Consider the following 115,343-nt stretch of genomic DNA (forward strand, 5'->3'; position numbering starts at 1 on the left):
AGAGTAGGTCATTTCCAGGCTCCAAATTAGTATCAAAGCCCGCTACGATGTAGCGGGCTTTTTTACGTCTGGAATTTATTAAATATCGTGCTATTTATAGGCAAAGCTTTGTCTATATCGAATGCTCCCTCCCTTTGCTAGACACCGGCTCTCTTTATTTACGCATTTTTAAGCTGTTAAAATCGATTTTAGGCAGCGTTCGCTTGTTGCTTTTATCTTTTTCTTTATTACTTAGTGTTGGTTTGATGTGAGTGATTGGTATTAATCATAATTGGTTATTGCTATTGTCTCTGAGCTTGCATATTTTAGCTGCATCAAAACGCTTTGAATTTTAAATTGCGACATCAGTTAAGGACCATCTAATGAAACTTGAAATGATTTGTACTGGCGAAGAGGTGTTAGCGGGTCAAATAGTTGACACTAATGCGGCTTGGTTTGCTAGTACAATGATGGAGCAAGGGATTGAATGTCAGCGACGTGTCACTGTTGGAGATCGTTTAGAAGATCTTGTTGCAGTATTTCAAGAACGTAGTCATGAAGCAGATATTATACTAGTTAATGGTGGTCTAGGGCCGACGAGTGACGATCTCTCCTCTGAGGCGATGGCATTGGCTAAAGGTGAATCGTTAATAGAGAATAGGGAATGGAGAGAGCGCTTAGAAGCTTGGTTTACCCGTAATGGGCGAGTGATGGCTGTAAGCAATCTTAAGCAGGCTTTATTACCTGAGTCGGCAATCATGATTGATAACCCAGTCGGTACCGCTTGTGGTTTTGCAGTTAAGCTCAATCGTGCTTGGCTTTTCTTTACACCTGGCGTGCCATTTGAGTTCAAGCAAATGGTCAAAGAGCAGTTTATTCCTTTTGTTAAGCAGCATTTCGATATTGATGGCGATGTGTCATTGCGAAAGTATTTAACCCTTGGTCGAGGTGAATCTTCATTAGCTGATGAGCTAGAAAAAATCGAGTTACCTAAAGGGATGACTATTGGCTATCGCAGCTCGATGCCACATATAGAAATTAAGCTGTTTGCCCGTGGCTACTTAGCTATTTCGCAACTCGATAAAATTGAAGCACAAATCCGCTTTTTACTTGGTAATGCAATCGTTGCTGATGAGAAAGTGAGTTTAGCTGCTGAAATCCATGAATTGATGCTCAGTGCTGGATTAAGTTTAAGTGTTGCTGAGTCATGCACTGGTGGCATGATAGCGAGCCAACTCATCGATTTCTCTGGAAGTTCATCTTATTTGCATCATGGCTTAGTGACCTACAGTAATGAGTCTAAAGTGAAGGTACTAGGCGTTAAGCCAGAAACCTTGGATGATCATGGGGCTGTTTCTATTGCTACTGTAGAAGAGATGGCCAAAGGCGCAAGAGCGATACTCGATAGTGATTTTGCTTTAGCGACTAGCGGCATTGCTGGTCCTACTGGCGGTACAGAGGATAAGCCTGTTGGAACGGTCGCAATTGCATTAGCGACAAAAGGTGCGGTTTATAGCCAGATGATTAAATTGCCTAGACGCTCTAGGGGCTTAGTACGTAGCTTAAGTACCGCTGTAGCATTTGATATGTTGCGACGTGAACTATTAGGTGAGGCGGTTATTGTTGACTATGAATCGATAGGTCGCTTTAAAAAGTAATACCAATCAGTATAAACATTTAGTCGCTCAGCGAGAGTTTAGCGTTTTTGGCTGCCTACTTCTGCGTTGAATAGATTTATAAGGGAATAACCATTATTACAGCTATTCGTCTTGAATTAGTTTGCCAAAAATCGTTCTGAGCTGATCAAACTCTTATACTGATTGGTATAATACGGCAATAGCAAGTTTTACAGATAATAAAAAGCAGGATCATTAGATCCTGCTTTGTAGTATTAAGGCCTCTTAATAGACATTATTCGTCAAATACTAAAACTAATTTACCAGGTTTGACTTCAATTCGCTTGGTCATATCGGCGACTAGTGCTTGTTTAGACTCTTTCATGTCAACAACATATACAGGTTGTGTCTCGAGAAATTGAGTTAAAAAGCCCATTAGTTGTGGTGCGATAGAGCCAATAGCTTTTTCGATATCTTTTGGTGTTGATTCGACCTTTACTAATTGCAGGTTTCGCAAGTACACGCTGTGATTCGTTGCATCATACCAAGGCTCTGCTTCAAACTGGGTGACCAGATCGGCATTAATTGGCAACATAGGATTACGTACTCTGACTAAGGTTACAGCTGATACGCTCATAGTATTGGGCTTATCACCTAAGGTAACTTTTATATCATTGACGCGTAAATCTATACCAAAGATTTGATTGCCTTGTTTTACCTCAAAATGCATTTCGTCATTGAGGTAACCTTCTAGCTCTTTTTCTGTAATGCTGTATTGACTGACACAGCCAGTCAATAGCAGTATGGCGCTAGCAAGCGCAACTTTTAATAACTTCATTTAACCTGTATTTCTCATTCCTGCAGCAACACCTGCAATCGTTAGCATTAGCGCTAACTCAACATTCTGAGAAGATTGCTCCTCTCGGCGTGTTCTTGCAAGTAATTCTGCTTGTAGGAAGTTTAAAGGATCAATATATGGGTTTCTTAACTCAACTGATTCACGATTCCATGGAGTATGAGCCATTAGGCTTTCTGCTTGAGTCAGCTCTAATACCGCGGCAACTCCGGTAGCTAATCGCTCTCTAAGTTGTATACCTAGGTGATGTAGTTCTGTCGGCACTAAGCTGGTTTCGTAAAACTTAGATAAGTTAGGCTCGGCTTTAGCATAGACCATTTCTAACATAGAAATACGTGTGGTGAAGAACGGCCACTGTTTCTCCATCTCTTGTAGCAATGACAGTTCGCCTCGTTCCGTCGCGGCTTTTAGTGCTTCACCAGCGCCTAGCCATGCAGGCAGCATTAAGCGGTTTTGCGACCAAGCAAAGATCCATGGGATCGCACGTAGGCTTTCAATGCCGCCATCTACACGACGCTTTGCTGGACGGCTACCGAGGGGGAGCTTGCCCAGCTCAACCTCTGGTGTTGCTGCACGGAAGTAAGATACAAAATCAGGCTCCTCACGCACCATAGCACGGTAAGCTTGCACTGAATCGCTAGCGAGGCGCTCCATGCATTCACGCCATTCAGCCTTAGGCTCTGGTGGAGGCAGCAAGGTGGCTTCCATTACTGCAGAGGTATATAGCGCAAGACTCTGTACAGCCAGTTTTGGTAAGCCAAACTTGAAGCGTATCATCTCGCCTTGCTCTGTAACACGAATACGACCATCAACTGAGCCAGGAGGCTGAGATAAAATCGCTTGGTGAGCAGGTCCACCGCCTCGACCAATTGTGCCGCCGCGACCATGGAATAATGTTAGTTTGATATTGGCTTCTTGGCTAATCGCGACCAGCTTTTCTTGCGCTGTATATTGCGCCCATGCAGCCGCCATAACACCAGCATCTTTAGCTGAATCAGAGTAGCCGATCATGACTTCTTGTGTGCCTTTGGTATAGCCACGGTACCAGTCGATAGCAAATAATGCAGACATACAGGCTGATGCATTATTTAAGTCATCTAAGGTCTCAAATAAAGGCACTACACGAATTGGGTGTGGGCAGCCAGTTTCTTTTAGTAATAACAATACTGCTAATACATCTGATGGCTGACTCGCCATAGAGATAACATACGAGCCCATTGCGCGTGCTGGTTGGCTGGCGACTAATCGGCAGGTTTTCACTACTTCTTCAACTTCAGCTGAGGCTTGCCAATTTGCTGGAATCAACGGACGCTTGCTAGAAAGCTCACGTAGCAAGAATGACTGCTTCTCGCTTTCATCCCAGTGAGCGTAATCGCCCATACCTAAGTAGCGTGTCAGCTCGGCAATGACATCGGCGTGACGTTGTGCATCTTGGCGCACATCGAGTCTCAGCATATGAATACCGAAACAAGCAATACGGCGTAGCATATCGAGCAGTAAGCCATTAGCAATTAAGCTCATGCCTTGGTCGCATAAGCTCTTATAAAGCATCATTAGCGGATCTTTTAGATCGCTTTCATGCCAAATAATATCTTTTGGATTAACGTCCGGCTGATGTCCTTCAAGTTTTTCATTGAGGTAATCGATGGTTGTTCTAAGCTTTTTACGCAGATCTCTAAGTACATCGCGGTAAGGTTCACAGCTATTATTGGTATAGGCTAACAACTCGTCATTAGCGCCTTCCATTGATAACTCATTCACCAATAGCACAACGTCTTTTAGATAAAGGCGCGCTGCAGTGTGACGGTTTCGATCAAGCACTTCTTGGGTAACAGTTGACGTGACAAATGGATTGCCGTCACGATCGCCACCCATCCAACTTGAGAATCTCACTGGGGCGATATCGATAGGTAACTGGGTATTGGTGCGCTCTTCAACTTGCTGGTTGAGTTGACGTAGAAAGTCAGGAACAGCTTGCCATAAAGAGGCTTCAATTGTGCTTAAGCCCCAGCGTGCTTCATCAACAGGAGTTGGGCGCTCGTTACGGATTTCATTGGTATGCCAGATTTGCGCAATAAGCTGACGCAAACGCAAATGGTGCTGTTTTTTCTCCTGCTCGGTAAGCTGAGTGTTCTCGAGTGCAGTTAATGAGTCGATTACTGCTGAGTATTTTTGAATTAAGGTACGACGAGAGATCTCAGTCGGGTGCGCCGTTAATACTAGATCAATATCGAGCGTCTTAAGACAAGCGAGTACTTTCTCTTGGTCGATGTTTCCACCAAGCATGCGTCCTAATAGTTGTTCTACAGGGTCGGGGACACAAACTAGCTCGTCACAATTACGGCTAATGGTATGGAATTGCTCAGCGATATTCGCAAGATTTAAAAATTGGTTAAACGCTTTAGCAAAGGGAACTAGCTCATCATCGCTTAAAGAAGAAAGCAAAGTCAGCATCTCTGTGCGAGACGCGTCATCGCCTTGGCGTGAGCTTTTTGCAAGATGACGGATCTGTTCAATTTTTTCTAGGAACGAGTCATCAAGATCGGTGCGGATTGTGTCACCTAAAATCTGCCCTAAGGTTCCAACGTTAGACCTTAGCGAGGCATACATGTCTACCATACGTGCTCCATATCGGTAAGCTAATCGATCACAATACCTAGCGGCGTTACGCTAGGCAATGGCCGAGATTAAAATATCCGGCTTGAATAGGCTTTATACCACTTTTTGAATATCAATCTTGTAGAGAGTATTCAATTTAGCCTATAAAGCGCCGAGAAATAACGATTTATTTTATACAGGCGTGATAAATCAGATTTTTTAATAGATCTTTTGTGCGCGCAATATAGCTAAGATCTAAATATTCATCAGGTTGGTGTGCCTGCTCGATACTGCCGGGACCGAGTACCAAGGTTTGGCAACCTAGCTGGCTAATATAGGGAGCTTCGGTTGCGTAGTTGACGACTTCAGGCTGACTGTCGCTCAGCTCTGCTACCAGCTTGGTCCAGCTGCCGTCTTTGTTATCTGCAAAAGGCTCTGAGCCTGGGTATAAAGGCGCCACCTGAACAGCTCTCGGATACTCACTGCAAATAGGCGCTAAGTAATTGGCTACCATTAGCTCTAAATCCGCTAAGGGTAAGCTTGGTATCGGGCGCAGATCGATATGTAAATCACAGCAACCACAAATTCTATTCGCGGCGTCACCGCCATGAATATGGCCAAAGTTCATGGTTGGGTAGGGGACACTAAAAGCCTCTTCACGATAGTTATCGGCTAAGTGTTGTTTTAGCTTGAGCAGTTGCCCAGTGACTTTATGCATGATCTCAATAGCATTAAGGCCTTTAGCTGGATCAGAGGAATGACCGCTGCGGCCAGTTACTCGGATGCCTTGAGTAAAGTGACCTTTATGCATATATACCGGTTTTAAGCTGGTGGGTTCACCAATAATTGCGTAGTCCGGTGCAATCGATTTCGCAGCGGCAAATGCTTTAGCGCCATTCATGGTGGTTTCTTCATCGGCGCTGGCCAAGATATGCAACGGACGCTTAAATTTGTCCATAGGTAGCTCTTGTAATGCTGCTAACACTAACGCGAAAAAACCTTTCATGTCACAAGTGCCTAAGCCGTACCAACGATTATCTTTTTCAGTTAAGAGAAAAGGATCTTGGCTCCAACGCCCCTCATCAAAAGGCACTGTGTCGGTATGACCTGCTAAAAGTAACCCTCCCTTACCTTGACCGAATGATGCGACTAAGTTGTGTTTATTACGTGTATTGGCAACAGGAACGGATTGGCATTGCATACCGAGATCTGAGAACCAAGTATGCAGTAGTTCTATGACCGCTTTATTACTCATATCTTGATCAGCTTCAAGCGCACTAATCGACGGTGCTGCAATCAGTTGGCTAAAACTGTTTTTAATTTGTGGAAGTGTTTTCATTAAAAAATACCTAAATATATATTCAAATATATTGCATAATTAATTTTGCGTGTTAGTCTATCAAACAGCTAAGGCAACTACCACAATTCAATGGTCTGTTTAATGAGAGTAATTATGTTCAATCTGGTTCAATTTATAGTAGTTAAGGTTATTTATACCCAATTCCTGCGACGATAGTCTTGTCATTAATGGTGTTCAGCCAGGGCTTAAGTTGTGCCCATTCTTTTTTTCGTTGTGTCATCTAATTTCAAGATTAAGGTTTTAAAGTCATAGACTATGAAAAATATAGCCATTATTGGCGCTAGTGGATACACAGGCGCACAGATTACTTCTCTTATAAATGCCGAAGCGAATTTATCAATTCAAGGTCTTTATGTTTCTGAAAACAGCCTAGATAAAGGTAAGCCTCTATCTGAGCTTTACCCTACATATAGCCATATTTCGTTATGTCTAAATCCTCTTACTGAAGATGCAAAGCACACTATAGTTGCTACGGCTGATGCGGTTGTTCTCGCGACCGATCATGCCGTGAGTTTACATCTGGCTGCTTGGTTTTATCAGCAGGGCGTCGCGGTGTTTGATTTGAGTGGTGCGTACCGGTTTAGCGATGTGGCGCAATACCCTAAGTGGTATGGTTTTACTCATGAATACCCTGAAGTGCTGGCTGATGCTGTTTATGGTTTAGCAGAATGGAATAGCGAGCAAATTGGCAAGAGCAAACTGATTGCGGTACCAGGTTGCTATCCAACAGCTTCACTGACTGCACTAAAGCCTATTGCACATCTGCTAACTGATGTTTTCCCGGTGATTAATGCTGTTAGTGGTGTCACTGGAGCAGGTAGAAAAGCGCAGCTTCATACCAGTTTTTGTGAAGTGAGTTTGACACCCTACGGTGTGCTTGGGCATAGACACCAACCTGAAATAGCGACTCAGTTAGGCCAAGAAGTTATTTTTACCCCTCATTTAGGCAATTTTAAACGCGGTATTCTTGCCACTATTACCGCCAAGCTCAAGCCTGGGACAAGCACTGGTGATGTAGCTCAAGCCTTCCAATATTACGACTCTGCCGAGCTGGTCACTGTAAAACACAATCAATTCCCTAAGGTAGACGATGTGGTACAAACCGCGAACTGCCACTTAGGCTGGAAGTTTGATGAAGCAACAGGATATCTCGTTGTTGTTAGTGCAATAGATAACTTAATGAAAGGGGCTGCAAGTCAAGCAATGCAGTGCATAAAGATTCATTTTGATACGCAAGATGGGCTGTAAGGTGGAAAAGCATATGACTGAAACTCACGGAGTAAGCGCTCAGGTTAAGCCTGTCATGATCCTTAAGGTTGGTGGCGCATTATTGCAATGCGAAATGGGCATGGCACGTTTAATGGACGCAGCTGCAACCATTATTAGCCAAGGCCAACCACTTATTATGGTTCATGGTGGCGGTTGTTTGGTTGATGAACAGCTAAAAGCGAATGGTATGGAGTCGGAAAAGCTCGATGGTTTAAGGGTTACGCCTGAGCAGCATATACCTATTGTTGTTGGTGCGCTGGCTGGCACCTCAAACAAAGTACTGCAAGCCGCTGCAATAAAAGCCGGTATTACTTGCTTGGGTATGAGCCTTGGTGACGCGGACATGATGACTGCAACGATTAAAGATCCGCAGTTAGGGCTGGTGGGCGAAGTTACCCCAAATGATGCTAGTTACCTTAATTTTGTTTTATCAAAAGGCTGGATGCCTATCATCAGCTCAATTGCTATTAGTGGCCAAGGTGAATTGCTTAACGTTAATGCTGATCAAGCGGCTACCGCATTGACTCAATTGGTATCTGGCTCTCTGGTGTTGTTATCGGATGTATCAGGTGTACTTGATGGTAAAGGGCAGTTAATTAGTAGCTTAAACCGCGCACAAGTTAATGAGTTAACCAAAGTTGGTGTCATTGAGAAAGGCATGAAAGTCAAAGTAGAAGCTGCGTTAGACGTTGCTGAATCCATGGGACAAGCCGTACAGATTGCCTCTTGGCGGCAGGCACAACAATTAATCGCATTATGCCAAGGTGAAACCGTTGGCACCCAGATCCAACCACAAAATCAGTAATAGCGGAGCTATTTTATGCAACATTTACTATCGATTAAAGATCTTAGCCAGCAAGCGTTACTTGACCTATTGGCACTGGCACAAACGATTAAAGCTAACCCTGCCGAGTATAGAAATGCATTAGACGGTAAGAGCGTGGTGATGCTATTTGAAAAGCCATCGCTAAGAACCCGAGTGAGCTTTGATATTGGTATTAACAAGCTAGGTGGCCACTGCTTATATCTAGATCAGCAAAATGGCGCACTCGGTAAACGTGAACCTGTATCTGATTTTGCGGCCAATATCTCATGTTGGGCCGATGCGATTGTGGCACGAACTTTTTTGCATTCAACCATTGAAGAGCTTGCTGAACACGGCACAGTGCCTGTGATTAATGCACTGTCAGATCTTTATCATCCTTGCCAAGGTCTGGCCGATTTTCTGACGTTAACCGAACAATACGGTGACGTTAGCAAGGTAAAACTTGCCTACGTAGGCGATGGCAATAACGTCACTCATTCGTTGATGTTTGGCGCAGCAATTTTAGGGGCTCAACTTACGGTTATTTGTCCTCCGGGTCACTTTCCTGATGGCAAGGTAGTGTGTGAAGCGCAAGAGCTGGCGGCAAAGCATGGCGGTAAGCTGATTTTAAGTTCTGATATTGCAGCGATTGAAGATCACGATGCGATTTATACCGATACTTGGATTTCTATGGGCGATAGCGCATCGATGGAAGAAATAGAAGCTAAATTTAAACCTTATCAAGTCAATGCTGAGTTGATGCAAAAAGCGGGTGCTAAACACTTTATGCACTGTTTACCCGCTTATCGTGAAGTGGAAGTGACAGCAGAGATTGTTGACGGTGAAGGCTCACTTATTTTGCATCAGGCTGAAAACCGTATGCATGCACAAAATGCGGTATTGGTAACGCTGTTAAGTTAATAATTTTATAAAAACAACCGTCAATTGGCGCTAGCGAATTGAGTACAAATCAGTAGTAGGAAAATAAAATGTCTAATCAAAATGCAGTATTAAATGCTCAGGCAGATATCAAAAAAGTCGTATTGGCGTATTCAGGTGGTTTAGATACCTCAGCGATTATTCCTTGGTTAAAAGAAACTTATAACAACTGCGAGATCGTGGCATTTTGTGCCGACGTGGGTCAGGGCGAAGCCGAGTTAGAAGGGCTATATGAAAAAGCCATCGCATCGGGTGCATCTGAATGCTATATCGTCGACCTAAAAGAAGAGCTGGTGGCCGATTATATTTACCCAACTATTGCGACCGGTGCTATTTACGAAGGTACTTACTTACTGGGTACTTCAATGGCGCGCCCAATTATTGCTAAAGCTCAGGTAGAGGTTGCACGTAAAGTGGGTGCTGATGCAGTTTGTCATGGTTGTACAGGTAAAGGTAACGATCAAGTGCGTTTTGAGGGTTGCTTTGCCGCGCTAGCGCCGGATCTAAAAGTGATTGCACCTTGGCGTGAATGGGAAATGGTAAGTCGTGAAGATCTACTTGATTACCTAGCTGAGCGTAATATTGCGACCTCTGCATCAGCGACTAAGATCTATAGCCGCGACGCTAACGCATGGCATATTTCTCATGAAGGCGGTGAGTTAGAAGATCCATGGAACGAGCCTTCAAAAGGTGTTTGGACCATGACTGTTGCACCAGAAGATGCGCCTAATCAACCAGAATACGTATCACTTGAGCTTGAGCAAGGCAAAGTCACCAAAGTTAATGGTGAAGCATTTAGTCCTTATAAAGCGCTGATGGTATTGAATGAAGTCGCCGGTGCTCACGGTGTGGGCAGAATAGATATTACTGAAAACAGACTCGTTGGCATGAAGTCACGTGGTTGTTACGAGACCCCTGGTGGTACGGTAATGTTTGCAGCATTGCGGGCAATAGAAGAATTAGTACTTGATAAGACTAGCCGTGAATGGCGTGAGCAAGTGGGCGCGCAGATGGCGCATCTAGTTTATGACGGTCGTTGGTTTACGCCACTATGTGAATCACTATTAGGCGCATCAAAGCCACTAGCAGATTTAGTTAATGGCGAAGTGGTGGTTAAGCTTTATAAGGGGCAAGCTAGCGTAGTGAAAAAGCGTTCACCAAATAGCTTGTATTCAGAAGAGTTTGCTACTTTCGGTGCCGATGATGTGTATAACCAAAAAGATGCCGAAGGCTTTATTCGTCTGTATTCGCTTTCAAGCCGGATCAGAGCATTGCACCAGCAAAAATAAGTCGTAGATCAATCAAAGTTAGTAAGCGCTAACATTAAGCGTGTTAGCGCATTAAAACATAGGCTTAAAGGCGGAATATTTCGCCTTGTATGATATAGAGGAAGTCAAAATGGCATTATGGGGCGGCAGATTTAGCCAAGAAAGCAGCGCACTGTTTAAACTTTTTAACGACTCATTACCGGTAGACTTCCGCCTTATTGAGCAAGATATCATTGGCTCAATCGCTTGGGCGAGCGCTATTACTCAGGTGGGTATTCTTACTGAACAAGAGTGTACTGAACTACATCAAGCACTTAATGAGCTACTGGGCGAGACCATCGATAATCCGGAGCTGATTATTGCTTCGGGTGCAGAAGATATTCATAGCTTTGTAGAGCAGTCGCTTATCGCCAAAGTCGGTGACTTAGGCAAGAAGCTGCATACCGGGCGTTCACGTAACGATCAGGTTGCTACCGATCTTAAGCTTTGGTGCAAAAAAGAAGGTGGTCAGCTACTTGGGTTGCTCACCAAGCTAAGAACAGCATTAATTGAGCTCGCGGAGCGTGAGTTAGATGCGGTTATGCCGGGCTATACGCATTTACAAAGAGCACAGCCAGTAGTATTTGGACATTGGTGCTTAGCGTATGTAGAAATGTTTGAGCGTGATATTAGTCGCCTACAAGATGCTTTAAAGCGTGCAGATACTTGCCCATTAGGTACAGGGGCTCTGGCCGGTACAGCCTATCCAATGGATAGAGTGAAGCTGGCACAATCGCTAGGTTTTGCATCGCCAACTTTAAATAGCTTAGATACGGTGTCTGATAGAGATCATGTGATTGAGATCTGTAGTGATGCTTCTATCAGTATGATGCATTTAAGCCGTATGGCTGAAGATCTGATCTTCTTTAACAGTGGTGAAGCGGGCTTTATCGATCTTGACGATGAAGTGACTTCAGGCTCTTCACTGATGCCACAAAAGAAAAACCCAGATGCATTAGAGTTGATTAGAGGTAAAACAGGCCGTGTATATGGCAGCTTAATGGGGATTTTAACCACCATGAAGGCGTTGCCACTTGCATATAATAAAGATATGCAAGAAGACAAAGAAGGCTTGTTTGATGTAATGGACAGCTGGTCAATTTGCTTAGAGATGGCAGCATTAGTATTGAGTGGCTTAAAAGTGAATCGCGAAAAGACTCTTAGCGCGGCAAAGCAAGGTTATGCTAACTCAACCGAATTAGCGGATTACTTGGTAGCTAAAGGGATGCCGTTTAGAGAAGCGCATCATGTTGTTGGTGAAGCGGTTGTAAGCGCGATTGCCAAGCAAACACCGCTAGAAGATTTAACCCTAGAAGAGTTACAAGCATTTAGTCCTGTGATTGAAGCAGATGTATATGATTGCTTAACTATCGAGTCTTGTTTAGCTAAGCGTGAAGCTTTAGGTGGGACATCATTGCCTCAGGTAAAGAGTGCCCTAGCGGTAAAGCAATCGAGCTAATTTAGTTTAAGTAGGCCAATAAAAATGCGGTTATAGCCTTGGCTATAACCGCATTTTTGTAAGTGGACTTTAATGAGAGCTATTACTCTCCAATGCTAACTTTATTGGAATAAGTCTTCTTCAGACTTATCAATAAAGATATCGCTATTATCTTCTTGGTCGGTTACATACTCAGTTGGCTCTGTACCAGAAATAAAGTACTCAAACTTACTGGTGTAGTCGGTTTTACGAGTCAGTTTACCTGTCGCCAAATCAATTCTGGCAGATACAATTCCTTCTGGTGGTGATACAGGTATTTCTGGTGTGCCTTCTAGGGCATACTTCATAAACTCGTTCCAGCCAGGACCTGCGGTTTTAGCCCCCGCTTCGGCAAGCGAGATTTGATCTTTCGCGCCATTTGCATTCCAGCTTGTACGGCCTAGCTCTTGGCTGTGATCATCAAAGCCAACCCAAACTGTAGTGGCTAGTTTTGGATTAAAACCACTGAACCACGTATCACGGGATTCATTGGTGGTACCTGTTTTACCTGCAATATCACGACGTTTTACCACTCTAGCAGCGCGCCACGCAGTACCATTCCAGCCAGTGCCTTTACTCCAGTCACCTCCACCCCAAATTACACTCTTAAGTGCTTGAGTGATCAAAAATGCAGTTTGCTCTGAGATAATTTGTGGCGCATAACGTGCGTCTTCATCACCACATTGCAATGTGTCATCTATTTCTGGCAATTGTTCTAATGGCGTAGTACTAGCTTGAAGTTCATGGGCCATTGCAGCAAATGGGTCATCGTTAATAATCACTTCGTCAACTGGAGGCTTACATGCCAACGTCGGTTTAGTTTCCTCAACGATATCGCCATTAGCCGTTTCTACACGCTCAATATAGTAAGGCTCAACTAAAAAACCCCCATTGGCAAAAACAGAGAATGCAGTAACAACTTGTAGTGGGGTCACCGATGGTGAGCCGAGTGCAATTGATTCGTTACGAGGCAGATCGGCAGGATCAAAACCAAACTTAACGAGTTCTGCAATTGTTGCATCAAGCCCCGCATAACGCATGGCTCTGACCGACATCACGTTAATCGATTGTGCTAAACCTACACGCAGGCGAGTAGGTCCACCATAAACGTCTGGAGAGTTTTTAGGACGCCAAGCCGTACCTTGTCGAGTATCAGGTTTATTAATCGGTGCATTGTTGATTAAGGTTGAAAGGGTATAGCCTTTCTCCATCGCAGCGCTGTAAATAAATGGCTTAATATTAGAGCCTAGCTGACGTTTAGCTTGAGTTACACGGTTGTATTGACTTGTGTAGAAGCTAAATCCGCCAACTAAGGTACGAATTGCCCCGTCGTGTGGATCGAGTGATACAAGTGCACTGGCAACTAAAGGTACTTGGCTTAACTGCCAGAAGTCACCGTTGTTACGGATCCATACTTGCTCACCAGGTTTTAGGACATCAGAAGCTAGCTTGGGAGCCTTACCTTGGCGTTTATTGGTAATAAACTTGCGTGCCCATTTAATGCCATCCCATGAAAGCTCAATGGTTTCGCCTTTAGCTGTCATTACGCTAGCAGTTTGCTCGTTAACTGAAAGGACTGCAGCCGGGAACATACCTTGGAATGCACCCGTTTGTTTCAGCTTAGCTGTGATCTCTTCTGGCTCAAGCGCCGTAGTTGTCCATAATTCTTTTACGCGGCCGCGGTAGCCATGACGTTCATCGTATGAATAAACGTTATTACGCAATGCTTTTTGGGCATCTAACTGTAGTTTTGAATCTACGGTGGTATATATATCATAACCGCCAGTATAGGCTTCTTCTTCGCCTAGCTTAGCAACTAAATAGTCACGAGCCATTTCTGAAACATAAGGCGCATAAAGATCGATAACAGCGCCATGGTATTTCGCTGTTATAGGGCTATCTAACGCAGCTTGGTATTCTGCACTATTAATGTAGCCCACTTCGTTCATACGCATAAGTACAACGTTACGACGTGCTAAAGCACGGGTTTTTGAAGTAATCGGATTTAGAGTCGAAGGTGCTTTTGGTAAGCCGGCAATGACAGCCATTTCTGGCAAGGTAAGCTCACCGACCTCTTTACCGTAATACACTTGAGCAGCAGCACCGACACCATAAGCGCGTTGGCCTAAGTAGATGCGGTTAACATATAGCTCTAAAATTTCATCTTTAGTGAGTAGTTGCTCTATATGAATCGAGATAAAAATCTCTTTTACTTTACGAATAATGGTTTTATCGCGAGTCAAAAAGAAATTACGCGCAACCTGCATGGTAATGGTACTAGCGCCTTGTTTCTTTTCACCTGTGGCAAGCATAACTGAAGCTGCACGCAGAATACCGATTGGGTCGATACCCTTGTGTTCATAAAAACGGGCATCCTCAGTAGCGATAAAGGCTTGTAAGAGTGGCTTAGGAACGTCTTTCAGCTCTAATGGAATACGGCGCTTTTCACCAAACTGAGAGATCAGTTTGCCATCACTGCTATAGATGCGAAGCGGTGTTTGTAGCTTTACTGTCTTTAGTGTTGTGACATCCGGTAGATCCGGAAGTACATAAAAATAGGCTGCAACAATTGCAGCGATCCCAAGTAAACCTAGGCTAAAGAAAGCTATAAAAAGTCGTTTTAACCACTTCACCGCAATATTCCAAGAATTAAAATAAGAACAATAGTATATAAGCCGTGGCCAAAATGGTGAAGTCTTGTCGTTCTATTTCGGTAATGCTTTTGACTGATAACTTAAAAGCAGCGGGTGTTTCAGCATTATTTTTAACTTTTCAAACTAAAATTTGTCTGAAGGCATAAAATCCTGTCACCAGTGCTTATAACTATATATCGCTTTGCTTATAGCGTTTTCATCTGAATTTTTGATATTGCTGGTCATTATTTTACAAATACTGAGTATCAAAAGAGCTAAGCATGGTCGTTACTAGTAAGTGATTAATATGAAGTCAAAAAAATGGCATTTGTAAATTGGGGAAACATTTTGTACAAATAACTGTAACGAGTTGATTCTGTGCTAATCTACTCTGGATATAAAAACTAAAAAAGTGACCTTGGACTATGCTTTCTAATTTTTGGAAGCGTCAAGCTCCGCAGATGGTAGGGATAGATATTGGATCCCATGAAGTAAAAGCGATACTGCTGAGCAAGACTGCTGATGGATATAAAATATTAAGCCACGCAGCTGTTCCCTTAAAAAAGGGAGCCATTAATGATCATGAAATTCGTGATAGTGAAGCGGTTATTGATGCATTAAAGCAAGTAAAGCGTGTATTGCCCAAGTCGACCTCGTTTGCTGCTGTTGCGGTTTCAGGTTCGGCGGTCATGACTAAAGTTATTTATATGGACTCGGCTTTAAGTGAAGAGGAAATGGAGGCTCAAATTGAGATTGAAGCAGATAACCTGATTCCTTATTCACTTGACGAGGTTAATATTGATTTTGAAACACTGAGTAGTAATCGTAGTGACCCAACAAAAGTTGACGTATTGCTTAGTGCCTGCCGTAGTGAAAATATTGATAGCCTAATAGATTCACTCGATGCTGTTAATTTAGAAGCCAAAGTTGTTGATGTTGAAGGATATGCATTGGGGCGTTCTTTTGATGTTATTACTAAGCAACTCCCTGAAGACGTTAATGACAAAGTGGTAGCGCTGGTGGATATTGGCGCAAATATTACCACTTTCTCAGTGGTCGAAAATGGTGAAACCGCCTTTGTGCGCGAGCAAGCATTTGGCGGTGACCAGTTTACCCAATCGATATTATCTTTCTATGGTATGACCTATGAGCAAGCCGAAAAAGCTAAGCTAGAAGGTGATTTGCCACGCAACTATGTGTTTGAAGTTCTATCACCATTCCAAACGCAGTTATTACAACAAATAAAGAGAACCTTACAAATCTATTGCACATCAAGTGGGCGCGATAAAGTTGATCATATTGTGCTTTGTGGTGGCACAGCGAAACTGGAAGGTATGGCCAACCTAATGATTAATGAGTTAGGTGTTCGTACGATTATCGCTGATCCGTTTCAAGGTTGTTTGCATGCTGACCCTGAGATAAAGGATTTCCTCCAGCCTCAAATTAGTAAATATATGTTGGCCTGTGGGTTAGCGCTAAGGAGTTACTCTGAATGGCGAACATAAACTTACTACCTTGGCGTGAAGAAGCTAGGGAAAAACAAAAGCGTGACTATACCGGTATATTAGCTTTGGTTTTTTTGGTTTCTGGACTCGTTGTTTATCTATTTCTTATGACTATCGATATGTTTGTTGATGACCAGAAAAGCCGTAACACTTATTTGCAGTCAGAAATTCAATTGTTGGAATCTCAAATCGCTGAGATCACTAAAATTCGTACTCGTAAAAAAGATATAGAAAGACGCACTGAGATTATTTTGGATCTACAGCAATCTCGAAATTTGCCGACTCATGTACTCGATGAACTGGTTAGAGTCGTTCCACCAGGGATCTATCTTTCAAGTATTGAAAAGAAAGGCAGTCAGTTGTGGATAGAGGGTCGCAGTGAATCCAATAATAATGTGGCTAATATGATGAGAAAGGTCGCCGCCTCATCTTGGCTACATGACCCCAATATGCAATCGATTGTGGCGCAAAAAGAAGAATTAAGGCAATTACAACGTTTTACGTTGCGAGTTTCTATCGTTAATGATGCCGCTAACAGCCAGACTCAAGGGGCAAGCAAATGAACCTCGATTTAAGTCAATTTAATGATATCGACTTTGAAAATATTGGCGCCTGGCCGCAATTAGTTAAAATCGTTTTTGCCGTGATGCTAGCTGTTTGTGTTTTTGTCGGCAGTTATTTTCTGTTTGTGTCAGAAGCGCTTGATAGGTTGAATGCAGAGCAGCAAAAAGAGCTGCAACTGAAAACGGACTTTAAGTCTAAGTATCAACTCGCAGCTAACCTTAAGTTATATCGTGAACAGCTGGCAATGATGGAGATTCAATTTGCTGAACTTCTAAAAATGCTTCCTTCAAAAAATGAAATGCCTGGCTTGCTTGACGATATAACATTTGTTGCGACAGATTCAGGTCTCAGCATTAAAAGCTTAGATTGGGACTCTGAAATTCCTCGTGACTTTTATATTGAATTCCCAATTAAGATTGTTGTTAGTGGTGATTACCATGAACTGGGGCATCTAGTTGATGGGGTGGCAAAGCTTCCGAGAATTGTGAGTTTGCATGATTTTGTTATTCAGCGTAACGACTCTGGTAATCTGGGGATGGATATCTTAGCGAAAACATACCGCTTTAAAGAAGGCGCAGAGTTACCGCCTAAGGGATCACAGGGGGCGGTTAAATGATGAGATTGCTACCGCTGTTAATGTTTAGTGTTGTATTAACTGGCTGCACTGGAGATAAAAGTGATTTAGAGCTTTTTGTTACGACGACTAAAGCTCAACATGTTGCGCATATCCCGCCGTTAAAAGAAACGCCTAAATTTGAACATTTTGCATATCAAGCTGATTTGATGCGCAGCCCATATGTACCGCCTTCAAGAGAATTAACTGAAGAAATCATCGATACCACAAAAGATTGCTTACAACCGGATCTTAAGCGACGTAAAGGCCGCTTAGAAACCTATGCTTTAGATAATTTAAAAATGCGTGGCACTCTAAGTGAGCAACAAGATATTTGGGCTCTACTTGAGACCGCAGATGGCAGTGTTTATCGTTTAGGTGTAGGCCAATATTTAGGCCTCTATCATGGAAAGATAGCCAAAGTGACACCACAAACTGTAGAAATTATAGAATTAATTCCAGACGGGTCAGGTTGCTGGACTGAAAGAAACAGTAGCATGGAATTGACTGGGGAATAATAAGAGATGACTGAGGGAATAATGAGATCTTTAACCACGCTAAAAGCCAGTTATAAGGATGTGTCATTTTTAAAGGCACTTATTGGTTTCGCATTAATCGTTGGTATGACTCAGCATTCATATGCCGCTAACCGACTCCTAGACGTTAAGTATCATGCCGTTGTCGATCATCAGCTTGAGCTACAATTAATTTTTGAAAACGATATTCAAGAGCCTGACATAAACCTGAATGCATCTCCCTCGCAGATCATCCTTGGTTTTGCCGATAGTATTTCAGCATTAGAAAAGCAAACGCTACCGATAAAAACAGTGGGTGTGGAAACCGTAAGCACAGTGCCTAATGGCACTGCTTTGCAGGTTTTTATCGGTCTTGATGAAGTTAAGCCTTACCAAGGTAAAGTGGTAGGTAATACTTATCGATTAACTATTAATGATGAGATTGCCAGTCAAAATACAACGGGTAATAACCCTTTTGTAAATAGTATTGAGAATATTGATTTTCGTCGTACTGCTGACGGTGGTGGCGAATTATTGGTAAAACTCAATAACAGTTCTGTGGCCGCGAATGTGGAACAGGTTGGGGCTAAATTGGAGCTGAAACTGTATAACACCGAGATCGGTAGTGATTTCTTGTATGTTATGGACGTTTATGACTTTGCCACCCCAGTAAAAAGTTTTGAGACTTTTAAAGAAGATTTAACTGCACGTTTCGTTATCGATATTGAAGGTAACTATGAATACAACTATCAACAAGATGGCAGTTTATTTAAGTTGTCGATGAAAAAAACGAAGCGGATGAATATCGTTAAAGAAGAGAAAAAGTACGACGGGCGTTCGCTTTCATTAAACTTCCAAAATATTTCAGTTAGAACCGTGCTGCAGATTATTGCTGATTATAATAACTTTAACTTAGTTACTAGCGACACGGTTGAAGGCGACATTACTTTACGCCTAGATGATGTGCCTTGGGATCAGGCTTTAGATCTGATTTTGCAAGCTAAAGGCTTAGATAAGCGTATCGAAGGTAATATCTTAATGATTGCGCCTAGTGAAGAGATTGCTATTCGTGAAAGCCAAGAACTTAAAAATAAACAAGAAGTAAAAGAGCTGGCACCTTTATATTCAGAATATCTACAAATTAACTACGCTAAGGCAAAAGATATTGCTGCCTTGCTAAAAGGAGAAGATTCTAGCCTGTTAAGCACCCGTGGTAGCGTTGCCGTTGATGAACGAACCAATACATTGCTAGTGAAAGATACCGAAGAGACGTTAGAGAACATTCATCGCTTAATTGAAGTACTTGATATTCCTATTAAGCAAGTACTGATTGAAGCGCGTATGGTAACGGTTAAAGACGATGTCTCTGAAGATTTAGGTGTTCGTTGGGGGATTACAGACCAACAAGGTAATAAAGGCACTTCAGGCAGTTTGGAGGGGGCTGGAGACATAGCAAATGGCATCATTCCAGGTTTGGATGACCGTTTAAATGTAAACTTGCCAGCAGCGGTTGCAAATCCAACGAGCATTGCATTTCATGTCGCTAAGCTTGCTGACGGAACAGTGTTGGATTTAGAGCTTAGTGCGTTAGAGCAAGAGAATAAGGGTGAGATTATCGCTAGTCCGCGCATTACGACTTCTAACCAGAAAGCTGCCTTTATCGAGCAAGGTGTCGAGATCCCTTATGTAGAAGCAAGTTCGAGCGGTGCAACCACGGTAACTTTTAAGAAAGCGGTGTTGTCACTGCGGGTTACTCCACAGATAACACCTGATAATCGTGTTATTTTGGATTTAGAAATCACTCAAGATTCACAAGGTAAAACGGTAGATACGCCGACAGGGCAAGCTGTTTCGATTGATACCCAGCGCATTGGTACCCAAGTGCTGGTGGACCATGGCGAAACGATTGTACTCGGTGGAATTTACCAGCAGCAGCTAATCAGTCGTGTCAGCAAGGTACCTATATTAGGCGATATTCCCTATTTAGGTTTTATGTTTAGAAACACCTCGGACAAAAATGAGCGTCAAGAGTTACTCATTTTTGTGACACCTAAAATAGTTTCAGAATCGCTATAAAATAATCGAGCAGATAAAGCTAGTGCAGAATGCTAGCTTTATCGTTTTGGTCGATACATTTTTGATAGAAATGCATTCCCCGCTTGCCATAGATGGCACTTAGCTGAGATAATCAGCGGTCAAGTCTCAATAGAGCAAGGTAAGATTAAAGGTCAACTCCGTTTATTTGAGTTGACGTAGGCAAACTTAAATAAGATTCAGACGTATAAATCAAATGGCCGAGAAACGTAATATTTTCCTAGTAGGCCCTATGGGGGCTGGTAAAAGCACTATAGGCCGTCATCTGGCACAGATGCTGCACTTAGAGTTCCACGATTCAGATCAAGAAATTGAAAGCCGTACAGGTGCCGATATCGCTTGGGTTTTTGATGTTGAAGGTGAAGAGGGTTTCCGCAACCGTGAAACACAGGTTGTTGCTGATCTAACCGAAAAGCAGGGTATTGTTTTAGCAACAGGCGGTGGTTCAATTCAAAGCAAAGAGATCCGTAATAATCTTTCTGCTCGCGGCATCGTTGTCTACCTAGAAACAACGATTGATAAGCAAGTTGCACGTACGCAAAGAGATAAGCGTCGTCCATTGCTTCAAGTTGATGACCCAAGAGAAGTGCTAGAAAACCTAGCTGAGGTACGTAATCCTCTATATGAAGAGATTGCAGACGTCATTGTAAAGACTGACGAACAAAGTGCCAAAGTTGTAGCAAACCAAATTATTGAACAGTTAGGTTTTTAAGATATGACGAAACAAGTTCTGGTTGAGCTCGGAGAGCGAAGTTACCCAATTGAAATTGGCCAGAATTTGTTTTGTAGTAGCGAGCCTTTGGCTCGCTATCTGCAACATAAAAATATCCTAATCGTCACTAACGAAACGATAGCGCCTCTATACCTTGAAAAGGTACAAGCTATGCTGTCGGATTTCGTATGCGTCAAGCCTGTGGTTCTACCCGATGGTGAGCAATACAAAACCCTCGAACAGATGAATTCTATATTCACTTCACTACTAGAACAAAACCTAGGCCGTGATACGGTGCTGGTGGCGCTAGGTGGTGGCGTGATTGGTGATATGACAGGCTTTGCCGCTGCGAGTTATCAACGCGGTGTCGACTTTATTCAAATTCCAACGACGTTACTGTCTCAGGTGGACTCATCTGTTGGTGGTAAAACTGCAGTTAATCACCCATTAGGCAAAAATATGATAGGTGCTTTCTATCAGCCTAAATGTGTATTGATTGACACTAATTGCTTAAGCACCCTACCCAAGCGTGAGTTTGCAGCAGGGATGGCTGAAGTCATTAAGTATGGTGTTATTTGGGATGCAGAGTTTTTTGAGTGGCTTGAAAACAATGTCGATGCATTGAAGTCATTGGAAAAAGAAGCTCTTGAATATGCTATTAGCCGCTGCTGTGAAATAAAAGCAGAAGTGGTAGAAAAGGACGAAACTGAGCAAGCAGTTCGAGCATTGTTAAACCTCGGACATACCTTTGGCCATGCCATCGAAGCTGAAATGGGCTACGGCGTATGGTTACATGGTGAAGCAGTATCTGCTGGCACAGTCCTTGCTGCAATAACCTCTAATAAGCTTGGGTTAGTTAATGAGTCAATTGTTTGTCGGATAACGGCATTGTTAGCCGCATTTGATTTACCAATAACAGCGCCCGAAACAATGAATTTTGAACAATTCATTAAGCATATGCGCCGCGACAAGAAGGTGCTTAAAGGCCAGTTACGATTAGTGTTACCTGAAGGCATAGGTCAAGCAGGGATCTATAGTGACGTTACCGATGAGCTACTGGAAGAGGTTATCAACTGCGCATAAACCATGTAGCAGGTGATCAGTGAACGCATTACTCATTATCAATATATTGTTTTTACAGTCTTCTTTCGACAAAGCTTTTCTTTTTTGTCGCGCTTCTCTGCTGCCAAAAATTAATGTTACGCCCCGCATGATTCTAGTGAATTGGAGACGAGCCTAATGCCGTTTTCCGATTCAACATTACTCCCCAGCCAGGATGGTTTACTGCACCGACTATGGCATCTTAGTATTTATGGCCAACAGTTAATGGTATTGACGGGATCTGAAGGAGCCGGCAAAACGACATTAGTGACAGCGTTATTAAATGAATTAGAGCAGCATAGCTCAGCTTTCGTTATCTGCCCTAAACACTGTGATAGTGCAGAAATCCGACGTAAAGTTTTGGTGCAGCTACTAAACGATCCTGTATTTGATGACGATATTCCGCTGCCTGAAAGCTTGTTAAGTGTGGTTGATTCATTGCCTGCTGAAAGTTGCATTGTGCTGGATGACGCGCATTTGTTACCACTAGAGATTTGGGCTGAATGCATTGTCCTTAGCCAAATATCGTTAGCGGGTAAGTCGATTAAAATTTTAATGACATCGCCACAGGAATTTTTTGCTGAGGTTTCTAAGCAGCTTCCTGAACATTTAGTTGAGCAAGTCGTAGCAATTGATATTGAGCCATTAGAGCAAATTGAAAGAGAAGGGCTTTATTACACGTTATTAAACCGCAGTGAACAGCAGCCTTTTACACCAAGAGATATCGTTAAAAATCGTTTGGAGATGCAGCAAGGGACTCCTAAAGAAGTTGTTGGTTTACTTGAGCTATCGCTCAATGGCGAGCCTACAGAAGCAGCAACAAAAAACCACTTTAAAGCCATTATGACATTATCGCTGCTTGGATTACTGGGTTTGCTAACATGTTTATGGTGGTTTTTAAAAGCGGATAATTTCCCGCAGCAAACTCGCAATAAAGTTGAGTTTGCCATCCAAGCGAATAGCTCTGCTCGGGATTTTGTTATCGATTATGCCGAACGAGTACTTGCCAATTACTCATTTTATTATCGTGGAGTGGAATCGAACGCTGCAAGTAATACTAATGTTGAGTTGGATATTGTAGTACCAAAAGTGAATCGCAGAGAAGATGATGCAGCCGGAAATGAGAGCCTCTCGATAGCAGAAATTACTAAGCAGCTTGATATGCAAGTTAAACCTGAAGCGAATAAAAAGGTCACAAGTTTTACAGCACGCCAAGTAGTGAGCTTTAATGACTCTGCTGATGGTTACTTGGATACCAAGCTAACAAATCCAACAGAATTACTAGAAGTTACCAAGCGGTTCATTAAGCCTCGTCAGGGATACACGCTGCAATTAGCGAGTGTTAAGCGCTTAGAGTCTCTTAATAATATGCTGCTCCTACTCGAAGGAGATTCTCAGGTAAATGTAGCGCGTTATAGAGACCGTTGGGTCGTGCTAACTGGTCACTTTGAAAGCCGAGAAAAAGCATTAAAACAGTCAGCATTGCTGATGGAAAAAACCGGGATCCCACAACCTTGGCTCCGAGCTTGGAAAAATCTTAATGAATATGAGTTACAAGAAGTGGTTCCAACTCGTGAAATTCAATAATAAACAGAGTACAATCGTCAGCTCTCTTTTTTTCACAGTGTTCAATCAATTTAAATGATTAAAAAACAAAGAGCCTTTTTAAAGTGGGCTGGCGGAAAATTTAAACTGATTGAAGCCTTATCAGCACATTTACCTCAAGGTGGCCGCTTGGTCGAACCTTTTGTTGGTGCCGGCTCAGTATTTCTCAATACTAATTATGATCGTTATTTATTGTGCGATATTAATCATGACTTGATTAATCTGTATAAGATTGTGCAAAAAGAGCCTGAGAAATACATAAAAGCGGCTAAAGCACTTTTTGTTCCTGAAATGAATGAAAAAGAAGCCTATTACAAAGTCCGTACAGATTTTAATACCACCAAAGATCCATTTAAGCGTTCTGTTTACTTTCTATATATGAACCGCCATGGCTTCAATGGCTTATGCCGTTATAACCGTAAAGGCGGTTTTAATGTGCCGTTTGGTTCTTATAAAAAACCTTACTTCCCAGAGAAAGAGATCCGTGCTTTTTCAGAAAAAGCCCAAAATGCTGAGTTTCATTGTATTGGTTATGAGCAAGCTATTGAAATGACAAAAACGGGAGATGTGGTTTATTGCGATCCGCCTTATGCTCCACTGTCATCAACGGCGAGTTTCACTACCTATGTTGGCAGCGGCTTTTCATTAGATGATCAAGCATTACTTGCTAGGCACGCTCGCCATACAGCAATAGAAAGAGGTATTCCAGTGCTGATCAGCAACCATGATATCCCACTAACTCGGGAACTGTATCATGGGGCACGATTTGACACGATCCAGGTACAGCGCAACATTAGTCAGAAAGGCAGCGGGCGTAAGAAGGTTGATGAGCTGATGGCGCTATATGATGACTCTTATCATAGCGAGAATGACTAATCTTATTAAGTAGGTGCCGACTTGCTTCAAGCTGAACTAAACGAGCACTTGCTTAACAATAAACAGTAAGCTAGCCACAAATATAAACGCCAAAATTAGCCCCATGACAATGAAAGGAATTGGGGATTTCGTTTGAAAGTCCCGTTGACGGTTCTTTTCAGTTTGCACGCCGAAAAATGCTGCAATAGTACTTAAAAATATCTGCCAAAATCGATGTATCATAAGATAACTATTTGTTTAACGGTGAGCTTTTATTGATAGGTGCACTTTCATGACCATAGAGCAGTTCAAACAGATCGATGAAATGCAATTGATTTGTTTGACTTTCACCTGTTAACCAACTTTTCCAGCTTAAATCAGTGGATTGGCTGGCGCAGCGGTTACTCGGGTGGCTTGCTGGAAGACTTGGGTTGTATTGGCTTTGCGGGTCATCACAAACACATGCCGCATTGGCGGTGTTTTCTTCACGATCTGAAGACAATGCAAAACTTGTGATTGCAGTGCAAGTTAGCGCAAGAATAGCAGCAGACTTTGCTATTGCTGTATTCTGAAATAATCCTTTCATCACGCCTCCTTATATTACTTGTCGCAGTATTATAGCAAATGTGGCTATATTTTAAACATTTTTTACTTGTAAATTCTAATTTACTGATTGGTTGAATTATTTTATCGACTCAATTTAGTTGAAATGGGGGCTTGAGAGTGGAGGGCTAAGTCTACAGCAGGTAGAATGGCGTACTTCTTAAACATTTAGGTGAGTTCGTTATGCGTCCATTTTTGATTGCTCCTTCTATTTTATCTGCCGATTTTGCGCGTCTAGGTGAAGATGTCGATGCCGTATTAAATGCGGGGGCTGATGTAGTTCATTTCGATGTGATGGATAACCATTACGTGCCTAACCTAACTATTGGCCCAATGGTTTGCCAAGCATTGCGCAATTACGGTGTAACTGCTGATATTGATGTGCACTTAATGGTAAAGCCAGTTGATCGTATTATTCCTGACTTTGCCGACGCAGGCGCTTCGATTATTACTTTCCACCCTGAAGCGTCTGAGCATGTTGACCGTACTTTGCAACTTATCAAAGAGGCAGGTTGTAAAGCGGGCCTAGTGTTTAACCCTGCTACGCCATTACATTACCTAGACCACGTGATGGATAAGCTTGACGTCATTTTATTGATGTCGGTCAATCCTGGGTTCGGCGGTCAGTCATTTATCCCATCGACTCTAGATAAGCTACGTCAAGTTCGTAAGTTGATTGACGACAGCGGGTATGACATTCGTTTGCAAGTTGATGGCGGCGTAAAAGTCGACAATATTGCGGAAATCGCGGCTGCGGGTGCAGACATGTTTGTTGCTGGTTCAGCCATTTTCAATAAACCAGATTACAAAGCGGTTATTGATGAAATGCGCAGTGAATTAGCGACTGTAGAGGCCTAGCCAATGAGCACGTTTAGTCAAATTAAAGCCGTAGCATTTGACTTAGATGGAACGCTAATTGATAGCGTTCCGGATCTCGCAGCAGCTACCCGTGCAACACTTGCTGAGTTGAACCTACCACAGTGTAGCGACGATTTGGTTCGTAGCTGGGTGGGTAATGGTGCTGAGATGCTGATGCGCAGAGCGCTTACTTTCGCGCTTGATACTCAAGTGAGTGAAGAACAGCTACAAAATACCATGCCGCGCTTTATGCATTTTTATAAACAAAATCTGCAGCAACATAGTGTGCTTTATCCTCATGTTGAAGCTGTGTTAGCTCAGTTGCAGCAAGCGGGATATCAAATGGCTATTGTCACCAATAAGCCATATGAATTTACCATTCCTTTATTGAAAGCATTCAATATTGACGGTTACTTTAGCATAGTGCTTGGCGGCGACTCATTAGCTAAGATGAAGCCTGATCCTTTGCCGCTACAACACATTTTGCATGAGTGGCAGCTGCAAGTTGAGCAATTATTGATGGTAGGTGACTCAAAGAATGACATTTTAGCTGCAAAAGCGGCTAAGGTAGCGTCAGCGGGCTTGACCTATGGCTATAACTACGGTGAAGATATTGGGCTAAGCGGCCCTGATGCCGTATGTGAACAATTTAGTGAAATAACCGCGCTACTTGAACTGCGCGACAACGCAACGGAGCAATAAACAAGATGACGACCCCCCTAACGAAACCAGTAGTTCTAAGCGGAGCACAGCCATCAGGCGAGCTTACCATCGGCAACTATATGGGCGCGTTACGTCAGTGGGTTGCAATGCAAGATAGTCATGATTGCCTTTATTGCGTCGTTGACCTGCATGCGATTACTGTCAGACAAGATCCGGTTAAATTACGTGAAGCGTGTCTTGATACGCTAGCACTGTATTTAGCCTGTGGTGTTGACCCTAAAAAGAGCACTGTATTTATTCAGTCTCAAGTACCGCAGCATACACAGCTAGGTTGGGCGCTAAACTGTTACACCCAGATGGGTGAGCTTAACCGTATGACACAGTTTAAAGATAAATCGCAGAAGCATGCCAATAACATTAACGTGGGTCTATTTGGCTACCCAGTGTTAATGGCTGCAGATATTTTGCTTTATCAAGCAAATGAAATCCCAGTAGGACAAGATCAAAAGCAACACTTAGAGTTGACTCGCGACATCGCGACACGCTTTAACAATGCTTACGGTGACACCTTTGTGATCCCAGAGCCATTCATCCCTGAGCACGGCGCTAAGGTGATGTCGCTACAAGATCCGCTGAAGAAGATGTCTAAGTCTGACGATAACCGTAATAACGTTATTGGTTTGCTTGAAGATCCTAAAGCGATCATGAAAAAAATCAAGAAGGCGATGACAGATGGCCAAGAGCCACCAGTCGTGCGTTTTGATGTGGCTGAAAAACCTGGTGTATCTAACCTACTAAGCCTAATGTCTGGTTGTACAGGTCAATCGATTGCTAGCCTTGAAGCTGAATTTGAAGGCAAGATGTATGGTCACTTAAAAGTGGCAACCGGCGACGCCGTTGTGGGTATGCTAGAGCCACTGCAGCAGCGCTTTAAAGAGTACCGTGCTGATCATGCATTCTTGAATCAAGTAATGAAACAAGGTGCTGAAAAAGCACAGGCACGTGCTGAAGTCACTATTAAGAGCGTTTACGAAAAGATCGGTCTTATCGTTTAAGCTTAAAGATTTGACAAGAAAGCCAGTGATTATCACTGGCTTTTTTATTAGCTATAAAATATTAAATATAAAAAAATCAGATGTTTATTGTTGGCTTAGCCAGGTCACAAAGGCTGCAATAGCAGGTTCCTTAAGGCGACGTTGTTTGCAACTGAAATAGAACTCAAACCCCGTCAACATATCCGGTAGATCGAGCTCAACTAATAAGCCCTTTTCAATATCGGCCTGCACCATAAAATCCGATGCAAGCGCAACCCCTTGACCTGCGATAGCCGCTTCAATTGCCATTAATACATGGCTAAAAATATGCTGTTGCTGCGTGGCGGGTAATTGCTGATTATTGGCTACAAACCATCTATTCCAATCTAAACCTAAAAGCCCTTCATCGACCGTTAATAGTGGTTGTGAGGCTAAGATTTGCTGTGCACTGAGCTCAAAAGATAGCAGGCTAGGGCTGATAACGGCAATGAGGCGTTCTTTATGCAGTAGATGATGATGGTAGCCAAGTTGACCACTTTGCCCTGTGATAAACATATCTGCGACATTGTCACTGAGTTCTGGGTCCGCAGCGATCATATCCAGTCTAATTTTAATTTGTGGATGCTGACGCCTAAAATCACTGAGTCTGGGGATCAACCATTTAATCGCAAATGAACTGTATACCGCAAGGCGCAGCTGATCATTGCTGTCACCACTTATCTGCATGCTTAAGTCGCTCAGTTCGTTAAAGATCCGTTCTAGCTCTTTATATAGCAACTCGCCTTTGCTAGTCAGTCGTAGCTGGCGTCCCTCACGCTTAAATAGTCGCTCGCCATAGTGCTCTTCAAGTTGTTTAACTTGATGGGAAACCGCACTTTGAGTGATACATAATTCTGCCGCGGCTCGTGAAAAGTGGGACTGCCTCGCTGCTGCTTCAAATACTTGTAAGGCTCTGAGTGGTGGGAGTTTGCGCATTAAGCTTTGCTCTATCTATGAATTCAGTCGGTGATTTACATCATAGTATTAATTTAATTCATACATTGATAAAAAACATCATTTTAGTTTGTTTTGATGCAGGCATATCATGCGCGCATATTCAGTTGTATGGTGAAAAACAAATGAAATCTAATGTCATGATTGCCATGGCGATACTCGTATTCGGTAACCTTTTTAGCGCGCTGTATGATGTTTCGATCAAATGGCTTCCAGAAGGTAGTAATGCGGCGACGTTTTTGTTTATCCGCCAACTTGTATCGGTACTGATGCTATTACCTTTATGGTTTTATGCTCAAAAACCGACAACTCGTCACCTTAAAATCCACTTTTTTCGCTCTAATACCGGGGCTTTAGGTGCGGTCTGTTTGATTATGGGATTAATGGCATTACCCATGGCAACAGTGAGTTCGTTGTTCTTTTCTGCACCTTTGATGATAGTGCTAATGGGCGCTGTGTTTCTTAAAGAGAAAGTCACGTTGACTCAGTGGTTAGCGACTATTTTGGGATTCATTGGCATTCTAATCTTACTGCGCCCAAGTGAAATTAATTGGTTTGGTATTGCAGTATTACTTTCAGCCTTTACCTTCGCACTGAATCAGTTAGCACTGCGTAAGCTGCCTGATACCGAAAACCCAAGTGTGACACTCATGCTTTATAACCTGTTAAGTATTCCACTGACATTGGTTATGGTGTTAGTACAAGGCTTAGAGGGCGTGAGCTGGGAGTTGGTCGGAATGGCTGCGTTAAGTAATAGCTTTTTGCTTGCTTATCATTGGGCATGCGTATTGGCTTACCGTAAGGCTGAAGCGAGCAAAGTTGCGATAGCTGAATACACTGGGTTGCTGTTTTGCGTATTGTTTGGTTGGTTGCTATTTGATGAGTGGTTAGATGGCTTAAGCTGGGTAGGTGCAGGGTTTATTGTGCTGCCATCATTAATCATTCCTTGGGTATCAGCAAAGATGGTGAATTTCAGGCCAAAAAAAATCATCGAGCCAAAAGCTGGATGATTCTTTAGTTAGGCAGAGAATGCTGATTAAGCGTCGACGTATTCAAACACCTTAATAACTTTACGCACTCCTGCGGTATTGCGCGCGACCTCGACCGCTAAGTCGGCTTGCTCGCGCTCAACGTAACCTATTAAAAATACCTCGCCGTTTTCTGTTACCACTTTAATGTTAGTGACGTCTAAGCCACTCTCATTCAACATGCGACCTTTCACCTTGGTGGTGATCCAAGTGTCGTTGCTGCGAGTTGTAAACGAGGTTGGGTTACCTATGCGGATTTGATTGTGGATCTTACCGCCAATCTTGAGTTCTTTAACCGTGCGAATCGCTTTATCACGCAGCATAGAGTTAGGCGCTTGTCCTATCATCAATACATTGGTATTCATGACTATGCCGCTAATATTCGCCTGATTCTTTAAGTCATCATGAGATGCTAACGCACTTGAAATATTAAAGTCAGCGTTGGTATCGTCAATTTGAGTCTTAAAGCTGCGCTCGTCATTAACCATCATTGCCCCGCCAACTGCGCCGACCATAACGGCCCCTGCGCAGCCTTGCAGCATTAACACAATAGCGATTAATGGGAGCAGTGATCTCATGCCTGTTCGTCCTGCGGGAATAACGTGCGGTCGATGTTGTCACATAGGCAGTGAATCGCTAGTAAGTGTACTTCTTGAATACGTGCAGTCACATTTGAAGGTACACGGATTTCAACGTCATTCACACTTAGCAGGCCAGCCATGGCGCCGCCGTCTTTACCGGTTAGTGACACAATCGTCATATCACGGCTTAATGCTGCTTCCATCGCTTTAATCACGTTGCCAGAGTTACCGCTGGTCGAGATTGCTAATAAGATGTCACCTGGTTGACCAAGGGCCATAATCTGCTTTGAGAAGATTTCGTCATAGCTATAATCGTTGGCAATCGCAGTGATCGTTGAGGTGTCACAACTCAATGCAATTGCAGGTAGTGGTGGACGCTCAATTTCATAGCGGTTTAATAGTTCAGCAGAAAAGTGCTGAGCATCACCTGCGCTACCACCATTACCACAGGCCAAAATTTTATTACCGCTTAATAGGCAGTGCACCATCATTTCTGCCGCTTTAGCAATTGACTCAGGTAGTGCTTCAGAAGCATCAATCTTAGTTTGAATTGACTCTGTAAAGCTGTCTTTAATGCGTTCTAACATGGATAAACCCTATGTTTATTATGCTCATTATTAAAAGGTATGAGCATATGAAAATTAAACTGTTTAAAAGGCATCGCGGATCCATTGGATCCCATTGGGATCGGCCGCAATGACATCGAACCGACATATCGCGTCAATTCGATTTATTTGTATGTAATGGCTAGCCGCTTTTCTTATGCGCTGGGTTTGTGCGGTGCTTAACGCATTCACTGCACCACCATAACGCGATGGAGAGCGGTATTTTACCTCAACAAAGACCCAATCCTTGCCATCTTTCATGATTATGTCGATTTCACCAAAACGGTATCTTACGTTTTGTTCGACAAAGCTTAGGCCCTGTTGTTCCAAATATTGCCGTGCTTTATATTCGGCAATTTGTCCTTGATTATTGGTATTTGCCATCAAATCCGCTCATCCTTGTAGCTTAAATTTGACTATATCTTAAAGTATTAGCCGCGACTATTTACCCCAGCTAATTTAACTGTAAATAAGGCTAAAGGCATTATATATCGACTTTACAGCGGACGTAAGTTGCCTCTTTGGTAACGTCCCCAGCTCAGCTGACGGTTTAAGGTGCCATCCGGCTGTACCGATAATAAGCCACTGCGACCACTAAACTGATAGCCTGGTAGTGCGCGCATTTGTGCCAACTTGCCGACTAAATCTAGTGCATCATAGCCCATAATAAACAGACGCTTACGACCATTACTCCAGTTTGGCCATAAATTATTAACCATTCGAGTTTCGGTGTTAGGTGTGATTAACCACGGTATATCACTAATAGTGAGGTTATTTAACTCTTCAGCTGTTTCACGGTTATTGCCTTCAACTCTGCTACGACTAGTGGTGTAAAGCGGTACCGGCTCTGCAAACACGCTAAAGTTAACGTCAATAAAAGGCTTTAATAGCGCTAAATCTTTGCTCGCAGAGATCATATAAATAGCATCAATATCGCGGCGAGAGCGAAAATCGGCTTCAATTTTAGGTGTTAAAATAGCTTTAATACGGGCGATACGTTCTTTACTGTCGATAACTCCCAAAGCTTTTTGCACAGTGACTTTCATCTTGTCACCGCCATCATAGTAATGAATTTCAGCAGGTTCGTTTGTTAGGGTTTGCCATGCCTTATTAAAACTTTCGGCCATGCGGCGACCAACAGCGTCGTTGCTTACTAACAACAGTGGCTGAGTTATACCGTCGTTGTATAAACGCTGCGCAGCATCAATGGCTTCGTCAGTTGGTGATAATGCAAAGAAAAACTTATCAGGATCAGTGGTAAAAGTATCTATGTGGTTTAAATACAACTGTGGAATGGTTTTATTAGCAACGGGCGCGATTGGAGCTGAAGGACTCGTTGGCAACACGGTAGCAGTTGGCGTCATGCTTTGTAATTGCTCAACTTCTGATTGTAGCAAAGGGCCAATAATAAACTCTGCACCAGCGGTAACGGCTTGCTGGTAAGCAGCTTGCGCACCAGTAGCAGTATCAAAAAAGTTTAGTGTTACGCTGTCGTCAGCTGTTGCCATGTAATTAGCGATAATGCCTTGCTTTACAGTGTTGGCAATAGTCGCTCTAGGGCCAGTTAACGGCAGCAGTACTGCGATATTCTTTGGTTGATACGGCTGAGTATTCAGTGCTTTTTCTAAATCAGTGGGTAGCTTTGCAGCTGCAGGGTGATTGGGATTCAGTTGCTGCCAACTTCCTAGGTGACGCACTAAATCGTTAGGATCGACCGCGTAATGTTTAGCGATATAAGCGAGCTGTATCCATCCCGCAAAAATAGGATTGCTGCTATCGTCTTTAAAGCTAAGTAGCGTTTGCTCATTAATTGGCTGTAAAGAACGCCAAATAGTATCGTTAACTTCATGTGCTTGAGATGCAGGCAAGTATTTGCTCAGCAGACTTAACTGTCTTACTTGCTCGATTGGCTGATTAATTAGCTGATAAAGATGCGCCTTTAATTGGTAATAACTCACCCATTGCCAATTCGGTAATGTCCAGTTGTTAGGGTAGTTTAGTGTTTTTAGAGCATGATCATAGGTTGAAGTCATCTCTAAAACGCGAGCTGAAAGGTAAATATGCTCAGCCAATAGCTCAGGTTTTTGAGTAATATCGTGCGCAATTGACTTCAAAGCTTTATCTGCTGCGCCGGCGTTACCTTCATTAATAAAGGCATGAGCGGCGAGCAAAACATATTTATCGCGAGTTTCTTTATTTTTTTCGCTAGCTGCAAGCGCTAAGTATTGTGATGATGCCATTGTTACCGATGACAAAGAAACTTCAGTCTTTTCAGTCTTTACCGGCGCAGAAGTCGTGCCGCAACCGAACAAAACCGCAGATAAAATTGCGATAGAAATAAATTTTGTTGTATTCAGTCTTTTTAACACGGGTCTTCACTCTGGTAAGATGCTGCTATTAGTTTAACCTGCTCTTCCGCTTGGCGAAAGTCTTGTTAGAAACTCTTGCCAATACTCAATACAGAGGTAGATATGGACCTGTCGGTCGCGCTTTATATTGTTCCCACACCAATTGGGAATTTAGGGGACATCAGTAGCCGCGCAATAGAGGTACTTAATCAAGTATCGCTTATCGCCTGCGAAGACACCCGTCATAGTGGCAAATTACTTAGTCATTTCGGTATTGAAACCCGTAAAACAGCGCTACACGATCATAATGAACGTGATAGAGCGCAGTGGATTATTCAAAAGCTCGGTAATGGTGAAGCTGTCGCGCTTATCTCTGATGCCGGCACACCATTGATTTCAGACCCTGGCTACCACTTGGTTAAGCAAGTGCGCGAAGCAGGCTTTAATGTGATCCCATTGCCGGGTCCATGTGCGGCAATTACAGCGTTAAGTGCTTCAGGCTTACCTTCTGATCGTTTTTCATTTGAAGGTTTTTTACCGTCAAAAGAGAAAGCAAGATTAGATAAATTAATCGCCCTTAAAGATGACCCTCGTACATTAATCTTTTATGAGTCACCACATCGTATTGTGCATAGCTTAGAATCTTTAGTGGCAGCTTTAGGCGGCGATCGCGAAATAGTTATGGCTCGTGAAGTGACTAAAACATTCGAGACCTTTTTGTCTGGTCCAGCGGCTGAAGTTTTGCAAACGGTTAAGGATGATACAAACCAGCAGCGCGGTGAAATCGTGTTGATGTGTCATGGTCACCGTAGCGATGAAGAGTCAGAGTTTTCACCAACGGTAATCAATACCCTTAAATTGTTGTGTGGAGAGTTGCCTTTGAAAAAAGCTGCAGCAGTTGCCGGTCAAATTTACGATATTAAGAAGAATGCGCTTTATAAGCATGGTCTATCTATCGGGCTTTAATACTGAAGCTTTGTTTTAGCTAAAACTTGTACTTTTGGACTTGTAGTTAGATCATAGATTTAGTCCGTAGGAAAATGAATTAGTGGCGCTATATCTAATAGATTGGCTTCTAATTAATACTATGTATGAAAGTCCTTGGTTTGTTGCTTGTGCTTAGGCTATAATCCGCGCCGAGTTGGCTAGACAGTTGCCGCGTTCGCAAGAACGGGGAGGAAAGTCCGGGCTTCAAAGAGCAGGGTACCAGGTAACGCCTGGGCGGTGTGAACCGACGACAAGTGCAGCAGAGAGGAGACCGCCAATCTTCGGATTGGTAAGGGTGAAAGGGTGCGGTAAGAGCGCACCGGGCGGCTAGCAATAGTCCGTTGCAAGGTAAACTCTACCCGAAGCAAGACCAAATAGGGTCCCGTATGGCGCTGCTCGCGTTGGGACCGGGTAGGTCGCTTGAGCCTGTGAGCGATTGCAGGCCTAGATGAATAACTGTCCACGACAGGACCCGGCTTATCGGCCAACTCACCTATTCAAACAAAAAGCCGCATCTCGAAAGAGATGCGGCTTTTTGTTTTCTGTCAGATTAAGATTTGCCTATCTTCAGCTTTAAATGCCATTGCTCAATGAGCAATGGCATAGTGGCTAACTAAGATGTTAGAAATAATAGCCAAAGTTAATATTAAAGCGTTTGTTGGTATCACCGTCACCTACCATGGTGCCACCAATAAAGGGCTGATTTTCTGCCACGACAAAATCAAAGTAGGTGTAAAGACCGCCAGCAGAAACCGCCATACCGGTGACGTTCATAAAAGTGTCTTCCATAGCGGCGGGCTTATCGGTGACTAGGGAGTAATCGTTATAGAAGGTCAGGCTGGATATTGGACCAATATCAACAGGCAAGCTATAAGCGACATTGGCAATGTATGTGGTTGCTTCAGCTGGGATAGAATCATAAAAGTGATAAGCTGCAACCACAATACGATCCACATCCATGCCATCAACATCGTACTTGTAATCAGTCATCTGTAGCTTGACGTTCCAACGGTCATAGTTAACAACGCCATGGATAGCTGCCGCGACATTATCTCCATCGGTGCCATTTTCAATTTCTAATTGGCCGGCTTGAATCGATGCGCCTAGCTCAAGGTTTATGTCGTTAAATACAAAGTTATGCGCATAGCGAGCATTGAAGGTATTGACCTCTCCTGCTGCGTAACCAGCACTTGGAGCATCATAAGCATCTTCTCCATCTAAGCGAATTCCGACTACGTCATAGGCGTAACGGTCGGTACGGTCAGACACGAAACCATCGAGGCCGCCTTGTTCATCATTTTTGTAGAAGGCGAAATCAAATTGGTTATTATCACCTTTGTAGGTGTAGTTCAGACCCATATCATGGTCATCTTCAAGCCCGAGATAGAAGTTAGAGCTGAAAAAGTAGTTATTTGATGCGTAAGTTAAGATACCAAAAGGCACTTGAGTGACACCGATTTTTGCTTGTTGTTGCTCATCAAAATTATAGCCAATCCACGCATGCTGAATGACATTCATATACTCAAACCAGCGGTATTGAGCTGAAAAAATCAAATCTTGGTAATTACCTGATACATCGATACGAAACAGGTCAAAATCAAAGTCACCACCGCGATCTGCATTATCGTCATCAAAGTCTTCATAAGAATAATTTACACGTACAGCGCCGCCAAACTTTAACGAACTCTCAGCTGACTTTTGCTCTTCAGTAGCCGCTTGCTGTTTGGCTTGTTCTTCTTTCTCTCTCGCTTGTTGCTGTTGAGATTCAAGTTGCTCGATACGAGCCTTTAGCGCTGCCAGTTCCTCATCTATTGGGGTGGCGTTTGCATTAGCAGAAAGTGCAAGGGTGATACATGAGGCTGCAAGTGTTTGGCGAATCATCATTTATCCTTATGGATTGAGTTTATTGGTATTGATTGCGGATCTTTTGTAAAAACATAACCAAGATATGCGTTATGAAAGCAAACGCTTAGCTAGTGCTTTTTGAGGTCTAGATCGAGTTGAGCGAAAGGGATAGGCTTACATTGAAGAGTAAACACATCATAAGAGACTCCATGCAGAGGTTAGATACCTTGAATGCACGAGCCTTTTGATTACCTAGCTGCTGCTAGAGTACAAGTTGAAGGTAGTGCTTTAATTACAGTGACTGACAACCCCATAAGCCATATATATTGGGTTTATATGTTGATGTAGGGTTGTTTTTTAGTGAATAAATTTAGCACATCTGTTGCTAATATAACAGTTTTGCTGTTTAACGATTAAATGCAAGCAAGCTTAATGCTTGGTGATAAAAGCCTTGTTGCGACATGAACCAGAGAGAAGAGGCATGAATAAAAAAGCCCATCTACAGCTAAGTAAATGGGCTTTATCGGTACTTTGCTTATTATGCAGGCTTAAACAAACATTTTAAGCGTTTGAAAATAATCAAACGTGACATAGCTAAATAGCCACTGACGGTTTTTTGATGTAAACGGAAAATCGTATCATATAGGCGGCGGACTAAACGGCCCTTTAAGATCAATCTATCGTTCATCATGGTGCTAATGGCAAAGTTATGCCCAATCGCAACCACCATGCCGCCATCGTTGTAAACAAACGGCTTAAGTGGTTTGCCGTTTAAATGGGCGACTAAGTTTTTAGCCAAATGCACTGCTGCGCGATTAGCTGCTTGCGCCTTGGGTGGGACTTGGCTGCCATCTGCTTGTGGAATGGCGGCGCAATCACCCAGCGCAAAAATAGCTGAATCAAATGTGGTTGCTAATGTTTGTTCAACCACTAATTGGTTAAGAGAATTACTTTGCAATCCGCCAATTTCTTTGAGCCAGTCAGGTGCTTTAATCCCAGCAGCCCAAAATTGTACATCGGCATTAAGCACTTGGCCGTCGCTGGTGGTCATACGATCCGCTTCAACACTGGCAATACGAGTATTAAGCATCACATTGATTTGATAGTTCTCAAGTCTTAATAAAGCTTGTTCAGACATTTTCACTGGACCGTTGGGGAGTACTCTATCGGCCGCTTCAATCAAGTTAATGTTAAGCCATGCTGCATAAGGGTTTTCGCTTAGCTCAGCGCTGACCTTAGCAAGTTCTGCAGCAAGCTCTAAACCAGTTGCACCCGCACCGACGATATTAACAGTGCAATCTTTACCTGAGCGCAGTAATGAACTGATTTGGTGCCAGCTATCGCGCGCCTGCTCTGGTGTATCTAAGAACAAGCAATGCTCTTTTGCACCTTGGGTGGCAAAGTCATTACTGATCGCGCCGACGGCAATAATCAGGTAATCGTAAGCTAGCGTATCAGTTTCACCGTTAGGCTTACGTACGACTAGCTGCTTAGCTGCTCGATTAACATCGGTCATCCAAGCTTGGTAATGCATATAGCCATTTTTAGCGCCGTGGCTGAAATAACAGATAGTGTCGAGATCGCTGTCAAAAGTCCCTGCGGCGATTTCGTGAAAGCGTGGCTTCCAGTAGTGATGAGTTTCACCCTCAACCAGAATAACTTCATCTTGGCTATTCACACTACGACCTAGCATGCTGGCGATTTCAAGACCTGCAGCGCCACCGCCAACAATAACAATACGAGACATAATAATTCCTCTGTGCATCGACAGATGCAGACATAATTTGAAAATTGAAATGAGCCTTGGAACTGAATGGGGATACGAAAGGTATGACCGAGTGCAGGGCTATTAGATGGCGCTTATTATAGTTATCGTCGTATTTGGAACAATTAGCTAAAAATGCAAATTACTTTTACCTATAGGTAATAATAAAAGGTGGGTTCTAGATAGGTTATTAATAGATATGTTGTTTAACTTTCTTCGCCAGGGTCTTAAATGGCCTATTACGAGTGTTATAGGCCATGTTTATTGCGAGTTATGCGGTCTTTAGTCCTGCTGTTAGATGATCTAACAGCATACGCACCTTAGGTGAAAGGTGACGATTTTGCGGATACAGCGCCCAAATCCCTTCCTCAGGTTGACGGTTCTGTTCCAGCAATGGGGTGAGCTCTCCTGCTTCAATAAAAGGCTGCACGTAATAATCTGGCAGCTGCACTATGCCTATGCCTTTTATGGCCGCATCTACTAATGCATGACCACTATTACAGCTCAAGCTGCCTTTGACCCGAACATTACGGGCTTTGCCATTCTCCTGAAAGCGCCAATAATCCATGGTGCCAATTAAGCAGTTGTGTTGATCAAGCTCTGATAATGAATGTGGAATGCCATAAGTAGATATATAGCTAGGTGATGCACAAACATATTGGGTACGACTGCTAAGCTTTTTGGCCATCATGCTGGAATCTTCTAGATGCCCAAGTCGAATGGCCAGATCGTAACCTTCATCAACTAAGTCTAACTTTTGATTAGTGAGATTAAGCTTCACCTCAAGCTCGGGGTAGAGCGCTGCAAAGTTATTAATTAATGGTGCTATCGTCATTTCACCATAAGTGACAGGCGCGGTGATCTTCAGTAGTCCACGTGGGCTGGTCTGCAAATTGGTAATCGCACGCTCGGCCTCTTCTAAACCATCTAATACTTGGCGACAATGTTGATAATAGATGCGGCCTACTTCTGTAACCGATACTTTGCGGGTGGTTCGATGAAAAAGCTTAGACGCGAGTCTGGTTTCCAGCGCACTGATTTGGCGGCTGACTTGTGCTGTCGAAATACCTAATCGCTGCGATGCTTTAGTAAAGCTTTCTGCTTCGGCTACAGCAACAAACTCACTGACACCCTCCCAATTAAACATGCTATTTCCTTATAAGGATTGAATAAACTATTTTTACTGTATGGTAAAAGATATTTGCATATTTAGCCAATTATCATCCTTGTTGAAATAAATATAATACATCCATCGAGTCGAGTGCTGCTGATTGATACAGATAATCCGCTTTAATCACTCATGCATCTTCAGCCAATGTCGACTAAAGAGCAGACTTCAACTATAGGTTAATGATTGCTAATTGTACGGATCATTTCTCCTTATCATTTATTGGGCAACACAATTGTCATGCAGAGGTATCAATATGGCGGGTGGATGGTCTAGAGATGGTGCAGTGCAAGACCAAATTGACAGTAGTGTTGAGGACGCAGTAGCCGAGGCAAGAAGTCGACTACGCAATGGTATTAGTTTGCTGCATTGTGAAGAGTGTGGTGAGCCGATCCCAGAGGCAAGACGCAATGCAGTTATAGGCGTTCGGCTCTGTATTAGTTGTCAAAATGAAATTGATAACCAACAGGCTAAACAACATCTATTTAATCGTCGTGGTAGTAAAGATAGCCAACTGCGCTAATGCTTACACGATAGAAAATCAGTCGCAATTAATTAACTAAGCGGCTTGGGTTTAGCTCGAGCCACATAAAGTGCTTCATGTAAATAATGAAGCCATTTTTAAAAGATTATTACCATATGGTAAAGGTAAATTACCTATTGATGGGATTATCAATGTCAAACAGGTAGTTATAATCTTTCCATACCCACTGCGGTGAACCACCGTATATAAAGTTTATTAAGAGTAGGAATACAAGATGACAGCACAAACAATCAAATCAAAAGCCGCAGTAGCTTGGGCCGTTGGTCAACCACTATCTATGGAAATCGTAGATGTAATGCCACCACAAAAAGGTGAAGTGCGCGTTAAAATGATCGCCACTGGTGTATGCCACACTGACGCATTTACATTATCAGGCGATGATCCTGAAGGTATCTTCCCTTGTATTCTTGGTCATGAAGGCGGTGGTATTGTTGAGTCAATCGGTGAGGGCGTAACTAGCGTTCAAGTTGGTGACCACGTTATCCCACTTTACACTCCTGAGTGTGGTGAATGTAAATTCTGTAAGTCTGGTAAGACTAACCTTTGTCAAAAAATTCGTGAAACTCAAGGTAAAGGTTTGATGCCTGATGGCACCACACGTTTCTCTAAAGATGGCGTTGAAATTTTCCATTACATGGGTACATCAACTTTCTCAGAGTACACAGTATTACCTGAGATCTCTCTAGCGAAAGTTAACCCTGAAGCACCACTTGAAGAAGTGTGTCTACTAGGTTGTGGTGTAACAACCGGTATGGGCGCGGTAATGAACACCGCGAAAGTAGAAGAGGGTGCAACGGTTGCAATCTTCGGTATGGGTGGTATTGGTCTGTCAGCGGTTATCGGCGCGGCAATGGCTAAAGCTTCACGCATCATCGCTATCGACATTAACGAAAGCAAGTTCGACCTAGCACGTAAGTTGGGTGCAACTGATTGCATCAACCCTAAAGATTACGACAAGCCAATCCAAGACGTGATTGTTGAGTTAACTGACGGTGGCGTAGATTACTCATTCGAGTGTATCGGTAACGTACATGTGATGCGTAGCGCACTAGAGTGCTGCCATAAAGGTTGGGGTGAGTCAGTAGTTATTGGTGTTGCGGGTGCAGGGCAAGAGATCTCAACTCGTCCATTCCAACTAGTGACTGGCCGTGTTTGGAAAGGCAGTGCATTTGGTGGCGTTAAAGGCCGCTCTGAACTACCTGAATACGTCGAGCGTTACATGGCTGGTGAGTTCAAGTTAAATGACTTTATCACTCACACCATGGGTCTTGAGCAAGTTAACGAAGCATTTGACCTAATGCACGAAGGTAAGAGTATTCGTACTGTTATCCACTTCGACAAGTAATTAAGTCGTACAAAACAACAAGCGCTTTCGGGCGCTTGTTTTTTAAGAGGGTTAATGACTCTCGATGTTACAAGTTTTTAGGAGTCGGTATTACATGACTGTAGAAAATATCAGTGTAAATAAGAGCTTTGGCGGCTGGCATAAGCAATATAGCCACCAGTCTACAACCCTTAATTGCGCCATGCGATTTGCGGTTTATTTACCGCCTCAAGCGTCAAATGGTAAAAAAGTACCGGTGCTTTATTGGTTGTCAGGCTTAACCTGTACCGATGAAAACTTTATGCAAAAAGCCGGTGCACAGCGTATGGCTGCTGAGCTTGGTATTGCGATTGTCGCACCTGATACTAGCCCGCGTGGTGACGATGTTGCCGACGATGCCGGTTACGATTTAGGTAAGGGCGCTGGTTTCTACGTTAACGCGACCCAAGCTCCATGGAACCGTCATTACCGTATGTATGACTATGTGGTAAATGAATTGCCACAGTTGATTGAATCTATGTTCCCGGTTAGTGATAAACGCTCTATTACCGGTCACTCGATGGGCGGTCACGGTGCATTAATGATTGCTATGCGCAATCCGCAGGCTTATCAGTCTGTATCAGCATTCAGCCCGATTGTTAATCCAGTTAATTGCCCTTGGGGTAAAAAGGCATTCACCGCTTACTTAGGCCGTGATACCACAACTTGGGCTGAATACGATGCTAGCTTACTCATGCGTCAAGCTACTGAGTTTGTGCCTGCTTTAGTTGATCAAGGTGAGGCTGATGATTTTCTTATCGAGCAGCTAAAGCCTGAAGTGCTAGAGGCTGCAGCTAAGGTAAGCGGCTATCCGTTAACACTCAACATGCAAGAAGGTTTCGATCATAGTTATTACTTCATCTCTAGCTTTATCGAAAACCACCTGCGTTTTCATGCTGAGCATTTGGCTAAATAGACTAGTCATCGATTAGAACAGTGTTTGATTTTAGAGGGATAGATAGCAAATGGCGATGACTTCCCTCTATCATTAGCTTTATCGAAAACCACCTGCGTTTTCATGCTGAGCACTTGGCTAAGTAACCTAATCATCGATTAGGGATACGCGATTCTGCGCTGAGATACTGACTTAAAAGCTGCCTGTAACGGCAGCTTTTTTATTGCCTTTAAAAAGATTATTACCTAAGGGTAAAAGTCATTTGTATTTTATGGTGATTATCAATGTTAGCCAGATGAATATAATAGCTGTATTGATTTAAACCTCTTTGCAAACATGGCGTTGTAGAGCAAATACCAAGGTAATAGCATGAGCTGGATTTTTCTTTTATTGGGCGTAGTCGCGGAAGTGTTATCTCATGTGGCATTAAAAGCCACCGATGGTTTTAGCAAGCCATTACCTGCGGCACTGGTTATCTTAGGTCACCTCACAGCGTTTATTTTTTTAGGCCAAGCAATGAAGGGCATGCCAGTTGGTGTGGTACATGCTTTATGGGCAGGTTTAGCGATTGTGTCAGTAACATTAATCTCAGCACTATTTTATCGTGAACATTTGGATATGACGGCTTGGGTCGGAATGGTACTGGTAGCAGCTGGCGTAATGATGATTAACTTTTCACAGGGGCATGCTCATTAATGCTTGTGAGGTGTATTTTTCATTCGCATAATTTGATTGATTAGAGCGATCTTACTATTGAGCTTAGATTACTTTGGCGGAATAAGTTCGAGCTGCTACATTCAAGTAAAACTGTCAGGAGATAAATTATGCGTTTATTGAATACGATGCTAGTGATAGTGCTTATGGTGCTCAGCGGTTGTGCATCAACCGAAGCCAATAAAGAGCGTGATGCGATGTATACCTTCCCGGATCTTGAGCAAGTTAACTCGATTGATAATTTCCGTATGGATGGCTGGGAAAGTGTTGATAAATACTCTGTTATTGTTGATTCACGTCCTAGGCAAAGCTACTTATTGATTTTGAATGGCGGTTCGAATGACTTTAATTTTGCTCAAGGTTTATTAGTGACCTCAAGTTTAGGGAAAGTCACCGCTGGTTTTGATACAGTTTCGACAGTGCAAGATCCTATGATTAAGTCGCAAATAAAACGTATTTATAAGCTAGAAGATAAACAGCAGAAGAATGAGATTAAAGCCAAAATAGAGGCTTTTGTCGATAAGAAATAGCGATATTAAAATGCTGCTGTTGTCGGCATAGAGTTGTGAACTACAACCTTTCAGAATTAGCTTAAAGGAGCGTTTTAAAGTTCTTTTTATTACAATCACCTTACAGTTTAGACGCTGACTAACTCCCGCTCAAAATTGCCAATTTATACTCTTAAGGCTGATTTTAAATCTCTTTTTAGCATAAGCTTTAGCTGTTGATTCTGCAAATCTCGTTGGTTTACTGTCATGTTTTTCGATACAAACTGACTGCCAATCGCTAGTTTTTCCATCGGCTTTAAATCGTTAATCTAGCCTCAACATCACTTACAACTGGTAAGCGATAAAATTTAAATTGAGAGTGAGGTCGATGATGAAAGCAAAAACAATTCTAGTGAGTGTATTGTGTTCTGGTTTGATGGTTGGCAGTGTACAAGCCGTTGAAGTCGATTTCTTTGCTGGTGCAGCAGTGGGCTACCAGATGGATAAAGTCGATGGTGGTGTTAACCATGATACTGAAGATATGTCATATCAAGGTCGTATCGGGGTTTTGATTGAACAGCAGCACAGGATCACCGGTACTTTTGGCTATATGGAAGATGAGTTCTCTGATGCCAATACTGACTACAAGCAAGAGCAATACAGCTGGTTGCTTTCTTATGATTATCTAATACCTGTACATAAAGATGTAAATCTATTTGTCGGTGTGAGTGCCGGTGCGAATGACAATAAGATTGCTGGACGAGCCTCAACTGACTTTGTCTATGGTGGACAAGCGGGTGTGCAATATAAATGGACTGAAAATCTATCGTCCGATTTAGGCTATCGCTACTTAGCGCAGGACTACAGTGAAAACGCCATTGATATCGATAATAGCCAACAAATCTATTTGACCTTAGATTATAAGTTCTAGCTCGCTATCATAGAGCTGCAGGCTGATGAATCGAAAGGAGTCGATTTATCTATTGTGCCCATATCATCAAAAATGATTTTTCACCTGAAAACGCCATTCCCAACTATTTACCTCTGGCCCAGAGGTAAAGGGCACGCTTAAATCAATATGGGCAACATTGCCATAGCTGGATTTTGAAGAGTATACCCTAGCACCAATACCAAAACTGCCAATAGGTGATGAGATAGCGTTGTTGTTATCGTTACCGCCAAATGCTTGGCCAATATCAGTGAATACCGCCCAGCCTAATTCTGCTAGTTGGTAAAGATCAATATTTGGGTAGTTACGCAGCTCAGCGGTAAAAGCCCATTGATTATCACCGTATTGGTAATCGTTAGGGTAGCCGCGAATGCCAGTTTCATCGCCAAGTGCAAATGGTCTGTCTAAGTAATTATTTTTTGAAGTGCTTAATCTTAGTTTTGAGTATGCGGTCCATTTGGGCGCGAGTTGATAGAAATATTCTGCGGCCAGATTTAGTTGGTAGAAATCTTTTTGACTGGTGGCAAATACGCCTTCAGCATCCATTTCTAGCAAGAGCAGTTGCTCATCTGCTTGATAACCGCGACTCGATTGCCAATTGAAATGGTAGCCAATAGGTGAGTCGTCATTGAGATCGCGGGTTTCGATGCCTAGCTTAATAAAATGCTGCCAACCTAAATTAAAGTCTTCGTTATAATTTATCAGGTGAATATTTTGTAGGACTTTAAAGTCATCTTGAATGTATTGGTAGGCCAGCCATGGATAAAGAAAATCTCTATCTTGGGGTAACTCTGAAGTCGGATAATTGTCGACATGGTTAAATTCATGGCGATCTTGGGTTATTCCCATAATGATCCGCGACAGCTGTTGCTCATCTTTATCTATTAACCAGCCTAGCCGAGCATTGCTGTAGCTAACCGCGTGTTCAAATTCATTAATGTCTTGGCCATTTTGCTTTAAGGTGTCGATACGTAAATCATTCAAATATTCAGCCGAATACATGTGATTACCGTCAAGGGTATAGAAAGGTTTTTCAAAATATACATGTTGTGCATGACCGTCACTATTATCGTAAAAATCGGCTGCTATCGTCGCGTGTTTGATAAAGTTTACCGGAGCCTCAACCGCAAATTTATAACCGGTTCTGTCGGCATTAGATTGGTATTTAAATCGAGTTCTAACGCCATATCCAAATAAATTATCTTCTTTTATTCCGACAGAGAACTTACTTTCGCCCCCGCTGCGGCTAGCGTTAAATGTCGGTAGTAACGACCAGTTATCCCAAGTCTCGACTAAAACATTTTGACCTTCGTCGGCTAGGTCGGCATCGGGCGCTGGTTCTGAGTAAGTTATTTTCGCATCGCGTATATAAGGCTCTGCCCGTAAAATACGTTGCATCTCATCAAGATCTTTTTGGCTTACACTTTGCCCTTCTCCAAAGCTGAGCTTATTGCGGATAACACTATCTCGAGTATTAATATGTAAGTAGTTAGCCCAGCGGTGAATAAAGAAGGTTTCAGGATCTGAGAGATCAAAGATATCGTTACTTTTTATAACAATGTTCTTGATGGGCTTTTTTTCTAGTGAACTGGCAAGTTTATCACTAGTGGATTTAGGTATTTTCGGAGCAGCAAAAGCCGCATCGCTATGGATGCTGTAACTAATAACAAATATTAGACTGCAAACCCGCTTCATTATGCTGATTTCCTCCCTGACTAGTGCCTATTTTTACCTGATGGTGAAAAAGTATTCTATAGGGTAAGCATAGTTTAGATAAGCAATAACGCACTGATTTTACTTAAGCAAAAAAGTAAATGTTAGAATTGAAAAGAGCGCTTAAAGCGCTCTTTTCAATTTAGCTCATCGCTATAACAGCTATAAGGTGCGCCTCGGCGGTACGGCAACGTTGGCAAAGATTAAGCCAGCCACAATCGACATAAAGATTAAGAAGATTTGAATGCCCAAATGTGACTGGTTAAAGATAGTTTCACCAAGAATTAAGGTGTTAAGGCCAATATAAGTTTTACTGCCAGGCACCAAAATGACAATGCCTTGTAGTAACGCAATCGAAGCTGGCGCTTTCATCCAGCGAGCGAACAAGTTGGAGTAGATCCCAACGGCAAGAGCGCCAAAGAAAATCCCAATAGACTCACCAAAGTAAATACCACCTAGCATAGCAGAGAAAAATGCCACTATTCCGGCCATAATGCCCCAAGGAGAGTCCTTTAAGCGCGCTTTAAAGATAATGACTAGTGCGGTTGAAAGGATTGGTACAGCAGCCCATATTCCCCATTTGGGTATGGATTCTGGAGGTAAATAAGTCACTTCACCAAATAGCGCTTTACCAATTGCCATGCCCAAAATCACACCAAAGTAGAGTTTGAACAGCAACATAAAGGCGTCCATCACTCTTGCTGTACCGGAGATTAAGTCACGCGCCGCAAGTTCAGCGAGTCCTAGGGTTAAGGCCAAGCCCGGAATAAAGATAATAATTCCCGATAGAATAATGACAGGAATATTCACCGAAGGATCGATTTGTGCAATACAGTAGGCAAGAGTGGCACATAAAATGGCGGCAAGGGGTTCGAGCATTTCTGCCATGCGTTTTGAGCGTTCCGCGCGGTAGACTAAACCATAAACCATCAGGCCTAACATGCCAGACCAAAACACATCGTTCCAACTAGTGCCCATGAGCATGGCAAATGCACCAGCTGAAGTGCCAAAAGCTAGCAAAGTTAGCTTAGTACCGTATGGGTTAGGTTTATTGGCTATCTCTTCTAAACGCTCAAGTGCTTCTTGAAGGGTGCGCTGGCCAGACATGAGTTCTTCAACTAACTCGTCGGTGCGAGCAAGTGCACCTAAATCTAAGTCGCCAGGCTTTACTCTAGCAACGTGGTTATATTCTTGGTCTTCATTATGTTGCAACACAAAAGTCATTGCGGTAGGAGAAATTAAAAAATAACCTTCAATACCGAGTACATTAGATACGCCCTGAAGGTGAGTTTCTAAACGATAGGCCGGTGTGCCAAATTTATGCAGGGCTTTACCAAGTCTGATAATAAAGCGGCGTTTTTCTAAAAATTCTTGATTATCCACTACCATGTTCGCTTTAGGTGATTACAGTTCTTATCTAATCTAAACAGTAGTTTAGGGCGTTGTTATTGTTGTATTAGACGCAGACGTTTATTCGCCATAATTTGACCCGCGCATCTTACCTTATTTGGGCCAAAAAAGTTGCCATTTATTTACATAATGTTCGTTAATTGTAATGCTGTGGTGTTAAACACCAATTTAAATGGAAACAATCATGTCACTGGCTATATCAGGGCTGTATATCAGCCTCACTGCATTGCTTATCGTTGCGCTAACTTATCGAGTAATTAAATTAAGACGTACCCACAAAATAGGCATAGGTAATGCCGGTAATGAGTCGCTGACGCTAGCCCAAAGAGTGCATGCTAATTTACTTGAAAATGCACCGATTGCTTTGTTGTTGCTGCTAGTTGCAGAAACTAATGGTACCCATCACCTAGTATTGCATGTGTTTGGCTGTATTTGGTTGGTTGCCCGCGTACTGCATGCTGTAGGTTTAACCCAAGGAAAGGGTGGTTATCATATCGGCCGTTTTTGGGGCATGTTATTAACTTGGGCGGTGATTATTGGTTTAGCCCTAGTAAACTTGTTTTCGTTTATTATGATGCTTTAGGTTACCGTATTTATTACGCCTAAAAAGCCTCAAAGCCCTGCCCATTAATACCCACAGCCAAATTATGGGATAAAGGTCTATACTAAAAAAAGCATCAATCTGATGCTTTTTTAGTCACACCTTGCAGGCGTAGCCTGTTATACTCCGCGTCCCCGATGTGAGAGCTATTGGGGCGCAATATCTGCGTAATTTTTGTATTTCAGTTAGGCTGCCTAATCCATGCAAGTAGAATCCACGTTATTTACCTTTCCAAAGTATCGCCCTGAGCTCACGCGCCCAGCGCCTTTTTTGCCTATGTCTCGTAAAGAGATGGCCAAGTTAGGCTGGGATAGTTGTGACATCATTATCGTCACAGGCGATGCCTACGTGGATCATCCAAGCTTTGGTATGGCGGTGATTGGCCGCATGCTCGAAGCTCAAGGCTTCAGAGTGGGGATTATTTCTCAGCCAGATTGGTCAAACAAAGAAGACTTTATGAAGTTAGGTAAGCCTAACCTCTACTTTGGTGTGACCGCCGGTAACATGGACTCGATGATTAACCGTTATACCGCTGAGCGTCGTATGCGTCATGATGATGCTTACACCGCGGGCAATATCGGTGGCAAACGTCCTGATCGCGCGGTAACCGTGTATACCCAGCGCTGTAAAGAAGCCTTTAAGCAAGTACCAGTGGTGATTGGTGGTATTGAAGCCAGTTTACGCCGCATTGCCCATTACGATTACTGGTCTGACAAAGTGCGCCGCAGCGTGATTTTAGACGCTAAAGCCGACATCTTAGTTTACGGTAATGCCGAGCGTCCTTTGGTAGAACTGTCGCATCGTTTAGCGGCAGGTGAGCCAATAGCGGAATTACACAATATCCGCGGTACTACAGTCATTCGTAAAAAGCCATTACCTGAATGGAAGGGTATGGACTCGCGTAAGATTGATCAGCTGCATAAGATCGATCCAATTCCAAACCCGTATGGCGCCGATGACGTAGGTTGTAAAAACCTGTCTGGGCCTACGGATGAAAAGATTTTTGATAATGACGCGCCAAAGGCGGTTAGTGTTCAGCCAGCTAGACCCAAGCCATGGGAAAAAACCTATGTCTTGTTGCCTAGTTACGAGAAGGTGTCTGAAGATAAATATCTCTATGCCCACGCATCACGTATTTTGCACCAAGAGCAAAACCCAGGCTGTGCTCGTGCGCTGTTTCAAAAGCATGCTGAGCGTGCGATTTGGGTTAACCCGCCTGCGTGGCCACTAAATACCGATGAAATGGATGGTGTGTTTGATCTTGCTTATCAGCGCGTTCCGCATCCATCGTACGGTAAAGAGAAAATTCCAGCTTACGACATGATTAAGACCTCGATCAATATCATGCGCGGTTGCTTTGGTGGCTGTTCGTTCTGCTCTATTACCGAGCATGAAGGACGCATTATTCAGAGTCGCTCGCAAGACTCGATCGTGAAAGAAATTAAAGATATTCAAGATAAAGTGCCGGGCTTTACCGGGGTAATTTCTGACTTGGGTGGCCCTACGGCCAACATGTATCGTTTAGGCTGTACTAGCGTAAAAGCCGAGAGTACCTGTCGCCGTTTATCTTGTGTGTTCCCATCGATTTGTGGCCATTTAGACACTGATCATCAAGCAACTATTGACCTGTACCGCGCAGCGCGTGACGTACCGGGTATTAAAAAGGTACTGATTGCGTCTGGTGTGCGTTATGACTTAGCCACGGAAGATCCGCGTTACGTGAAAGAGCTGGCAACCCACCATGTTGGCGGTTACTTAAAAATTGCTCCAGAGCATACCGAAGAAGGTCCGCTCAACAAGATGATGAAGCCGGGCATGGGCACTTACGACAAGTTTAAAGAGCTTTTCGATAAGTACTCACAAGAGGCGGGTAAGAAGCAGTATTTGATCCCTTACTTTATTTCGGCGCATCCGGGCACGACCAATGAAGATATGGTGAACCTGGCGTTATGGTTAAAAGGCGAGAAGTTTAAGCTGGATCAAGTGCAAAACTTCTATCCATCGCCAATGGCAAATGCGACCACGATTTATCACACAGAGCTTAACTCGCTGAAAAACGTTAAACATACCAGTGAAGAAGTTTCAGTGCCTAAGAAAGGCCGTCAGCGTAAGCTGCATAAAGCTTTGCTGCGTTACCATGATGCAGAGGGCTGGCCGCTGATCCGTGAAGCGCTAATTGCCATGGGTAAAGAGAAGCTGATTGGTAATGGTCCAAATTGCTTAGTGCCAGCAGAATCTCGCCAAGAGCGTGAGGCGATTCGTAATAAGAAGAAGCTGAATACTAAAGATGACGGTAAAGGTAAAAAAGCCTTTACCCGTTTCTCCGGCGATCAATTTGATGATCGTAAAGAGGACGCTAAGTCAGGGCAAAATAAATCAGGGCAAAACAAGTCCGGTGCTAACAAAGCTGGCGCAAATAAGGCAGGCGGTAAAGCTGGTGGCAATAAGTCAGGCCTGAATGGCCAATCCGGACAAGCTAAGTCTGGACAGGGCAAGCCGGGCCAAGCAGGCAAACGTCCTCCTAAAAAGAATGCCTGGGGTACAACGCCTAAACACCAAAGGTAAAGCGTTTGTAAGCTAGCTATATCAGCTAAAATGAGGGAATATCTTATACTAATTGGTATAAATATTCCCTTTTCTATGGGTGCGAAAATGACGCAACAGACAAACGATAATATTGAATATAGCGACGAGAGCTTTTGGCTGAAGGTAAAGCTATTTGCTAAAAAAGCCGGTCGTGAAGTGATCGATAACGCGCTGTGTTTGTATTATGCCGCCAAACGTCCAGACACGCCTAAATGGGCTAAAACGGTCATCTTCGGCGCACTAGCCTATTTTATTTCGCCGATTGATGCGATCCCCGATTTAACACCAATTATGGGGTTCTCTGATGATTTAGGTGCATTAGCCGCTGCTTTGGCGATGGTGTCTATGTATGTTGATGATGGTGTAAAAAGCCAAGCCGCTGAGAAAACCGCAGCTTGGTTTGATTAGCGTAAAGCCCGAGCATTAATAAAGGGATGCTTCGCCATCTGGACGATTCTTAAAGCGTCTATGTAGCCACATATATTGGCTCGGCTTAGCCATAATAGACTCTTCAACAATCTTATTGATAAAGCAGGCGCCAGCATGTTCATCCCCCTTAGGAAACTCATCTATCATTGGCTCTTTAATGGTTAAGGTGTAGTGACCGTTATCGTTATCACGTACAAAAACCACAGGCACGATGGCGCAGTTAGTATTGTCCGCTAACAGGCTAGTTCCCGTTGTTGTACAAGCATTTTCTACCGCAAATAGCGGCGCGAAAGTGGAGCGACGACGGCCATAATCATGATCCGGTGCGTACCACATAAAGGCACCATCATTAAGCGCCTCAAGCATAAACTTAACGTTTTTGCGATGGATCAGCGTATGACCACCCTGAGAGCGGCCTTTCAACTGAAAGTAATCAAAACACGGATTATTGTTTGGGCGGTATACTGCCATGCCCTGTGCATATTGGCCAAATGCCCGGCCACTTAACTCAAGGTTGAGTGAATGCACGGCAATCAGCAGTGCACCACGTCCTTCAGCTTTTAGCTTGTCGATATGCTCCATGCCAACCACTGTGGTGTGTTTAGCAATGCGCTCATTAGACCAAAACCAAGCCATACCTGTTTCAAGTAATGCCAAGCCTGTATTTTCAATATTCTGTTTGGTTAACTTTTCACGCTCGGTGTCTGTCATGTCAGGAAAGCAAAGCTCAAGGTTACGCTTGATAGTGCGGGTGCGACGTTTCATAAAGCTAAGTACGACGCGGCCGAGTAGCTTACCGAAACGAATTTGAATCGCGTAGGGCAATAGGCTGCAAAGGTAGCTAACGCTAATGATTAATAACACGCACCAATATTTGGGATGTAACATTGCGAGCGAGATGGTTGGTACTGTGTACTTACTCATTAGAGGGGGAGCTTTTAGTGATACAGAAAAATGTCGCGCGATTATACGCGATGTTTAGCCTTTCAGCTCTCTCTATATTAGATAATTCAGCCGCATTAAATATGCGGCTGATAAGTAGAGCTTTTTACTTAGTTAGCCTTGCCAAGTTAGGTTAAAGTCGTATCTAAAGCCGATAGTAACGGCATGGTCGTCGTCACGATTATCAAAGCTTTTGTCTAGATATTCGAGGTGCACACGTACGTTGTCGATTGGATTCCACTCTAGCGTGGTATTAAAACCGTTGTAATCGGATGAGGTGATATCATTGATACCATCTTTAAACTGGAAATAACCTAACTTAATTTTGTAGTCATCAAAAATTGGATAGGCTAAAGCGGTATCTAAAGTGCTACCACTGCGATTTTTATTCATGCTGCCAGTATCATAGTTATACTGTTTGTCTTGGTAACTCACAGCCAAGTAAAGGTCATTGCTAAAGGTGTATGCCACCACGCCACCTACGGTCTTATCGTCACCTTCTATATTTTGTGCATCGGTCGTATTTTGCGTGACATAACCTAAACCAATGTGCAGCTGGTCGATGTCATAGCCGACACCGACGTTCACCATATCGGTGGCATCATCACCGTTATCGCCATCAAATTGAGCGCCTGCCATCCAAGTGAAGTCACCAGTAACAAGTTGGTAGGTCACAAAGTTATCGACGAAAAATGGGCTTTCATGGTCGTAAGCGTATGGGCTGTTGCCATGATTGAAGATATCAACATATTCAGCCACTAAAGTGTACTGAGCTGGACGTTGCTTACCAATCCCCACTTGACCATAAGGTGATGCAATCGCAGCGTAGGCTTGGCGGGCTTTACCAAAATTACCCGAGTTGGCTATATCGACACTCCATTCGCCTTGAGCTATTGCAGTCCAGCCGTCAGCAAACTCAGTACTGGCTTTAATGCCAACGCGAGAAAGTGCATCGCGCACATCCCAAGTTTTATCTTGGCTATCATCTAGGTAGCTCAAGGTTGGGCGAATAGAGCCATACAAGCTGACTTGGCTATTTTTGAACTGTGATGGTGCGGTATTATTTTCTAGTTTGGCGATGCGCGCTTCTAGCTCCGCTGTGGTTGCGTCGCTAGCGTAAGCGTTTATGCAGCAAAGACTAACGGCCGCAGCTATGAGTGATTTGAATGTGTGCATTAGTGTATTTCCCTATCTTTCGGCTGCAACAAGTCGCCCTCTCTAAGGACTAGAGTTGGTGCAGTGCGATTAAATATGATTAGTTGCTGTGCCCATCAGCATTTACGCTGATGGGTGGGTGAAGCGTTATGTTTGGATTCGCTTTAAGCTTGTTGCTTTAGCTCTTTGAACCAAAGATTATGGTGCTGTTTAGCCCAGTTCTCATCGCAGTAACCCGAGGTCATATTTGACATGCCACCCTCAGACATTACAGTGGCCATAAAGATATGTACGACAGAGAATGCACTGATGATAACGGTAGAGATAATGTGCACTAATAGCATGGTGTTAGCGGTATTTTTGGTGACCACAAATGTCTCTGGGAACATCATAGTTAGTCCTGATACCACCATCAGGCCGCCAAATAGGGCGAATACCCAAAACCATAGTTTTTCACCCGCATTGGCAAAGCCTGCATCTGGGTGATGCTTCTTGCCAGTATTTAGGTAGCCACCCAATACAGCAAACCACTTAATATCGTAGTTAGCCGGAATTTGCTTTGGCGCCCACATTAAGATCATCAACACGTAACCTAAGATGAACGGGAATGCCATTAGCTCGTGCAAGCCGCTCGATAAACCGACCAGTGATGCCCAGCCTGATTGATTCATACTCGGCTCAAAGTATAAGCGGCCACCTGCTAGCACTAATCCAGTGAGGATAAGTAGCATGCAAGCAATAGCACCCAGCCAGTGCACGCTGATGCTCAAGCCTGACCACCGTTTAATTAACTTGCCAGAAAAGCCTTCATCTAAGCGTGAAATACCATTCACAATAATGAATATGATAAACAGGCCGATGACAGCAAATAAGCTGGCGTAGACTAAAAATGCGATGGTATCGGTTGCGCTCAAATAGCCAAGCACGGCTTCATTGGCATCTTCCGGTATGGCGGCTGGTAGTTGCAGCTGCGCCTGAGTTGGCATACCGCGTAGCTCTGGTATGTCACCTGCAATGGCTTCAACTTTAATTGGCTGCCATTGTTGTGGTTGCAAGCTTGCCTCTTCAGCCATTGCGGCAGTTGAGACAAACAGGCCAAGCACAATAAAACTTAACCATTTTATTGCTCTGTTCATAGGTCACTCCTTTGGCGATCTTGTTCGCCTCTTTTGGCTACACAGCACATTTGTTGGTGCTGTGGTTAAAGCCAGATCCTGAAATGTAATAGGTCGTTGGTTGACGCCTACTCATGCAGTTGTTTAGTGATAAAAAGTTGCAGCTCAACAGCAAACTCACGCCAAAAATCATGTTGAGCGTGTTGTTTAATGCCTTCACAGAAAGGATTAATCCATACACCAAGGTGCTTATTAACAAACTCATCAGCTATAGCGTCTAGTTCGTTAGCAGCATCGAGGTTATTGGCTTGTCGCTGCTCACTTGCAAGGGCGTGCACACAGTAAAGAAACTCCAGTTCATTACCGATAAAATCAGCTGGCTCATTGAATTTGTCATCAATGACTAAACCTATTTGCTGATAGAAATCGGCGACTTCAACGGTTTCATCTGTGTTCATGACGTGGTTACCGCTGCGGTATACCCCTTCATAAGGGGCAACCAACAACTTATATGGGCCAATGCACATTCGATTGAAGTCGAACTCCAATTCTGATGCGTCATCAATGAATTTTTTCGCCTCAACCAGCAGGGGGCTTTGCGGATTATTCAACTCTAGATAAGTGATTAACCCCTGCAATGCTTCAGCTTCTGATGGAAAGAAAATCATTGATTTAAAGGCAAAGTACGCCGTTGCCATCGGACCATATTGGTTTGTCATTATGCGCGTTCCTTAATAATCACCATGTTAGGTTTTGTGATGCAGTCGCCGTATCCAATACCTTGCTTACTGGCTGATGGCTTCTTAAGCACTTCGTCAATATTGCCGATTTTGATACACTCAACAGGACAACCAGTAACACAGGCTGGCTGCATACCACGATCGAGTAATTCAACGCACATATTGCACTTATCTGCTTTGCCATCGTCTTCACGAATGCTCACTGCCGAGTATGGGCAGGCGCTGGCACATAGGCCGCAACCTGTGCACTTTTCACGATCTAACACCACAATACCGTCGTCTCTGACGTGGTAGGCCTTTGCAGGACAAACCATTAAGCAAGCAGGGTTTTCACAATGCATACATGAGTGCGATAGCCACACATCTACCGCACCGTCATCGCGCTTAACTTCATAGCGATCAACTTTACGGAATCGATGGTTCTCTGGTAGCTCATTGTGAATTTGGCAGGCAACAGTACAGGCACCACAACCGACGCAGTTTTCTTGTCTGAAGACAAAGCCTACTCTTTTGTTCATAGTCATTATCTACTCCTTAGGCTTTTTCTAGCGCGACATTGGTCGAGTGGTAGGCTGAACACCCGCCCATATCGGTCAATTTGTCGGTGGTCAGGTTGTTGGTGCAGCTCGCTTTACCGTAAGGATCCATTCGGCGCCAGTTGTTTTTTGGTGCCATAACGGTGCCACGGCCAACTTGTCCAGAAACTTGCGCAGTAAAGAATGCTTCGCCACGATGGTTACTGAGTCTGACTCGGTCGTTGTTTTTAATGCCTAACTCTTTTGCATCTTCGGTATTGATCTTGGCCAAATATGCTGGGAAGTTACGGATGTACTTAACGTTGTAGAAAGAGCTGTTAGCACGCTGCGGGATCGCGGGTGATAACATACGGAACGGCAACGTCTTCTCTTCAGGGATCATCTCGTCCTCAGGCAAGCCGAAGTCAATAACTGGATGGTAGCCAGCATCTTTCATCATTTGTGAGTAGAACTCGATCTTGCCGCTGTCAGTTTTATATTTACCATCACCAAAGTAAGGGCGTTGGTCATAGACGGTGACAAACTTGTCTTTAATGATCTGCTCGTAAGTGATGTTATTGTGTCTAAATGCGGGCTCTTCAGTGTCTAAGAAGTCACGTAAGATCTGTTCGTAATCAACGCGCATCTCTGGGTGATAATCCAGTCCCATATGCGCCGCTAACTCTTTAAAGAAGATCCAGTTATCTTTAGATTCACCTAAAGGCTCAATCACTTTTTCAGAAGTTTGCATGTGGTAGCAGTTGTAGTCAGTACCCATATCTGGGAACTCGAACTGGGTAGTTGATGGCACAATGATGTCGGCAAGTTCTGCGGTATCTGTCATCAAGAAGTCGTGCACTACTAGGAATAAGTCATCACGCATTGCGCCTAAGCGACAGGCATTTGAGTCTGGCGCAACAGAGACAAAGTTACCGTTGTAGTTGATCACAGCCTTAATTGGCTTGATAGGCTTACCGTAAGCAGTTGGGTTAGTTGGATGGATTGCTTTAGCGATTTCTGTCATGTTGACATGACCAACAGTGTCGCCATTAGGGTGAATATGGTCTGCACGGCCTTTTGAGTAGTTAAGGCTGTCATCGGCTTGGGTATTATCATAGATAAAGCCGTTACCAATTTTGCCGTATTGACCCGCGACGGCGTGCATCATGGCGATGGCGCGAGACATACGAGCACCGTTGTAGTTACGCTGCATACCGTAGCCTAAACGAATGACTGATAACTCTGACTCGCCATACACTTTGGCAAATTCGAACATCTTGTCTCTTGGTACGCCGGTAACTTGTTCGATCTCGTCATAGCTCATTTCATCAATACGTTTGAGCAGATCTTGATAGCCAAGTGTATTGGCTTCAATAAACGCCATATCTGCTAAATCATTATCGATAAGGTATTTCATGATCCCTGTCGCCAAGTGAGTATCGGTACTTGGCTTAGGTTGCAGCCAGATATCTGCTTGCGACGCAATGGGTGTACGCATAGGGTTAACGACTAATAACTTGGCACCGTTATCACGAGCTTGGTTAATAAACTTAATACCGTGAACGTTAGTGGCTGTTTCGTTTTGGCCCCAAGAGATATAGCAATTGGTGTAAATGTTGTCGTATGGATCGGGTCCTTGATAAGTACCAGTGACAGACTTCAAACCTTCATAAGCCGCGAAAACACACACTTTACGATCGAGCTTACGAGCACCTACAGCGTTAAAAAAACGGCTTGGTCCGCCGTATTTACCAATAACACCTTCGTGACCCGAGTAGCTGTATGGCAAAATGGAGTCAGCGCCATGCTCCTTGATGATCTGCTGTAAACGGCTAGAGATTTTGGCATAGGCCTCGTCCCAGCTAATACGGCGCCATTTACCTTCACCTTTTGCTCCGGCACGTTCCATTGGATGCAAAATACGATCGGCTGCATAAGTGTACTGCACGTAGGCATGACCTTTAACGCAAGGAGATGTCCCCATTTTTTTCATCTCGGATGCGCCTTCGACGTAAGTCATACGGCCATTTTGTACAGTAAACTTCAGCAGACAACGGTCGGCACAGTTTCGCTGACAAGTGTGATAAACGATTTTACCTTCGCGTTTCAGCATCTTGTCTGGTGCACCGCCACGTTCAGTTGCATTGGCAATGCCTGGCATTAAGCCAGACAAGGAGCCGACAACAGAACTCGCTCCAACTCCCTGCAGGAAGGTGCGTCTGTTAATTTTCATATGTTTTCCCCATCTTGATAGTGTTGATTCACTATTTATTTTTGTAGCAAGTACGACATTGATATTGCTCTGTGAGTTGGCTTGCTTCAGGCGTAGCAAACGCTCACTCGGTTACACACGTTTTTCTGGTAAAACTCCTATAACTGCAAACTCATGATCTCTCATCGATCAGAGTTCGACTTCCCTATGGATTTAACTAACGACGCTAGTCTTCACTTGCTAGACGCCACTCTCTTTCTAGTCCGCAAATGAGTTTTGATTTGACCCAATTAAATGCGGCCGAATGGTTGGTATTGCCAAATAACACATAGTTACCAATCTCGCGATTTTCTCTACGGCGAGTTCGGCATTTTTGCGCTAACTCGTCTGGCAATTTGACGTAATCAATCCCCGGTAGCATGTTGACGAATTGACGAGTGAATTGATTACAGCTCAGAGTTATTGCATCACTTTCGCTTAAAAGGCGCATAGCTGAGGCTAAACTGTCGGTATAACCTTCAACATCCATGCATAAGTCTTTCTCTCGACATAAGTTGACTAATAGTGGGCAACTAAGATCATCGTAGTTATCGATTTCTAAGCAGGGATAGCGAGAGAGGTTTTCGAGAGTAATTGCTTGGCTTAAAACGGGATGATTGCGCTTGGCAAGTATATATAGGCTATCGGTTTCGCTAAACATTTCGTAGTTTAGGTTTTTACCATTGAAACCTTCGTACACCACCACAAAGTCCATGTCGCCATTAGCCAGTGCCGTAGTGCAATCATGAGTGAGTACTCTGACATCAAATCTTAGATTTGGCGCTTCATTTAAGATATCTTCACGCACGACTTTCTGCACTGCGTAGACAAACTCATCGTAGGCATGAATTACAAATTGCCCGCCAGATTCAGCTGGTGTAAATACCGAATGCTGCATTTCAATTTTTTGATATTGTTCTACTAAACTTTTAGCCATTGGGATCAGTTGGTGAGTTTTTTCTGTGGCAACAAAACCTGAACAACGTCTTATAAAGAGAGAGTCTTTAAATATATCTCTTAATATTTTAAGTGTTCTGCTTACACCAGAAGCTGTCATACCTAATTCATTTGCAGCCTGATGGCTTTGTCCGTGTTCATATATAGCAATAAAGACTTTTAATTGGTTGTAATTTAATAGGTCTATTTTGTTCATGACAAATACCTGCTGCAATAATTAAATTCTATAATCTATATAAGAGTTATAATGTGCAGTGTTATATGTCACATTTTTAATAAGCTTATTTTTGTAACTTTGATATATGTCTCGTGTTTTACATATTAAGATTAGCAAATATCAGAATGTGATATTTGCAGTTGATATATATATGATCTTTAAATTCAATAGCTAAAGAGTATTTATCGATATAGCTAAAAATACCTGCAATGCCCGGAGTTACTGTATCTTATTGTTTTTATTTGTATATATATCTACTGTTGTGTTTGTGTTTTATCAGGGTAATAGTATTGATACGTTTTGTTGCATATATATTCTGGATAAATAAATACCTGAAAATCTACCTTCCAATTTTATTTCATAAAATTTCAAATTATTTTCTTATTGTGACCTCTAGTTGATATTCGTTTGTTAGATTATGTCGTTGTTTATATTTTTGTGTTTTTGAGTGTATTTTAAATATAAAGATTTTATAAGTGAGTAAATTAATATTAGTCACTTTTATAATAAGGAATAAATATGTTGGATAGACGGTCCATATTAAAAATGGCTGCTGGTGGTGCAATGTTAACGCTGATCCCCAGTGCTCAACTTCAAGCTAAAACTTCTGGTAAAAGGTTAGCGATGGTGTTTGATGTTCGCCGTTGCACTGGGTGTCTATCTTGCACAGTGTCTTGCGCTATGGAAAACCAAACTGATGCAGGGCGTTGTCGTACTCGGGTGAATCAAGCTGCCATTGAAACATCAACTGGCTTTGCGACACTGGCGATACCTAACCAATGTAATCAGTGTGATAACCCTGCTTGTGTTTATGTTTGCCCTGTAGAGGCGACTTATAAACGCGAAGAAGACGGCATCGTAGTGATTAACCATGATGAATGTATTCATTGCCAACTATGTGTTGATGCATGCCCTTATGGCGCTCGCCGTAAAGACGACACCTTTAACTCACCACCTGAGAAGTGCAATTTCTGTATTCATCGTACATCGGCTGGTTTACTGCCTGCATGTGTTGAAACCTGTATTGGTGAAGCGCGTAACTTTGGCGACCTGAATGATCCCACTAGTACTGTGTCGAAACTTGTTCGCGACAATAAGGTATATGCCATGTTGGCTGCTGAAGGGACAAAGCCAAATATTTTCTACATAGGTTTGCCTGAACAACCGCAGGACAAACAGATTTTGTCTCTTAACTTTCTTGAATGGCAACGCTAGGAGCTGACAATGGACAGACGTAAATTTTTAACTCAAGCAGGCGTTGTTTCTGTGGCTGCTGCAACAGTAGGCTGCAGTGATAAAAGCTCTCCAATTCATCCAAGCCGCAGTCAAGATGTGAGTTGCTTTGGCCATCCTATTCCGGCTGAATGCCAGCAAGACACTAAGGGTGATTGGCAGCTCACACCTGGCATACGTACCGCGTATTCTCGTTGTTTTAGTTGCTACAATATTTGTGGCTTACGTGTACGTATTGATGACAAGAATGACAAAGTGCTAAAGGTGGGCGGCAACCCTTATTGTGAGAATAACTCTGGCTCTCCATTACCAATCGAAACTAGCGTTAAGCAAAGCTATATAGCATTGGCAGGCGAAAAAGGCCTAGAGAACCGAGCGACCACCTGTGCTAAAGGTGCAAGTTGTGCAGACTCTGTTGATGATCAGCGAAGAATGACTCAAGTGCTTAAGCGTGATGGAAAACGGGGTGAAGGTCGTTGGATCACGATTAGTTATGAGCAAGCCTTACAGGAAATTTTACAAGGTGGTGATCTGTTTGGTGAAGGTCATGTTGAGGGCTTGCGTAGTTTGCGCCAGCTCGATAAGCCAGCTAAACCAGGTTTCCCTGAATTTGGTAGCGCGGCCAACCATCTATTTGCAACTTATTGCGCCGAAGATACATTGCGTGGCAGTTTTTATGCTCGTTTTATGCAGCAGGCTTGGGGCACAAGCAATTTGGGTACGAAACATGCGTATTGCGGCGCTGCGCAGGCAACAGGCTATAGCCTAGGCATGGCCGCTGGCTTTGAAGAATGGCTTAATGATGTTGACTGGGAAAACGTCGAGTACGGTTTATTTATGGGAACTAGCCCAGGATCTTCAGGGGTTAGTCTTAACCGTGTTGGCCGCGGCCTTGCTGATAGCCGTGTTGATAGAAAGTTTAAGTATGTGTGTGTCGACCCATTGCTTCGTACCACAGTGGCAGCAGATACTAATGCCACTTGGTTAGCTGTTAAGCCGGGCCAAGATGCCGCATTTTCTTTTGGTGTTATTCGTACCATGTTAGAAGAGGGCTGGTTTAATAGAGTTCACCTTGAAGGTGCGAGTGAAAAAGCGGCTAAAGCCGCTGGCGAACTAAACTATACCAATGCGGGGCATTTGGTTATTACTGATCCTAATCATCCTGATTATCGCCGTTTTGCTAAGGCTAAGGACTTTGGTTTAGGTGATGATGAAGCCATTATTGTAAAAGCTGGCAGCAATAGCGTGGTCTCTGCTGAAAGCGGTGATAAAGCTGAGTTATTTGTCAGTAAAACCCTTAAAGATAGTCGCGGTAAAAAAGTGCATTTGGCGTCTTCTCTTTACCTATTAAGAGCTGAAGCTCAGCGTACGAGTATGAAACAGTATGCAGCGAAATCTGGCATTAGTGTTGATGCGATGCGCCAAGTGGCACAAGACTTAGGAAAATATGGTCGTAAGGCCTGTGTTGCAGGTAATGGTGGCACTAATTCTTCAGACGGTTTTGTAATGGGCTGGATCTGGGCGACTTTAAATACCTTAGTCGGCAGTCATGACGCTAAAGGCGGTGCAATTTACGGTAATGGCCCAATAGGCGGTATGGAAGGGCGCTACGATTTAGCCAATATCGATAACGGTGTCAGCCTTGACGGCGTAGTCAATGCTTGTCGTGATGGCGCTTATGAGTCATCAACTGAGTACAAACAAAAACTAGCTAAAGGGCAAAACCCTTATCCTGCTAGCACACCTTGGCATGAGGTTTTGCCTGCAATGAATGCTGCAGAGCAATGGACTAGCCATGCTAATAACGATCCTTATCAGGCCAAAGTGTTATTTAATTGGCGTAATAACTTCCTCTATAGCGCGGCATCGATTAGCCAAGAGGTCGTAGCAAGTATTGCAGATCCTAAGCGTCTACCACTGATTATTGGCATTGATTGCCATATGAATGAGACGAACCGTTACGCCGATTACTTTATTCCAGACCGTTCCATGCTTGAAGAATATGCAGCAGATAGAATGTGGGGCTCGCATATGTTAGGTGTGGTGGCCGCTGCGCCACTTGTTACTCCAAGAACCGAAAAAAATGCCGCTGGACAGCATGTATGCATGGAGCAGCTATTAGTCGATATAGCACTCGATATGCAGTTAGCTGGCTTTGGTCAAGGTGCGATTGCCCATGCTGATGGTAGCAAAGCCGATCTGCTTTGCTTCGAAGATTGGCACGCTAAGTATTTGGCGAACGTGGCTGCGCAGTGTGAAAACTTGCCGACAGTAACTGCTGAAGATAGACATTGGGCTGGGCTTGAATACGCAATGAAACCGTTAACACCTAGGCTTAATGCTAATGAAGCCGCTGAAGTCGAGGCCTTACTATCTCGCGGTGGTTACTATGTTGCCGATGAGCGCTACGATGGCGACTTTATTAAAGGCGCGGGGCCAAAGTGTTTGCAGCTTTACCATGAGGCGGTAGCGCAGCTACGTCATGCCTATTCTGGCGAGCGCTATCCGGGCACGATAACTTATCATGAGCATAGATTCTGGAATGGTGATAGTTGGGAAAGCCACTGGCCTGCAGCTGAGTATCCGTTGCTGTTCTCAAGTTACAAAGCCACAGTGCGTTCAAACTATGCTGTAGCGTATAAGCGTATCGCAGAGATTAGCCCAACCAATTTTGTGTTTATGCATGAAGAAACAGCCAAGCAGCAAAACTTAAAAGACGGCGATACTGTAAGGCTGGTAACAGCGAATGGCAAACCTACTGAGGGGTTGTTGCAAACTGACTTTGGCGTCGCGCCAGGCGCAGTGTGTGTATCCCATGGTTTTGGTCATTCACAAGGTTTTGGTGGTGATGACCGGGTGATAAATGGTGAAAAGCTAGCTGCGCTAAAAGAGCGTGCCGGTGGCGTTGCGATTAATCAAATGATCCCATCAGATCCCACTCGTAAACAATCTGCAAGTATGCTTAATGACTACTGGACTGGGGCAAACTGCCGTCATGGTATTCCGATCCGTGTTGAGAAAGTGTAATGGCGTTTTAAGATTGAAAAGAGTCTCGAAGCTAACAAATAACAATTAGTTAGCTTCGAGATAGACTGATTTGTTCGGTTCAAAATTTTTGTTTTATCCTGCAACCTTCCCCTCAGTATTATGTTTGGCTGAGGGGGCTTTTCTTCTATTTAATCAAAGCAAATTGCTTCAGTTAAAATTTATCTCTTTGTGATAGTGTTAGTCACAAATCATCGGAGATAATAATGAAAACAATAAAATACTCAGGCCTCGCGTTAGTGGCTGCTAGCTTTGCAGTACCAGCAATGGCCACCACAGTTGAACAGAATGCTTTTTTCGATAACCTCGCAGCGCACTGTGGTAAAGCGTTTGCAGGTACTGTGACTGCGGGCAATACCGCAGATTCGGCGTTTAGTGGCAAAGAGCTTATCATGCATGTGCGTGAATGCAGTGATACTGTACTTAAAGTGCCATTCCACGTAGGTGACGACCACTCTCGTACCTGGGTGATCACTAAAACGCCTTATGGGTTGCACCTTGCACATGATCATCGCCATAAAGATGGCACTGAGGACAAGGTGACTATGTACGGCGGAATGACGGCTGATATGGGCAGCGACACTGAGCAGTCTTTTCCTGTTGATGCTTACTCGATTAACAACTTTAGAGAAAATGGTTTAGATGTGTCGGTGACTAACGTTTGGCATATGTATGTTAAGCCTCAAGAATTTACCTACCGCTTAACCCGTGAAAATCGTGACTTTAGAGTCGATTTCGATCTGACTAAGCCGGTTGCTCTACCTCCAGTACCTTGGGGTCATAAATAGTGGACTCTTATCTTTTTAAGGGATATTAAGGTATGGAAATGACCTAGGTTCAAGCTTTTAATGGCTAGGTCCTAGGTCCTAGCACTACTTTCCGTCTTAGCTTGTTCCTATAACCTTCTTGTCCCCTACTTCTCTTCAAAAGTGAATGACTGTCCGGCAAGTGCAGCTTCAAACATCAAACCGCCTTTTGCGACAGTAAACACGGCCATACCGTTAATGTAGGCGGCCTTAGCTGCGCTCTTACCTGCGCCAGCGGAATTCCCCGTTGTTCCTGCTTGTGCATTGGCACCAATATTAATGGCTACTGCCGATGCCTGTGCGCCAAATTCAAAACTGCCACTGGTGAAGTCTTTATAAGCCGCTTCATCTTTAAAGAAGATAATCTCACTGTAGGCTTGGCCGCCTAGCTGAAAACCAAAGGAAACCTGAGTTAAACTGGTATCACCGGTATACGCTCCGCCTTGATAGACTTGGCCTTTACCGTAAGCGGCACCAATACCAATACCACCTTTACCCACTGTGGGAAATAGAGCATAACCGTAGGCGTTATTAAAAAATTTCTGAGTTTCATTCGCTTGTTGAAAAGTGCTTTTAGCTTGGACATAGCTATCTTCAGCTAAAGCTTGCGGGGCTAATAGAATACCGGCAAGCAGACATAAGCTAGTGGCAATTGTCTTGATAAAGTGAGTCATTCCATTCTCCTAATCTTACAAACTGGCTAAACCTTAGCATACGCTTACTGAACGGAAAGTGAATGGCTTTTACTCAGACTAATTGAAACATAAAATAAAAGCGCCACTGCAGGCGCTTATTATACTAATTGGTATTATTAAGAGGGGGCAGTGCTTATTCTACAGGCTTACCGAGCACGTAGTGATTAAACCATTTCTGATCCCATTCCATCTTAGCTTTACGATGTTGGTACTTGCTTAGACCATGACCTTCACCAGGGTAAACCACTAACTCTACAGGTACATTAAGGTAGTGGTGCAGGGCGCGATATAAGCCTTGGGCATGACCCAGTGGTACGCGTTGGTCGCCTTCACCGATGTGGATTAAGGTTGGGGTTTTAATTTTGTCTGCATAGGTTAACGAAGAACCATGGTTGTATGCTTCTGGCTTTTCCCAAGGTAAGCCCTCCATAAAGTTAACTACGTGGCCAGGGGTATCCTCAAGGATCCACTGCAGACGTTGATCAAACACACCTGCCCCTGAGCTTGCTGCTTTGAAACGGTTATTGGTACTGATTAGCGCGTTAGTAAGGTAACCACCGTTGCTCCATCCCATCACCGCCATCTTGTCACCATCGACAATACCGTTAGCGATGAGTTGATCGACGCCAGCCATAATGTCTTTGACTTCGATATCGTGTTCACGGCCAACCAGATCGGTTAAAAACTTATCGCCATAGCCGGTAGAGCCGCGATAGTTAGGCGATAATAATGCCCAACCATTGGCGGTAAATGTCGAGCGACCGTAAGATCTATGCTGCAGTGCATAAGGGGTGGCTGCAGTTGGTCCACCGTGGATCTGTACGATTAATGGCAGTGGGCCATCTTCTTTTTTATAGTCAGCAGGGAGGTCTAAAATCCCTTCAACTATAGCGCCGTCTGGTGCGGTCCACTTTACAATTGAAACTTGTGGTAGTTTCCAGCTATCAACTTGAGGGTTGATATTCGTTAGACGCTTCGGTTTAGCGCGGCTGCTATTGGCATCGGCAATAAACATATCAGAGAAATGATCTAACCCATTGTGGCTAAAGGCGACAGACTTTCCATTTTGGCTGAAGCTGTAACTACCTATCACCATATCGCCAGGAATAACTGTTCGGGTATCGCCTTGTTCGCCATCATCTATTTCAGTACAGAACAGTTTAACTCTGCCATGATCGGCGCCACGGTAGCAAAGTTCATCGCTATTAGGTCGCCAAGTTAAATCGCTAGCAGTGAGAGTTACGTCGCCTGGGCGGCTTATCTCTAATGATGGTTTGTTAGTTGCGTTAGCATCTGCAATGAACAGCTTACCTGGATGACCATCAAAGTCGACTCTAAAGGCTAATTCAGTATTATCTTGCCATGCAAGGCCAAGCAGCCAACCATAAGGAGAGGGTGCGTTGTCACGCCATTGTGTATCTACTATTACGTTATTTTGCATGGTCTGAGTATCGTAAACTTCAATGTCTGACCAACCCTCTAAAAATACCAATTCGTTATCTGTCGTGGTGATACGGGCTATCTTGCTGTCATCTTGGCTAACCTTGAATTCCCACACCACTTTGTCATCGTCTAGCACTAATTTTTGTTTGAAATGCTCAAGATCGAGTTGATATAAAGGGTTGGTTGTTTGCTCGCCGTGGCCATATTTAGGTGCGCTGTGGCTAGTACGCATTGCTGCCCATTGGTCGTCATCAGTGGTGATTTTAGTGGCTAAAAAGTAAAGGCTTTTTCCGTCATGGCTGAGCTCAAACCCAGCAACACCTTCAGCTTCTTTAGTCATCGGCTGACTGTTACCATTGTTAACTGACAGACGGAATACTTGAGTCTTGCCGTTGTAAGGTGCTTTCGCACCTTCTTGTGCTACTTTTCCTAAATAATAAACATACTCACCGTCAGGGCTCCATTGCGGGCTAGACTCGCTTTCATTGGTGAAGGTCATGCGTTTTGACTGACGAGTTTTGGTATCGAGTAACCATAAATCACGTTGGCTTTTATCTAGCTCTTTGTCCCAGCGAGATTCTAACCAAACTGCTTTTTTGCCATTAGGGCTAAGTGTTACTGAGCCCATGTTACCAATATCGAAGAAGTCATCTATGGTGATATCGTGAGTTCGATCTGCTGCTATGGCGGAAAAGCTGCTACCGACTAGCGCGGCAGCAAGCAGAGAAAGCTTGTGTGCTTGCTTCATGTATTGTTCCTACCCTTCAAATAGTTAACTTTTATTGTGTTGTTATTTTAAGATCTGGGCTCATACACTAGCGTAAGTTTTGTGCGGTTGGCTATGAAATTGTTGTTTGAGTGCTATAAGGTTAGCGATTAGGGCTGGGGCGGCTTTGGGTGATGTTTATCTTCTTGCATTAATTGTTGTAGATAAGCGAGCTCCTCGGAGTTGAGCAGTTGTTGGCTCGCTTGCATTGGCTTTTTTGGTTGTTGTGCTAATTTTCCGCGTAAAAATGCCGCACGAGTTATTTGTTTAAGACCGTAAATAGCTAAAATATAAACTGTGAGCAGTAATGTTAATTTGGCTGCGGCTTGGTTGATGGTGAAAACTTGGCTTGAAAAATAATAGGGCATTATGATGAGAACAACGCGAATTAACCAATTACTCATTAATGCCAAAGTGAGCACCAGTAACCAGCGAAACTTAATGTCTTTTAAACTATCTTGATGAGCACGAGATACCCGCCCTGGGTAACGTATGAGCATTTTAATGATGAAGTAAAAGTATAGGGTGGTTTGGATAAATAATACTGCTGGGAGCAGCATGCTCAAGATAGTTAAATCACTAAGTCTTGGCAGTTGTTCTAGGGGCGCTAAACCGTAACCTATGACAATGCGCAAACAGGCAAGCATAACTAATATTGCTATTATTGTTGCGGGATAAAAGTGCCGAGAAAAGCCAATTGGACGATTAATATCATTTAAGCTGCGATCACAATATAGATAGAGCAATGGCATCATTAAGAAATAGACTGGAATAATAAAGAGAAATAATAAGTGTAGCGGGGCAGGAGCGTTATCACTCGTGAATAACCCAGTGAAAAAATACACAGCCATAAGGCTAAATATTGCCGCTAGAATTTTATGATTACCACTGCGTTCATTATAAATATAACGAATATAGAGGCCTAGCCCTAGGCAGTGAAGACCGCCAAGCAAAGAGACCCACCAATAGCCTTGAGAGAAAAACTCATCAAATTCATTCATGTATTTGCTATTTCAACCTATTGCCTAATGATATGCAAGCGTTGAATTTATCGACAGTTATGTAAGCGCTGAATAGTGCTAATGGTTTTGGACTTTGGCCTTATTCGCTTGTATGCGCTGAACATTTATTGTCGATAGCTCTAGGTTTAAGTGTAGAGCATTTAGCTGGCCAATTTGGGAATAGCTTTTAATTTATGTAGCAGCGCCTCTTTTTTAAAAGGTTTAGCTAAATAGTCATCCATCCCGGACTGGTAACATTTTTGAATGTCTTGATCGAGCACACTAGCGGTTAATGCAATAATCGGCAGTCTATGCTGGGAATGATTGCTCTCCCATTCTCTAATCTTTTCAGTCGCGGTAAAACCATCCATAACTGGCATCATGCAATCCATTAAGATCGCGTGAATAGCTTCTCCAGTACTAATGAACTCATAAGCTTCTTGGCCATTGTTGGCAATAATAAAGTCAAATCCAGCCTGCTTAATAAGTAAAGATGCAACCTTTTGGTTAACAAGGTTGTCTTCCACTATAAGGATCACCACATTTATTTTTTCAGCTGTTTCGGTTTGTTGTTCAGAGCTATAGTATTCACTAGAGCGCTGTTTTTTCCTTAAATCTCTACTTTCTAAGCCATTGTGAATTGCATTTCTAAAGCGATTGCCCAGTAGCGGTAAGGTTACTGTGGCGTCCATATTTTCTAATGCGCGTTTTTCTGTTGGGGTATTGATTGCAATGGTAAAAATATCTTTCTGTTGTAACAGTTCCGGTAGTGTTGCTATTGCATCACGAGTCGATGCAAAATTGTCGACAAATAATAGGTCGAATGTTTGCTTATCTTGCTGTAGGTCGAAGCAAGACTGGTAATGATAGTTAAGACTAAATCCTTGTTGATGGCATTCTTTATTGAGCTCCTCATACAGCTGAACATTGCTGGAAATTAACGCGGCGGTCAGGTCTGTGAATTGATTTGATAATGGCTTTTCCATGGTGATGATTTGAGAGCGTAAGTTAATAGAAAAACAGCAACCTTCACCTTTTACCGAAGTGATGCCAATAGTGCCACCCATAAGTTCAACTAGCTGCTTACAGATAGCTAGCCCTAGCCCTGTGCCGCCGAACTGACGGGTTATAGTGTCGTCTTCTTGGGTGAATGGAGAGAAGATATGTTGTTGTTTATCTTCGGCGATACCTATACCTGAGTCATGAATACTGATTTCCATATCGGTATACCCAGCAGCGTCATTTTTGCAAGCGACAACAATCTTGATCCCTCCTTCATTAGTAAACTTCACCGCGTTAGAGAGCAAGTTCATCAGTACTTGTCTCATTCGGTGTTCATCAAGTGAAATGAGGTAAGGAGTGTTGTCATCTATCTCTACATTTAAGGTTAGTTCTTTCTCTGCTACTTTAGCCAAAACCATAGTTAAGGTGTCGTATACAACCTCGGTGATATTGGCGTCAGAATTGGTGATAGACAGATTGCCAGACTCAATTTTAGAAAGATCGAGAATATCGTTAATTAGCAATAGTAGGGTTTGTGATGAGGTTTCGATAGTCTGCAGGTATTCATTTTGAATAGCTGTAAGTTTTGTCCCAGCCATAATATCTGACATGCCTATAATGCCATTGAGTGGTGTTCTAATTTCATGAGACATATTGGCAAGAAAAGAGCTTTTTGCTTGGTTCGCTTTCTCGGCTTCAGACTTTGCGCGTAAGATTTTTTGTTCGTTTTGGTGACGTTCTAAAATAAGGTTGTTTAGCTTTCCGGAGAAAAAGCTGAGTTCATCGTGACCGCTTTCATTAATTTTGTAAGAATAGTCATGAGTTTCTTCAATTTGCGACATGGTTTTAATGACATGCCGTAAGTAATTGATTATTCGGTTGTATAGATTCGCTCCAATTAATCCAATTAGCAATAACGAGACGAATAAAGCGCCACAAAATAGCATTATTAACTTTTTGGATTGTGCTATTTCATTGTGAATATTGCTGGTGAGCTGCTTGGAAAACGTGTTGACCACATATTGAATCAAACTTAAACGTTGGCTAAAGGCCGTTAAACTTGCTTTAGGGTCATTCGCTAAGTTTTCGCGATTTAATATATCGCTTCTTAGCTTATAGCTTTGCTCAAAGGCTCTATCAGAAAATGTATTCAGTAGTAGAGTGACTTGTTCTGGTTTGGCGTTTATATCGATAAAGCGTTCTACATAAAGCTGTTGTCGTTCAGTAATAGTATTTAATTGGCTGAGTAGTGCAGTGCTATTTCGATCTAATAGTAACTGGTTTATCAGCCACTTTTCTTCTGTAGACCATAGAGATAGCCACTGTAATTGGTACAAAATTGCTAGCTCACGGTTTATTTCTTCGTTAACGTTAGAGCGATCCTTTTCCAATATTGTTAATGCTTGGGTTTGTAACTCACTCAGCCAAGTTGACCAATCTGCTAAACCATCGACTCCGTCTTCCGGTAATTCATCTAATGCGCTGCGAGTACTATCGAGCCAAGATTGCATTTCTTGAATGTGAATTTTAGAAAAGGCTTTTGGCAGTAGTGTTTCAAGTGATGTCAGAGATTTTGAGTATGGGGACGTCTCTGTATAAGCGTTGTCTCGAAATAAAGTTTCGCGTGCTTGGTTGATACTGTTATTAAGCTGGGAGAAAGATTGCAGAAAGTCTATTTTACTATTGAGGGTATTTAACGCCTGAACATTATTTTTTTGCTTTATGATTTCTAATCCAGATAAAAACGAGGCAAAAATTAGTGGTAAAAGCACTAAAGCCAGCATCCGTGTTTTTATTGAAAAGTGGTTCAATAAGTTCATTTCTACTCCATGAATTGAACAAGTTAGCAGCAATCTTGTAGTTTGATCTATGCTTGACTATATTCAGCATAGTACAAAAACTATCTAGGATTGAGGTTTTTAATGTTTAAGGGATTAAACGAACTCACTCGGCTATGTTATGGCCGAATACTGATCTTACTTTTATTATGCTGTGCCTCACCTAGTACACTCGCTGCAGTTGTTGACGATGGCGATGTTGAGTTTGCAATTTTTAGTCTCAATAACGACTTACCTCCTTTAAGTAAAAATAAAGCTCGAATGCTTTATCGGGGAAAATCAAAAAAAATATCTGGCAGTTTGAAGATTATTTTGGTCGATCTTCCCGAAACTTCTATTCATCGAGAAGATTTTTATAAAATGCTATTAGGTAAGTCAGTTTCCCAAATGAATGGCTATTGGGCGGGGTTAGCTTTTTCCGGTAAAGGTTCTCCGCCAGAAGAATTAGATAGTGATGATATAAAACAAATTTTAAAATGGCTGAACGATAACCCTAATGGCATAGCCTATGCTCCAATTGAATCTGTACCAGAAGAAGTCAATATATTAATAACCGTGCCACAGGGAGAGTAGCCATGTTATTTAGACGAGCGCCTTTAATTATCTTATTGTCGATGCTGGTTCCTACCCAAGTAAAAGCAAGTATTGAACTTACCGACAACATTAATTTAAGCGGATTTGGGTCAACCGCGATCAGTAAAAGTGACAATCGAACGCCACTATTTATAAGCCGAGAGATAACCGATGAGGTCTGTTATGACTGTGACACCATTTTTGGTTTGCAGTTGGATGTTGATATCTTTGAAGGTTTTACAGCTTCTGGACAAGTGGTTAAACGAACCCAAGATAAATGGAGCGATCCTGAATTAGAGTGGGCCTATCTATCCTACGAATATGATGATTTTGAGTTTAGAGCTGGGCGTTTACGTTTACCGCTTTTTTTAGTCTCTGAATATTACTATGTTGGCCAAGCTTATCCTTGGGCGCGTCCGCCGCAAGAGGTGTATGACAGTATCTTAGGTTTTACTTCCTATGATGGGTTATCGGTTGCCTGGAACCTTGAGTTGTCGGATGGCTTATTACTGACAGTATCGCCTTACTATGGCTTTGAACGAGTCAACAAAGTCGATTTAGGTGTTGTCGCATTGGAGTTTGATACTGATTATATGGCGGGTATCTATGTTGACTTGGTTGGATTCAACTACCGTATTCATAGCGGTTTTATGCAGGCGAAATATCAACAACGCCCAAGCCCGATAGTAGAAAAACTGGATGTATATACTTTGGGGGGGGAATATAGTTACGATTCTTGGCAATGGATGGCTGAAATTGAAATTGATCGAATTCAAACTAATTGGTACGCCTCTATTATCTATGCTTTCGATGCATTCTCTCCTTATTTCACTTACGCCGAAAGCCACCAGTCTCGTAAAAGTAAGGCGGGGACTTTAGGCCTAAGATACGATGCAACCTCGAGTATTTCATTGAATTTAGAATACCAAATGATTTTTTCTACTGAGGAGGGCAACCGCGGTCAATTTGTCACGTCGCCATTAGTTTATGGTGAAAGCTCTGATGTCGACCTCGTTACCCTTAGCGTTAACTTTGTATTTTGATTATGGAAGACATTACATTTTGGCTTAGTTTTTATCTGCTGATGTTAGTGCTCGCTATCATCATAGGTTATAACAAGGGCAATGTTGTGGCGGGAGCACTCCTCGGCTATGTATTGGGTCCGATAGGGGTTTTATTACTATTGTTAAGTAAAGACCGCAGAATGTTGCCTTGCCCAGAGTGTGCGACCAAAATACATCGGCATTCTTATTTTTGTCCTCGGTGCCAGCAAAAGGTATTTAATCGTTTGAAGTGATAATCCAGATTGTTAGCGGAATGATTAGAACTTAAATGAGTAACTAATGCTGATAGAACCATCTTTAAAGCGGCCGGTATCAGGCCCTCTCTCTGCACTATTCCAGCGATTACCTGAGTAATTATTATATTGTACGGTAATTGTGCCGGGTCGCCAGTCAAAATAGCCAAAACCATAAGTGAAGTCGGGGTTCCATGGTTGTTTCTGCGCACTATCTAAATAATAAAATGCAGTCGCGTTGACATACCAATTCCCGATAATCGAATATTTACAGCCCAAACTGACGGTTTGATGTTGGGTTTTATATTCAACACTTTCTAAATCGAAATACTCAGGCGTGTAGTTATAATCAATTTGGCAGCCTATGGCGCCATCATCAGTAAATGATAGCCAGTCAATAAAGGGTTTAGTCACAGGAAACTTCCAACCTAATGACCAAGTTCCTTGAGAGAACTCTGTACGCCTAAACCCTTTGCTTGGATTGAAGCGGTTACCACCGTAATTAGAGTAAAGTAGGCTAAAGGTATAAGGACGCCAGTCACTATAACCAAACACATAGGTGAAGTCGGGGTTCCAGGCTTGCTGCAGTTCTTTATCAAAATAGTGATAAGCAGTAGCAGATATAAACCAATTACCTATGATGGCATACTTTAAAGATAGGCTGGCGGTGAAGTTTTGATTGCTGGGACCTGTCGTCGAGTTTGCGGGTAACACTGCGGGGGTATCCACCAGCGGATAACCTAAATTGACGCTAGCACTCCAGCGTTTATACCAAGGTATGTCAGCATTCCATTCCTCTACGGGTAGCATAAATGAGCTATTTATACCCTTCCAAATTAGATCCGAGTCGCTTGTTGTGGTGTCATCTTTAATAGGCTTTGCTGTATTGAGAACAGCAGCTGGATTACTCTTGGGAGCATGTTTTGCCATTTGGGTCTGATGTTCATTGGCCCAACACGATATTGTGGCTGTCATTGATGTCATTATGAGCAATTTTTTAGCGTATTGCCTACGGCTACTCGTCCCTGAAAAGCGATTTATCAATGGTGCTTCCTTGATGTTATCCGCGATAAGAGTGTAAAACATTCTATGTTTACTCTTGTTTTATTCAGTATTAATTTCGCGACTTATTGCTAGACATTTCCGCTTGTAAACCTCTAGTGTTATCGGGCAATAAAATTGATTGTTTATTGCGAGATTTATACCAAAGACTAACTAATATCAGTGAGTTAGTATTTATATTATAGGCGGTATTGGTTTTGCCGTTAGCATAAAGGCCTGTAGGAATGACTGTGTGCCGAGCACTGTTACTTATGACTAAATCTGCGAGCTGCTGACTATATGGTTCATCAAACAACACACTCATTGCAAAAGCGGCTTTATTACTAAAGGTCTGCTTGTCATTAATTGGTTTACCGGAGTGAGATACGCTCTGCCAAGGTGAGCCTTGGAAAATAATATTGTTGTACAAAAACCAAGGCGACTTACTCAGAGAATCTTCTGCAAAAGCAACCAATCGATTGTTCGTTGCAGCGTGTTGCTTATGTAACTTATAGAGCTGTTGTAGTTGATTCCAACATGAGTCTTGGTAACCGAGTTCTATCGCGTATAACACGTAGGGATCTAAAGTGAAAAAAGGTAGGTTACCTTGGTCTATTAATAGAGAAATACCCTCCAAATCAATGCTTTCAAGTTTGTAGCATTCAAATGCGGTATCGACATTTAACCCTGCTAATCGATAGCCCGTTGCGGCATATTGTAGGTAACCTAAGCGACCTTCTTGACGAAAGTATTCTCTTTGGGCGGTGAGTTTTGTACCGTATAGATTACCCTGTTTAGTTGCGCGTTCTAGCTGCCATTTATTCTGCACCTGGTTGATTTTTTCGATTAAATAAGGCTTGTGGCGCTTAAGGATTTCAAGCCAAATATACAGTCGACCCAGATCTAAAGCTGACCAGCCGTTGCCATTTGATGAGGTTTGGCTCATACGTCCAGAGGGGAGCGCTGTACGGGTGTTATATTGGCGATTGGGTAAAATGTTTTTATATAGAGGGAGTTTAATGAGTGTATTGAGCATTTTTTCGAGGCGAAAATGTGTAGATTGTTGGCTGCTCATCTCGAGAGCTTCAAGTGCTAACAAACCTGCGATACCACTAGCTACATCCCACATAGTTGCGTGACTATAGCCTTGTACTGAGTCGATAAGCCCTGTTGTTTCGTTCCAGTTTTTATCAAAATAGCGCTTAGCTTTATTGATTAATAATCTATCATGGCGGTTCAATTGTGATACTTGCGACGCAACATCGTCGGTTAAGTTGGTCTTGCTTAATGTTGCTTGTTTTGTTTGCTGCTTATCAAATGTTGGGTTAGGAATAACCGAGCGGCGTTGGAAGTGTATTTTTACCGGAGGAGAGGGATTAGGAGTTTGTTTGATATTACGCGAAATAGCTTGTGCTGGAACTATTTGGGCTGATGATTGTTGGCCAAAACAGTTTAAAGTAGCAAAGAGTAATAACGCCGCCAGATAGCATTTAACTCTCTTAGGTTTGGCCATGTCTTATCAGCCGCTATCTATTGAAACATTGTTTTAATTTGCTGATTAATTTGCTGTATTTCATTACAGAGGTTACTGATGGCGCTTTCCTCGGGGATGGAACCTGCTTGAGAGCTTGATTCTACAATTTGCGCTAAACTCATGGCGTCTTTTGCACATAAGTTGCTGAACATCCCCTTTAGCTCGTGTGAGATTTTAAATAAGCCATCAAGATCGTCGGTTTCATACCTTTGTTGAATGATACTATCGCTCTGGCCGTACTCTTCGAGATAGATGGTAAGAAGCATCTCAACCATAGAGTCATCATCGCCACATAGCGCTTTTAATTCATCAACTTTTATCATGCGTAAATCCTTTGCATTATCGACAGATTGGAGATTATAAATTGGACTCTATAGCTGACATTTTTACTTCAGTTAGCCAAGCCGATAACGCTTTGGGGCTCATTAATGTTTCGCTACCTAATTCGCAATCTTTAGCTTTGATGAGTTCATCTGGAAGTTTATCTATGATGATTTCCAGATCTGCCGTGCAGCGAACATGTTCATCAATCAGCTGCGCCATCTCTTTGCTGTAATGAATATCTCTTGCTCTAAGTGCGGTAACCAAGCCTTGAAGTAGAGTTAACCAAGTGCTCATTGGGCCTTGAGTTATTGAGGCTGATTCAGCGGCAGAATCAATAAAAGCAAATGGCACGGTAACAATTTTGAGATTGTGCTGCATTGCCGCTAAGATCCAGTCCGTATCAAATGAGAAGTCAAAAACACTAGGCTTGGCTAAAATGCAGTGCAGCGCCTCACGGCTAAATAATTTATAGGCAGCTTGAGTGTCGTGGATCCCTTGAGAAAATATACTGGTTCCAACCATTCGTTGCATGTGCCGCAGGGTTTTAATGCCTATCCCCCAGCGCTGTTCTTGCTTTACGAGCACTGACATAGGGTGTTTTCTATTTCCTAAAACAACTTGTGTATGTTGCTCAATAAACGGTTTTAAAATCAGTCCCAGTTGCCCCATATGCACTGAATTATCTGCATCGGTATAGAGTACTGCATCGACATTGTCCTCTAACGCCTGCATACAACCATGAATGATTGCACCACCTTTTTTGGAGTCATCAACGTGCTGTAATTTAGCTAAAGGCCCTGAATCAGATTTCACACCATCGCTAAGTTTAAGAACGTTTATCTTTACGCATTGGTCTGAATGGCTTGCGATACGTTGGGCTATATCATAGCTGGCGTGAGGGCAGCCATCGTCAACAGGGTATAGCCGCCAGTCTACTTTGGACTGTTGGCATACCCACTGCAATTGCTGAACTTTAGTCAGGAGAGAGTTTTCACCATTTGGATTGGCACTGGACTTACCAAGTAGGCGATGGTTTTCACCCCACATGGCAAACACGATACCGACGATAATAGGTTGTTTGATTTGCTTAATTGCTTGTCTAGAAAGCACAAGCTTGACCGCAAGCTTAAAGGCTAGCGGGCAGTCTTCTTTTTGTGCCAATTGCAACAACTGTTCTGGGGAGGTACGTTGCAGATCGAGCAATGAGTCAGCTAGTTCAAGTAAGGCATCTTGATGAGTGGGTTCAGTTAAATCAAATTGATTACTTGCGGCGCGGTACAGTTGTTCAAGATCTTCTCTTGGGGTCATCATAATGAATCCTTTCATCGCAGTTACTCTTCCTGAGGTGCGACATTCTAGCTCTGAACGATAGCAAAAAGCCGCTACTTCAAGGCTAGTAATAAATCCTTAGAACAGCAAGTTTACTTGTAATTTCAACAGTAATTTTAAATATCTTGCATTGGCTGAGTTAGTTTTGTTTGAGTTCTACGTCGGCATCATCTTTTTCAATTGAGGTAGAAGTAGATGTGTCGGGTACGGGCTCTATTTGACGCCTTTGTATCGCGTTGACCTGTGGGTTTTGTGCTGTAGAACGATTCCCTTTTGCCATAGGGCTTTGCTGCGCTGCTGTAGAGATTTCGTTAGCAGACGAGTCAACTTGCGGATTTAGTTTGTCAGCTTGCGAACTGCTGTTGGGCATTTTTTTGGGTGCCAAAGTAAATGATGGCTGCTGAGAACCCGTCGTTTCAATGCCTGATAGTTTTTTATTACCAGCACCTTGTTCTGTTTGCTCAGTAGAATAAGGCATTGGGGCAATCACATTACTTTGCTCATGCCGGTTTAGTCCTAAGCGCGGTGAGCTGAACTCAAATATTTGTAATTTATCATCCCATATTTGTAAAGCACTAAGCTCCAAGTCAAGGGAGGCGTCTATACCAGTATTGATATCGTTGACCTGCATAGCTACAGAAAGTTGGGTATTGGCGGTTTCGAATCGTTGATGTAGTTGTTGTTGTAACTGTGACCAATTAGTGCCACCAGTGAGTAAGTATCGCGTACTGTCAGCCCAATATTGATAGGCTATTGGATCTTGTGCTTTATCTGCGGCAATAGCGGCTAAGGATACTGCCAAGCCGGCGGATTGCCACATCTCTTGCGGTGATAGTTGCTGTGAGTTAGTCATAAATAAAATACTGAGTTGATGCCAATGCGCTGCAGCTTGATCATAAGCGCCTTTTTTTAAGAGGTAATTCCCTTTACTGAATGGCTTTAAAGATATGTTTTGCGGTACGGCATATACCACTAGGGTAAACAGCAGGCTTAGGCTGGCAAAAGTGATTATCCAGCGATAGCGTTTACTCATCTGAAAGTCTCCATTAAGCATTTTCCTGGATGGTCAAAGCGGGAATTAAAGCGAACATCACGGTACTCCTTGTCATCATTGGCGCGATAAAGCTTGCCATTGCTCTTGTATAAAAGAGCCTCTAAAACTCCGGCATTCGTTTTGAGGGTTATGCTTTTTTCGTAGGCGCTAGAGTTTTCATAACGTCCCTCATACCAACCGCGTTGTGGGTGATACATCTCTTGCACAAGCGTCAGTAACTGGTCCGTGTATGCTGTTTTCCATAACGCCCACATTTGAAATACAATACGCGTAGAGACTAAAGCTAAATGGTCGTGACTACTGCCATCTTCGGCAACGGTAATCCATGGGGTGCCTAAGGCGTAAATAGCGTCATAGACAAAGTAAGGTTCACCTGACACTACATGCTCACCTCGTGCGGTGTAAATGCGCTCTTTCTCCCAGCGGCTTTGCTGCACTAAATAGACGGAATCAGCCATTGCCGCTAGGCTTTTGTTACTATGGTTAGCATCTGAAGAATTTAAATCGTCAATATCATCCCAATTGAATTCGAGCCCGAGCCAGAGATACGGCGTGCTAAATACTGGTCGCAATACGTCAGTGAAACGCGGGTCCCTGCCGTCAAAGAGTAAGTCGATACCATTAATGGTAATCACTTTGTATGGCTCTAGATTGATGTTTCTATGGGGAATTATTCCCCAATCTAAATATCCGTAGGAGGCGTACTCTTCAATACCTAACCTGCCTTCTTTATAGCGATGTACTTGGTTTGATGAAATATTTCCGCCGTATAACTCTCCTTCATCAGACACCAAGTTACAAAAATTCCAGCGTAAGACCGCTTTATCGATATATTCGGCAAATTGGGCATTTTTTTGTTTGGTAATAGCTAAAGCAATTAGCAGGCGACCGATATCTACGGCTGACCAGCCTAGCTCCGCTGGTTGATTAGCATAGTTCACCATACCTCTATGGCTGGTGGAGTAGACTTTATTGGGCACGCCTTGACGGGTTAATGGCATGTTGGCGAGAAAATCGATTGTCATGGTGAGACGCTCATCATGCTCACGCGATGTGATTAACTCGAACTGTTTTGCAGCTTGCAAGGCGATAAGGTAGTCAGCGAGTGAAGTCATATCCATGGTGGGGTAGTTATCGATAGAGTTGACTAAACCTGAAGATAATTGAGTGTTGTTTGAAAAATAGCGCCATGCCGTATTAGCCCATGCAAGCTCTTGCTCGCTGAGTTCTCCGTGCCGCCCTTGGCGAAACAGCTGTGATTGACTTACCCCTGATGCGCTCGATTGCACTCCTTGATATATGAGTCCACAACCTTGTAGCCAAATCATAATGAATATTAGCGCTGTGTACCTTTGCATATAACGCTTACGCCTTATTGTGATAATGACGGTTTAGGTAGGCATTGGTTTTGATATTCAAAAGGGTTCTGTAATGCTTTATCCCATAAGCTAGGTGCTGTTTGGGTTTGGTATTGCAACAGCTTCCCCTGTTTTTTATAGAGTAAGATCTCGAGTAAGATCCCGTTATTATTTGACGTAAAGGTGTCGATTAGGCCTGTGCCGTTTTCATAAATTCCCTCGTAAAAACCTTTCTCTCGATCATAAACATGGCTGACATGCTCAAATAGTAAGTCGGTATATTCAGTATCCCAAAGAACCCACATACCCATAGCCCCTTTTATTGCTACCGCAGCGTATTGGGGTAAGAATTCTCCTGCTTCTGAAATCGTATTCCAAGCAAAGCCATCAGTGTAAATGGTGTCGTACACAAAATAAGGCGGACCAGCGAGTTGGTGCTCAGTTCTGGCAGTAATAATGCCTGTTTCGTGGTAACGCTTTTCTTGTACTCGATATATTTGTAGGGCAAAGTCGGCAATCCAGTCATGGGTATAGTCATCATTATGAGCAGATCTATCACTGGTGAGATCCCACCCAAGCTCAATGCCATCCAATACATAGCTCTCCGTCACAACATAACTATGGGCCTTTAGTTTACGAGGGTCGCGCGTATCATAGGGGATATCATAACCATACATATTGATAGTTGCGTAGGGTTCAGGCATAAGGGCTTGCTCGGTATTAAAGCCCCACAGCTCAAAGCCCTTGGCTGCGTATTCCTCATAACCTAAGCGACCTTCTTGCAGGTATTGCACGGCTTTACCTGGTTCAAGTAATGCGCCAAACATGGTGCCGTTTTTATCAACGACATTACAGAAGTTCCAGCGTAGTACTGCTGAGTCAATAGCGCTAGCATACTGAGGAAACCTGTGTTTAATGATGTGCAACCAGATAAGTAGTCGCCCCAAATCTAATGCCGAGTAGCCAATTTCTCCAGGCTGGTTGGCGTAATCAACTTTTGCTGCATTTTGGGTGTTATAAGCTTTGTTGGGCAGCTCACCCATAAATAAATCTAGGGTATTCAGAGTTGTAATAAAGCGAGTAAAACGTCGATCAAACTCTTCTTTATTAATGATGCCAAATTCTAAAGCGCTGACCATTCCGGCTAAATAGGATGAGGCATCCCACCAAGTCACCGAGGGATAATTGTTTACCGCATTCACTAATCCTGTCGATTCTTGGTAATTATTTTCAAAGTATTTCCAAGCGATAGTCGCCATTTCTAGCTCTTTTTCTGTTAATTCACCAGAGCGCGGTTTGGGAGTATTCCAATGGGTGTGGCGTTTAACAATATCATTGGAGAACCCTTGATAACTGTTACCGCAAGCAGTTACAGTTGCCGCTATACATAAGAGTAGTGCTAGTCGCATATTGTCCCCTTTATTGTTGGATATCAGCACCAATATTCAGTAGTGCGCCACTTTGAATATAAGCAAGAGACTCTAAGACAATGCCGTTGGTATTGGCCGTCAGTGTTTTATTTATTTCGCCATTACTTTCATACAGGCCGGAATACCAACCTTCAGAATCAGAATTAAGTTGATCGACACCATTGATTAGCTTGGTGGCATAGGGGGTGTCATACAGTGAATACCAGCCGAATGCGGCTTTGGTAGATAGCGTTTTAAAAGCTGAGGCATCGGCACCTGTATCTGTAATTGAATTCCATTTTTTACCGTCTGAAAAAACCGTGTTGTAAACAAAATATGGCGCTTGGTCGATATGATCCTCACTCACAGCGGTTAATATACCTTGTTGCTTAAAGCGTTGTTCTTGTGCTTTATAGACCCTATAAGCAAACACCTTAGAGATACTGTCGCCGCCAAATTCGATGCTGTCTAAGATATATGACTCACTAACCACGTAGTTGTGAGCATGATATTTAGCTGGGTCGCGGCTATCGGTAGGGATATCGATACCATTGATTTCGATCAGTTTTAAATAATCGGCATATTTGAGGGCATTAAAAACATCTCGCCCCATTAAACTTAGTGCTTTAGAGGCGTACTCCTCATATCCAATACGGCCTTCTTGGACTAGCTCTAAAGCATTGCCCGTTGAAAGGCGGGCGCCATAGAGGTAACCATCTTGGGTCATGGCTTCAATTTGCCAGTGCTGGAGTACGGCGTTTACCTGACGGTTAAATCTCGGATACTGCCAAATGAGAATATTCATTGGTACTAAAATGCGACCAATATCAATCGCCGACCAGCCAATACCGCCCTCTACAGGGGTATTGTCGTAGTCAACCATGGCTAATGTTTGAGTGTTGTAGGCTTTATTAGGCAGCTCATCGCGGACCAATGGCAACCTCGCGAGTGAGTTGAGTGCTTTTTCTGTTTTCAGGCTGAACTCTTCAAAGCTAATGATATTAAGCCTATGGGCAGATATCAGCGCCATTAAATATGATGCAGTATCCCACATCGTCGTTGAAGGGTAACCATCAACTGAATTAACCAAACCTGTGTTGTCTTGGTAGTTATTCTCGAAATACTGCCACGCAATGTTGGCCCATTGATACTCTTGGTCCGTTAAGACTCTGCTTTGCCTAAAAGGAATGGGTTCACTTGGCGTAAAGGACAGATTGCCGAGTACCTGGTTGTACTCTCGAGTTTCAATGCTAAATGCAATAACTAGCGCGGTGAATAGGCCTGCTAAAAAGACAATATGATGGCGTGCTTTAACCCATGAGCTAGTCGATTCCATAGTTTAACTCCTCTACATTCACTTGGCTGGTGGCATTGGTGGTGGGTGGTGACCAACAGGCTGCGGCTATCATCCCCCACATAGCCATCATGTTATTGATGGCCCAAAAGCTATTTAAAATAAGCCCGCCTAGTGAGTAATTGCCAAAGGCTTGTGTGCTGTAGGCATACCAAGCAAAGCCCATACTGCCGAGGCTAAGTAGCAACACGCTAATTTGCGGAATGACTAAGTGTATAAAGCGGCCTTGTTGTCTGCTCTTAGGTGTTGTTGGAAAACTAATTTTCTTGCCACGTAAAACAGTCCAAAGGGCTTTTAAATTCACTGGGAAAAATGATAAGAAATTGGTCTTTCCTTGGTAACCAGCAACTCCCCAAGTACCAACCATCATGGCTAGCTCTGCGGTAATCACAAAGGGTAAAAAATGCATGTAGAAAGTCGTGTCATAAGCACTAACAGGTGCAATACTTGTTAGGAAATAAACGATGGGACAGGCTAGGAAAATGATATTCCAGATGGCTGATAAATTAGACCAGAAGCTCGCCCCATACATAAACTTTTGCTTGAGACTCATGCCTTTTTTAAACAAGGGGTTATCGTTCATAAAGATATCGATAGAGCCACCAGAATACTTGAATCTCTGTACCGTCCAGCTTTGCAGATCTTGAGGGGACAACATTTTACTTTCTATTTTCGGGTGTTGAATTGAACGCCATTGACGCTCGGTATCGCCATGAAGAATGAGTGATGTATAAATATCTTCTGATACGTGGAATTTATAAGGGGTGAATTCAGTATCAAAGATGATCTCCTGACGTAGATTATTCGAGATGCTGCTATCGACTTGCTTCTCTTTAGTCAGTTTGCGTATCTGTTTTTCTACCGCATCATGTTCCTGGCTTATCTGGTGACTATAGCTACGTAAAGCTGCTTCCATAACGGCTTCCCGGCGGTGGATTGAACCAGCACCACAGCAAAATGAAGCGTTAGCCCAATTGCGTCTTCTCTGAATGATGTCGTAAAACATCTGTGGGTCGTTAGCGAATGGATCTTTACCTAAGGTGACCGGACCATAAATTTTTTCAATGGCACTACCTAGCCAGCCAAACGGAGTACCTAAACGACTTTTTAGCCATAGTGGTAAGCGCTCTCCTGCTGGTAAATCAAAGAACCATTGCGGTGTTTGTACCCAAGCCACATCGGCATCTTTAAAGTAGCCTAAAGTGTTTTCTAATAAAGACGGGAATGGGCGGGTATCTGCATCACAAATAACAATAAAATCACCATAAGTTTGCTCTAAGGCATTACGCAGGTTACCGGCTTTGTAACCTACATTATTGTCTCTGGTGATATATTCAACCTGCATCTTTTGGGCTAGCTCGGCCATTTCAGGGCGTTTGCCATCATCTAAAATAAAAATTCTAATCTCGATGTCGTGTGGGTAGCGTACCTTAAGAGCATCTTTAATACTCAGAGCGACCAGTTCAGGTTCTTCATCGTAAGTTGGAAACAGAATATCAACGCTTAATGGCCTATCTTCCATTGGCTCATTGATACATTGATTGATAGATTTTGGGGGACTTTGTTGCGGTTCATCTTTAGTTTTCCAAAGATTAAACGTAAAGAGTATTGTGCCAATGAAGGCACAAGATTCAGCGAATGCTAGTGGCAGCGAAAACCACATGGCATCGTAGTTTAATGCAAATCCCCAGCGCCAAACGAGATACCAAATGCCTAGGCAGATATTACAGGTCGCCAGGTATTGATAAAGTAACTCTCTCGGTAAACTATAGGGAGTTGGTTCGGGCGGCTTGCGCTTTTCAAACTCATTGAAGTAAAAATCCATTTAGCCTTCTCCCTATCTTTCTTACCATGTGACTTATCAATAGTGTTTGTAGCTGTGCTCTATGGGTTAAGCTTTACCATTGGCTACGCTAGCTTCTTTTAACAGTCTGAATGTGTTTTTGTTTGCCGTTGTGGTGTACTCAAATGTGTCTGCTAGCTGTTTAACAATCTTTAACCCTCTGCTGCTTTGTAGCCATGTAGATGGGTCGTCGGCCACAGGTTCAATAAAGTCAGCATTGGCTAAATCCGTCAGGGTTTGTGGTGTCATAGTGTTGCCATAATCAGAGATTTCAATAGTGAGCTGCTTGGTTGCATTTAGGTAAGAGCTAATATCAAAAAGTGAACCTTCGTTATTAGCATAAGCGTGCTCAAACACATTGTTGACTAACTCCACTAAGCACAGCTCCATTTGATCTATCGTGGTGACTGCAACACCGAGTTGTTGCCAAAATGGCACAATATCAGCAGCCACAAGACGAGAAGCGTCTAGGCTGCTTGAGTATTGTTTGTGAAACGTCCTTGTATTCACTCGTCGCCCCTTATTTGACTTGATGTAGTGGCGTAGGGGCTGTTGGTAGCGAAAGATCATCTTTATAAAAGGAACCAACACTGGATTTGCCAAGTAACGGCCGAGAGACATTGCGGTTTTTTAAAATATGTACGTATTGGCAATCAGCCAAAACTTGTGTATAGCCATCATGGCCTAGCAGGTAATCGCCAAACATGGTTTTATTAACGATATAAGCATCATCTGCTAAGTGGATGTAATCACAGATAAGCGTATTACTAACTAGACTTTTGCTTTCGACTTTACAATTTGCGCCAATAACTGCGGGGCCAATGATGGTGGCACCATCTTGAATTTCACAGCCACTACTGATAATGACAGGAGGAGTTATCTTGCATTTCGAGGTATCGACTCGAGAATTTATGCCGACCCATACACCGGGAGACACTTGAGTCCCTGGAATAGGGTAGCCCTTAACTTTGCCGTTTAAAATATCGCTGGTGACCTCCCATACATCTTTAACCTTGCCAACATCAAGCCATTGAAAGTCCATATTGACGGCATAGAAATTAGCTTGTCTCTCAACGAGTAATGGGAAAAGGTCACTACCAATATCAAATTCAACATCTTTTGGGATAAAGTCAAAGATGGCAGGCTCAAAGATATAAATACCAGTGTTAATTTTATTTGAAAGTGCTTCTTCTTCGGCAGGTTTTTCTTGGAAGCTTGTGACCTGGCAATATTTATCGGTGACAATAACGCCATATTTACTGACTTCAGAAGTTTCGACTTCACGGGTAATAATTGTTGCAAGTCCACCATGCTTTTTATGGTGTTCAATGGCTTCTTTTAGATCGAGATCGATCCAAGCATCACCACAAACAACCACAAAGGTCTCGTTAAAGAACCCTGAGAAATCTTGGATTTTGCGCATACCACCAGCACTGCCTAATGCCTGACTAATAAACTCACCGTTTACTTCTTTGGCTTCATAGGAGTATGACAATTGAACATTAAAGTGGTGACCGTCGCCAAAGTAATTTTCAATTATCTCAGCTAAATGGCTGGTATTAACCACTATTTTATCTATGCCGTGTTTGGCAAAGAGCTGGATCATCGATTCCATAACGGGTTTACCCAAGATAGGCACCATGGGTTTAGGAATAGCATAAGAGATTGGTTTTATTCGAGTGCCTTTCCCTGCGGCGAGTATCATCCCTTTCATTACATTTACCTCTTTATGCCGTTGCTGCTAATGCTGATTCAATCGTTGGATGGCTTAAAATTAGTTTGTCCATACGAGTGAGTTTGAGCAGGTCTAGAATTGGTTTTTGTGGATTCACTATGCTGATTTTTGTATTACGCAACATCTTATAAGCGCCCATTACTGCGCCAAGTCCACTGCTATCCATAAAACGCACATGGCTTAAATCCAGTACTAGATGGTCACGAATATTGCCTTTAATATTTTCTAACTCTTCTCTAAAAGAGGGAGCTAGCTTGGCATCAAACCGTGCTTCATTAATTTGGATTACCGTATATTGGCCTTTTTCAATTATGTCGAATTGCATGATATTTCCTCGTTTAGTTTCCTTTCCATTCAAAGGTTAGCAAGCTGATGTCATCATCAAATTGCTCTATGCCACACCAGCCCTTTACAATGCTTACAATAGTTTCTGTTTGCTCGTTGATTGGCTGTGGCGCTAGTTTTTGTACTAGTTCTTTTAAGCCCAGTTCGGAATATTGTTGATTGTTAGCAGATTCTGCTTCAGTGATGCCGTCAGAGTATAAAAAGATGCGATCGCCATGATGGAGTTGTACGTGTTCAGTTTTATAGCTCGCAAAATCAAACATGCCTGCTACAAAGCTGCCTTGCTCAATAAAGTGTGAACATTGTTGTTGCTTCTGCAGCCAGATCATGGGGGGATGCCCTGCACTGGCGTAGCTTAATGTACCGTTGCGGATATTAAGCACAGCATACACCATAGTGAAATATAGATTGTTGTTGTCTTGGCTGAGGTAGCTTTGGTTTAACCTAGCGAGAACTTCGCTGGGATCTCTAAGCATATAAAATGGGTCGGTGTCTTTTTTTCGTTTGACGTTTGAATGCGTGCCAGTGTTGGCACTTAAGCTTTGCTGAATAGCAAATGACATTAATGCTGAGGCAACACCGTGGCCTGCAACGTCAAAGAGATAGACTGCAACATGCTCCTCATCGAGCTGCATGCAGCCGAGCATATCACCGCCAATTTGTGCACTGGGTATGTGAGTGTAATGCAGTTCAACGCCTGGAAAACTGGTTTGCTTAGGTAGCATTCGACGTATAAGAGCGTTAGCGGAATCTAAATCTTGATGAATGGTGGCGTAAGCGCGGTCGAGCTCAATATTTTTAGCGACTAATTGGTTATGTAGTTCTAAGGTTCTAAAGCCAGCTTTTAGGCGAGCATCTAGCTCGTTAATATTGGTTTCTTTTGCAATAAAATCATCGGCACCAGCATTAATGCCTTCAACAATTGAATCATCATCGTCACGGCCAGACAGTAAGATAAAGAAAATATAGCGGCCATAATCTGGAGATTTGAGACGAAAGCACAGTTCGATACCGTTAAGTTCCGGCATCATCCAATCACTGAGAACCAATTGAATAGAGGGCGATTTTTCTAGTTGCTTAAGCGCGTGATTACCATTGATAGCGGTAATAACTTGATAGCCTCGTGAAGACAACATTTTAGTCATGAGCAGTTGCATGACTCTGTTATCTTCGACCAATAGGATTTCTTTGCTCAAACTTCAGCCTCCGTGCTGCCTCGTACTCGTCGAGCTAAACTTGTCTCGATTTTGAATAAGTCCTTTTACTTTTCAAAAGTCTAGTAGTGAATTTTGCATACGGCAAGCTGGTGGCAAATACTAAGGTAGATGCCTGTTGAAATTCTAAAATGAGTCTCTTTTATAGTAGCGATACAGCCTAATCTTTATCGTTTAAACTTAGTCGCTGGTGGCGGTTTGAGTTTGCTTTAGGTGGTTTAGCAGGAGCGTTTTTGCGCTCAGACATTAAATGTCTAATTGCCATAATCGGGTGAGGAAGTAGCATTCTTGGGCCTGCAAAAATCATTATTTCACGAGCTTTGGCTTTCATATGGGGTTTGTAGCAGTGCACTGGGCATTTATTACATGTGGGCTTATCTTGGCCATAAGGGCAACGATCTAAACGAACATGAGCATACTCAATAAAGCTAGCGCATTCTTCGCAAGGATGTTGTTCTGCATCGGTATGATGCGCTTTACAGTAAATTTTAACCATAGCTGAAATGGTTTCAAACTCTCGAAGAAGTTTACCACTGAGAAGTTGTTCTAATGCCATGGGATACCTTAGTAAGCTACTGGGTTATTTATTATGATAAGAGGCTTAGCATTAGCTGACAAAATATAACGATGAAACTTTGAAGATGTGCACAAAATATTGGTTTTGGTTACTAACATCTGTAGTTCATGGCAGAGCTAAAATCTGTACCCTGTAATAAACATTAGGTTTTTATTTGGCGTAAAAGCAGTTTTAATCACTCAATCATTGATAACAATAGCGATTAATCTGGGATTATTTTTATGTAAGTATAAATTACGCTTGTCAGAGTGATTCACACTGGCTTAAAATCCGCCGCGACATTTTTATGTCAAAAATTTTTAGACTAAATATTAGCAACATACGCAAATGGATAGCGACAAATATAGTGCTGTTACCGAACATGTATAGGGTAGTTCTACATTGAGGTTTTCTATATCTGTTTAAGTTACTTAGCTTGCTAATATTTAAAGCAAGATTGAAGTTAACTTCCATAGCCCTTCCTAAAGTAGCTTGTAAGTCTACAAGAATCAAAATCACTCTTTTTTATCAGGGATGCACTAGCTATTCCTAATATTGGCACGGCGCTGAATGTTGCGATGCCATTGATATATGGCACCACTTTTAACATGACAATTGATACTCTGAGATATTTCTTATTGCGATTAATAGGTATAGATCGTCCGATCCTTAAACCTTGTTTACAGCCGACTCAAATATTTAAGTCATTGGTTGTTTTTCTGTTGGCTGTAATTCCACAAGCTAAGGCAAGTGAGCTTATTACTGAAGATTCAATTGAAATAATCGAGGTACATGGGATCCAAGCTTCAATGAAGGCCTCCATTAACAGCAAAAGGTTTGCTGATTCGGTCATTGATATAGTGACTGCCGAGGATATCGGTAAGTTTCCCGACGCAGATGTAGCAGATTCATTAGCCAGAATGCCAGGCATTGCAGTTAACCGCCAATTTGGACAAGGGCAGCAGGTATCTATTAGAGGTGCATCGAATCAACTAACGAGCACCCTATTAAATGGTCACTCCGTAGCATCAACAGGATGGTTTGATCAGCAAACAACAGATCGTAGTTTTAATTATTCTTTATTACCGCCTGAAGTAGTGGGAGATATTGAGGTTTATAAATCTTCCCAAGCGGATATCGCTGAGGGTGGTGTTGGTGGAACTGTCATCATTAATACTCGAAAACCGTTGGATTTAGATGCCAATTCACTCTTCTTTAGTACTAAACAAGATTATGGCAGTGTATCAGAAAAAGTTGACCCTGAATTTTCTGGTTTATACAGCTGGAAAAACAATGAAGAAAGCTTAGGTGTTTTGCTTGCGGTAGCTGATGCGAAAACGCGTTATCAGCGTAATGGTATTGAGTCTCAAATAGGTTGGGGTGATATTGTGCCGACGACTTTTGAGCAGCAGCGCGAGCGCACAGCCATTAATGTGGCTTTACAATATCAAGCTACGGACAACTTAATATTGGGCTTAAATGTCATGCGCCTTAATATGCAGGCTAATAATGCTAACACTTCACTATTTCTTATGTTTCCAGATGATAAAGAAGCAGCTTGCGAACAAAGAAATGAAGCTGGAACTTGCATTTTTTATCGCCGTGGTGCGGATGATGCTAATCCTGGCTGGGCACAAACGTGGGTGCGTGAAGCCAGCATGGATTCAAACACCTATGATTTAGATTTTACCTATGAAACCGATAATTACACTCTAGAGGGATTAGTGGGTAATACGCAATCTGACGGTGGAACCAATACGACGGCTAACTATGGATTTTGGTTGGGGCAAGCCAATGATTTTGCCGGGACCTATGATGCAACTGGTGATGTAATACATATCGATATCGCCGATAAAACTTTTGTAGCAAGTGACTTTAATGGTCCACTAGCACCAGAGAGTTGGTCGCTTCGCAAACAGCCAAACTCTGACCAAGAAAGCTATATTAAACTCGATCTTACTGTACCAGTGGAGTTAGATTTTATTAGTGCTGTTAAAATGGGGATTAGCTGGGCTGATCATGATGTAAAGCAGGAGTCATTTGACGGCGTTTTTAATCCTAATGTGCTTGCCAAAAATGCATCGGCTTATTACTCAGGCACGGTGTCATCAGGTGGGGGCTTTACTCTGCCCAAGCCTATTTTTGATGCGATGCTTAATGATGCTAAAGCCGCGATAAGCTATTTTGACCGAGATGGGCAAGTATATAAGTCCGGCTACGGTACCATTAGCGAAGACAATCTAGCGGTATATCTAATGGCTAATTTTGAGTCTGCAGGCCTTCGCGGCAATATTGGTTTGCGTTATGTTGCTACTAGCGTGGCTTCAGATTTTTATCAGCTAAATGCCGAAGGCACCTATAGCGACGAATTGAGTCGGTTAGCATCTAGTTATAGTGAGCTGTTACCTAGTATCAATCTTGCCTATAACATGCGAGACAATTTGTTACTCCGTGCAGCAGCTGCCAAAGTTATTTCCCGACCTAATTATGACGATATGTTTGCTTCTTCTGCGCTTTCTGGTTTTGCTGACGGATTACCCTGCAATGAAGTTGTTGATAAAGGCAACATTGGGTTAAAGCCTTTTAAAGCCACGCAAGCCGAAATTGGCCTCGAATGGTATTTTAATTCTGAAAGTTTAGCCGCAGCGACCTACTTTGTTAAACATATCAGTTCATTTGTGACCTCTGAACAATTGCTAGATCAAAGTATAGGTATTGTCGATCCTGATACTGGCGAAGATAATTGGACTGTATCGACCAAGAAAAATGGCTCCGGCGGCTACATTCAAGGCGTTGAATTACAGCTGCAAAGCAACTTTGAAACAGGTTTAGGTTATGCGGTTAATTATACTTTTTCCGATTCTAGCGCGCCTGCACACTATTACCCTGATCAGATAGGTGTGTTTTCTGACTCTTCAAAACATACAGTAAACTTAGTAAGTTACTATGAGACAGATGCATTTTTTGCTCGGCTTGCCTATAACTGGCGCAGTGAATATATGATTAGAGAGCTGCCAGGCTACTACGGTAATCGAGAGCATCAAGATTATGCAACGGTCGATTTGAGCAGCGCATACTATGTTACTGATTATCTCGCCGTGACATTCGAGGTCGTTAACTTATTCGCAGAAGATAGTATTCAACTTGGTGTAGCATCACAATCTGCGGATGTTAAGCCTGAGTTTAAAAATAACTATCCAGTCTTTAGTGCTAAGGGTGAAGCGAGATACAAATTGGGTGTAGCGCTTCGCTTCTAAGATTTTGCTATGGAAAATATATATTTAATCGCGAAAAAAAGTCATGATGAGCGTGGCTGTACTTTTAATGTTAACGCTCTTACTGCATGTTTTTTCTGGGGTTTAGCTCAAGGTTGTTACGCATGATTTTACGCAATATCTCAGCTAGAGTGTCAAACTTGAGTCAAGGCTCTAAACTCTACTTATCTGATCTTGCTGCAATTGCATTACTACTGCTGCCAATTACATTAGCTAACTCGTTAACTATGTTGTTAGGTCATGCTTTTAACCTTATAGAGATTAATTATGTTTCTGAGTTAATGTTCTATGTTTCGAACATTCTTATTAATCTCTATCCAACGACTTTTTGTATCGTTGCCTGCTACTATTTATCACAGAAAACGAACGCATCTAGCGCCATTTTTATTATTTATGGCTTAGTACTTTTCTATATCCTTTCGCTGGGAAGTTTCGATTTATCAACAAACTACACCTTGCCTAATAACCCGCTACTTGCACTATTAAGCGCCATAGTGACCTATTTATATTATCTGTATTTTCCTATTCGTTTACTCGATCCTAATTCGTTTGATTTTGCGTCTAGGCTAATAAAATATATTGGTCATATTTTCTGTTTCCTAATTATTGCCTTGTTGCTTTCTCAGTGGATTATTCATATTGGGGATTATATTAGAGAGGAAGTTTCATCATTTGGATTCAATCCACTTACGTTTAGCGGTGGTTTGTTATATCAAACACTTCTTGGCATGCTGGGGGCTGTAGGAATTAATGGGCATAACATGCTGTTTGCCGTTAAGCAGCAAATCTATGCTGATACACTAACTAATATTGAAGCTTGGAAAGCAGGTGAAGCCACGATAAATGTGATTAGCCAAGGTTTTTATGACGCGTTTTTATCTATGGGCGGTTCGGGTAATTGCATTAGCTTATTATTGTGTGTGTTACTTTTTAGCAAAAAATATAATCATAAAATGCTCGCTGTCGTCGCGATACCTATGGTGCTATTTAATATTAATGAAGTACTGCTATTTGGATTACCGATCCTCTTCAACCCTATACTCATAGTGCCGTTTATTGTTGTTCCGTTAGTCAGTTTTGTGATTGTGTATTCCTGCATCGCTTTAGGCGTTGTTTCACCTATAGTCAGCATTGTTAATTGGTTAACCCCGCCTATTTTTAGTGGCTACTTTGCCATGGGGGAGCAGATTGACGGCGCGATATTACAGATAGCGGTCATTATCGTTGGTATTTTTATCTATCGACCTTTCTATTTGGCTTATGTTGGTAGGCATTTAATTACGCTTGACCCTGCAACTCGCTTTGCGGCAGCTGAAGGTTCGATATTTAATAACGTGTTACGCAGTGTTAGAGACTCTGCAAACAATAATATTAGCCAATCTTCAGCACAGAAACGCCTTGCTCAAATCTTAAGGCAGGGACAGTTGGTGATGTTTTATCAGAAAATTCAATCGGTGCAGGATCATAGCCAATATAATTACGAGGCTTTAATTCGTTATATTGATGATAGCGGCGAGCTTCGCCAACCGACATTTATTGCGGACTTTCAATTACTAAAATCGATGCCGCTACTAGATAGGTTAGTCATAGAGTTGGTGTTAACTGATATGCAAAAAATGCACTTGCCTGAAGGTGGACGTGTAGCAATAAATGTCTCTGTTGCGTCCATAGAGCAAGCTGATTTTGTAAGTCATTTACTAGCACGATTAGCACATTATGGAGTTAGTCCGTCAAAAGTAGAGATAGAAATTACCGAAGAAGCTATGTTGAGTGACAAGGTGTTCCTGACTCGAGTGATGACAGAGTTGCAGGCAAAAAATATTGCGATCTCTATGGATGATTTTGGTTCCGGTTATGCGTCATTCCCGCATTTGCTACAGTACCCATTTAACAAGGTCAAAATAGATAGGTCGTTATTATTAGATGCTACGTCGAAAAAGGGCAGAGAGGTTTATAAATTGGTTGCAACTTTAGGTTGCATCGCAAATTGTAGAATTGTCGCTGAAGGGGTAGAAACAGCGCAGGAATATGAATTTGTTGAACATTGTGGTGTTGATCTTGTTCAGGGATATTACTTAGCCAAGCCTGCTCCTCTTGAAAAATTAACTGGTCAAAACAGCTAAATTTGGCTGCTATTTATGCTTTGTAACATTCAAAAAACGAATATTTTTGATACCCGATTAAAAAAGAGATATAAATACTTGATATTAGACGAGACAATGCATTATTAATAATGTTTGATTTTTGCACACTCCAAAGCTAAAAAGTGCTTAAGGGATGTGTTTTATGGCCAACTCAGGTGGAAGATAATGAAAGAAATTGCCATTATATTACTGATTGTAATAGGTGTTTATCTCTATATGCGTACTCAAAAAACGGCACAAGCCGAAAAAGAGCAGGCAGCAGAGCAAGCAAAGCCGACGGAAAGTGCGGCAGAGTCAGAGATGAAAGATATCACTCCTGAACAGTCTGAACCTACCTCTACGCCAACGGTTGATGGCGTGAGTTTTGAGCCGAAAGAGGCTACAGAAACTGAAATTCAACAAGCTGCAGAGCCAGAGCCAAAAGTGGTAGTAGAGCCAACTGTTGAAGATAAGGCTGAACCTAAAATTACTGTTGAAGTTGAACCAGAAGTGCCTACCGAGAAGCTCAATATTGTTGCTGAGCCAGAGCCTGGCAATACTGAAGAAGTGATTGTTGAAGCTCCCCCCGTTGTAGTGCCAGCCGTTAAAGCTGAAGAAGCTGTTAAGTCTGAGGCGGTTGAGAAAACCGCAGAGTCGGGTGATTTAGATTGGGCTAACCCTAAGTTGGTTAAAGCATTAGCTGATTTCGAATCGGCTAATGACTCCGCGACTCAACATCTTGCGCTCTCAGCTGCCGTTGCAGAATGTTATAAGCAACGCAAAACCGCTGAATATGTAGAGTACGGTGCAGGGTTATCACAGCGTTACCTTGAAGTGTTTGCTGCCTTTATAAAAGGTGTTAAAGCAGAGAATCCTGATACTGATGTTAAGGGCGCTGGCATGATGCATTTATCAACCTTGCTTAATGATAAAGGTGAATTTGATAGCGCTATTTCTATCTGTAAAACAGCAATTGAATATGGTCTTACGGACGGTACAGTTACTGATTTTTCAGGACGAATTGTTCGTATCGAAAAAGCCAAAGCAAAGGCGAATAAAGCGGGTTAATCTGCGAAAAATAATCAATCCATAACCAAGCTGTGTAGAATTAGCTTAATGGTTAGCAAAAGGCGAAATCCAGACGGATTTCGCCTTTTTCATTTCTTATTATTTTAACGTTTTATTAGGATGTATTTCATGAACCTTAAATCATTATGTTTAGTTGTTGCCGCAGGGGTGAGCTTAACAGCTTGTATCCAATCGCCAGAGTGGACATTGCTTTATTACCCTGACAAAGAAGCTAAGCCGAGCGTAGCAGAATCAGGTGAATTTATTAATGGTTACTACGAGTCGATTGAGCAATGTCATGCTAAAGGTAAAGGATTGAAGCGCTTAAGTGGTAATGATAATGGGACTTATGTGTGTGGTTATCAGTGTGAAGCGTCTGATAAGTCTCTTAGCTGTAAAAGCGTTATTACGCCGCAAGAGTCATAGTGAAGGGTCAGCACTTTATCCTGATTTTGGCTTATATCGGCGTCAAGGATTGGGGTTGTTACAATCAGGAATGAGTTGAACGGGGTTAACCTCAGGCTTTGTACGCTATGGTTACTTTGACAGATTACGTACAGGCGTTGAATATCGAGATTATCTATTGCAACATAGCTGTCTAATACTCATTAGCGTAGTGTTGAAGCTCTATTATAGGTGTAAAGGGTAAACTTGACGCGACGAACTACTGGGCCCACTTTAGCAGGATTGGAGTAACATGCAGTTAAAACAGGACTTCTTTGAGCAGCTACCAGAGTTTTATTCGCAGGTTTTCCCACTTGGGATCAGTAACCCACATTGGCTCGCATGGAGCCAAGATGCAGCCGATTTGCTTGCTATTAATGCGCCGACAGAGTCATTGTTACAAGGGCTGTCAGGAAACGCCGCTATTGATGGGGCAAGCTATTACGCGCAGGTTTATAGTGGTCATCAATTTGGTGGTTACTCATCTCAATTAGGCGACGGCCGCTCTATTATTCTTGGAGAAGCATTAGGTCCACAAGGCGCTTGGGATGTGGCACTAAAAGGCGGCGGGCCAACACCGTATTCTCGTCATGGTGATGGTCGTGCAGTTATGCGTTCTGCTGTAAGAGAGTTTTTGATTTCTGAGGCTTTACATCATTTGCATGTCCCGACTACGCGAGCGTTAGCCGTTATTGGCTCTGACTTACCAGTATGGCGAGAAACGCAAGAGGCCGCTGCAATCACAGTGCGCCTGGCTAGGAGTCACATTCGATTTGGTCACTTTGAATTCTTTTGCCACAGTGAACGTGGTGCACCCGATAAGCTAAAACAGTTGCTGAACTTCACCATTAAGCAACACTACCCAGATTTAAGCTGTGATGCATTAGGATATAAAGCATGGTTTGCCCGTGTAGTAGCAGATACCGCCAAGATGATTGCTCATTGGCAAACAATCGGTTTTGCGCATGGTGTGATGAACACTGACAATATGTCGATACTCGGCGATACCTTCGATTTTGGTCCTTTTGCTTTTCTCGATACCTTCAAAGAAGACTTTATTTGCAATCATTCAGACCCTGAGGGGCGTTATGCATTTGGCCAGCAGCCGGGCATTGGTCTATGGAATTTACAACGCTTAGCTCAGGCGTTAACACCGATAATTCCATCTGATGATCTTGTGGCTGCATTGAACCTTTACCAAGTTGAACTGGTGCAGCAATACCTTGTGCTAATGCGCCCTAAATTAGGGCTAACAACCACTTACCAATGTGTAGAACAAGACCAAAGTGATTTAGAGTTAATCGGGGGCTTTACGACTTTGATGGAGAAAAACCATTTAGATCATACTAATACTTGGCGTCGATTCGGTTTATTAGACCCTAATGCCTGTTCGTCTGCTTTGCGAGATGACTTTGTTGATCTGAACGGTTTCGATACTTGGTATCAGGCATACCAAATGCGGCTAGGTAAAGTTGATGAGGTTCATCAATGGCAGGTTGCTCGCAATCAAGTTAACCCTAAATATGTTTTGCGAAATTATTTAGCTCAAGAGGCAATAATTGCTGTTGAAGAAGGTAATTTAACCCCACTACATCAGTTGCAAAAGGTGCTACAAACCCCTTTTGATGAGCAAGCAGAATTCGAACATTTAGCTAAACGTCCGCCGGATTGGGGCCAAGGTTTGATAATGTCTTGTAGCAGTTAGGCGCCAAGCGAATGTTTATCGATACAAATACAATAATAAGAGTAAACTAATGCAATTAATCTCGATTAAATTAGACCGCGAAACATTAAGTTTAGCAGTGCAGGCTGATATTGATTTTGAACAGTTTGAGTTGTTTGCGGAACCATTTGCTAAAGCCTTGGATTGCCGAGTCTTAGAAAAGCAGTGGGGAGCAGACCGTCACCAGTGGTTACTCGAGTTTGAAGGGACACATCTACAGCTGAATTATGAGTTTTACGGCGATATCTGTTGGTTATCAACTGACAGAGAAGATGAGTTTGAAGTGTTGGTCTATTTGGCAGAGTTAATACGGCCTTATCAAGTTTAGCCTGAGCGCTATTATAGAATTTTGTGACCGAAGCTTAAGCTAGGCCATGGGAAATTGAGCAAATTAATATGAATATAATCCCTCCTCAAGCGCCACAAGAGCAAGAGTCTAGCTCGGCGTTCCATTATCAGGCGTTGACTCCAGATTTGATTTTAACGGCGATAGAAACCCTGGGGATTTACCCTGAAACCGGCTTGTTGGCGTTAAACAGTTATGAAAACCGGGTTTATCAGTTTCGTTGTGACCGAGGCCAACGTTATGTGGTTAAGTTTTACCGACCTGAACGTTGGAGCGATGCGCAAATTCAGGAGGAACACGACTTCTCTGCAGCTCTTGCAGATCAAGAAGTTCCAATTGCAACACCAGTGATTATTGATGGTAAGTCACTACATGAGTATCAAGGCTTTAGGTTTGCTCTGTTCCCTTCTATTGGTGGTAGAGCCTTTGAAGTCGACAACCTAGATCAGTTAGAACAAGTTGGTCGCTTTATCGGTCGTATCCACCAATATTCGAAGCAGGCTGATTTCATTTATCGTGATGTAATGTCCCCAAAGCTGTTAGGCCAAGAGTCATTAACATGGCTTAAAGGATCAGGACATATTCCAGCAAGCCTTGAACTGCCTTACTTCACTGTGGTTGAGCAAATTTTAGAAAAAGCATCTGCACTGTGGCAGCCAGAGCAATATCGTGCAATTCGTCTTCATGGTGATTTGCATCCTAGCAATATATTATGGACTCCTGATGGTCCAGGTTTTGTTGATCTTGATGACGCTAAAATGGGCCCTGCGGTACAAGATATCTGGATGATGCTTGCTGGCGATAGACCACAACAATTATTACAATTAGAAGTCTTGCTTGAAGGTTATGAAGAGTTTTGTGAGTTTGATAGTAGAGAGCTTAAATTAATAGAGCCACTGCGAGCGATGCGAATGCTGCATTATAATGCGTGGTTAAGTCGCCGTTGGGAAGATCCCGCTTTTCCAATGAACTTCCCTTGGTTTGCGGAAGATAAATATTGGGAACAGCAAATTTTAGCTTTTAAAGAGCAGTTGGCTGCGCTTGATGAAACTCCCTTGAGTTTGACACCGCAATATTAGTTTTAAAAGCAGCTAAGACAGGGATTTTGTAACAGAAAAATGAACTTTTGCGCTTGAGGTCGACTCAAAAGCACATTATGTTATGTCCAAATTACTATGGTGATGCAAAGAGCATCCAGGGGAATCGAGATGAAAAAAGCTTTATTAGTTGCATTTGCACTATTGATGGCACCGATGGCTGCAATGGCAGCTCAGTATGAAGAAGGTGTGCACTACACAGTTATTAATGAAGGTCCAGGTACGGCTAAACCGGAGATTGCTGAGTTCTTCTCTTTTTATTGCCCACATTGCTACACGTTTGCTAAAGAGCAAGTGCCAAAGATCAAAGCGACTTTGCCTGAAGGTGTAACTTTCAAGCAGAACCATGTCGAGTTTATTGGTCGTCAAATGGGTGTTGAAATGTCTCGCGCTTTTGCTATTGCCCACCAGCTAAAAATTGAAGAGAAAATGGAAAAAGCACTTTTCTCTGCAATCCAAGATAAGAAGCAAAACTTCACTAACTTAGATGATATTAAAGCTGTTTTCGTAGTTAATGGTGTTGAGCCTAAAGCATTTGATGCTGCGGCTAAGTCATTTATGGTGAACGCACAGATGTCTAAGATGAAGCGTGATACTGAAAATGCAAAGATTGCGGGTGTTCCAGCGCTTGTCGTTAATGGTAAGTACCGTGTCGAAACGGGTGCGATTAAGTCATACCAAGAATTGCTTGATATCGCTTATTACTTAGCAACACAAAAGTAATTTGTCGCGATAGCTAAAAAAGGAGCCAATAGGCTCCTTTTTTGTATATGGAAGTACTGATCCCTGAACGCTGGGACAGCCTAAGAAAGGATTTATGCCCGGCATCTTATAATTGTGAGCGATGCTAATCACCATAGGTAGCCAAGCCGTGGTAGTTGTGTTTGTTCATCTTTATTAAAGAAAACGACTTACTGTTGTTTCGACCCATTTTCTTTGCTTATAAGAAAAGCGGCTTAACTAAACTCCCAGCATAAAAAAACCGCACTTCCTGATCGCAAGAAGCACGGCTATCGAGCTAGTAGCTCAATGTTACCCTGAGTAACATTTAAACGGTAACAGAGCGTCAAAAATCTGGCAAGCGTCAATTAAAAATAAGTATTTATTTTGAAAATGAGTTATACATCTGATTGCCAAGAATAAATTATTTTTTCTAACATTCTGATTCAAAAATTTACAATTAAATGCTCAAATAAATGAAACTCTCGTGGTAAAACACCTGTCCAACTTAAAAATTAATAACAACAAACCAAAGTTGTCGGGAGGTCTTGTGAGAGTTTTTCCTGTCTATGCACCTAAGCTAATTGTAAAACACGCGCGCATTTTTCTTACTGGGGTAATCTGGGTAAAAGATTTGGGGCGACTAGAATTTGATAAAGGCAGGTTCTTGTTGCCAAGAAAAAGCCTGCCTAAAGTTAAGCAGGCTATTTTAGAGCTCAATGAGTTGATTGAGTCTCAAAGTAACGAGATGCAAACTGCATAACGTTAGGAATTTAGTTAACTTCGTCGTTGAGTAGACCAACTAAACCAGTCACTTTCTCATTCCAAGAGTTAAGTTCCTGCTGTAGCTGTTGGTTCTGCTCTGACAGACCTGTATTTGTCTGCTTCTCTTCTTCAAGCTCCATTTTTAGTAGCTCAATAGTTTCTAACGCAGCTTGGATTTTAGTTTCCAATTTTGATAATAGTTCTAGGCTCATGGGGAGTCCCTTTAATAGCGAGATGATAGCTCCGATTCTAGCAGTGACGGGCTATTGCTGAATAGCTAATTATGCTAAATGAGCAAAAAAGACGCGATAAATTTGTTGGAAAATGATTTTTTTTGTACTTGTTACTAAGTCGTTAGTATTCTTCTATTTATTTCCTATTGGATCTTGGCTATGAGCAATAGTTTGCTGATTCTTATTCCCCTGTTGCTAACCTTAAGTTTAGCGCTCATTTTACGTAAAACCTTAGTTGCTTTAGGTGCGGGAATTGTCTCTGGTGCGCTGATTATCACGGATTTTAGCTTGTCGAAAACGTTAAGCTATATGGCAGATAAAGCTTGGTTACAGCTCTATAGCGATGGTCATTGGCAAGCGTGGCACTTAAATGTTTTAGCGGCGATGATCCTACTTGGCATGATGACGCAGTTACTTGCTCGCGGCGGAGCTGTTAAGCGTTTTGCTGATTGGCTGTATCATCGAATAAAGAGTGGTCGCCAAGCGCGGATCGGTGTGGTGTTATTAGGCTGGGTCGTTTTTATCGATGGAATTTTTAGTTGCTTGGCGGTTGGGCATGTTTGTCAGCCTTTGAGCCAAAGGTACAATATGTCTCGAGAACAGATTGCTTACCTGGTGGACTCAAATGCTTCTCCTTTATGTGCCTTGTTGCCTTTTTCGAGTTGGGGCCCCTATGTCATGGCCATTCTGGCGGGTATCACGTTACTGCCATTAACTCCGCTCGAGTCATTTATTGAAATCGCTAAAACTAACTTTTACGCTATTACCGTTATTTTGCTGTCTTTACTGATAGCGTGGTTCGGTATTGGTTTTAACTCTGACTCGGATACTGCTGCTATACAAACCAATGATGAAGTTGATGCCGGCAGCCCTTGGTTGTTAGGTTTGCCTATGGCGACGTTATTACTCGCATCAATCGGTTTGACCTTATATTCAGGTGCTAGCAATGCTCAGGGTGACAGCATTACTGATTGGATCACTGCAGCCGATATTGGCAGCGCCATGCGAAATGCCTGTTTGTTGGCGACATTGTTGGCTGTCGTTATGTTGAAGTTAGATGGGCGCACGTTAAGGTTACTCATTGGTGATTTAATATCAGGTATACGTGCTATTAGCTTTGCGATTTTTATTCTACTTTTTACTTGGATGATAGGCGCTGTCATTGCCGATCTGGGCGTAGCTAAGCTGCTGGCAAATTGGGCAGAGGCTTTCTTGTCACAAGAAGTGTTGGTGGCAGGAACATTTTTACTTTGCGCGATAATGGCATTTACTACCGGCTCAAGTTGGGGGACGTTCGCTATTATGATCCCTATTGGCGCCGAAGTTGCGTTAGCGGTGGATCCATCTTTATTATTACCTTGTTTAAGCGCGGTAATGGCTGGCTCTGTATTTGGTGACCATTGTTCACCGATATCTGATACTAGTGTTATTAGTGCAACAAGTTCTGGTTGTCAGCCCCATGACCATGTCATTACCCAACTGCCGTTTGCAATTATTGCGGCTTTGAGTGCTTTGATTGGTTTTCAGTTACTAAACCTTGGAGTGTCGATGAGTTGGGCGTGGCTGGCTGTGGCTGCGGCAGCAATACTGATGTTGGCCGCTTTTAATAGGTGGAGTCACGCAGATGCATTAGTCGAGAATTCTATTTAGTCTGCAAACAGAGTCACTTGTTATTAATTTATAGGCTTATATAGCGAAAGCCCGCCACTAACTTAAGTCTGTGGCGGGCTTTTCTATTTACGGCGTTTTAGAAGCGGTAATCAACCGATAGGTAAAGTTGTTGGCTATCGTTCAATGAGGCTGTTTCAGACCCCGCTGCAATACCATTGTATGGCGTTGGTACTGGACCACTTACATCATAATCTTGCTTCAGGTAACGGTAACCAATTTCGGTACTTACCTTGTCGTTAATCTTATACATTAGACCCGTTTGACCACCCCAAACGAAGCGATTTTTTGAGTCTAGGACGCTAGTATCTGGGCTGATATGATTCATACCTGCTGTCGCACCAATAAACCAATTAAGCTTATTGCTATCGCCTAGGCCGACTAAGTAGTCATAAGACATTAAGAAGCTTTGCTGACGGCTAAAGTCATCAGAGTTATATGAGTAAGTACCATAAACACGGTTAGCATCATTTAGATAAACACCCGCTCTGACTTCATAGATAACGTTATTTTCAGTCTCTTTAAAGTGCTCGGTTTGAGGACCTCCAGCAATTGGGTTTTGTAGTGCTGGGTCGTAAGAACCTTTATAAGTGTTCTGCTGGGCGCCAACACCGCCACCAACAAACCAGTCTGCCGCCATAGTTGGTGCCGAGATTGCCGTTGCCATTACAGACGCTAAGATAAGTGATTTAGTTTTCATGTTGTGCTCCAGTGTAGGATAAATTAAGTCGGTGTCGCGTTTTGTTGGGCACATCATAGGGCAGGCTTGCTGAATAATAACTGAATGGTATTAACGATCGCTGAAGTTGACTATTTTGCTATATAGATACCGAATATCATTTGGTAACCTATTGAAAATTATTAATTAGCTAATTTTGACTATATAAATAAGTCGAAGCGTTTTGTCACCTAAAGGCAAGTTGGATTTTATCGAGGTCATAATGGATTTAGTGTTTATTCATGGATGGAGTGTTACTGATACTGACACTTATGCTCAGTTACCCCAGGCAATAGAAAAGCGAATGCAAGGCTCTACTGAGCTTACTATTCGGCATATTTATCTTGGACGTTATATCAGTTTTGATGATGAAGTTCGCCTAACCGATCTCGCTAAAGCATTTGATAATGCGCGTATTGATTTGCTTGGTGATAAGCCATTTGCGGTGATCACTCATTCCACTGGCGCACCGGTTTTACGTCAATGGTTGCAAATGTTTTATGTTGGCGAGCAGTTAGCTCATTGCCCTCTTACTCACTTGATCATGCTCGCTCCAGCAAATCATGGCTCTGCATTAGCCCAATTAGGTAAATCGAGGGTAGGGCGGATTAAAAGCTTTTTTTCAGGCATTGAACCCGGACGGAGAATACTCGACTGGTTGGAGCTTGGTAGTGATGGCCAATATCAATTGAATTTACATTGGCTTAATGATTTTAGTTTAATTGGACCGCTTCCGTTTGTGTTGACCGGCACTACGATTGACCCGAAGTTTTACGATTTCCTCAATAGCTATACTGCAGAAAAAGGCTCTGATGGTGTAGTTCGAGCCGCCTCCGCTAACCTTAATTTTAGTCATATAGTGTTAGCGCAAACGGAGCAAACCTGTAATAGTTTCGATGCGAGTTGTGTGACCAAGTTGCAAGTTGCTAAATATTTAGAACCTAAGCAGCGCACTGCTTTTGAGTTAATAAAAAATGCCAGCCATAGCGGCAGTGAAAAAGGCATTATGGGCTCAGTTACCACTCGTAATGCGAGTAAAAAACATGTGGTTCATCGAATCATTGATTGTTTAAATGTTAATAGTCATAAGCAGTATCAACAACTAGTAGATGAAATGCACCAAGCAAGCTCATTGGTTAGGTCTAAGGTGAGTGGTTGTATGCTTGTGGTACGCGTGATTGACGATACTGGCTTGCCAGTAGAAGACTTCGATATCATTTTGCTTTCAGGTACAGGTTTTTCTCCCAACGTATTTAAGCCCGGCTTTATGCTTGATAAGCAAAAAAATCATCAAAATAACCACGTAATGACCTTTTATTTTGACGCTGCCAAAATCGCTAAAGTGGCTAATGGGAAAATAGGCATACGCATTGAGCCTAGGCCAGAACAAGGAATGTGTTATTACCAAAATGCTGAGTATCATTCTGATAGCAAGCAAGTTACTAGACTTTTAAAAGCTGATCAAACCACAATGGTCGATATCATTTTACAGCGTCAGATTAGTCCAAATACCTTTAGCCTAGTGACGCCGGAACAAGCAGGTGATTTTTCTGATTTAGCTGACGATTTAGCAGTTATCCGGGAGTAGCGGCCGAATTACTATGGCCGTTATCGATTTTAGTTTGTCTGAGAATTTGTGTTAACTAAGCGCGAACTGTTAAATTAGAGTTTAAACTCTAATTTGTGCGCGTCGCGCGCAGAATTTCATATTGAGTTCATCTTGTTGAGCGATAATTCGCCTAAGTTAATTGTATCCCGCCATTACAAAGCTGCGGCAAACTCTTTTAGTACGACATCTGATTTCTATTTTCAGCTAAGGTTTAATTTTTACATGCTTAAAATGACTACTTTTTTAGCAGCACTTTCGGTGCTGTTTTTTGTTTCTCCTGTTCACTCTGAATCGATTGAGCGCGAACCACAGCAGCCAAGATATGAGCGGGTGTTTCCCATCTGGGCTCAAGAGGTGATCGATCTTGGCTATGAGCTACCTAAACCATACGGTGTTTCACTTAATTATATGACGATGGATCAACCTTTGATTGTCGACTCTGTCGGTTTTACGGGTTTAGGTCCGTTAGATGAGATGCTCAGTATTAAGGGCAGTGAAGCAATCCAAGACTCAGAAACCTTGACCTTAAGAGGTGATGTATGGGTATTGCCATTTTTAAACCTCTACGGTGTGCTGGGGAAAACCAACGGTAGCAGTGTGGCCAATGTTCAGTTGGAGGCCGATTGGTCTTCAGTGTTACCGCCTTGGATGTGCACTGTAAATTCTTGTAATGCAACCAGTGATCCTTTTGATTTTGTTTTAGATTTTAGAGGGACAACCTATGGTGTCGGTGGCACTTTAGTTGGAGGTATCGATAATTGGTTTGCCTTACTTGATGTTAATTATACTAACACTCGCCTAAACATCCTTGATGGCGAGATCAGCAGTATAGTGGTATCCCCACGAGCAGGTTATCGCACCAGCTATAACAACCACGATATTCAAATTTGGGTTGGCGCTATGTATCAAAACGTAGAGCAAACCTTTAGTGGATATTTGCGCGATATTGGCTTTCCACTTGGAGATGCAAAGTTTGAGGTAAATCAGCATTTGGCTGATAAATGGAATGGTCTGATAGGTAGCCAAATAGGTCTAACTAAAAACATCGACTTACTGATGGAAGTCGGTATCGGCACTCGTAGTAGTTTTATGATGAGTTTAGGTTATCGCTTTTAAGGTTATACCCATTCGTGAAAATTTTTAACTGCTAGCCTTTGGCTAGCGCCGTTGTAAATTGATGTTGGAGTTTAGAGTATGCGCACTATCTGTATGTTGCTACTGACGTTATTGATTGGTGGCTGCTCGGCCGTTGATATTGTCGATTCTAAAGAAAGGGCTGCGCTACAAAGCGTGGGGTTTGAGCAACATCAATTGATGCTCAAAGAAGGTGGAGAGTTGAACTATTGGCAAGCAGGACAAGGTAAACCGCTGTTACTGATTCATGGTTTTGGTGGTTCAGCGGTATCGAGTTGGCAGCAGGTAATGCTTGAGCTAAGTCAAGACTACCAAGTAATTGCGCCAGATCTTGCATGGTTTGGCGATTCTGTCAGCCAAGGAGATCCAAGCCTTGCTACGCAAACTCAAGCTGTTATGCAATTGATAGATAAACTTGAGCTGGAAAAAGTTAACTTAGTAGGGATCTCCTATGGTGGCTTTGTGACTTTCGATTTAATGATTAATGAGCCAAAGGTTGATAAGACCATTCTGCTAGCCAGTCCTGGCGTGCTATTTTCTGATGCTGAATTAGCGTTGATGAATCAGCGTTTTGGTGTTGATGATCCGACTCAGATTTTTGTTCCTGAAACTCCAAAACAGATGCGACGTTTGTTGGATGCAACTTTTATCGATTTTCCTTGGTATCCAGGCTTTATTGATGCCGAAATCTACGATAAATATTTTGCTGGTTATTTAACCGAAAAGCGCAAACTGATTGAAGGACTTCCGGCTGACCGAGATCGAATTGCAGCTAACCTTTCGGTAGAAACCTTACCGCCTAGCCTACTGATTTGGGGCGAGCATGACCAAGTTTTTCCGTTGTACTCGGGTTTGCAGTTAGCTGAGCTATTAAGTGCCCCTATTGTTGTTATCCCACAAGGAGCACACGGAATAAGTAATGATTATCCGCAGATTATCAGCCAAAGCATTAGGGCATTTGTACAATGATGGGCCGTATATATATGCGCAGTGGCGGGGTTGCTGCTTTAATTTTATTGCTTGCGGCTTGTAGCAGTAATGATTGGCAAGTCCGTGCTTTACCAAGTGATATCGCTATCGGTGCTGCCTTAGATAACGAGCCTGATTTAGACTTACTGCATGAGATTAATCTGCAAGAATTGCCTTTGGTACCAATTCCCAAGGCTGTGCGTCCTTGCTGTGCTTTCGGTAATGCGCAAAAAGTTAAAGTCGGGCCTGTTCCTGTACCATTTTTTCGTTATGCCAATACCTTAGCAGTTGATAAAGTCGGCCCTCATGCCTTTGAGGCGGGTACGTTTAGCTTCCAAAAAGATGCGCCTAATGGCAGCCGAGGCACAGAAAATAATGGACTGATGTATACGCTACGAGGTGGCTTTATTGACTTAGCTCATGTGCGCGATACCGCAGACAATGCTATTGCGCTGTTTTATCGTATTTATCCTCAACTGGGACAACAGCAGACGATTAAACTGCCAGATGAAATAGGCCCAAGAGTGATAGAGTTAAGTGAATTTGATTTAAGCCACTTAACGCCAAGGCAACGTTGGGAAACGGCTGCAGCTATTTCAGTTCGGTTAGCTTATTTTATGGCTGAAGCACATGAGATAGCCCAGTGGCATGGATATCGTAGTTGGGCTCCTTGGTCTGAAACTGTTTCAGCTTACTCTCCGGAAGATCTTTACTCGAATATGCTTGGCGCAAAGATTGCTCTAGCATTGATTAATAATAATTTGGCGATGAGTAAAGATCTTTATAATCAGCATATGACTCAGTGGTTTGCTGCAACACTAAATTGGCTTGAGCCAGTTTCAATTGAGCAAACGAATGCTTTATTTGATGTGATTGATGGCCATTGGTGGGATTCAAATCAGCCATTACCCAGTAAGTTTATGTTGCTTAAGCGGCACTATCAGTTAAGTGATCTACAGGCACCTTATTTAGTGCCACAATCTTTGGCGCAGAACCATGAAAAATGGAATGAAGTCGCAGCGTTATTTGCCTCCACACAGCAAGCGCATAACTTGTCATTAAGCCGCATCATTCATGGCGTAGAGATAGATAGCATTGCTACCCAAAAGCTGATTGTTGCCGATAAATTTAAGCAAAGTTTTAAGCATATTCCGGCTGAACTTTGGCAAGATGGTTTTACCCAAGCCGACTTTTACCAAATTAGCGAATATAACCAAGCACAAGATGAACTGGAATTACAGCTGTTTCAGCAGTCAGAAACTGTGGAGAAAGCGTTAGCTTCCAAGGAACAGACTTGATGCTTTATGGTGCGTATCATAGGAAAACAATGGGGCGGAATTTTCGCATGTTGATGGTTAAAGCTTGCAGTGGTATCACGCTACTTGCTTGTTTAGTATTGCCCGCATGGGCAGAAGAGACTGCAAATGATCCTGAGGTAAATAATGACGCTACCGATAGTAAAGAGTCACAAGGTTGGATAGAGGACTTTTTACAAACTTTGGGCGCCGATGGGGAATTCGATCCTGATAAGTTGATTGATTTTAGCTATTTACCAGGGCCATTTTACAACCCTGAGATGGATTTAGGCGTGGGGATCTCGGCGGTAGGCTTATATCAATACGATCCCAACGATGAAGTCAGCCAGTTATCATCTTTGGTTATAAACGGCTTAGCATCCACCAATGGTGCATTGGGCATGGTGATCGCGAATAAGACCTTCATTAATCAAGATCAGCAACGTTTTTATCTGAATGCAGAAATTTTTGATGCTCCGGATGTGTTCTATGGCGTGGGCTACGATAACAATCATCAGGAAAGCAATCGAGTTGAGTTTAATCAGCGCATTGTGTCTTTCAATCCCATGTTATTGCACCGTATGAGCCCGACCAGCTTTGTCGGTATAGGCTTTGATTTTAGCTATGCCAACGCCAGTAAAATAAACTCATTAGACTCAGGCGTCGATACCGGAATAATTGATGACAGCTCACGCAGTGTAGGGGTAAATTTGCTGCTGAATCATGATAGCCGAGACAATGTCCTTAATCCCCAGTCCGGTCGTATTTTAGAAATTGATGCAACTTTTTATCGTCAGTATTTAGGTAGTAAAACTGACTTTGATGTTTATGACGCACTATACAGTGAATATATGCAAACTGGCCGCGGTGAAGATATCTTAGCGTGGCAAATTCGAGGTCGCTTTACTAATGGCGAGGTGCCGTGGGATCAGTTATCAAAAGCGGGTGGTGGTGACTTACTACGTGGCTATACATCGGGTCGCTATCGTGACAAGCAGATGTTAATGACACAAGTGGAATACCGGCTTAATTTACCAGGGCGTCACGGTATGGTGTTCTGGGGCGGCGCAGGCATGATTGCCGGTGATATTAGCGAGTTTAATGCAAATAAAATCTTACCTAATGGTGGTGTAGGTTATCGCTTTGAGGTTAAACCTCGGGTTAATTTAAGGCTCGACATGGCGTTTGGTGACGGTGACAGCGGTTTTTATTTCAATGTAAATGAGGCTTTTTAGATACTGTAGCCGGTAAAGTATGAATACACAAAAAGGGCCTTATAGGCCCTTTTTGTGTTTACTATAAAGCTTATTTTTTGAAGATAGCTTCGTTAGTGCCGTATGCGCCTAAGTTAAGGTCACGTTTACGGATCTCATCTACACGGTCAAATGCTTCCTCAGCCACGCGTAGGTTTTGTACGTCTTTACGCCAGTAGTATTTAAAGCCGTTGAAGTTAGCGTTATTTGGGTACCAGTACATTACACCTAGGCCTTTATCACTTAAGATCGGTGTGTTGTGAATTGTAGCCCCAGGAATATAGAAATACTGTCCAAGTGATAGTTTTTGAAACTTGTTTTGTGCCAAAGTTTGGCTTTCACCCGTTACTACGTAATAACATTCTGGTTGGCCGTGGAAATGTGGTGCGTGGTCAGATTTTCCACCGTCTGTAATACCAATAACAACAGGGCTGTCAGACAGCTCTTTCCAGATATATCCAACTGGTGATTTTGACTTATCACAGTCCGCAATTTCTAATACGTTGCCATCGTCATCTAGCGATTTACAGAACTGCTGGTCTGCTGCAATACTGCTGTTTGATTTGATGGTTGTAAAGTCGATCTCACCTGCTTCCCAAGCAGCAATATAGGCCTCAACCTCTGGGTTAGCACATTGTGCAGGCATAGTATCTTGTGGTGCATATGGAGTGCTGTCATATGGCACTGGTGTCATTTGTTGGTAAGGCAGTTGAGCATGATCGCACTGCGGCCCTTGAGCAAAAGCAGCTGTAGATGTTAGTGCGGCAATGCCGAAAATCATTTTTAGTTTCATCATTCCAATCCTATTTTTAGCTGATGCAGCTAAAGCTGCGATATTGTGCTCGCTTTAACGGGCTTGAACTAACAATAAAGTGATAATTGCTGCGTAAAGTTGAATTGGATCACGCACCGTTTTTAGCAGCAAACTTATTCGTGAGCAGAGTCGCGAATAATATTTTTTTGATGGGTGACGAAGCGCACACTCATTAGCTAGAGGACTTAAAGTTAGCAATTGCGTGAAGTCTAGATAGTTCTTATGAATGACACGGATAAACTCGCTGGATTTTGATTACAGCCCAAGCTCATTTGGTATTGTGGAATTTAGTCATATGCAAAGTTAAGTGAATGTCGTAGGGCTCTATTTTGCATAGCAACTGAATGCTATGGTGCAACATCTGACAGATGTTGCGCTTTTGCTCAGTTGGTTTTTAGTGAACAAAAGCGATTTTTTCCATATGTAGGCCCGTACCTTAGATATGAAGTTGCAGGCTTAGTTGGGCATAATTTGATGTTCCTTGAGGAGCACTGACTCCTGTATAAGGGTTTATTTTATCGGCAATTTGGTAACGACCTACTTCGACACCAACAGCTAAAGCTGGCGTTAAATTAGTAAACAAGTTTACTCCAGTATGAAATCGGTCGTTTTGTTCTTCTTCTGTGATTGTACGGCCATAAAATAGACTTGAACGCATATGCTCCGACCAAAAATGGCGGTAAGCAAACATAGCCGAAGTGGTGGTTTCAACCTTGCCATTTATCATATCGCGAGCAGCATCTGTTCCCACATATCGCCCTAAATTACCGTGGTGTAGTTGTAAGCGAAGATCATCTTTCCCGAGTGTATATATTTTGGCTGCAACGGATACTCCGGCTGCAAGTTGCGCAGTTTCCTCAGGGTCTAAATAACGTAATAGACTCGACACCGACACATTGCCCCAATCACCTTGTTGATTAAAGCGTACCACTGCGTCGGGAACATAATCGTTGCTGGTATCTACCCATTGCTGTTTTACTTGCTCACTTTCGGCTTTAGTTCCGTAGGTATAAGGGTTTTCCAGTGCAAACTGCCAATTCTCTGTGCTATAGCGTACTAATGTTTGGCGCACCATTGCTTGCCCTACTAGGGGGCCGCCAAGATCCGCTGTTTCAGCAAAGGTGCTGGTATTGACCATTGTTGACCAAGTTTGGCCAGCGGTGAACTGTTGATAATTAATGTAAGCATGTCGTAATCGCGGGCTATAGGAGTTAGAAAATGCAGCATTACCCTGTGCAGAACCAGCAAAATCTATTTCTGCAAAGCCACTGACTTCAGCATGAGTTATTTTTACGTTAAAGCGGCTTTCAGCGGCGCTAAATTGGGTTCTTTTAGCTGAATTCGAGACGTTACCACCACCCGTCCAACTATCTTGAAAGGCGATATTGCCGTCAACATAACGTGCATTTGCTTTAAGGAAACCACCGAAGTGATACTCACTTGCCATCAAGGGGGGAAATAGATTGCTCGTTAAACAAATACAAATAGCTATTTTTGTTATTGATTTCATATTGATTTCTTGTTTTTTTAGATAAAAAAGCCCTAAAAAGGGCGTGATCCATCGAGGCCACAGCAGGAAGGGGCGCTGTTTCCGTTAAAATGTAGGTTGGGATCGAAAGACTATCTTAAGAGGGTAAAAGCGAAGTGAGAGCAGCTTCGCCTTTACCGGTAACGCGTTTAATCTTTGATTAGCTTATCGATGTGATTGTTATACTCCATGTATTTAAATCACTGATAAAAATCACTAAAGCCTAAGCCGGCGTTAGAAGTAATAACCAAAGTTGATGTTAACTCGCTTGTCCCAGCTATCGCCCATTTCTGGTAGACCTACGTGGTCATTGTTAGCTGTAGAGAAGGTCATGTTTTTGCCCATTACAAAGTCAACCATAGTATAAGTTGGGCCTGCTGAAATCGCACAGCCAGTAACGTTTTGCATACTATTGTCAAAGCTGTTATCGCTAACATCCGGCGTCATTAAACCAAAGTCGTTGTAGCACTTTACGCTACCCCAGTCTGTCGCAAACGTCTTAGCAATATTGGCACTATAAGATTGTCCTTTAGAAGCGATCTCATATTGCCAGCTAACAACAGAAACACCGATTGTGTTTTCATGCTCCTTGTCATCATACTCGTATTGCATGGCTTGCAGCTGCAGGTTCCAGTCTTTGTAGGTACTGTCTAAGTGCAGTGCTACTGCATAACGGTCGCCATTTTCTTGCAAGTTGCTGTTATAGATCTGGCCGTACTGGACAGAACCACCAATCGTCGTTTGACCGCCTTCATGTTCAGTTGTATATGTTTGGCGAACGTTAAACTGATTTGTTTCTTCGTTAGCATACTCAGTACCATTAATCGTGCCTGTGTATATATCCGTAGAATAACGCTTGTTTTCTGATGGACCGTATTCAGCGCTCTTATAGAACGCTAGGTCGGTATGCCAGCCATTTTTGTCGTAAACAGCTTTAATACCTGTGTCATGGTCGTCTTCAAAACCTAGGTAATAAGGAATGCCAAACCAGTAGCTGTTTGAGATGAAATCACGGTTACCAAAAGGTACCTTGTTGATACCAACCTGTAATTGCCAGTCAGGGTTTATATCGTAAAAGCCGTAGCCATACTTGATGTAGTTAGTGCCAGATGTAAAGCGGTATTCTGCTGACAGTCCCCAGTCACCTTGCTTACCATCAAACTTAATAGCGGCCATATCAAAGTAAAAGTCACCGCCTTTATCTTTGTTAGCTTTATCGTAGTCACGGTAAGCGTAGTTAACACGCACTGCACCGCCTAGCTTGATACCATCTTCTTGCTCAGCGGCAAACGCTGTTGCGCCTGAAAGAGCAATTGCTGTAGCCACCATAGACAACATAAACTTAGTGGTTTTTTTCATCATCATTCCCTATTTCTATTTTTTAGATTTTGTAAATCAGTATCTTGAATTACATCTCTTCAAACCAAGTACGGTGACACTCTGTACAAATAGGTGCTTTTTTCTCGTGCTCAGCGTGACACGCTAGGCAACTTGCACCTTGGTTGTAGTGCAGCGACTTGTGAGGATGCGCTTCTGGAATCGCCAGCTTACTTTCATCAACTGGGATGCTATTAATGTCGCCATGACATTCGACACATGCAGCATCAGTAGTATTCTTTTTACCTGAACCTTGGTGGCATGTTTGGCAGCCATCTTGGTAAATAAACTCGTGGTTTACACGACCTTCGGTTTTGCCTTTCATCTTGATTAAATCGCCAGCCATAACGCTGCCAGACACTGAAAGACTAAGTAAAATGCTTAGTAATAACTTGTTCATTACACAGCTCCTTGAAGGTCAGTTTTAATTGTTTCAGCCACTACAATGCCCATGACTAGACACTCTAGGCATGATGTAGAACTCAAGCGGGCTTCGCCGTGAATACCACCAGTAGCTTCACCAATGGCGTAAAGGTTCTTAATTGGCGACATAGAGCGGCCGTCGATAACACGAGCGCCTAAATCAGTTTTTAGACCACCCATGCAGTAATGTACTTTTGGCCAAATGCGCGACACTACAAATGGACCTGTAAGCTCTTCAGCGGTATCCATCTTACGATTGAATAGTGGATCTTTGCGGTCACCAACGTGTTTGTTGTATTCAACAATACTGCGTTTTAGTTCTGCTACAGGGATATCGAATTTAGTTGCTATTTCATCTAATGAATCAACTTTCCAAGCCATTTTATCGCGCAGGGCACGGACAACACGGTCGTCCTGAGCGTAGTTGTTGTAGTTGAAAAATACGACCGGATAAGCAGGGCTGCCATCAGCGTTACGGTTTTTCATAATCGCTTCCGAGCAGGTCTTGCGGTCAGCACGCTCATCCATAAAACGCTTACCGTTTAATACGCTAATCGCCACACCTTGATGCCAGCCGATAGATAACAGTGCGTTTGACCAACCGAACCCACCCTCATCAGGTGAACCCCAGTGGCCAGTTTGGATTAGGTTCATGTGTACAGGTAGTGCACCATAAGCCATGGCTGTAAGGGTGACTTCGCCAGTAGCGCCCATTGCGTTGGTACAATCTAGTGTTGGATCTAGAGATGGATCGACCGCTTCACGTAGTGCCATATTGCGAGCAAAACCACCGTTAGCTAGTACCACAGCTTTATTGGCTTTTATAAAGATAGTGCTACCGGTTTTTAGATCGGGAAAGCGGTAGTTTTTGCGTACTTTAACGCCGATGATCTGCTGACCATCCATGATGAAATCTTCGATATAGTGCTGTAGACGATGGTCAACGCCTTCTTTTTCGCCCGCTTCATAAAGTTTGGTGGTGATATCGCCGCCTGTACCATGTTGAGTACGAATTGCGCGGGCTTTGTTGTGGCCACCTACTTGAATGTTAAAGCCATCACGAAACTTCACGCCAGTGTCGATACATAGATCGTAAGCATCGAGAGAACGGTTAGCTATTTGACGCAGGGCTGGTTCATTTTGCATACCACGCCCAGAAATTATTTGGTCTTTAACTAGCTCTTCTGGCGAGTCATCGTTGACACCTTGGGCAAGCTGAATAGGATTTTTAGGAATAGCTAACCAACCGCCATTAATTGCAGAGTTGCCACCAATCACTTGCATTTTTTCTAAAACAAGTACTGAGCCTAGACCTTGGCGTTTAGCGTTTAATGCTGCTGAAAGACCCGCAAAACCAGAGCCTACAACAATAACGTCAGCACTTTCGTCCCAGTTTATTTCGCCACAAGTTTGTGCTTGAACTGTTCCTGGTAACGTCGCAGCTAGACTACCAATGGTAGCTCCAGCGGTTAGTTTTAAAAAATTTCTTCTACCTTGCATTTTGTGATTCTCTTAATGGGAATAACCTAAAGATAAACGCAAGTTCAGTTACTAAAGGTGAACTAAGTCACGCGATTTTTTCAGTGACAAACTTATTCGTGAGGCAGATCTCGAATAAATTTTCTCTATAAAAGGCGGCGTAGTGGACTATGAAAAATGTGAACGGATTCTATATTGAGTTACAAGTTATTGCTGTAATGTTTATATGACGTAACTCACAAAGCCTGCCGATAAAGTCATTTTTGCGTGAAGTTAATCCCGATTAAGAAAGAGTTATCTATAATCTGCAATTGTTAGAAGCGCATAATTCGCCTAATTCGATATACAGGTTTTTTATAGATGAAATGTCCTACAGAAGCATTGCCTATGATGCGCTGCAATCAAATACTTGATGCAGCTGAGCAGCTAATTGAGTCGCAAGGCATTGTGTCTTTTAAATTCTCGCAACTTGCGAAAGAAGTGGGATGTTCCACGGGTACGTTATATAAATTTTTTGAGCGAAAAGAAGATGTTTTAGTATGCTTGTTTTTGCGTAGTGCAACATCGAATCACCTTCCAATATTTATTAACAAATATCCAGAACTAACGGCTCAAGAAAAAGCACTGTTACCCATTTTGTTTACATTTGAGACCATAAAACGCAGTAAAAGCTTTTTTACTCTGCGGTCTGTTTCGGTGAATACTATGGTGTGGCAATTGGCGAGTGACGAAAAAGTTGAACGCTTTAAAAAGCGTATTAATGCTTTTTGGGGGTGGTTTACTGACTCGTTAAACGAAGCGGTAGAAAGAGGTGAGCTTGAGGCAACACCATTACAGGTAAAAGAATTAGTACAAGGAATTACTTTCTATTTAACCGGGTCGCTAACTCAATTTGAAAGCCAGTTAATCGCACCGGAGTACTTATCTAATCGACGTGAAACCTGTTACCGGCATTTAGCGCGTTTAATGGCGCAGTATAAATGGGCTAAGCCACTTAATCCTGAGCTATTTGAGTCATTAGAAGAAAGAAGCTCAAGCTTCTTTGATAAACACTATCGTGATCATATGAGTTGCAGTGCTTGTAGTGCCTTGGCTTGTAATCCTAAGGACGACTCGTGTTCTCGGATCAAAGAGCATGCTGCTTAATTTTATTGTCAGATTGAATATAAAAAAGCCCTCTTATTTAAGAGGGCTGGGTCAGAAGTATTGGTGTGATATATGAGATGAGCTTTGTCTATGACCCAAAAGCTAGATTGGCAGGGAACGCTGCCGTCTAAAAGTAGTAGCCAAAGTTGATATTAACGCGTTTATCCCAGTTATCACCGACTTCGGGGAGGCCGATATGATCGTTGTTAGCCGTAGAGAAGGTCATGTTTTTGCCCATAATAAAGTCAACCATGGTGTAAGTTGGACCCGCTGAAATCGCACAGCCTGTGACGTTTTGCATACTGTTGTCGTAAGTTTCGTCGGCCACATCAGGGGTCATTAAACCAAAATCGTTATAGCATTTTACACTCCCCCAATCGGTATCGATGATTTTGGCTATATTGGCGCTATAAGACTGCCCTTTGGTGGCTATTTCGTATTGCCAACTCACAACAGAGACGCCAATTTTATTGGGATCAATTGCGTCTGCAGCGTCGTACTCATATTGCAAAGCTTGCAGTTGGAGGTTCCAGTCGTTATAGCTGCTGTCTAAGTGCAGCGCTAACGCATAGCGATCACCATTATTACCCGTTTTACTATTGTAAATTTGTCCAAATTGCGCGGAGCCGCCTAAGGTGGTTGAGCCACCATTGTGCTCAAAAGTATAGGTTTGACGTAGGTTTACTTGGTTGGTTTCCTCGTTGTGATACTCAGTACCATTGATGCTGCCTGTGTATAGATCTGTCGCATAACGCTTATTTTCAGATGCTGCGTATTCTGGATTTTTATAAAAAGCCAAGTCGGTATGCCAACCGTTGCTTTGGTATACCGCCTTGATGCCGATGTCGTGATCATCTTCAAAGCCAAGATAATAAG

98 protein-coding genes, 1 other RNA gene and 1 pseudogene (1 of these 100 running past the window's edge) are annotated in these 115,343 nt (G+C 42.8%); 51 read left to right on the forward strand and 49 right to left on the reverse strand.

Translation table 11 applies throughout. From position 1 onward, the window contains the following. Positions 1–362 precede the first annotated feature (362 nt). Positions 363–1,637: a CinA family nicotinamide mononucleotide deamidase-related protein gene (locus tag AB4298_RS02390; protein ID WP_371985634.1), complete on the forward strand. Its 1,275-nt coding sequence runs from the start codon at positions 363–365 to the stop codon at positions 1,635–1,637. A gap of 253 nt (positions 1,638–1,890) precedes the next feature. Here AB4298_RS02390 and AB4298_RS02395 read toward each other — a convergent pair whose 3' ends face one another. The 3 genes from AB4298_RS02395 to argE form a co-directional block, all read right to left on the reverse strand. Then, a complete protein-coding gene (locus AB4298_RS02395) occupies positions 1,891–2,433 on the reverse strand; it encodes a YceB family lipoprotein (RefSeq protein ID WP_371985635.1) in 543 nt (180 codons plus the stop codon). Then, positions 2,434–5,070 carry a phosphoenolpyruvate carboxylase gene (gene ppc / locus AB4298_RS02400; protein ID WP_371985636.1) on the reverse strand — a complete coding sequence of 879 codons (2,637 nt, stop codon included), beginning with the start codon at positions 5,068–5,070 and terminating at the stop codon, positions 2,434–2,436. It abuts the gene before it with no gap. Between the two features lie 166 nt (positions 5,071–5,236). Next, positions 5,237–6,388 carry an acetylornithine deacetylase gene (gene argE, locus AB4298_RS02405; RefSeq protein WP_371985637.1) on the reverse strand — a complete coding sequence of 384 codons (1,152 nt, stop codon included), beginning with the start codon at positions 6,386–6,388 and terminating at the stop codon, positions 5,237–5,239. A 276-nt stretch (positions 6,389–6,664) separates the two neighbouring features. Here argE and argC point away from each other — a divergent pair, with 276 nt between their 5' ends. The 5 genes from argC (at position 6,665) to argH (ending at position 12,188) form a co-directional block, all read left to right on the forward strand. After that, complete coding sequence (gene argC, locus AB4298_RS02410; RefSeq protein WP_249000003.1) at positions 6,665–7,657, forward strand: N-acetyl-gamma-glutamyl-phosphate reductase; 993 nt, start codon at positions 6,665–6,667, stop codon at positions 7,655–7,657. 13 nt (positions 7,658–7,670) lie between these two features. Further along, positions 7,671–8,483, forward strand: coding sequence for an acetylglutamate kinase (argB, locus tag AB4298_RS02415; protein ID WP_371985638.1), 813 nt, complete (start codon positions 7,671–7,673; stop codon positions 8,481–8,483). A gap of 15 nt (positions 8,484–8,498) precedes the next feature. Next, the gene (locus AB4298_RS02420) at positions 8,499–9,404 is read left to right on the forward strand and encodes an ornithine carbamoyltransferase (RefSeq protein ID WP_249000005.1); all 906 of its coding nucleotides are present in this window, start codon (positions 8,499–8,501) and stop codon (positions 9,402–9,404) included. 68 nt (positions 9,405–9,472) lie between these two features. Next, the gene (locus AB4298_RS02425) at positions 9,473–10,711 is read left to right on the forward strand and encodes an argininosuccinate synthase (protein WP_249000006.1); all 1,239 of its coding nucleotides are present in this window, start codon (positions 9,473–9,475) and stop codon (positions 10,709–10,711) included. A gap of 109 nt (positions 10,712–10,820) precedes the next feature. Further along, positions 10,821–12,188 (forward strand): argininosuccinate lyase, encoded by a 1,368-nt coding sequence (gene argH / locus AB4298_RS02430; protein WP_371985639.1) that lies wholly within the window; start codon positions 10,821–10,823, stop codon positions 12,186–12,188. Between the two features lie 101 nt (positions 12,189–12,289). Here argH and AB4298_RS02435 read toward each other — a convergent pair whose 3' ends face one another. Then, on the reverse strand, positions 12,290–14,839 hold the full coding sequence (locus AB4298_RS02435; protein ID WP_249000008.1) for a penicillin-binding protein 1A: 2,550 nt from the start codon (positions 14,837–14,839) through the stop codon (positions 12,290–12,292). Between the two features lie 425 nt (positions 14,840–15,264). On the opposite strand from AB4298_RS02435, the gene pilM reads away from it, so the two are divergent. The 9 genes from pilM (at position 15,265) to AB4298_RS02480 (ending at position 24,424) form a co-directional block, all read left to right on the forward strand. Continuing rightward, positions 15,265–16,344, forward strand: coding sequence for a pilus assembly protein PilM (gene pilM, locus AB4298_RS02440; protein ID WP_371985640.1), 1,080 nt, complete (start codon positions 15,265–15,267; stop codon positions 16,342–16,344). Next, positions 16,332–16,907: a PilN domain-containing protein gene (locus AB4298_RS02445; RefSeq protein WP_249000010.1), complete on the forward strand. Its 576-nt coding sequence runs from the start codon at positions 16,332–16,334 to the stop codon at positions 16,905–16,907. The genes pilM and AB4298_RS02445 overlap by 13 nt, the downstream gene beginning before the upstream one ends. Beyond that, on the forward strand, positions 16,904–17,524 hold the full coding sequence (gene pilO / locus AB4298_RS02450) for a type IV pilus inner membrane component PilO (RefSeq protein WP_249000011.1): 621 nt from the start codon (positions 16,904–16,906) through the stop codon (positions 17,522–17,524). The genes AB4298_RS02445 and pilO overlap by 4 nt, the downstream gene beginning before the upstream one ends. Next, entirely contained in the window at positions 17,524–18,039 is a 516-nt protein-coding gene (locus AB4298_RS02455; protein ID WP_249000104.1) for a pilus assembly protein PilP, read from the forward strand. Before pilO ends, AB4298_RS02455 begins: the two co-directional genes overlap by 1 nt. 21 nt (positions 18,040–18,060) lie before the next feature. Continuing rightward, positions 18,061–20,112 (forward strand): type IV pilus secretin PilQ, encoded by a 2,052-nt coding sequence (locus tag AB4298_RS02460; protein ID WP_249000012.1) that lies wholly within the window; start codon positions 18,061–18,063, stop codon positions 20,110–20,112. A 214-nt stretch (positions 20,113–20,326) separates the two neighbouring features. Then, positions 20,327–20,842, forward strand: a complete 516-nt coding sequence (gene aroK / locus AB4298_RS02465) for a shikimate kinase AroK (protein ID WP_012279139.1) — start codon at positions 20,327–20,329, stop codon at positions 20,840–20,842. Between the two features lie 3 nt (positions 20,843–20,845). After that, a complete protein-coding gene (gene aroB / locus AB4298_RS02470; protein ID WP_249000013.1) occupies positions 20,846–21,925 on the forward strand; it encodes a 3-dehydroquinate synthase in 1,080 nt (359 codons plus the stop codon). Positions 21,926–22,081: 156 nt separating this feature from the next. After that, the gene (locus tag AB4298_RS02475; RefSeq protein WP_371985641.1) at positions 22,082–23,530 is read left to right on the forward strand and encodes an ATP-binding protein; all 1,449 of its coding nucleotides are present in this window, start codon (positions 22,082–22,084) and stop codon (positions 23,528–23,530) included. A gap of 54 nt (positions 23,531–23,584) precedes the next feature. Then, complete coding sequence (locus tag AB4298_RS02480; protein WP_249000015.1) at positions 23,585–24,424, forward strand: Dam family site-specific DNA-(adenine-N6)-methyltransferase; 840 nt, start codon at positions 23,585–23,587, stop codon at positions 24,422–24,424. Between the two features lie 36 nt (positions 24,425–24,460). Here AB4298_RS02480 and AB4298_RS02485 read toward each other — a convergent pair whose 3' ends face one another. Continuing rightward, a complete protein-coding gene (locus AB4298_RS02485; protein WP_249000016.1) occupies positions 24,461–24,646 on the reverse strand; it encodes a DUF2970 domain-containing protein in 186 nt (61 codons plus the stop codon). A gap of 7 nt (positions 24,647–24,653) precedes the next feature. Further along, positions 24,654–24,989, reverse strand: a complete 336-nt coding sequence (locus AB4298_RS02490) for a hypothetical protein (protein ID WP_249000017.1) — start codon at positions 24,987–24,989, stop codon at positions 24,654–24,656. Positions 24,990–25,189: 200 nt separating this feature from the next. On the opposite strand from AB4298_RS02490, the gene rpe reads away from it, so the two are divergent. The 3 genes from rpe to trpS are packed head-to-tail and all read left to right on the forward strand — an operon-like array spanning position 25,190 to position 27,582. Further along, positions 25,190–25,864, forward strand: coding sequence for a ribulose-phosphate 3-epimerase (rpe, locus tag AB4298_RS02495; RefSeq protein ID WP_249000018.1), 675 nt, complete (start codon positions 25,190–25,192; stop codon positions 25,862–25,864). A 3-nt stretch (positions 25,865–25,867) separates the two neighbouring features. Next, positions 25,868–26,566: a phosphoglycolate phosphatase gene (locus tag AB4298_RS02500; RefSeq protein WP_249000019.1), complete on the forward strand. Its 699-nt coding sequence runs from the start codon at positions 25,868–25,870 to the stop codon at positions 26,564–26,566. 5 nt (positions 26,567–26,571) lie between these two features. Beyond that, positions 26,572–27,582, forward strand: coding sequence for a tryptophan--tRNA ligase (gene trpS / locus AB4298_RS02505; RefSeq protein WP_249000020.1), 1,011 nt, complete (start codon positions 26,572–26,574; stop codon positions 27,580–27,582). An 84-nt stretch (positions 27,583–27,666) separates the two neighbouring features. Here trpS and AB4298_RS02510 read toward each other — a convergent pair whose 3' ends face one another. Beyond that, entirely contained in the window at positions 27,667–28,536 is an 870-nt protein-coding gene (locus AB4298_RS02510) for a LysR substrate-binding domain-containing protein (protein ID WP_371985642.1), read from the reverse strand. A gap of 143 nt (positions 28,537–28,679) precedes the next feature. Here AB4298_RS02510 and AB4298_RS02515 point away from each other — a divergent pair, with 143 nt between their 5' ends. Then, positions 28,680–29,564, forward strand: a complete 885-nt coding sequence (locus AB4298_RS02515) for a DMT family transporter (protein ID WP_220778469.1) — start codon at positions 28,680–28,682, stop codon at positions 29,562–29,564. A gap of 26 nt (positions 29,565–29,590) precedes the next feature. Here the strand turns inward: AB4298_RS02515 and AB4298_RS02520 are convergent, their stop codons facing one another. From AB4298_RS02520 to AB4298_RS02535, 4 genes are all read right to left on the reverse strand, one after another. Continuing rightward, complete coding sequence (locus AB4298_RS02520; protein ID WP_220778468.1) at positions 29,591–30,160, reverse strand: BON domain-containing protein; 570 nt, start codon at positions 30,158–30,160, stop codon at positions 29,591–29,593. Further along, the gene (locus tag AB4298_RS02525; protein WP_202723307.1) at positions 30,157–30,750 is read right to left on the reverse strand and encodes a phosphoheptose isomerase; all 594 of its coding nucleotides are present in this window, start codon (positions 30,748–30,750) and stop codon (positions 30,157–30,159) included. The genes AB4298_RS02520 and AB4298_RS02525 overlap by 4 nt, the downstream gene beginning before the upstream one ends. Before the next feature lie 63 nt (positions 30,751–30,813). Further along, complete coding sequence (locus AB4298_RS02530; RefSeq protein WP_249000023.1) at positions 30,814–31,152, reverse strand: YraN family protein; 339 nt, start codon at positions 31,150–31,152, stop codon at positions 30,814–30,816. A 113-nt stretch (positions 31,153–31,265) separates the two neighbouring features. After that, a complete protein-coding gene (locus AB4298_RS02535) occupies positions 31,266–33,137 on the reverse strand; it encodes a penicillin-binding protein activator (protein ID WP_371985643.1) in 1,872 nt (623 codons plus the stop codon). A 102-nt stretch (positions 33,138–33,239) separates the two neighbouring features. Between AB4298_RS02535 and rsmI the strand changes: the two genes are divergently transcribed. Further along, entirely contained in the window at positions 33,240–34,082 is an 843-nt protein-coding gene (gene rsmI, locus AB4298_RS02540) for a 16S rRNA (cytidine(1402)-2'-O)-methyltransferase (protein ID WP_371985644.1), read from the forward strand. Between the two features lie 171 nt (positions 34,083–34,253). Then, positions 34,254–34,599, forward strand: an RNA gene (gene rnpB, locus AB4298_RS02545) — RNase P RNA component class A. Positions 34,600–34,724: 125 nt separating this feature from the next. Here rnpB and AB4298_RS02550 read toward each other — a convergent pair. The 3 genes from AB4298_RS02550 to AB4298_RS02560 all read right to left on the reverse strand — a co-directional run bounded on the left by AB4298_RS02550 (position 34,725) and on the right by AB4298_RS02560 (position 38,860). Next, a complete protein-coding gene (locus tag AB4298_RS02550; protein ID WP_249000026.1) occupies positions 34,725–35,984 on the reverse strand; it encodes a putative porin in 1,260 nt (419 codons plus the stop codon). 502 nt (positions 35,985–36,486) lie between these two features. Next, the gene (locus AB4298_RS02555) at positions 36,487–37,695 is read right to left on the reverse strand and encodes an NAD(P)/FAD-dependent oxidoreductase (RefSeq protein WP_371985645.1); all 1,209 of its coding nucleotides are present in this window, start codon (positions 37,693–37,695) and stop codon (positions 36,487–36,489) included. Positions 37,696–37,984: 289 nt separating this feature from the next. After that, positions 37,985–38,860, reverse strand: coding sequence for a LysR family transcriptional regulator (locus AB4298_RS02560; protein ID WP_371985646.1), 876 nt, complete (start codon positions 38,858–38,860; stop codon positions 37,985–37,987). Between the two features lie 277 nt (positions 38,861–39,137). On the opposite strand from AB4298_RS02560, the gene AB4298_RS02565 reads away from it, so the two are divergent. From AB4298_RS02565 to AB4298_RS02590, 6 genes are all read left to right on the forward strand, one after another. After that, positions 39,138–39,404: a DksA/TraR family C4-type zinc finger protein gene (locus AB4298_RS02565; protein WP_249000029.1), complete on the forward strand. Its 267-nt coding sequence runs from the start codon at positions 39,138–39,140 to the stop codon at positions 39,402–39,404. A gap of 235 nt (positions 39,405–39,639) precedes the next feature. Continuing rightward, on the forward strand, positions 39,640–40,770 hold the full coding sequence (locus AB4298_RS02570) for an S-(hydroxymethyl)glutathione dehydrogenase/class III alcohol dehydrogenase (protein WP_259650819.1): 1,131 nt from the start codon (positions 39,640–39,642) through the stop codon (positions 40,768–40,770). A 94-nt stretch (positions 40,771–40,864) separates the two neighbouring features. Continuing rightward, positions 40,865–41,704 (forward strand): S-formylglutathione hydrolase, encoded by an 840-nt coding sequence (gene fghA / locus AB4298_RS02575; RefSeq protein ID WP_371985647.1) that lies wholly within the window; start codon positions 40,865–40,867, stop codon positions 41,702–41,704. A gap of 348 nt (positions 41,705–42,052) precedes the next feature. Then, positions 42,053–42,379, forward strand: a complete 327-nt coding sequence (locus AB4298_RS02580; RefSeq protein WP_220778443.1) for a DMT family transporter — start codon at positions 42,053–42,055, stop codon at positions 42,377–42,379. Positions 42,380–42,507: 128 nt separating this feature from the next. Continuing rightward, entirely contained in the window at positions 42,508–42,927 is a 420-nt protein-coding gene (locus AB4298_RS02585) for a DUF6491 family protein (protein WP_249000032.1), read from the forward strand. A 346-nt stretch (positions 42,928–43,273) separates the two neighbouring features. Beyond that, complete coding sequence (locus AB4298_RS02590) at positions 43,274–43,816, forward strand: outer membrane beta-barrel protein (protein ID WP_249000033.1); 543 nt, start codon at positions 43,274–43,276, stop codon at positions 43,814–43,816. 66 nt (positions 43,817–43,882) lie between these two features. Here the strand turns inward: AB4298_RS02590 and AB4298_RS02595 are convergent, their stop codons facing one another. Next, positions 43,883–45,529, reverse strand: coding sequence for a ShlB/FhaC/HecB family hemolysin secretion/activation protein (locus tag AB4298_RS02595; RefSeq protein ID WP_371985648.1), 1,647 nt, complete (start codon positions 45,527–45,529; stop codon positions 43,883–43,885). Positions 45,530–45,709: 180 nt separating this feature from the next. After that, entirely contained in the window at positions 45,710–46,930 is a 1,221-nt protein-coding gene (locus AB4298_RS02600; protein WP_371985649.1) for a threonine/serine exporter family protein, read from the reverse strand. A gap of 211 nt (positions 46,931–47,141) precedes the next feature. On the opposite strand from AB4298_RS02600, the gene AB4298_RS02605 reads away from it, so the two are divergent. The 3 genes from AB4298_RS02605 to AB4298_RS02615 all read left to right on the forward strand — a co-directional run bounded on the left by AB4298_RS02605 (position 47,142) and on the right by AB4298_RS02615 (position 50,552). Beyond that, on the forward strand, positions 47,142–47,540 hold the full coding sequence (locus tag AB4298_RS02605) for an MAPEG family protein (RefSeq protein WP_371985650.1): 399 nt from the start codon (positions 47,142–47,144) through the stop codon (positions 47,538–47,540). A gap of 219 nt (positions 47,541–47,759) precedes the next feature. Beyond that, the gene (locus tag AB4298_RS02610) at positions 47,760–50,123 is read left to right on the forward strand and encodes a YgiQ family radical SAM protein (protein ID WP_371985651.1); all 2,364 of its coding nucleotides are present in this window, start codon (positions 47,760–47,762) and stop codon (positions 50,121–50,123) included. Positions 50,124–50,210: 87 nt separating this feature from the next. Next, on the forward strand, positions 50,211–50,552 hold the full coding sequence (locus tag AB4298_RS02615) for a YkvA family protein (protein WP_371985652.1): 342 nt from the start codon (positions 50,211–50,213) through the stop codon (positions 50,550–50,552). A 15-nt stretch (positions 50,553–50,567) separates the two neighbouring features. Here AB4298_RS02615 and lpxL read toward each other — a convergent pair whose 3' ends face one another. The 7 genes from lpxL to AB4298_RS02650 all read right to left on the reverse strand — a co-directional run bounded on the left by lpxL (position 50,568) and on the right by AB4298_RS02650 (position 58,444). After that, positions 50,568–51,497, reverse strand: coding sequence for an LpxL/LpxP family Kdo(2)-lipid IV(A) lauroyl/palmitoleoyl acyltransferase (lpxL, locus tag AB4298_RS02620; protein WP_371985653.1), 930 nt, complete (start codon positions 51,495–51,497; stop codon positions 50,568–50,570). A gap of 132 nt (positions 51,498–51,629) precedes the next feature. Beyond that, entirely contained in the window at positions 51,630–52,691 is a 1,062-nt protein-coding gene (locus tag AB4298_RS02625) for a porin (protein WP_371985654.1), read from the reverse strand. A gap of 143 nt (positions 52,692–52,834) precedes the next feature. Next, complete coding sequence (locus tag AB4298_RS02630; protein WP_371985655.1) at positions 52,835–53,806, reverse strand: formate dehydrogenase subunit gamma; 972 nt, start codon at positions 53,804–53,806, stop codon at positions 52,835–52,837. Between the two features lie 107 nt (positions 53,807–53,913). Next, positions 53,914–54,504 (reverse strand): TorD/DmsD family molecular chaperone, encoded by a 591-nt coding sequence (locus AB4298_RS02635; protein ID WP_371985656.1) that lies wholly within the window; start codon positions 54,502–54,504, stop codon positions 53,914–53,916. Further along, entirely contained in the window at positions 54,504–55,049 is a 546-nt protein-coding gene (locus AB4298_RS02640) for a 4Fe-4S dicluster domain-containing protein (RefSeq protein WP_248471513.1), read from the reverse strand. Before AB4298_RS02640 ends, AB4298_RS02635 begins: the two co-directional genes overlap by 1 nt. Before the next feature lie 10 nt (positions 55,050–55,059). Next, complete coding sequence (locus tag AB4298_RS02645; protein ID WP_371985657.1) at positions 55,060–57,273, reverse strand: molybdopterin-dependent oxidoreductase; 2,214 nt, start codon at positions 57,271–57,273, stop codon at positions 55,060–55,062. Positions 57,274–57,478: 205 nt separating this feature from the next. Continuing rightward, positions 57,479–58,444: a LysR family transcriptional regulator gene (locus AB4298_RS02650; RefSeq protein ID WP_249000044.1), complete on the reverse strand. Its 966-nt coding sequence runs from the start codon at positions 58,442–58,444 to the stop codon at positions 57,479–57,481. Positions 58,445–58,984: 540 nt separating this feature from the next. Here AB4298_RS02650 and AB4298_RS02655 point away from each other — a divergent pair. The 3 genes from AB4298_RS02655 (at position 58,985) to AB4298_RS02665 (ending at position 63,531) form a co-directional block, all read left to right on the forward strand. Further along, complete coding sequence (locus AB4298_RS02655) at positions 58,985–59,680, forward strand: 4Fe-4S dicluster domain-containing protein (RefSeq protein WP_371985658.1); 696 nt, start codon at positions 58,985–58,987, stop codon at positions 59,678–59,680. A gap of 9 nt (positions 59,681–59,689) precedes the next feature. After that, positions 59,690–62,725 (forward strand): molybdopterin dinucleotide binding domain-containing protein, encoded by a 3,036-nt coding sequence (locus AB4298_RS02660; protein WP_371985659.1) that lies wholly within the window; start codon positions 59,690–59,692, stop codon positions 62,723–62,725. 224 nt (positions 62,726–62,949) lie between these two features. Continuing rightward, positions 62,950–63,531, forward strand: a complete 582-nt coding sequence (locus AB4298_RS02665) for a hypothetical protein (RefSeq protein WP_371985660.1) — start codon at positions 62,950–62,952, stop codon at positions 63,529–63,531. 125 nt (positions 63,532–63,656) lie between these two features. On the opposite strand, the gene AB4298_RS02670 is transcribed toward AB4298_RS02665, so the two are convergent. From AB4298_RS02670 to AB4298_RS02685, 4 genes are all read right to left on the reverse strand, one after another. Beyond that, a complete protein-coding gene (locus tag AB4298_RS02670) occupies positions 63,657–64,223 on the reverse strand; it encodes a lipid-binding SYLF domain-containing protein (protein ID WP_371985661.1) in 567 nt (188 codons plus the stop codon). Positions 64,224–64,377: 154 nt separating this feature from the next. Further along, positions 64,378–66,435 carry a S9 family peptidase gene (locus AB4298_RS02675; RefSeq protein WP_371985662.1) on the reverse strand — a complete coding sequence of 686 codons (2,058 nt, stop codon included), beginning with the start codon at positions 66,433–66,435 and terminating at the stop codon, positions 64,378–64,380. Positions 66,436–66,563: 128 nt separating this feature from the next. Then, positions 66,564–67,454 carry a hypothetical protein gene (locus AB4298_RS02680; RefSeq protein ID WP_371985663.1) on the reverse strand — a complete coding sequence of 297 codons (891 nt, stop codon included), beginning with the start codon at positions 67,452–67,454 and terminating at the stop codon, positions 66,564–66,566. Positions 67,455–67,615: 161 nt separating this feature from the next. Then, complete coding sequence (locus tag AB4298_RS02685) at positions 67,616–70,276, reverse strand: hybrid sensor histidine kinase/response regulator (protein WP_249000051.1); 2,661 nt, start codon at positions 70,274–70,276, stop codon at positions 67,616–67,618. A gap of 102 nt (positions 70,277–70,378) precedes the next feature. Here AB4298_RS02685 and AB4298_RS02690 point away from each other — a divergent pair, with 102 nt between their 5' ends. Beyond that, entirely contained in the window at positions 70,379–70,867 is a 489-nt protein-coding gene (locus AB4298_RS02690) for a hypothetical protein (RefSeq protein WP_249000052.1), read from the forward strand. Between the two features lie 2 nt (positions 70,868–70,869). Continuing rightward, positions 70,870–71,910, forward strand: coding sequence for a hypothetical protein (locus AB4298_RS02695; RefSeq protein ID WP_249000053.1), 1,041 nt, complete (start codon positions 70,870–70,872; stop codon positions 71,908–71,910). A gap of 278 nt (positions 71,911–72,188) precedes the next feature. Here AB4298_RS02695 and AB4298_RS02700 read toward each other — a convergent pair whose 3' ends face one another. The 14 genes from AB4298_RS02700 to AB4298_RS02765 form a co-directional block, all read right to left on the reverse strand. Next, positions 72,189–73,139, reverse strand: a complete 951-nt coding sequence (locus tag AB4298_RS02700; protein WP_371985664.1) for a hypothetical protein — start codon at positions 73,137–73,139, stop codon at positions 72,189–72,191. A 139-nt stretch (positions 73,140–73,278) separates the two neighbouring features. Next, on the reverse strand, positions 73,279–74,718 hold the full coding sequence (locus tag AB4298_RS02705) for a DUF3131 domain-containing protein (RefSeq protein WP_371985665.1): 1,440 nt from the start codon (positions 74,716–74,718) through the stop codon (positions 73,279–73,281). Positions 74,719–74,735: 17 nt separating this feature from the next. Then, on the reverse strand, positions 74,736–75,062 hold the full coding sequence (locus AB4298_RS02710) for an Hpt domain-containing protein (protein WP_249000056.1): 327 nt from the start codon (positions 75,060–75,062) through the stop codon (positions 74,736–74,738). Positions 75,063–75,096: 34 nt separating this feature from the next. After that, positions 75,097–76,374 (reverse strand): glycosyltransferase, encoded by a 1,278-nt coding sequence (locus AB4298_RS02715; RefSeq protein WP_249000057.1) that lies wholly within the window; start codon positions 76,372–76,374, stop codon positions 75,097–75,099. A 157-nt stretch (positions 76,375–76,531) separates the two neighbouring features. After that, positions 76,532–77,425: a hypothetical protein gene (locus AB4298_RS02720; protein ID WP_249000058.1), complete on the reverse strand. Its 894-nt coding sequence runs from the start codon at positions 77,423–77,425 to the stop codon at positions 76,532–76,534. Next, positions 77,422–78,804, reverse strand: a complete 1,383-nt coding sequence (locus tag AB4298_RS02725) for a DUF3131 domain-containing protein (RefSeq protein WP_371985666.1) — start codon at positions 78,802–78,804, stop codon at positions 77,422–77,424. Before AB4298_RS02725 ends, AB4298_RS02720 begins: the two co-directional genes overlap by 4 nt. A 14-nt stretch (positions 78,805–78,818) precedes the next feature. Further along, positions 78,819–80,213 (reverse strand): DUF3131 domain-containing protein, encoded by a 1,395-nt coding sequence (locus tag AB4298_RS02730; RefSeq protein ID WP_249000060.1) that lies wholly within the window; start codon positions 80,211–80,213, stop codon positions 78,819–78,821. 10 nt (positions 80,214–80,223) lie between these two features. Beyond that, a complete protein-coding gene (locus tag AB4298_RS02735; RefSeq protein ID WP_249000061.1) occupies positions 80,224–81,549 on the reverse strand; it encodes a DUF3131 domain-containing protein in 1,326 nt (441 codons plus the stop codon). Beyond that, complete coding sequence (locus AB4298_RS02740) at positions 81,536–83,392, reverse strand: glycosyltransferase family 2 protein (RefSeq protein WP_371985667.1); 1,857 nt, start codon at positions 83,390–83,392, stop codon at positions 81,536–81,538. Before AB4298_RS02740 ends, AB4298_RS02735 begins: the two co-directional genes overlap by 14 nt. A gap of 66 nt (positions 83,393–83,458) precedes the next feature. Beyond that, complete coding sequence (locus tag AB4298_RS02745; protein WP_249000063.1) at positions 83,459–83,920, reverse strand: ATP-binding protein; 462 nt, start codon at positions 83,918–83,920, stop codon at positions 83,459–83,461. A gap of 10 nt (positions 83,921–83,930) precedes the next feature. Further along, on the reverse strand, positions 83,931–85,124 hold the full coding sequence (locus AB4298_RS02750; RefSeq protein WP_371985668.1) for a nucleotidyltransferase family protein: 1,194 nt from the start codon (positions 85,122–85,124) through the stop codon (positions 83,931–83,933). A gap of 13 nt (positions 85,125–85,137) precedes the next feature. Next, on the reverse strand, positions 85,138–85,470 hold the full coding sequence (locus AB4298_RS02755; protein ID WP_371985669.1) for an anti-sigma factor antagonist: 333 nt from the start codon (positions 85,468–85,470) through the stop codon (positions 85,138–85,140). A 13-nt stretch (positions 85,471–85,483) separates the two neighbouring features. Continuing rightward, positions 85,484–86,686, reverse strand: coding sequence for a SpoIIE family protein phosphatase (locus tag AB4298_RS02760; protein WP_371985670.1), 1,203 nt, complete (start codon positions 86,684–86,686; stop codon positions 85,484–85,486). Positions 86,687–86,864: 178 nt separating this feature from the next. Beyond that, the gene (locus AB4298_RS02765; protein WP_249000067.1) at positions 86,865–87,260 is read right to left on the reverse strand and encodes a nitrous oxide-stimulated promoter family protein; all 396 of its coding nucleotides are present in this window, start codon (positions 87,258–87,260) and stop codon (positions 86,865–86,867) included. Positions 87,261–87,982: 722 nt separating this feature from the next. Between AB4298_RS02765 and AB4298_RS02770 the strand changes: the two genes are divergently transcribed. The 9 genes from AB4298_RS02770 to ytfK all read left to right on the forward strand — a co-directional run bounded on the left by AB4298_RS02770 (position 87,983) and on the right by ytfK (position 98,819). Beyond that, positions 87,983–90,517 carry a TonB-dependent receptor gene (locus tag AB4298_RS02770; protein WP_371985671.1) on the forward strand — a complete coding sequence of 845 codons (2,535 nt, stop codon included), beginning with the start codon at positions 87,983–87,985 and terminating at the stop codon, positions 90,515–90,517. Positions 90,518–90,639: 122 nt separating this feature from the next. Continuing rightward, a complete protein-coding gene (locus AB4298_RS02775; RefSeq protein ID WP_371985672.1) occupies positions 90,640–92,658 on the forward strand; it encodes an EAL domain-containing protein in 2,019 nt (672 codons plus the stop codon). A gap of 186 nt (positions 92,659–92,844) precedes the next feature. Then, positions 92,845–93,726, forward strand: coding sequence for a hypothetical protein (locus tag AB4298_RS02780; protein WP_371985673.1), 882 nt, complete (start codon positions 92,845–92,847; stop codon positions 93,724–93,726). A gap of 129 nt (positions 93,727–93,855) precedes the next feature. Then, complete coding sequence (locus AB4298_RS02785; RefSeq protein WP_249000071.1) at positions 93,856–94,152, forward strand: hypothetical protein; 297 nt, start codon at positions 93,856–93,858, stop codon at positions 94,150–94,152. A gap of 271 nt (positions 94,153–94,423) precedes the next feature. Next, complete coding sequence (locus AB4298_RS02790) at positions 94,424–95,875, forward strand: protein adenylyltransferase SelO (protein WP_371985674.1); 1,452 nt, start codon at positions 94,424–94,426, stop codon at positions 95,873–95,875. Between the two features lie 49 nt (positions 95,876–95,924). Further along, complete coding sequence (locus tag AB4298_RS02795; protein WP_249000073.1) at positions 95,925–96,221, forward strand: DUF3630 family protein; 297 nt, start codon at positions 95,925–95,927, stop codon at positions 96,219–96,221. 68 nt (positions 96,222–96,289) lie between these two features. Next, positions 96,290–97,318, forward strand: a complete 1,029-nt coding sequence (locus AB4298_RS02800) for a serine/threonine protein kinase (RefSeq protein WP_249000074.1) — start codon at positions 96,290–96,292, stop codon at positions 97,316–97,318. A 129-nt stretch (positions 97,319–97,447) separates the two neighbouring features. After that, positions 97,448–98,059: a thiol:disulfide interchange protein DsbA/DsbL gene (locus AB4298_RS02805; RefSeq protein WP_249000075.1), complete on the forward strand. Its 612-nt coding sequence runs from the start codon at positions 97,448–97,450 to the stop codon at positions 98,057–98,059. A 547-nt stretch (positions 98,060–98,606) separates the two neighbouring features. After that, positions 98,607–98,819 (forward strand): stringent response modulator YtfK, encoded by a 213-nt coding sequence (ytfK, locus tag AB4298_RS02810; RefSeq protein WP_248471478.1) that lies wholly within the window; start codon positions 98,607–98,609, stop codon positions 98,817–98,819. A gap of 10 nt (positions 98,820–98,829) precedes the next feature. Here the strand turns inward: ytfK and zapB are convergent, their stop codons facing one another. After that, entirely contained in the window at positions 98,830–99,033 is a 204-nt protein-coding gene (gene zapB / locus AB4298_RS02815) for a cell division protein ZapB (protein WP_249000076.1), read from the reverse strand. Between the two features lie 180 nt (positions 99,034–99,213). On the opposite strand from zapB, the gene AB4298_RS02820 reads away from it, so the two are divergent. Beyond that, on the forward strand, positions 99,214–100,704 hold the full coding sequence (locus AB4298_RS02820; protein WP_249000077.1) for a Na+/H+ antiporter NhaC family protein: 1,491 nt from the start codon (positions 99,214–99,216) through the stop codon (positions 100,702–100,704). A 97-nt stretch (positions 100,705–100,801) separates the two neighbouring features. Here AB4298_RS02820 and AB4298_RS02825 read toward each other — a convergent pair whose 3' ends face one another. Continuing rightward, positions 100,802–101,422: an outer membrane beta-barrel protein gene (locus AB4298_RS02825; protein WP_371985675.1), complete on the reverse strand. Its 621-nt coding sequence runs from the start codon at positions 101,420–101,422 to the stop codon at positions 100,802–100,804. Between the two features lie 241 nt (positions 101,423–101,663). Here AB4298_RS02825 and AB4298_RS02830 point away from each other — a divergent pair, with 241 nt between their 5' ends. From AB4298_RS02830 to AB4298_RS02850, 5 genes are all read left to right on the forward strand, one after another. After that, positions 101,664–103,028, forward strand: coding sequence for an esterase/lipase family protein (locus AB4298_RS02830; protein WP_371985676.1), 1,365 nt, complete (start codon positions 101,664–101,666; stop codon positions 103,026–103,028). Positions 103,029–103,271: 243 nt separating this feature from the next. Then, positions 103,272–104,165 carry a virulence protein gene (locus tag AB4298_RS02835; protein WP_371985677.1) on the forward strand — a complete coding sequence of 298 codons (894 nt, stop codon included), beginning with the start codon at positions 103,272–103,274 and terminating at the stop codon, positions 104,163–104,165. A 78-nt stretch (positions 104,166–104,243) separates the two neighbouring features. Further along, positions 104,244–105,152: an alpha/beta fold hydrolase gene (locus AB4298_RS02840; protein WP_371985678.1), complete on the forward strand. Its 909-nt coding sequence runs from the start codon at positions 104,244–104,246 to the stop codon at positions 105,150–105,152. Further along, the gene (locus tag AB4298_RS02845; protein ID WP_371985679.1) at positions 105,149–106,450 is read left to right on the forward strand and encodes a DUF4056 domain-containing protein; all 1,302 of its coding nucleotides are present in this window, start codon (positions 105,149–105,151) and stop codon (positions 106,448–106,450) included. The genes AB4298_RS02840 and AB4298_RS02845 overlap by 4 nt, the downstream gene beginning before the upstream one ends. Before the next feature lie 29 nt (positions 106,451–106,479). After that, complete coding sequence (locus tag AB4298_RS02850) at positions 106,480–107,682, forward strand: BamA/TamA family outer membrane protein (protein WP_249000083.1); 1,203 nt, start codon at positions 106,480–106,482, stop codon at positions 107,680–107,682. A gap of 70 nt (positions 107,683–107,752) precedes the next feature. Here AB4298_RS02850 and AB4298_RS02855 read toward each other — a convergent pair whose 3' ends face one another. The 5 genes from AB4298_RS02855 to AB4298_RS02875 form a co-directional block, all read right to left on the reverse strand. Then, entirely contained in the window at positions 107,753–108,496 is a 744-nt protein-coding gene (locus AB4298_RS02855; RefSeq protein WP_249000084.1) for a cupin domain-containing protein, read from the reverse strand. Positions 108,497–108,950: 454 nt separating this feature from the next. After that, positions 108,951–110,024 carry a DcaP family trimeric outer membrane transporter gene (locus AB4298_RS02860; protein WP_371985680.1) on the reverse strand — a complete coding sequence of 358 codons (1,074 nt, stop codon included), beginning with the start codon at positions 110,022–110,024 and terminating at the stop codon, positions 108,951–108,953. Positions 110,025–110,276: 252 nt separating this feature from the next. Beyond that, positions 110,277–111,404, reverse strand: coding sequence for a putative porin (locus AB4298_RS02865; protein WP_371985695.1), 1,128 nt, complete (start codon positions 111,402–111,404; stop codon positions 110,277–110,279). A 46-nt stretch (positions 111,405–111,450) separates the two neighbouring features. Then, complete coding sequence (locus AB4298_RS02870; RefSeq protein WP_249000086.1) at positions 111,451–111,819, reverse strand: cytochrome c3 family protein; 369 nt, start codon at positions 111,817–111,819, stop codon at positions 111,451–111,453. Further along, positions 111,819–113,342 carry a flavocytochrome c gene (locus AB4298_RS02875; protein WP_371985681.1) on the reverse strand — a complete coding sequence of 508 codons (1,524 nt, stop codon included), beginning with the start codon at positions 113,340–113,342 and terminating at the stop codon, positions 111,819–111,821. Before AB4298_RS02875 ends, AB4298_RS02870 begins: the two co-directional genes overlap by 1 nt. 339 nt (positions 113,343–113,681) lie before the next feature. Here AB4298_RS02875 and AB4298_RS02880 point away from each other — a divergent pair, with 339 nt between their 5' ends. Beyond that, the gene (locus AB4298_RS02880) at positions 113,682–114,467 is read left to right on the forward strand and encodes a TetR/AcrR family transcriptional regulator (RefSeq protein WP_249000088.1); all 786 of its coding nucleotides are present in this window, start codon (positions 113,682–113,684) and stop codon (positions 114,465–114,467) included. A gap of 127 nt (positions 114,468–114,594) precedes the next feature. Here AB4298_RS02880 and AB4298_RS02885 read toward each other — a convergent pair. Next, positions 114,595–115,343: pseudogene (locus AB4298_RS02885) on the reverse strand (hypothetical protein); it runs 421 nt beyond the window's last position.

It is taken from the genome of Shewanella sp. 10N.261.52.F9 (genome assembly GCF_041471165.1).
Taxonomy (GTDB): domain Bacteria; phylum Pseudomonadota; class Gammaproteobacteria; order Enterobacterales; family Shewanellaceae; genus Shewanella; species Shewanella marinintestina.

Excerpts from the sequence above, each read along its gene's own strand:
- AB4298_RS02390 (WP_371985634.1), top strand. The coding sequence starts at position 363 with ATGAAACTTGAAATGATTTGTACTGGCGAAGAGGTGTTAGCGGGTCAA.
- AB4298_RS02395 (WP_371985635.1), bottom strand. The coding sequence starts at position 2,433 with ATGAAGTTATTAAAAGTTGCGCTTGCTAGCGCCATACTGCTATTGACT.
- ppc (WP_371985636.1), bottom strand. The coding sequence starts at position 5,070 with ATGGTAGACATGTATGCCTCGCTAAGGTCTAACGTTGGAACCTTAGGG.
- argE (WP_371985637.1), bottom strand. The coding sequence starts at position 6,388 with ATGAAAACACTTCCACAAATTAAAAACAGTTTTAGCCAACTGATTGCA.
- argC (WP_249000003.1), top strand. The coding sequence starts at position 6,665 with ATGAAAAATATAGCCATTATTGGCGCTAGTGGATACACAGGCGCACAG.
- argB (WP_371985638.1), top strand. The coding sequence starts at position 7,671 with ATGACTGAAACTCACGGAGTAAGCGCTCAGGTTAAGCCTGTCATGATC.
- AB4298_RS02420 (WP_249000005.1), top strand. The coding sequence starts at position 8,499 with ATGCAACATTTACTATCGATTAAAGATCTTAGCCAGCAAGCGTTACTT.
- AB4298_RS02425 (WP_249000006.1), top strand. The coding sequence starts at position 9,473 with ATGTCTAATCAAAATGCAGTATTAAATGCTCAGGCAGATATCAAAAAA.
- argH (WP_371985639.1), top strand. The coding sequence starts at position 10,821 with ATGGCATTATGGGGCGGCAGATTTAGCCAAGAAAGCAGCGCACTGTTT.
- pilM (WP_371985640.1), top strand. The coding sequence starts at position 15,265 with ATGCTTTCTAATTTTTGGAAGCGTCAAGCTCCGCAGATGGTAGGGATA.
- AB4298_RS02445 (WP_249000010.1), top strand. The coding sequence starts at position 16,332 with ATGGCGAACATAAACTTACTACCTTGGCGTGAAGAAGCTAGGGAAAAA.
- pilO (WP_249000011.1), top strand. The coding sequence starts at position 16,904 with ATGAACCTCGATTTAAGTCAATTTAATGATATCGACTTTGAAAATATT.
- AB4298_RS02455 (WP_249000104.1), top strand. The coding sequence starts at position 17,524 with ATGAGATTGCTACCGCTGTTAATGTTTAGTGTTGTATTAACTGGCTGC.
- AB4298_RS02460 (WP_249000012.1), top strand. The coding sequence starts at position 18,061 with ATGAGATCTTTAACCACGCTAAAAGCCAGTTATAAGGATGTGTCATTT.
- aroK (WP_012279139.1), top strand. The coding sequence starts at position 20,327 with ATGGCCGAGAAACGTAATATTTTCCTAGTAGGCCCTATGGGGGCTGGT.
- aroB (WP_249000013.1), top strand. The coding sequence starts at position 20,846 with ATGACGAAACAAGTTCTGGTTGAGCTCGGAGAGCGAAGTTACCCAATT.
- AB4298_RS02475 (WP_371985641.1), top strand. The coding sequence starts at position 22,082 with ATGCCGTTTTCCGATTCAACATTACTCCCCAGCCAGGATGGTTTACTG.
- AB4298_RS02480 (WP_249000015.1), top strand. The coding sequence starts at position 23,585 with ATGATTAAAAAACAAAGAGCCTTTTTAAAGTGGGCTGGCGGAAAATTT.
- AB4298_RS02485 (WP_249000016.1), bottom strand. The coding sequence starts at position 24,646 with ATGATACATCGATTTTGGCAGATATTTTTAAGTACTATTGCAGCATTT.
- AB4298_RS02490 (WP_249000017.1), bottom strand. The coding sequence starts at position 24,989 with ATGAAAGGATTATTTCAGAATACAGCAATAGCAAAGTCTGCTGCTATT.
- rpe (WP_249000018.1), top strand. The coding sequence starts at position 25,190 with ATGCGTCCATTTTTGATTGCTCCTTCTATTTTATCTGCCGATTTTGCG.
- AB4298_RS02500 (WP_249000019.1), top strand. The coding sequence starts at position 25,868 with ATGAGCACGTTTAGTCAAATTAAAGCCGTAGCATTTGACTTAGATGGA.
- trpS (WP_249000020.1), top strand. The coding sequence starts at position 26,572 with ATGACGACCCCCCTAACGAAACCAGTAGTTCTAAGCGGAGCACAGCCA.
- AB4298_RS02510 (WP_371985642.1), bottom strand. The coding sequence starts at position 28,536 with ATGCGCAAACTCCCACCACTCAGAGCCTTACAAGTATTTGAAGCAGCA.
- AB4298_RS02515 (WP_220778469.1), top strand. The coding sequence starts at position 28,680 with ATGAAATCTAATGTCATGATTGCCATGGCGATACTCGTATTCGGTAAC.
- AB4298_RS02520 (WP_220778468.1), bottom strand. The coding sequence starts at position 30,160 with ATGAGATCACTGCTCCCATTAATCGCTATTGTGTTAATGCTGCAAGGC.
- AB4298_RS02525 (WP_202723307.1), bottom strand. The coding sequence starts at position 30,750 with ATGTTAGAACGCATTAAAGACAGCTTTACAGAGTCAATTCAAACTAAG.
- AB4298_RS02530 (WP_249000023.1), bottom strand. The coding sequence starts at position 31,152 with ATGGCAAATACCAATAATCAAGGACAAATTGCCGAATATAAAGCACGG.
- rsmI (WP_371985644.1), top strand. The coding sequence starts at position 33,240 with ATGGACCTGTCGGTCGCGCTTTATATTGTTCCCACACCAATTGGGAAT.
- AB4298_RS02550 (WP_249000026.1), bottom strand. The coding sequence starts at position 35,984 with ATGATTCGCCAAACACTTGCAGCCTCATGTATCACCCTTGCACTTTCT.
- AB4298_RS02555 (WP_371985645.1), bottom strand. The coding sequence starts at position 37,695 with ATGTCTCGTATTGTTATTGTTGGCGGTGGCGCTGCAGGTCTTGAAATC.
- AB4298_RS02560 (WP_371985646.1), bottom strand. The coding sequence starts at position 38,860 with ATGTTTAATTGGGAGGGTGTCAGTGAGTTTGTTGCTGTAGCCGAAGCA.
- AB4298_RS02565 (WP_249000029.1), top strand. The coding sequence starts at position 39,138 with ATGGCGGGTGGATGGTCTAGAGATGGTGCAGTGCAAGACCAAATTGAC.
- AB4298_RS02570 (WP_259650819.1), top strand. The coding sequence starts at position 39,640 with ATGACAGCACAAACAATCAAATCAAAAGCCGCAGTAGCTTGGGCCGTT.
- fghA (WP_371985647.1), top strand. The coding sequence starts at position 40,865 with ATGACTGTAGAAAATATCAGTGTAAATAAGAGCTTTGGCGGCTGGCAT.
- AB4298_RS02580 (WP_220778443.1), top strand. The coding sequence starts at position 42,053 with ATGAGCTGGATTTTTCTTTTATTGGGCGTAGTCGCGGAAGTGTTATCT.
- AB4298_RS02585 (WP_249000032.1), top strand. The coding sequence starts at position 42,508 with ATGCGTTTATTGAATACGATGCTAGTGATAGTGCTTATGGTGCTCAGC.
- AB4298_RS02590 (WP_249000033.1), top strand. The coding sequence starts at position 43,274 with ATGATGAAAGCAAAAACAATTCTAGTGAGTGTATTGTGTTCTGGTTTG.
- AB4298_RS02595 (WP_371985648.1), bottom strand. The coding sequence starts at position 45,529 with ATGAAGCGGGTTTGCAGTCTAATATTTGTTATTAGTTACAGCATCCAT.
- AB4298_RS02605 (WP_371985650.1), top strand. The coding sequence starts at position 47,142 with ATGTCACTGGCTATATCAGGGCTGTATATCAGCCTCACTGCATTGCTT.
- AB4298_RS02610 (WP_371985651.1), top strand. The coding sequence starts at position 47,760 with ATGCAAGTAGAATCCACGTTATTTACCTTTCCAAAGTATCGCCCTGAG.
- AB4298_RS02615 (WP_371985652.1), top strand. The coding sequence starts at position 50,211 with ATGACGCAACAGACAAACGATAATATTGAATATAGCGACGAGAGCTTT.
- lpxL (WP_371985653.1), bottom strand. The coding sequence starts at position 51,497 with ATGAGTAAGTACACAGTACCAACCATCTCGCTCGCAATGTTACATCCC.
- AB4298_RS02625 (WP_371985654.1), bottom strand. The coding sequence starts at position 52,691 with ATGCACACATTCAAATCACTCATAGCTGCGGCCGTTAGTCTTTGCTGC.
- AB4298_RS02630 (WP_371985655.1), bottom strand. The coding sequence starts at position 53,806 with ATGAACAGAGCAATAAAATGGTTAAGTTTTATTGTGCTTGGCCTGTTT.
- AB4298_RS02635 (WP_371985656.1), bottom strand. The coding sequence starts at position 54,504 with ATGACAAACCAATATGGTCCGATGGCAACGGCGTACTTTGCCTTTAAA.
- AB4298_RS02640 (WP_248471513.1), bottom strand. The coding sequence starts at position 55,049 with ATGACTATGAACAAAAGAGTAGGCTTTGTCTTCAGACAAGAAAACTGC.
- AB4298_RS02645 (WP_371985657.1), bottom strand. The coding sequence starts at position 57,273 with ATGAAAATTAACAGACGCACCTTCCTGCAGGGAGTTGGAGCGAGTTCT.
- AB4298_RS02650 (WP_249000044.1), bottom strand. The coding sequence starts at position 58,444 with ATGAACAAAATAGACCTATTAAATTACAACCAATTAAAAGTCTTTATT.
- AB4298_RS02655 (WP_371985658.1), top strand. The coding sequence starts at position 58,985 with ATGTTGGATAGACGGTCCATATTAAAAATGGCTGCTGGTGGTGCAATG.
- AB4298_RS02660 (WP_371985659.1), top strand. The coding sequence starts at position 59,690 with ATGGACAGACGTAAATTTTTAACTCAAGCAGGCGTTGTTTCTGTGGCT.
- AB4298_RS02665 (WP_371985660.1), top strand. The coding sequence starts at position 62,950 with ATGAAAACAATAAAATACTCAGGCCTCGCGTTAGTGGCTGCTAGCTTT.
- AB4298_RS02670 (WP_371985661.1), bottom strand. The coding sequence starts at position 64,223 with ATGACTCACTTTATCAAGACAATTGCCACTAGCTTATGTCTGCTTGCC.
- AB4298_RS02675 (WP_371985662.1), bottom strand. The coding sequence starts at position 66,435 with ATGAAGCAAGCACACAAGCTTTCTCTGCTTGCTGCCGCGCTAGTCGGT.
- AB4298_RS02680 (WP_371985663.1), bottom strand. The coding sequence starts at position 67,454 with ATGAATGAATTTGATGAGTTTTTCTCTCAAGGCTATTGGTGGGTCTCT.
- AB4298_RS02685 (WP_249000051.1), bottom strand. The coding sequence starts at position 70,276 with ATGAACTTATTGAACCACTTTTCAATAAAAACACGGATGCTGGCTTTA.
- AB4298_RS02690 (WP_249000052.1), top strand. The coding sequence starts at position 70,379 with ATGTTTAAGGGATTAAACGAACTCACTCGGCTATGTTATGGCCGAATA.
- AB4298_RS02695 (WP_249000053.1), top strand. The coding sequence starts at position 70,870 with ATGTTATTTAGACGAGCGCCTTTAATTATCTTATTGTCGATGCTGGTT.
- AB4298_RS02700 (WP_371985664.1), bottom strand. The coding sequence starts at position 73,139 with ATGACAGCCACAATATCGTGTTGGGCCAATGAACATCAGACCCAAATG.
- AB4298_RS02705 (WP_371985665.1), bottom strand. The coding sequence starts at position 74,718 with ATGGCCAAACCTAAGAGAGTTAAATGCTATCTGGCGGCGTTATTACTC.
- AB4298_RS02710 (WP_249000056.1), bottom strand. The coding sequence starts at position 75,062 with ATGATAAAAGTTGATGAATTAAAAGCGCTATGTGGCGATGATGACTCT.
- AB4298_RS02715 (WP_249000057.1), bottom strand. The coding sequence starts at position 76,374 with ATGATGACCCCAAGAGAAGATCTTGAACAACTGTACCGCGCCGCAAGT.
- AB4298_RS02720 (WP_249000058.1), bottom strand. The coding sequence starts at position 77,425 with ATGAGTAAACGCTATCGCTGGATAATCACTTTTGCCAGCCTAAGCCTG.
- AB4298_RS02725 (WP_371985666.1), bottom strand. The coding sequence starts at position 78,804 with ATGCAAAGGTACACAGCGCTAATATTCATTATGATTTGGCTACAAGGT.
- AB4298_RS02730 (WP_249000060.1), bottom strand. The coding sequence starts at position 80,213 with ATGCGACTAGCACTACTCTTATGTATAGCGGCAACTGTAACTGCTTGC.
- AB4298_RS02735 (WP_249000061.1), bottom strand. The coding sequence starts at position 81,549 with ATGGAATCGACTAGCTCATGGGTTAAAGCACGCCATCATATTGTCTTT.
- AB4298_RS02740 (WP_371985667.1), bottom strand. The coding sequence starts at position 83,392 with ATGGATTTTTACTTCAATGAGTTTGAAAAGCGCAAGCCGCCCGAACCA.
- AB4298_RS02750 (WP_371985668.1), bottom strand. The coding sequence starts at position 85,124 with ATGAAAGGGATGATACTCGCCGCAGGGAAAGGCACTCGAATAAAACCA.
- AB4298_RS02755 (WP_371985669.1), bottom strand. The coding sequence starts at position 85,470 with ATGCAATTCGACATAATTGAAAAAGGCCAATATACGGTAATCCAAATT.
- AB4298_RS02765 (WP_249000067.1), bottom strand. The coding sequence starts at position 87,260 with ATGGCATTAGAACAACTTCTCAGTGGTAAACTTCTTCGAGAGTTTGAA.
- AB4298_RS02775 (WP_371985672.1), top strand. The coding sequence starts at position 90,640 with ATGATTTTACGCAATATCTCAGCTAGAGTGTCAAACTTGAGTCAAGGC.
- AB4298_RS02780 (WP_371985673.1), top strand. The coding sequence starts at position 92,845 with ATGAAAGAAATTGCCATTATATTACTGATTGTAATAGGTGTTTATCTC.
- AB4298_RS02785 (WP_249000071.1), top strand. The coding sequence starts at position 93,856 with ATGAACCTTAAATCATTATGTTTAGTTGTTGCCGCAGGGGTGAGCTTA.
- AB4298_RS02790 (WP_371985674.1), top strand. The coding sequence starts at position 94,424 with ATGCAGTTAAAACAGGACTTCTTTGAGCAGCTACCAGAGTTTTATTCG.
- AB4298_RS02795 (WP_249000073.1), top strand. The coding sequence starts at position 95,925 with ATGCAATTAATCTCGATTAAATTAGACCGCGAAACATTAAGTTTAGCA.
- AB4298_RS02800 (WP_249000074.1), top strand. The coding sequence starts at position 96,290 with ATGAATATAATCCCTCCTCAAGCGCCACAAGAGCAAGAGTCTAGCTCG.
- AB4298_RS02805 (WP_249000075.1), top strand. The coding sequence starts at position 97,448 with ATGAAAAAAGCTTTATTAGTTGCATTTGCACTATTGATGGCACCGATG.
- zapB (WP_249000076.1), bottom strand. The coding sequence starts at position 99,033 with ATGAGCCTAGAACTATTATCAAAATTGGAAACTAAAATCCAAGCTGCG.
- AB4298_RS02820 (WP_249000077.1), top strand. The coding sequence starts at position 99,214 with ATGAGCAATAGTTTGCTGATTCTTATTCCCCTGTTGCTAACCTTAAGT.
- AB4298_RS02825 (WP_371985675.1), bottom strand. The coding sequence starts at position 101,422 with ATGAAAACTAAATCACTTATCTTAGCGTCTGTAATGGCAACGGCAATC.
- AB4298_RS02830 (WP_371985676.1), top strand. The coding sequence starts at position 101,664 with ATGGATTTAGTGTTTATTCATGGATGGAGTGTTACTGATACTGACACT.
- AB4298_RS02835 (WP_371985677.1), top strand. The coding sequence starts at position 103,272 with ATGCTTAAAATGACTACTTTTTTAGCAGCACTTTCGGTGCTGTTTTTT.
- AB4298_RS02840 (WP_371985678.1), top strand. The coding sequence starts at position 104,244 with ATGCGCACTATCTGTATGTTGCTACTGACGTTATTGATTGGTGGCTGC.
- AB4298_RS02845 (WP_371985679.1), top strand. The coding sequence starts at position 105,149 with ATGATGGGCCGTATATATATGCGCAGTGGCGGGGTTGCTGCTTTAATT.
- AB4298_RS02850 (WP_249000083.1), top strand. The coding sequence starts at position 106,480 with ATGGGGCGGAATTTTCGCATGTTGATGGTTAAAGCTTGCAGTGGTATC.
- AB4298_RS02855 (WP_249000084.1), bottom strand. The coding sequence starts at position 108,496 with ATGATGAAACTAAAAATGATTTTCGGCATTGCCGCACTAACATCTACA.
- AB4298_RS02860 (WP_371985680.1), bottom strand. The coding sequence starts at position 110,024 with ATGAAATCAATAACAAAAATAGCTATTTGTATTTGTTTAACGAGCAAT.
- AB4298_RS02865 (WP_371985695.1), bottom strand. The coding sequence starts at position 111,404 with ATGATGAAAAAAACCACTAAGTTTATGTTGTCTATGGTGGCTACAGCA.
- AB4298_RS02870 (WP_249000086.1), bottom strand. The coding sequence starts at position 111,819 with ATGAACAAGTTATTACTAAGCATTTTACTTAGTCTTTCAGTGTCTGGC.
- AB4298_RS02875 (WP_371985681.1), bottom strand. The coding sequence starts at position 113,342 with ATGCAAGGTAGAAGAAATTTTTTAAAACTAACCGCTGGAGCTACCATT.
- AB4298_RS02880 (WP_249000088.1), top strand. The coding sequence starts at position 113,682 with ATGAAATGTCCTACAGAAGCATTGCCTATGATGCGCTGCAATCAAATA.